100 protein-coding genes (2 of these 100 cut by a window edge) are annotated in these 114,777 nt (G+C 62.7%); 64 read left to right on the forward strand and 36 right to left on the reverse strand.

Features of this window, described 5'->3' with window-relative positions; translation table 11 throughout:
• Together ETC27_RS13390 and rimI are read left to right on the forward strand one after the other, a co-directional pair.
• Positions 1-606: the 3' portion of a hypothetical protein gene (locus tag ETC27_RS13390; protein ID WP_136255515.1), read on the forward strand. The gene continues 459 nt to the left of window position 1, outside the view; the window shows 606 of its 1,065 coding nt (coding positions 460-1,065); its start codon lies beyond the left edge, outside the window; its stop codon occupies positions 604-606.
• Positions 603-1,076 carry a ribosomal protein S18-alanine N-acetyltransferase gene (gene rimI, locus ETC27_RS13395; protein ID WP_240724916.1) on the forward strand — a complete coding sequence of 158 codons (474 nt, stop codon included), beginning with the start codon at positions 603-605 and terminating at the stop codon, positions 1,074-1,076. Before ETC27_RS13390 ends, rimI begins: the two co-directional genes overlap by 4 nt.
• Before the next feature lie 73 nt (positions 1,077-1,149).
• On the opposite strand, the gene ETC27_RS13400 is transcribed toward rimI, so the two are convergent.
• Entirely contained in the window at positions 1,150-1,359 is a 210-nt protein-coding gene (locus ETC27_RS13400) for a cell division protein ZapB (RefSeq protein WP_136255516.1), read from the reverse strand.
• A 93-nt stretch (positions 1,360-1,452) separates the two neighbouring features.
• Complete coding sequence (rsmD, locus tag ETC27_RS13405) at positions 1,453-2,103, reverse strand: 16S rRNA (guanine(966)-N(2))-methyltransferase RsmD (protein ID WP_136255517.1); 651 nt, start codon at positions 2,101-2,103, stop codon at positions 1,453-1,455.
• A 92-nt stretch (positions 2,104-2,195) separates the two neighbouring features.
• Here rsmD and ftsY point away from each other — a divergent pair, with 92 nt between their 5' ends.
• From ftsY to rpoH, 4 genes are all read left to right on the forward strand, one after another.
• Positions 2,196-3,659 carry a signal recognition particle-docking protein FtsY gene (gene ftsY / locus ETC27_RS13410; RefSeq protein WP_136255518.1) on the forward strand — a complete coding sequence of 488 codons (1,464 nt, stop codon included), beginning with the start codon at positions 2,196-2,198 and terminating at the stop codon, positions 3,657-3,659.
• An 11-nt stretch (positions 3,660-3,670) separates the two neighbouring features.
• Entirely contained in the window at positions 3,671-4,339 is a 669-nt protein-coding gene (ftsE, locus tag ETC27_RS13415; protein WP_136255519.1) for a cell division ATP-binding protein FtsE, read from the forward strand.
• Positions 4,336-5,328: a permease-like cell division protein FtsX gene (gene ftsX / locus ETC27_RS13420; RefSeq protein WP_136255520.1), complete on the forward strand. Its 993-nt coding sequence runs from the start codon at positions 4,336-4,338 to the stop codon at positions 5,326-5,328. Before ftsE ends, ftsX begins: the two co-directional genes overlap by 4 nt.
• Before the next feature lie 217 nt (positions 5,329-5,545).
• Positions 5,546-6,415 (forward strand): RNA polymerase sigma factor RpoH, encoded by an 870-nt coding sequence (gene rpoH / locus ETC27_RS13425; RefSeq protein WP_136255521.1) that lies wholly within the window; start codon positions 5,546-5,548, stop codon positions 6,413-6,415.
• 132 nt (positions 6,416-6,547) lie between these two features.
• On the opposite strand, the gene slmA is transcribed toward rpoH, so the two are convergent.
• The 5 genes from slmA to coaBC form a co-directional block, all read right to left on the reverse strand.
• Positions 6,548-7,165 (reverse strand): nucleoid occlusion factor SlmA, encoded by a 618-nt coding sequence (gene slmA, locus ETC27_RS13430; RefSeq protein ID WP_136255522.1) that lies wholly within the window; start codon positions 7,163-7,165, stop codon positions 6,548-6,550.
• 85 nt (positions 7,166-7,250) lie between these two features.
• On the reverse strand, positions 7,251-8,153 hold the full coding sequence (argB, locus tag ETC27_RS13435; RefSeq protein WP_136255523.1) for an acetylglutamate kinase: 903 nt from the start codon (positions 8,151-8,153) through the stop codon (positions 7,251-7,253).
• A gap of 135 nt (positions 8,154-8,288) precedes the next feature.
• Positions 8,289-9,671: a phosphomannomutase/phosphoglucomutase gene (locus tag ETC27_RS13440; protein ID WP_136255524.1), complete on the reverse strand. Its 1,383-nt coding sequence runs from the start codon at positions 9,669-9,671 to the stop codon at positions 8,289-8,291.
• 119 nt (positions 9,672-9,790) lie between these two features.
• Positions 9,791-10,318: a dUTP diphosphatase gene (gene dut / locus ETC27_RS13445; RefSeq protein WP_136255525.1), complete on the reverse strand. Its 528-nt coding sequence runs from the start codon at positions 10,316-10,318 to the stop codon at positions 9,791-9,793.
• Positions 10,315-11,718, reverse strand: a complete 1,404-nt coding sequence (gene coaBC, locus ETC27_RS13450; RefSeq protein ID WP_136255526.1) for a bifunctional phosphopantothenoylcysteine decarboxylase/phosphopantothenate--cysteine ligase CoaBC — start codon at positions 11,716-11,718, stop codon at positions 10,315-10,317. The genes dut and coaBC overlap by 4 nt, the downstream gene beginning before the upstream one ends.
• A 269-nt stretch (positions 11,719-11,987) precedes the next feature.
• On the opposite strand from coaBC, the gene radC reads away from it, so the two are divergent.
• From radC to ETC27_RS13495, 9 genes are all read left to right on the forward strand, one after another.
• A complete protein-coding gene (radC, locus tag ETC27_RS13455; RefSeq protein ID WP_136255527.1) occupies positions 11,988-12,662 on the forward strand; it encodes a RadC family protein in 675 nt (224 codons plus the stop codon).
• A 413-nt stretch (positions 12,663-13,075) separates the two neighbouring features.
• Complete coding sequence (gene rpmB / locus ETC27_RS13460) at positions 13,076-13,312, forward strand: 50S ribosomal protein L28 (RefSeq protein WP_136255528.1); 237 nt, start codon at positions 13,076-13,078, stop codon at positions 13,310-13,312.
• Between the two features lie 25 nt (positions 13,313-13,337).
• Positions 13,338-13,493 carry a 50S ribosomal protein L33 gene (rpmG, locus tag ETC27_RS13465; RefSeq protein ID WP_136255529.1) on the forward strand — a complete coding sequence of 52 codons (156 nt, stop codon included), beginning with the start codon at positions 13,338-13,340 and terminating at the stop codon, positions 13,491-13,493.
• A 118-nt stretch (positions 13,494-13,611) separates the two neighbouring features.
• Positions 13,612-14,466 (forward strand): bifunctional DNA-formamidopyrimidine glycosylase/DNA-(apurinic or apyrimidinic site) lyase, encoded by an 855-nt coding sequence (gene mutM / locus ETC27_RS13470; protein WP_136255530.1) that lies wholly within the window; start codon positions 13,612-13,614, stop codon positions 14,464-14,466.
• A gap of 88 nt (positions 14,467-14,554) precedes the next feature.
• The gene (locus ETC27_RS13475) at positions 14,555-15,745 is read left to right on the forward strand and encodes a class I SAM-dependent rRNA methyltransferase (protein WP_136255531.1); all 1,191 of its coding nucleotides are present in this window, start codon (positions 14,555-14,557) and stop codon (positions 15,743-15,745) included.
• Positions 15,746-15,788: 43 nt separating this feature from the next.
• Positions 15,789-16,109, forward strand: a complete 321-nt coding sequence (locus ETC27_RS13480) for a putative signal transducing protein (protein WP_136255532.1) — start codon at positions 15,789-15,791, stop codon at positions 16,107-16,109.
• Between the two features lie 196 nt (positions 16,110-16,305).
• Positions 16,306-17,421 carry an alanine dehydrogenase gene (gene ald, locus ETC27_RS13485; protein ID WP_136255533.1) on the forward strand — a complete coding sequence of 372 codons (1,116 nt, stop codon included), beginning with the start codon at positions 16,306-16,308 and terminating at the stop codon, positions 17,419-17,421.
• Between the two features lie 215 nt (positions 17,422-17,636).
• The gene (gene trpS, locus ETC27_RS13490; RefSeq protein ID WP_136255534.1) at positions 17,637-18,650 is read left to right on the forward strand and encodes a tryptophan--tRNA ligase; all 1,014 of its coding nucleotides are present in this window, start codon (positions 17,637-17,639) and stop codon (positions 18,648-18,650) included.
• Positions 18,651-18,759: 109 nt separating this feature from the next.
• The gene (locus ETC27_RS13495; RefSeq protein WP_136255535.1) at positions 18,760-20,430 is read left to right on the forward strand and encodes an NAD-dependent malic enzyme; all 1,671 of its coding nucleotides are present in this window, start codon (positions 18,760-18,762) and stop codon (positions 20,428-20,430) included.
• 231 nt (positions 20,431-20,661) lie between these two features.
• Here ETC27_RS13495 and acnA read toward each other — a convergent pair whose 3' ends face one another.
• A complete protein-coding gene (gene acnA, locus ETC27_RS13500; protein WP_136255536.1) occupies positions 20,662-23,400 on the reverse strand; it encodes an aconitate hydratase AcnA in 2,739 nt (912 codons plus the stop codon).
• Positions 23,401-23,668: 268 nt separating this feature from the next.
• Here acnA and ETC27_RS13505 point away from each other — a divergent pair, with 268 nt between their 5' ends.
• The 3 genes from ETC27_RS13505 to trxB all read left to right on the forward strand — a co-directional run bounded on the left by ETC27_RS13505 (position 23,669) and on the right by trxB (position 25,907).
• Entirely contained in the window at positions 23,669-23,878 is a 210-nt protein-coding gene (locus ETC27_RS13505) for a zinc ribbon domain-containing protein (protein ID WP_136255537.1), read from the forward strand.
• Between the two features lie 221 nt (positions 23,879-24,099).
• Positions 24,100-24,702, forward strand: coding sequence for a peroxiredoxin (locus ETC27_RS13510; protein ID WP_136255538.1), 603 nt, complete (start codon positions 24,100-24,102; stop codon positions 24,700-24,702).
• Positions 24,703-24,950: 248 nt separating this feature from the next.
• Positions 24,951-25,907, forward strand: coding sequence for a thioredoxin-disulfide reductase (trxB, locus tag ETC27_RS13515; protein WP_136255539.1), 957 nt, complete (start codon positions 24,951-24,953; stop codon positions 25,905-25,907).
• A 154-nt stretch (positions 25,908-26,061) separates the two neighbouring features.
• On the opposite strand, the gene ETC27_RS13520 is transcribed toward trxB, so the two are convergent.
• The gene (locus ETC27_RS13520) at positions 26,062-26,295 is read right to left on the reverse strand and encodes a SlyX family protein (protein WP_306462170.1); all 234 of its coding nucleotides are present in this window, start codon (positions 26,293-26,295) and stop codon (positions 26,062-26,064) included.
• Positions 26,296-26,430: 135 nt separating this feature from the next.
• Here ETC27_RS13520 and ETC27_RS17705 point away from each other — a divergent pair, with 135 nt between their 5' ends.
• On the forward strand, positions 26,431-26,895 hold the full coding sequence (locus ETC27_RS17705; protein ID WP_136255541.1) for a cold-shock protein: 465 nt from the start codon (positions 26,431-26,433) through the stop codon (positions 26,893-26,895).
• A gap of 212 nt (positions 26,896-27,107) precedes the next feature.
• Here the strand turns inward: ETC27_RS17705 and ETC27_RS13530 are convergent, their stop codons facing one another.
• From ETC27_RS13530 to map, 7 genes are all read right to left on the reverse strand, one after another.
• On the reverse strand, positions 27,108-27,494 hold the full coding sequence (locus ETC27_RS13530; protein ID WP_136255542.1) for a hypothetical protein: 387 nt from the start codon (positions 27,492-27,494) through the stop codon (positions 27,108-27,110).
• Between the two features lie 33 nt (positions 27,495-27,527).
• Positions 27,528-28,697, reverse strand: coding sequence for a succinyl-diaminopimelate desuccinylase (gene dapE, locus ETC27_RS13535; RefSeq protein WP_136255543.1), 1,170 nt, complete (start codon positions 28,695-28,697; stop codon positions 27,528-27,530).
• Positions 28,698-28,755: 58 nt separating this feature from the next.
• Complete coding sequence (dapD, locus tag ETC27_RS13540; protein WP_136255544.1) at positions 28,756-29,781, reverse strand: 2,3,4,5-tetrahydropyridine-2,6-dicarboxylate N-succinyltransferase; 1,026 nt, start codon at positions 29,779-29,781, stop codon at positions 28,756-28,758.
• A gap of 81 nt (positions 29,782-29,862) precedes the next feature.
• Positions 29,863-30,207: an arsenate reductase gene (locus tag ETC27_RS13545; protein WP_136255545.1), complete on the reverse strand. Its 345-nt coding sequence runs from the start codon at positions 30,205-30,207 to the stop codon at positions 29,863-29,865.
• Positions 30,204-31,466, reverse strand: a complete 1,263-nt coding sequence (gene dapC, locus ETC27_RS13550; protein ID WP_136255546.1) for a succinyldiaminopimelate transaminase — start codon at positions 31,464-31,466, stop codon at positions 30,204-30,206. The genes ETC27_RS13545 and dapC overlap by 4 nt, the downstream gene beginning before the upstream one ends.
• Positions 31,467-31,661: 195 nt before the next feature.
• A complete protein-coding gene (locus ETC27_RS13555; RefSeq protein WP_136255547.1) occupies positions 31,662-34,337 on the reverse strand; it encodes a [protein-PII] uridylyltransferase in 2,676 nt (891 codons plus the stop codon).
• Between the two features lies 1 nt (position 34,338).
• Positions 34,339-35,130, reverse strand: coding sequence for a type I methionyl aminopeptidase (map, locus tag ETC27_RS13560; protein WP_136255548.1), 792 nt, complete (start codon positions 35,128-35,130; stop codon positions 34,339-34,341).
• A gap of 338 nt (positions 35,131-35,468) precedes the next feature.
• Here map and rpsB point away from each other — a divergent pair, with 338 nt between their 5' ends.
• From rpsB to tilS, 18 genes are all read left to right on the forward strand, one after another.
• Positions 35,469-36,200 (forward strand): 30S ribosomal protein S2, encoded by a 732-nt coding sequence (rpsB, locus tag ETC27_RS13565; RefSeq protein WP_136255549.1) that lies wholly within the window; start codon positions 35,469-35,471, stop codon positions 36,198-36,200.
• Between the two features lie 186 nt (positions 36,201-36,386).
• Positions 36,387-37,256, forward strand: a complete 870-nt coding sequence (tsf, locus tag ETC27_RS13570) for a translation elongation factor Ts (RefSeq protein ID WP_136255550.1) — start codon at positions 36,387-36,389, stop codon at positions 37,254-37,256.
• 116 nt (positions 37,257-37,372) lie between these two features.
• Entirely contained in the window at positions 37,373-38,140 is a 768-nt protein-coding gene (pyrH, locus tag ETC27_RS13575; RefSeq protein ID WP_136255551.1) for a UMP kinase, read from the forward strand.
• Positions 38,141-38,144: 4 nt separating this feature from the next.
• Entirely contained in the window at positions 38,145-38,702 is a 558-nt protein-coding gene (gene frr / locus ETC27_RS13580) for a ribosome recycling factor (RefSeq protein WP_136255552.1), read from the forward strand.
• A 57-nt stretch (positions 38,703-38,759) separates the two neighbouring features.
• Entirely contained in the window at positions 38,760-39,518 is a 759-nt protein-coding gene (gene uppS, locus ETC27_RS13585) for a polyprenyl diphosphate synthase (protein ID WP_136255553.1), read from the forward strand.
• Positions 39,511-40,308 (forward strand): phosphatidate cytidylyltransferase, encoded by a 798-nt coding sequence (locus ETC27_RS13590; RefSeq protein ID WP_136255554.1) that lies wholly within the window; start codon positions 39,511-39,513, stop codon positions 40,306-40,308. The genes uppS and ETC27_RS13590 overlap by 8 nt, the downstream gene beginning before the upstream one ends.
• Positions 40,305-41,531 (forward strand): 1-deoxy-D-xylulose-5-phosphate reductoisomerase, encoded by a 1,227-nt coding sequence (gene ispC / locus ETC27_RS13595; RefSeq protein ID WP_136255555.1) that lies wholly within the window; start codon positions 40,305-40,307, stop codon positions 41,529-41,531. The genes ETC27_RS13590 and ispC overlap by 4 nt, the downstream gene beginning before the upstream one ends.
• A gap of 6 nt (positions 41,532-41,537) precedes the next feature.
• Positions 41,538-42,896, forward strand: coding sequence for a sigma E protease regulator RseP (rseP, locus tag ETC27_RS13600; RefSeq protein WP_136255556.1), 1,359 nt, complete (start codon positions 41,538-41,540; stop codon positions 42,894-42,896).
• A gap of 111 nt (positions 42,897-43,007) precedes the next feature.
• Positions 43,008-45,344: an outer membrane protein assembly factor BamA gene (gene bamA / locus ETC27_RS13605; protein ID WP_136255557.1), complete on the forward strand. Its 2,337-nt coding sequence runs from the start codon at positions 43,008-43,010 to the stop codon at positions 45,342-45,344.
• Between the two features lie 46 nt (positions 45,345-45,390).
• Positions 45,391-45,897 carry an OmpH/Skp family outer membrane protein gene (locus ETC27_RS13610; protein ID WP_136255558.1) on the forward strand — a complete coding sequence of 169 codons (507 nt, stop codon included), beginning with the start codon at positions 45,391-45,393 and terminating at the stop codon, positions 45,895-45,897.
• Positions 45,898-45,942: 45 nt separating this feature from the next.
• A complete protein-coding gene (lpxD, locus tag ETC27_RS13615; RefSeq protein WP_136255559.1) occupies positions 45,943-46,971 on the forward strand; it encodes a UDP-3-O-(3-hydroxymyristoyl)glucosamine N-acyltransferase in 1,029 nt (342 codons plus the stop codon).
• 120 nt (positions 46,972-47,091) lie between these two features.
• Entirely contained in the window at positions 47,092-47,535 is a 444-nt protein-coding gene (fabZ, locus tag ETC27_RS13620) for a 3-hydroxyacyl-ACP dehydratase FabZ (protein ID WP_136255560.1), read from the forward strand.
• Positions 47,532-48,299, forward strand: coding sequence for an acyl-ACP--UDP-N-acetylglucosamine O-acyltransferase (gene lpxA, locus ETC27_RS13625; protein WP_136255561.1), 768 nt, complete (start codon positions 47,532-47,534; stop codon positions 48,297-48,299). Before fabZ ends, lpxA begins: the two co-directional genes overlap by 4 nt.
• 3 nt (positions 48,300-48,302) lie before the next feature.
• Positions 48,303-49,463, forward strand: coding sequence for a lipid-A-disaccharide synthase (gene lpxB / locus ETC27_RS13630; RefSeq protein WP_136255562.1), 1,161 nt, complete (start codon positions 48,303-48,305; stop codon positions 49,461-49,463).
• Positions 49,456-50,070 carry a ribonuclease HII gene (rnhB, locus tag ETC27_RS13635; RefSeq protein ID WP_136255563.1) on the forward strand — a complete coding sequence of 205 codons (615 nt, stop codon included), beginning with the start codon at positions 49,456-49,458 and terminating at the stop codon, positions 50,068-50,070. Before lpxB ends, rnhB begins: the two co-directional genes overlap by 8 nt.
• Positions 50,071-50,195: 125 nt before the next feature.
• Positions 50,196-53,699 carry a DNA polymerase III subunit alpha gene (gene dnaE, locus ETC27_RS13640; RefSeq protein ID WP_136255564.1) on the forward strand — a complete coding sequence of 1,168 codons (3,504 nt, stop codon included), beginning with the start codon at positions 50,196-50,198 and terminating at the stop codon, positions 53,697-53,699.
• A gap of 162 nt (positions 53,700-53,861) precedes the next feature.
• On the forward strand, positions 53,862-54,815 hold the full coding sequence (accA, locus tag ETC27_RS13645; RefSeq protein WP_136255565.1) for an acetyl-CoA carboxylase carboxyl transferase subunit alpha: 954 nt from the start codon (positions 53,862-53,864) through the stop codon (positions 54,813-54,815).
• 47 nt (positions 54,816-54,862) lie between these two features.
• Entirely contained in the window at positions 54,863-56,140 is a 1,278-nt protein-coding gene (gene tilS / locus ETC27_RS13650; RefSeq protein ID WP_240724917.1) for a tRNA lysidine(34) synthetase TilS, read from the forward strand.
• A 60-nt stretch (positions 56,141-56,200) separates the two neighbouring features.
• Here tilS and ppx read toward each other — a convergent pair whose 3' ends face one another.
• Complete coding sequence (gene ppx, locus ETC27_RS13655) at positions 56,201-57,748, reverse strand: exopolyphosphatase (RefSeq protein ID WP_136255567.1); 1,548 nt, start codon at positions 57,746-57,748, stop codon at positions 56,201-56,203.
• Between the two features lie 464 nt (positions 57,749-58,212).
• Here ppx and rho point away from each other — a divergent pair, with 464 nt between their 5' ends.
• From rho to ETC27_RS13685, 7 genes are all read left to right on the forward strand, one after another.
• Positions 58,213-59,472: a transcription termination factor Rho gene (gene rho, locus ETC27_RS13660; protein ID WP_136255568.1), complete on the forward strand. Its 1,260-nt coding sequence runs from the start codon at positions 58,213-58,215 to the stop codon at positions 59,470-59,472.
• Between the two features lie 188 nt (positions 59,473-59,660).
• Positions 59,661-61,154: a 4-hydroxy-3-polyprenylbenzoate decarboxylase gene (ubiD, locus tag ETC27_RS13665; RefSeq protein ID WP_136255569.1), complete on the forward strand. Its 1,494-nt coding sequence runs from the start codon at positions 59,661-59,663 to the stop codon at positions 61,152-61,154.
• 47 nt (positions 61,155-61,201) lie between these two features.
• The gene (locus tag ETC27_RS13670) at positions 61,202-61,987 is read left to right on the forward strand and encodes an NAD(P)H-flavin reductase (RefSeq protein WP_136255570.1); all 786 of its coding nucleotides are present in this window, start codon (positions 61,202-61,204) and stop codon (positions 61,985-61,987) included.
• Positions 61,984-62,697 (forward strand): dihydromonapterin reductase, encoded by a 714-nt coding sequence (gene folM / locus ETC27_RS13675; protein WP_136255571.1) that lies wholly within the window; start codon positions 61,984-61,986, stop codon positions 62,695-62,697. Before ETC27_RS13670 ends, folM begins: the two co-directional genes overlap by 4 nt.
• A gap of 39 nt (positions 62,698-62,736) precedes the next feature.
• A complete protein-coding gene (locus ETC27_RS17710; protein ID WP_276605701.1) occupies positions 62,737-62,862 on the forward strand; it encodes a hypothetical protein in 126 nt (41 codons plus the stop codon).
• A gap of 830 nt (positions 62,863-63,692) precedes the next feature.
• On the forward strand, positions 63,693-64,712 hold the full coding sequence (locus tag ETC27_RS13680) for a 3-deoxy-7-phosphoheptulonate synthase (protein ID WP_136255615.1): 1,020 nt from the start codon (positions 63,693-63,695) through the stop codon (positions 64,710-64,712).
• Positions 64,705-65,253, forward strand: a complete 549-nt coding sequence (locus ETC27_RS13685) for a DUF3087 family protein (RefSeq protein WP_240724918.1) — start codon at positions 64,705-64,707, stop codon at positions 65,251-65,253. The genes ETC27_RS13680 and ETC27_RS13685 overlap by 8 nt, the downstream gene beginning before the upstream one ends.
• A 129-nt stretch (positions 65,254-65,382) precedes the next feature.
• Here ETC27_RS13685 and ppk1 read toward each other — a convergent pair whose 3' ends face one another.
• The 15 genes from ppk1 to ETC27_RS13760 all read right to left on the reverse strand — a co-directional run bounded on the left by ppk1 (position 65,383) and on the right by ETC27_RS13760 (position 81,396).
• On the reverse strand, positions 65,383-67,590 hold the full coding sequence (ppk1, locus tag ETC27_RS13690; protein WP_136255572.1) for a polyphosphate kinase 1: 2,208 nt from the start codon (positions 67,588-67,590) through the stop codon (positions 65,383-65,385).
• A gap of 46 nt (positions 67,591-67,636) precedes the next feature.
• Entirely contained in the window at positions 67,637-68,641 is a 1,005-nt protein-coding gene (gene hemB / locus ETC27_RS13695) for a porphobilinogen synthase (protein WP_136255573.1), read from the reverse strand.
• Between the two features lie 269 nt (positions 68,642-68,910).
• A complete protein-coding gene (tatC, locus tag ETC27_RS13700) occupies positions 68,911-69,717 on the reverse strand; it encodes a twin-arginine translocase subunit TatC (protein ID WP_136255574.1) in 807 nt (268 codons plus the stop codon).
• Positions 69,714-70,130 (reverse strand): Sec-independent protein translocase protein TatB, encoded by a 417-nt coding sequence (gene tatB / locus ETC27_RS13705; RefSeq protein WP_136255575.1) that lies wholly within the window; start codon positions 70,128-70,130, stop codon positions 69,714-69,716. The genes tatC and tatB overlap by 4 nt, the downstream gene beginning before the upstream one ends.
• 6 nt (positions 70,131-70,136) lie before the next feature.
• Positions 70,137-70,403 (reverse strand): Sec-independent protein translocase subunit TatA, encoded by a 267-nt coding sequence (gene tatA, locus ETC27_RS13710; RefSeq protein WP_136255576.1) that lies wholly within the window; start codon positions 70,401-70,403, stop codon positions 70,137-70,139.
• Positions 70,404-70,433: 30 nt separating this feature from the next.
• Positions 70,434-70,775 carry a phosphoribosyl-ATP diphosphatase gene (locus ETC27_RS13715; protein ID WP_136255577.1) on the reverse strand — a complete coding sequence of 114 codons (342 nt, stop codon included), beginning with the start codon at positions 70,773-70,775 and terminating at the stop codon, positions 70,434-70,436.
• A 78-nt stretch (positions 70,776-70,853) separates the two neighbouring features.
• Entirely contained in the window at positions 70,854-72,473 is a 1,620-nt protein-coding gene (gene ubiB / locus ETC27_RS13720; RefSeq protein ID WP_136255578.1) for a ubiquinone biosynthesis regulatory protein kinase UbiB, read from the reverse strand.
• Positions 72,470-73,120 (reverse strand): ubiquinone biosynthesis accessory factor UbiJ, encoded by a 651-nt coding sequence (locus tag ETC27_RS13725; protein ID WP_136255579.1) that lies wholly within the window; start codon positions 73,118-73,120, stop codon positions 72,470-72,472. Before ETC27_RS13725 ends, ubiB begins: the two co-directional genes overlap by 4 nt.
• Positions 73,120-73,866 (reverse strand): bifunctional demethylmenaquinone methyltransferase/2-methoxy-6-polyprenyl-1,4-benzoquinol methylase UbiE, encoded by a 747-nt coding sequence (gene ubiE, locus ETC27_RS13730; RefSeq protein ID WP_205742743.1) that lies wholly within the window; start codon positions 73,864-73,866, stop codon positions 73,120-73,122. Before ubiE ends, ETC27_RS13725 begins: the two co-directional genes overlap by 1 nt.
• 192 nt (positions 73,867-74,058) lie before the next feature.
• Positions 74,059-74,442, reverse strand: a complete 384-nt coding sequence (locus tag ETC27_RS13735) for a gamma-butyrobetaine hydroxylase family protein (protein ID WP_136255581.1) — start codon at positions 74,440-74,442, stop codon at positions 74,059-74,061.
• Positions 74,443-74,520: 78 nt separating this feature from the next.
• Positions 74,521-75,843, reverse strand: a complete 1,323-nt coding sequence (hslU, locus tag ETC27_RS13740) for an ATP-dependent protease ATPase subunit HslU (protein ID WP_136255582.1) — start codon at positions 75,841-75,843, stop codon at positions 74,521-74,523.
• 3 nt (positions 75,844-75,846) lie between these two features.
• Positions 75,847-76,365, reverse strand: coding sequence for an ATP-dependent protease subunit HslV (gene hslV, locus ETC27_RS13745; RefSeq protein ID WP_092522988.1), 519 nt, complete (start codon positions 76,363-76,365; stop codon positions 75,847-75,849).
• Positions 76,366-76,576: 211 nt separating this feature from the next.
• Positions 76,577-77,278, reverse strand: coding sequence for an SPOR domain-containing protein (locus ETC27_RS13750; protein ID WP_136255583.1), 702 nt, complete (start codon positions 77,276-77,278; stop codon positions 76,577-76,579).
• Between the two features lie 3 nt (positions 77,279-77,281).
• Positions 77,282-78,967, reverse strand: a complete 1,686-nt coding sequence (gene argS, locus ETC27_RS13755) for an arginine--tRNA ligase (protein ID WP_136255584.1) — start codon at positions 78,965-78,967, stop codon at positions 77,282-77,284.
• Between the two features lie 179 nt (positions 78,968-79,146).
• Positions 79,147-81,396: a primosomal protein N' gene (locus ETC27_RS13760; RefSeq protein WP_136255585.1), complete on the reverse strand. Its 2,250-nt coding sequence runs from the start codon at positions 81,394-81,396 to the stop codon at positions 79,147-79,149.
• A gap of 214 nt (positions 81,397-81,610) precedes the next feature.
• Here ETC27_RS13760 and rpmE point away from each other — a divergent pair, with 214 nt between their 5' ends.
• Positions 81,611-81,826 (forward strand): 50S ribosomal protein L31, encoded by a 216-nt coding sequence (gene rpmE, locus ETC27_RS13765; RefSeq protein WP_136255586.1) that lies wholly within the window; start codon positions 81,611-81,613, stop codon positions 81,824-81,826.
• Between the two features lie 278 nt (positions 81,827-82,104).
• Positions 82,105-83,373 (forward strand): malic enzyme-like NAD(P)-binding protein, encoded by a 1,269-nt coding sequence (locus tag ETC27_RS13770; RefSeq protein WP_136255587.1) that lies wholly within the window; start codon positions 82,105-82,107, stop codon positions 83,371-83,373.
• Between the two features lie 83 nt (positions 83,374-83,456).
• On the opposite strand, the gene ETC27_RS13775 is transcribed toward ETC27_RS13770, so the two are convergent.
• Positions 83,457-84,185, reverse strand: a complete 729-nt coding sequence (locus ETC27_RS13775) for a DUF481 domain-containing protein (RefSeq protein WP_136255588.1) — start codon at positions 84,183-84,185, stop codon at positions 83,457-83,459.
• A 147-nt stretch (positions 84,186-84,332) separates the two neighbouring features.
• Positions 84,333-86,846: a penicillin-binding protein 1A gene (locus tag ETC27_RS13780; protein WP_136255589.1), complete on the reverse strand. Its 2,514-nt coding sequence runs from the start codon at positions 86,844-86,846 to the stop codon at positions 84,333-84,335.
• A gap of 283 nt (positions 86,847-87,129) precedes the next feature.
• On the opposite strand from ETC27_RS13780, the gene pilM reads away from it, so the two are divergent.
• The 13 genes from pilM to eno all read left to right on the forward strand — a co-directional run bounded on the left by pilM (position 87,130) and on the right by eno (position 104,454).
• Positions 87,130-88,149, forward strand: a complete 1,020-nt coding sequence (gene pilM / locus ETC27_RS13785; protein WP_240724919.1) for a type IV pilus assembly protein PilM — start codon at positions 87,130-87,132, stop codon at positions 88,147-88,149.
• On the forward strand, positions 88,149-88,706 hold the full coding sequence (locus tag ETC27_RS13790; RefSeq protein WP_136255591.1) for a PilN domain-containing protein: 558 nt from the start codon (positions 88,149-88,151) through the stop codon (positions 88,704-88,706). The genes pilM and ETC27_RS13790 overlap by 1 nt, the downstream gene beginning before the upstream one ends.
• Positions 88,703-89,338 carry a type IV pilus inner membrane component PilO gene (locus ETC27_RS13795; protein ID WP_136255592.1) on the forward strand — a complete coding sequence of 212 codons (636 nt, stop codon included), beginning with the start codon at positions 88,703-88,705 and terminating at the stop codon, positions 89,336-89,338. Before ETC27_RS13790 ends, ETC27_RS13795 begins: the two co-directional genes overlap by 4 nt.
• Positions 89,335-89,895, forward strand: a complete 561-nt coding sequence (locus ETC27_RS13800) for a pilus assembly protein PilP (RefSeq protein WP_136255593.1) — start codon at positions 89,335-89,337, stop codon at positions 89,893-89,895. The genes ETC27_RS13795 and ETC27_RS13800 overlap by 4 nt, the downstream gene beginning before the upstream one ends.
• A gap of 38 nt (positions 89,896-89,933) precedes the next feature.
• Positions 89,934-91,994 (forward strand): type IV pilus secretin PilQ, encoded by a 2,061-nt coding sequence (locus tag ETC27_RS13805; protein ID WP_168709065.1) that lies wholly within the window; start codon positions 89,934-89,936, stop codon positions 91,992-91,994.
• The gene (gene aroK, locus ETC27_RS13810) at positions 91,994-92,542 is read left to right on the forward strand and encodes a shikimate kinase AroK (protein ID WP_136255594.1); all 549 of its coding nucleotides are present in this window, start codon (positions 91,994-91,996) and stop codon (positions 92,540-92,542) included. Before ETC27_RS13805 ends, aroK begins: the two co-directional genes overlap by 1 nt.
• A gap of 36 nt (positions 92,543-92,578) precedes the next feature.
• Complete coding sequence (gene aroB, locus ETC27_RS13815) at positions 92,579-93,682, forward strand: 3-dehydroquinate synthase (protein ID WP_136255595.1); 1,104 nt, start codon at positions 92,579-92,581, stop codon at positions 93,680-93,682.
• A 27-nt stretch (positions 93,683-93,709) separates the two neighbouring features.
• Positions 93,710-94,225 carry a hypothetical protein gene (locus tag ETC27_RS13820; RefSeq protein ID WP_136255596.1) on the forward strand — a complete coding sequence of 172 codons (516 nt, stop codon included), beginning with the start codon at positions 93,710-93,712 and terminating at the stop codon, positions 94,223-94,225.
• Positions 94,226-94,280: 55 nt separating this feature from the next.
• Positions 94,281-98,732, forward strand: coding sequence for a glutamate synthase large subunit (gltB, locus tag ETC27_RS13825; RefSeq protein ID WP_136255597.1), 4,452 nt, complete (start codon positions 94,281-94,283; stop codon positions 98,730-98,732).
• A gap of 108 nt (positions 98,733-98,840) precedes the next feature.
• Entirely contained in the window at positions 98,841-100,262 is a 1,422-nt protein-coding gene (locus ETC27_RS13830) for an FAD-dependent oxidoreductase (RefSeq protein ID WP_136255598.1), read from the forward strand.
• Positions 100,263-100,477: 215 nt separating this feature from the next.
• A complete protein-coding gene (pyrG, locus tag ETC27_RS13835) occupies positions 100,478-102,139 on the forward strand; it encodes a CTP synthase (protein ID WP_136255599.1) in 1,662 nt (553 codons plus the stop codon).
• Between the two features lie 9 nt (positions 102,140-102,148).
• Positions 102,149-103,000 (forward strand): 3-deoxy-8-phosphooctulonate synthase, encoded by an 852-nt coding sequence (kdsA, locus tag ETC27_RS13840; RefSeq protein ID WP_136255600.1) that lies wholly within the window; start codon positions 102,149-102,151, stop codon positions 102,998-103,000.
• A gap of 158 nt (positions 103,001-103,158) precedes the next feature.
• Positions 103,159-104,454 carry a phosphopyruvate hydratase gene (eno, locus tag ETC27_RS13845; protein ID WP_136255601.1) on the forward strand — a complete coding sequence of 432 codons (1,296 nt, stop codon included), beginning with the start codon at positions 103,159-103,161 and terminating at the stop codon, positions 104,452-104,454.
• Positions 104,455-105,124: 670 nt separating this feature from the next.
• Here eno and fdxA read toward each other — a convergent pair.
• Together fdxA and mutS are read right to left on the reverse strand one after the other, a co-directional pair.
• On the reverse strand, positions 105,125-105,448 hold the full coding sequence (gene fdxA / locus ETC27_RS13850) for a ferredoxin FdxA (RefSeq protein WP_136255602.1): 324 nt from the start codon (positions 105,446-105,448) through the stop codon (positions 105,125-105,127).
• 300 nt (positions 105,449-105,748) lie between these two features.
• Positions 105,749-108,358: a DNA mismatch repair protein MutS gene (gene mutS / locus ETC27_RS13855; RefSeq protein ID WP_136255603.1), complete on the reverse strand. Its 2,610-nt coding sequence runs from the start codon at positions 108,356-108,358 to the stop codon at positions 105,749-105,751.
• Between the two features lie 169 nt (positions 108,359-108,527).
• Here mutS and ETC27_RS13860 point away from each other — a divergent pair, with 169 nt between their 5' ends.
• From ETC27_RS13860 to ETC27_RS13880, 5 genes are all read left to right on the forward strand, one after another.
• Complete coding sequence (locus tag ETC27_RS13860; RefSeq protein ID WP_136255604.1) at positions 108,528-109,064, forward strand: CinA family protein; 537 nt, start codon at positions 108,528-108,530, stop codon at positions 109,062-109,064.
• A gap of 121 nt (positions 109,065-109,185) precedes the next feature.
• On the forward strand, positions 109,186-110,247 hold the full coding sequence (recA, locus tag ETC27_RS13865) for a recombinase RecA (RefSeq protein ID WP_136255605.1): 1,062 nt from the start codon (positions 109,186-109,188) through the stop codon (positions 110,245-110,247).
• A gap of 3 nt (positions 110,248-110,250) precedes the next feature.
• Entirely contained in the window at positions 110,251-110,748 is a 498-nt protein-coding gene (locus tag ETC27_RS13870) for a regulatory protein RecX (protein ID WP_136255606.1), read from the forward strand.
• Between the two features lie 134 nt (positions 110,749-110,882).
• Positions 110,883-113,492 carry an alanine--tRNA ligase gene (alaS, locus tag ETC27_RS13875; RefSeq protein ID WP_136255607.1) on the forward strand — a complete coding sequence of 870 codons (2,610 nt, stop codon included), beginning with the start codon at positions 110,883-110,885 and terminating at the stop codon, positions 113,490-113,492.
• Between the two features lie 113 nt (positions 113,493-113,605).
• A protein-coding gene (locus ETC27_RS13880; RefSeq protein ID WP_136255608.1) for an aspartate kinase crosses the window boundary here: on the forward strand, positions 113,606-114,777 show its 5' portion. The gene runs 82 nt beyond the window's last position; the window shows 1,172 of its 1,254 coding nt (coding positions 1-1,172); it begins with the start codon at positions 113,606-113,608; its stop codon lies off the right edge, out of view.

A 114,777-nucleotide genomic window follows, 5' to 3' on the forward strand; every position in this document is an offset into this window, starting at 1 on the left:
GCCAAACCTCAGGAAGGGCAGGCGCAAGAGCGCTTGCCTCAAGAACCCCGGGCCGATGCATCCGCCACGGCGACGCAGGTCTCCTCCGGCGAGGCGCTGCGTTTCTCGCTGCAGATCGCGGCCCTCGAGGGTCGTTGGTTATTGGTGCTGCCTGCAGCGTCGCCCCCGGGCGAGATGCCACGACATCTGCTGGCGAACCTGCTGCGCGCCGCCGGCATCCGGCCCGCCGAGATGCCGGCGTTTCAGCACTTCCGCTGGCCGATGATGGACGAGTTGCCGGTCTCGGCTCCCCTAGAGGAGGCGCGCGATGGCCTGCGCGCCTTTATCGATGGCCGCCGTCGTCAGGGTTGGCAGCCCGAGCGGCTGTTGGTGTTCGGCGAAGATACGACGCTTTCCCGGGTGCTGGCTATCGAAGGTGAGATCTGCACCCTGCTGGATATTCCCGCCTGGCAAGGGCCGTCATTGGAGACCTTGGCAGCCGATGCGGCGGCCAAGCGCGATCTTTGGCCATCGCTGCGCCACTGGGGGGAGGCTTGGCGGCGTGAGGCGCTTCAGGACGGGGCAAGTGCCGATGCACCCGGTGATGACGGCATGAGTGCGCCATGAGCGCTATGCCACAGGTGGTCGTGCTGACGCCCGACTGGCATGACGCCGTTGTTTCGGTGGAGCAGGCCGGTCAATCTCACCCTTGGTCCGAGGGGCAACTCGCCGAAGCGCTCATGGCCGACGACCATGAGGTCGTCGGCATGCTGAGCCTTGGAGATGACGCCGAGTCGCTTGCCGGCTTCGCGGTGCTTGCCCGCTTGCCGTTCGAGGCCGAATTGCAGGCGATTACCGTGGCCGCCTCGGCAAGACGCCAGGGCGTGGCGCGGGCACTACTCGAGCGGCTGATCGCGACGGCGAGCCATTGGAGGAGCGAGCGGCTGTTGCTTGAGGTGCGCGAAAGCAACGCGCCAGCACTGGCGCTCTATCGGGGGCTTGGTTTCGTTGAAGAGGGGCGGCGGCGCGGCTATTACCCTGCGCTAGCGGTATCGGCGCCACGCGAGGATGCGCTGCTGATGGCGCTTGCGCTCTAGGCAACGTGGACGCGTTATCGCTTATCAAGCCCAGGCGCCACTAATGTGACGCCTGGCTTGAAGTCGCGTGCGATCAGGAGGCGTCGGTATCGCTGCTGTCACCGGTATCGAGGGCCTGGAACTTGGTCACCAGCCCGCTCAGGCGCTGTTCCCACTCGTCGTGTTCCTGCTTGAGGCGGGCATTCTCCTCGCGCAGCTCCTCGGCTTCCATCTTCAGCATTTCGATCGCTTCGACGGCACTGTTGACTTGCTGCTCGAGCTGATTGAAGAGTTCGATGCTCATCCTGTTTCTCCTGATGACAGTCTGCCTTCACTGGCAGACGGGTGGTGGTCAGGGCGCAGCGTACGACGGGTGGCGCGGCTCGGCAAGCGTCGTCTAGGGCAGACGGTAGAGCCGCCCGCTGCTGTCGCCGGCACGCACTTCCCGATGCAGCATCCAGTCCTCTGGTACGCAGGGGGTGAGTTCTGTCTCGACTTCAAGATAAACCCAGGCGCCGGCGGCCAGCAGGCCGCCATCGGCAAGCCGGCGACAGCTCTGCTCGGCGAGGCCCAGGCGAAAGGGCGGGTCCAGAAAGACCAGGTCGAAGGGCGCGGCGTCGGTGCTCACCATGTCGTCGAGAAACGCGTCGGCGGAGGCTGAAATGACGCGGCCGTTGGCGCCCAGCGTGGCAACATTGGCATCCAGTGCCCGGGCAACCGGGGCGCTCTGTTCAACGAACAGCGCCTCCCGCGCGCCTCGTGATAGCGCCTCGAGGCCCAGTGCGCCGGTGCCGGCATACAGATCCAGTACGCGTGCGCCACCGGTGGCAGCGGAAAGCCAGTTGAACAGGGTTTCGCGAACCCGGTCGGGCGTCGGGCGCAGGCCTGGGTGGTCGAGTACCGGAAGCGTTCGGCGGCGATAGTCGCCACCAATGATCCGCAGGCGGCCGGCGTCCCGGCGACCGGCGTCCCGGCGGCCGGTGGCTTGCCTACCTTGGGCTTTGCCCTGGCGGCTGGAACGGGATGAAGAGGGTCGACGTCGTTTCATGGTCGGACGATTGTACCCGTGGCCTTGTCCACAGTCATGGTCGGCGATGGTACGATGAGCCAATTCTCTGCACTCGAGACCAGATCACGCCCATGTTCGGATTATTCAAGCGAAAGAAGAAACAGGACCCGTCACAGCAAGAGCAGGCACCGGACCAGGAGGTGACTCCTGAGGCATCGGAAGATGCAGCCGATGAGGCCACGGTGACGGGCACCGATACCGACGAGCGAAACGGCGATACTCAACAAACTGCCGAGACGCCTAGCGACCGTGATGAGCGTGTCGCACCCGATGAGGTGTCGGTCGAGCCGACGGCTGACACGCAGGCTGAAAGCGAGTCGAATGAAGACGATGCCAAGGCCATGGCTGATGCAGCGGCCGAGCATCGCCAGGGTGATGTCTCCGAGCAGGTCGCTGAGCAGGGCGTTGAACAGGCCCCTGTTGAGGATGCCCTGACGCCACCCAAGGCACCGCCCGAGCCAGAGGTTACGCCTTCCGTTGCTGAGGCAGCACCTTCATCTGAGCCGGTCGCCGAGGAACAGCCTGATCCTGCGGCGCTCGATCCACGTCCTGATCAGGCACCTGCGCCCCAGTCGAGTGCCGACCCGGAGAAGGGCAAGAAGAAAGGCTGGTTCGCGCGTATCAAGGAAGGCCTCGGCAAGACGCGCTCCAACCTGAGCGAGGGGCTTTCCGATCTGTTCCTCGGCAAGAAGCAGATCGATGACGAGCTGATGGAGGATCTCGAGACCCAGCTCTTGATGGCGGATGTGGGCATCGAGGCCACAACCGAGATTATCGATCGACTGACCGCCCGAGTCTCCCGCAAGGAGCTCAAGGAGCCACAAGCGCTCTATGACGCTCTGCAGGACGAGCTTGCGGCGCTGCTTGAGCCAGTGGCCAAGGATCTGGTGCTGCCCGAGAAAGGGCAGGGTCCCTTCGTGATTCTGATGGTCGGCGTCAACGGGGTCGGCAAGACCACTACGATCGGCAAGCTGGCCAAGCGCTTTCAGGGACAGGGACGAAGCGTGATGCTTGCCGCCGGCGATACCTTCCGCGCTGCCGCCGTCGAGCAGCTCAAGGTATGGGGCGAACGTAACAGCGTACCGGTGGTTGCCCAGCACACCGGCTCCGACAGTGCCTCGGTGATCTATGACGCGTTGTCCGCGGCCAAGGCCCGCGGTATCGACGTGCTGATCGCCGACACCGCCGGGCGCCTGCACAACAAGGGCCACCTGATGGAAGAGCTCAAGAAGGTGCAGCGGGTGATGGCCAAGCTCGACGCCGCTGCCCCCCATGAGGTGATGCTGGTGCTCGACGCCGGCACTGGCCAGAACGCGCTGTCCCAGGCTGCCACCTTCAATGAGGCGGTACCGGTAACGGGCATCACCCTGACCAAGCTCGATGGGACCGCCAAGGGCGGCATCATCTTCGCACTGGCCAAGCAGCTCGGTACACCGATTCGCTATATTGGCGTCGGCGAGACGGTCGATGACCTGCGGCCCTTCGCCGGCCGTGATTTCGTCGATGCGCTCTTCGACGTGTCTCGCAGCGAGTGAGGCATTAAGCGATGATCGCCTTCGAGCATGTCGGCAAGCGCTATGGCGGGCGTTTCGAAGCGCTGGCCAATATCGATTTTCGGGTCCGGCGCGGCGAAATGGTCTTTCTGACCGGCCATTCCGGGGCTGGCAAGAGCTCGCTACTGCGCCTGATCATGAGGCTGGAGCGGCCGTCCCGTGGCAAGGTGCGAGTAGCGGGTCATGACATCGCCGGGTTGCATGCCAGCCAGGTGCCGTTCTACCGGCGCCAGATCGGCGTGGTGTTTCAGGATCACCAGCTGCTCTTTGACCGGGATGTGTTCGCCAATGTGGCGTTGCCGCTAGAGATTCAGGGGGCAGAGCCCCGGGAGATCGCGCGCCGTACCCGGGCGGCTCTCGACAAGGTGGGGCTTTTACATCGCGAGAAGGCGCTGCCCATCGAGCTCTCCGGTGGTGAGCAGCAGCGCATCGGCATTGCCCGTGCGGTGGTCAACAAGCCGGCGCTGTTGCTGGCCGATGAGCCGACCGGCAACCTTGATCCCCAGCTTTCCGCCGACATCATGACACTCTTCGAAGACTTTAATCGCATTGGCACCACGGTGCTGGTGGCAAGCCACGATCTGGCACTCATCGCCCGGCTGCGCCATCGCGTGCTGCGCCTGGGCGACGGCCGCCTGGTCGGTGATCAGGAGGCCTCATGAGTGAACGTGAAAACGCTCAGGCGGCGAGTGGCACTTCGAGGCGCGGAGCACGAAGTCAGCGCACGGTGATGCGCAGCCGGCTTAGTGCCTGGGCGCGACACCATCGGGCCGTGGGCCGGGACAGTGCCACACGCCTGATTCGCACGCCTGTCGCCAGTTTGCTGACCATGCTGGCCATCGCCATTGCCTTGATGCTGCCCACGGCCCTGTGGCTGACACTGGATGGCGCACGTCTGCTGGATACCCAGCTCGACGAGAGCGCGACGCTGACGGCCTATCTGGAAAGCGAGGTCGATGAGCGTGAGGCGATGCGGGTAGCCGAGGCGCTGGGGGCGACGCCGGCGGTCGAGGCGATACGGCTGATCACTGCCGCCGAAGGCATGGCCGAGTTCCAGCAGGCATTGGGGCTCGAGGATGCCCTCGACCGGCTCACGACCAATCCCTTGCCAGCAAGTGTTGTCATCTCGCCCCGGGATGCATCGCCTGATGCCATGCGCACGTTGGCAGCCGAGCTTGAAGCGGTCAGCGGCGTTGATGAGGTGCGTGTGGATCTTGCCTGGCTTGAGCGCCTCAAGCGCCTTGCCGAGCTTGGTCGGCGGGTGACCCTGGCGCTTGGCGTGTTGTTCGGTCTGGGGGTGCTGCTGGTGGTGGGCAACACCATCCGGCTGGCGGTAGAGAGCCGTCGTCAGGAAATCGAGGTCGTCACCCTGCTCGGGGCAACCCACGGCTTCGTTCGCCGGCCCTTCCTGTACAGTGGTGCCTGGTATGGCCTCGGTGGAGGGCTCTTGGCCTGGGGGCTTCTGGCGCTGGGGCGGCAGTGGTTGAGTGCGCCGGCCACGGCCCTGGCCGAGAGTTACGGCGCCAGTTTCGCGATGCCTGCTCTGGATGCCATGGGCTCGGCAACGCTGCTGATTTCGAGTACACTGCTCGGTTTACTGGGGGCATGGATCGCGGTCTCTCGTCATCTGGCTGACATCCGTCCTCAGTAGGCTACACTGCGTGTCGCGACGGACAAATGACGTCGATTGATACGAGCAACTGGCATTCTCCGGAACTTTATGGTCTGGTGAACATCCAACAGCGAAACGTTAGTCATCTAATGGTCGAGGCCCGTTCATTTGCCTCGATCACAACGTCCGCTCCCGCGAACACGCATTTTTTATGCGTGTTCGCACGATACTGAGGGCAAACTTGGAGACATCCTGCATGAGCACCAGTCTTCTGCCTACTGGCCAATTATCCCCGGGCCACGACCTGAATGGTTACATTCAGGCGGTTAACGGTATTGCCGTACTGACCGCTGAAGAAGAGCGCGAATTGGCTTTTCGCCTTCATGACGAGAACGATCTCGAATCGGCCCGCCGGCTGGTCATGTCACACCTGCGCTTCGTGGTGCATATTGCCCGCAGCTACTCCGGTTACGGCCTGCCCCAGGCGGACCTGATCCAGGAGGGCAACGTGGGCCTGATGAAGGCCGTCAAGCGTTTCGACCCGCATCAGGGCGTGCGTCTGGTGTCCTTTGCGGTGCACTGGATCAAGGCCGAGATCCATGAGTTCGTGCTGCGCAACTGGCGCATCGTCAAGATCGCTACCACCAAGGCTCAGCGTAAGTTGTTCTTCAACCTGCGCAGCGCCAAGAAGCGCCTGGCCTGGCTCAACAACGACGAAGTCGATGCCATCGCCAAGGATCTCGACGTCAAGCCGCAGGTGGTGCGCGATATGGAAGGGCGGCTGTCGGCCTACGACGCTGGCTTTGACGCGTCGCCGAGCGATGATGACGAGTCCTCCTCTTATCAGGCGCCGGTCAACTTCCTCGACGACGGCCGTTATGACCCGGCCACCCAGCTCGAAGACAGCGACTGGGAAGAAGACTCTACCCGGCGTCTGCGCGCCGCTCTCGGCGAGTTGGATGAGCGCTCACAGGACATCCTGACACGGCGCTGGCTCAATGAGCCCAAGGCGACCCTGCACGATCTGGCCGATGTCTACGGCGTATCCGCCGAGCGCATCCGTCAGCTCGAGAAAAACGCCATGAAGAAGATCAAGCATCAGATTGGCGACGCCTTGGTGGCCTAATCGTTGCCAGGCGGCTTCTCGCCATGATCGTGTAGTAGTAAGAAAAACCCCCGATGCTTCGGCATCGGGGGTTTTGCGTTTCTGGGTGGTGGCAGGGCGTGCAACGCGCCATGCGCGAGGTTGTTCTACGATTCAGGCGCGCGCAAGGTTCGGCACGTCAACGAGCAGCCGCTCGGCGATCAGAGTCCACTGGTCCTCCCAGAACTCGGTGGGGCGGCGTTTGAAGTCGCTCCGGACATATTGGGAGATCTGGCCCTCCACATGCGCCACCAACAGGTTGGCACTTGCCGAGGCCGAGACCCGTGGGCGGTGCTGTTCGTGGAGCTCGGCCTCGCGCAGGACCTGCTTGAGCTGTGTTTCGAGGCGCTCGAAGAGCTGGTGAATGCGCAGGCGAAGGCGCGCGGTCTCACCGGTCAGCGCATCGCCCCCGAGCAGTCGGGACAGCCCCGGGTTTTTTTCGGCGAAACCGAGCAGCAGGGTCATGATCTGCTGGCAGCGTGACAGGGCGCCGGGTGTCTCATCGAGGATGCGGCGGATGCGCTCGAACAGGCTCTCCTCGATGAATTCGATCAGCCCTTCGAACATGCGGGCCTTGCTCGGGAAGTGGCGGTAGAGCGCAGCCTCCGACACGCCGACCTGACGCGCCAGGGCGGCGATGGTGATGCGCTTGCCGCTATCTTCCTCAAGCATCAGCGCTAGCGCTTGAAGGATCTGCTCGCGGCGATTGGGTTTGTTGGTTTCCTGCGTCATGAGCTTCTTCTAATAATATTTTGGGAGTCTCTAGCTCATCCTACTGAGCCGCCGCGAGCGGGGCAATCCGCCTTGCGGCTATCTGTCAGCCCTCGCTGTCGATGATCTGGGTGCCGACACCGGCCTTGGTGAAGATCTCCAGCAGGGTGGCGTGGGGCACGCGACCGTCGATGATATGAGCGCTTGCCACGCCGCCCTTGACCGCATCCAGAGCGCAGCGAATCTTTGGCAGCATGCCGCCGTGGATGGTGCCGTCGGCGATCAGGTTGTCCACATCCTGAGTCGAGAGCCCGGTCAGTACCTCGCCCTCGGCATTCATCAGGCCGGCGACGTTGGTGAGCAGCATCAGCTTCTCGGCGGACAGCGCCTCGGCGATCTTGCCCGCGACCAGGTCGGCATTGATATTGTAGCTGCGCCCGGTTTCGTCGACGCCGATGGGGGCGATCACCGGGATGAAATCGCGAGCCGTGAGCATTTCGATCAGGTCGGTGGAGACGTGTTCTACCTCGCCGACGTGGCCGATGTCGATGATCTCTGAAGTAGACACTTCCGGGGTCTTCTGCTCGACCTTGAGCTGGCGGGCACGAATCTGGCCGCCGTCCTTGCCGGTCATGCCGATGGCCTTGCCGCCGCATTGGTTGATCAGGTTGACGATGCCCTTGTTGACCAGGCCGCCCAGTACCATCTCGACCACGTCCATGGTCTCGGCGTCGGTGACGCGCATGCCGTTGACGAAGCGCGACTCGATCTTGAGCTTGCCGAGCAGTTCGCCGATCTGCGGGCCACCACCATGGACCACCACCGGATTAATGCCGACTTCCTTCATCAGCACCATGTCGCGGGCGAAGGAATCGATCAGGGCGTCCTCGGTCATGGCGTTGCCGCCGTACTTCACCACCACGGTCTTGCCGGAAAAACGCTGAATATAGGGCAGGGCCTCGGAGAGGACCTCGACGACCTGGCGGGGGTCGCGGGTATGTTCGCTCATGGTATGTCTCTCGTTGTGTCGCGCCCGACAGGGCGGGCAACGCGTTGGCACGTCGCCGGCGGCGCGGCGACGTGCGCGTCAGATGGATCGAATCGATGGCTGCTACGCAGGTCTCACTCTCGTTTCAGACTCGTCTCAGAACGGCAGCGATATGCTTGCATCGATCTGTTTCAGTGCATCGCCGAAGCGTGCCTGGATACGCGCAAGCGCCGCGTCGCTCTTGCCCTCGAAGCGCAGCACCAGCACCGGGGTGGTGTTGGAGGCCCGGCACAGGCCCCAGCCATCAGGATAGTCGACGCGGATGCCGTCCAGGGTCGTCTTGACGCCGTCCTCGCCGAAGTCGGCCTCACGCGCCAGGCGCTCGACCAGGGCAAACTTGGTCTCGTCGGTGACGGTGATATTGAGCTCCGGCGTGCCCAGGTCCTGCGGGAAGCGGGCGAAGAAGGCGTCGGCGTCCTGCTCCTGCTTCGACAGGATCTCAAGCAGGCGAGCCGCACCGTAGAGGCCGTCATCGAAGCCGTACCAGCGCTCCTGGAAGAAGATGTGGCCGCTCATCTCGCCGGCGAGTTGGGCGCCGGTTTCCTTCATGCGCGCCTTGATCAGGGAGTGGCCGGTGCGCCACATCTCTGGGGTGCCGCCCGCCGCCTCAATCACCTGCGCCAGGTTGCCGGTGCACTTGACGTCGAAGATGACTCGGGCACCGGGGTTGCGCTCGAGCATGTCCTCGGCGAAGGCCATCATCAGCCGATCCGGATAGATCAGCTCGCCCTTTGGCGTGATCACGCCGAGGCGATCACCGTCGCCATCGAAGGCAAGGCCAATATCGGCGCCGGTCTCCTTGACGGTGCGAATCAGGTCGGTGAGGTTCTCGGGCTTGCCCGGGTCGGGATGATGGTTCGGGAAGGTGCCGTCGATCTCGGCGAACAGCGGGACGGTCTCGATGCCGAGGCGTTCGATGAGCTTTGGGCCAAGCTCGCCGGCCACGCCGTTGCCGCAGTCGACCACCGCCTTGAGTGGCCGGCCCGGCGCGATATCGCCAAGAATGCGTTGCAGGTACTGCTCGCGGACATCGGCCTCGCGGATGCTGCCCTGACCGCTGGTCAGGTCATCCTGATCGAGGCGGGTGTGCAGGGCCGTGATCGCCTCGCCGGACAGGGTCTCGCCACCAAGCACGATCTTCAGGCCATTGTAATCCGGCGGGTTATGGCTGCCGGTGACCATCACCCCCGAAGCGGTGCCCTCGAGCACGTGGGTGGCGTAGTAGAGCACCGGGGTCGGCACCATGCCGATATCGATGACGTCCTGGCCGGCGGCGGCCAGGCCGCGCATCAGGGCGCTTGATAAGCGTGGCCCGGAAAGGCGGCCGTCGCGAGCCACTACCACGGTGGATTCGCCGCGGGCGGCGGCTTCGCTGCCGATGGCGCGTCCGATCTGCTCGACGCCGGCTTCGGTGAGAGAGTCATCGACGATGCCGCGGATGTCGTAGGCGCGGAAGATCGAAGCGGGTACCTGAGTCATGAGGTCTTTCCTTCGCAGTAGAGTATCGGGTCAGGGGGGGCGAACGCTTCCTGTGTTCGCCCCAAGCCTGCAGCGATGTCGTAGCGATGTTGGGTGATGCGTGTGGTACCGGGTCACGCTCAATGGCGGCCGGAGCTGCCAAATCCGCCGGTGCCACGCTGGCCGGTGCCACGCTGGCCGGTGCTGCTTTGGTCGTTAGCGCCCTGGTCGGTGCCGTGTCGGCCAGCGTCGAAATCATCGACCACCTCAAGTTCGGCCTGCACGACGGGGACTAGCACGTACTGCGCCAGGCGTTCGAAGGGTTCCAGAACGAAGCTTTGCTGGCCGCGGTTCCACACCGAGATCATCAGCTCGCCCTGGTAGTCGGAGTCGATCAGCCCCACCAGGTTGCCAAGCACGATGCCATGCTTGTGGCCAAGCCCCGAGCGGGGGAGGACCATGCCGGCGAGCGAGGGGTCGCCGATGTGCACGGCGAGCCCGGTGCGCACCAGTTCACACTCGCCTGGGGCCAGGGTCAGTGGTGCGTCGAGCAGGGCTCGCAGGTCCATGCCGGCGCTACCGGCGGTGGCATAGTGGGGCATGTGATCGCGAACGCGCTCGTCGAGAATCTTGACGGCCAGGCGCGGAGTGGAAGGAGTCGCGGTCATTGGGGGTCCTGTGATGAGGCCTTGGGGGCCTTGGTAGTGGCGATGGGTGACGAAGCGGTATCAGGATGTTCGAGGCGCTCGAGCAGGCAGTCGAGGATCGCCGTGGCAAGCGTGGCCTTGGTCTGGGCGGGTAAGGCCCGGCGGCCAAGGGGGGCATGGGGCTCGCTGCTGGCCGGCCACAGCACCAGGGCGGCGTTACTGTCCGAGCCAAAGCCCAGGCCCGCCTGGGAGACATCATTGGCAACGATCATATCGAGACCCTTGCGGGCCAGCTTGTCCTGGGCATAGGCCTCGAGGTCGCGCGTCTCGGCGGCAAAGCCCACCACAAAGGGGCGGGGTGCGCCAGCGCGGTGCCTGGCCACCTCGGCAATGATGTCGGGGTTCTTGACCAATGTGAGGGTCAGCTCGTCATTCTCCGCTGTTTTCTTGATCTTGTGCTCGCTGACGTTGGCGGCCCGGTAGTCGGCGACCGCCGCGCAGCCGATGAAGATATCGCTTTGCCCTGCCAGGCGATGCGCCGCCTCAGCCATCTCGGTCGCCGAGCTCACATCGATGCGTCGCACATCATTCGGCGTGGCAAGCGTCACGGGGCCACTGATCAAGTGCACGGTGGCGCCGAGCGCGGCCGCTGCCTCGGCAAGCGCGTAGCCCATCTTCCCCGAGCTGTGGTTGGACAGATACCGCACCGGATCCAGCGGCTCACGCGTCGGGCCGGCGGTGATGGTCACCGTCAGGCCCTGAGCCGGGCGTGCCTTGGCGGTCGCTGACTCGGGAGGCGCTGCTTGCGATGCCGGGGAAGGTACGCTATCGGGCGCCATGGCAGGCGCAGCTTCGGGCGCCATGGCAGGCGCAGCTTCGGGCGCCATAAAGAGCGCGTCGACGATGGCCTCGGGCTCAAGCATTCGCCCGGGCCCCACATCACCGCAGGCCTGGTCGCCGGCCGCCGGCCCCAGCAATTGCCAGCCATCGCTCTCGAGCTGGCGGGCATTGCGGGTGGTCGCCGGGTGACGCCACATGGCCTGGTTCATGGCCGGCGCCATCACTTTCTCGGCTTGGCTTGCCAGGCACAGGGTGGTCAGCAGGTCATCGGCATGGCCGTGAACGAGGCGGGCCATCAAATCAGCGGTGGCCGGTGCGATCAGGATCAGCTCGGCCCAGCGGGCGAGCTCGATATGGCCCATGCCGGCCTCGGCCTCAGGGTCGAGCAGCGAGGTGCGCACCGCTTCGCCGGTGAGCGCCTGAAGCGTCAGCGGGGTGATGAACGCCTGGGCGCCATCGGTCATGACCACGCGCACCTCGTGTCCTGCCTTCTTCAACAGGCGGGCGAGGTGGGCACTTTTGTAGGCAGCAATGCCGGCACTGATGCCAAGTAGAGTGCGCTTTCCGGAGGGGGTTGCCATCTCAGAATCCGAGCCGTGAGCGAAGCCATATACCTTACCACTCAGCGCATTTCTTGCGTAGCGTGCCCCGCCCCATGCGGTGATCTCCCGGACTCCTGTCGAGCGTATGGCTGCCGTGTCATTCACGTGTGGGCGATCTCGCGGCGGTTAAGCATGATGGCGGGCGTTGCAGCATCGCTATATATAGGCTTTGCTAATACTGACTCGGCCTGGCTTAGGCAGAGCGGTGAAGGCCGAGTCATCGTTACCCGGACGCAAGGAGGCGTCGTATGGCGATTCGAGATTGGCCCGAGGGGGAGCGCCCGCGAGAGAAGCTGTTGAGCCTTGGGCCAGCAGCGCTGTCTGATGCAGAGCTGCTGGCGATTTTTCTACGGGTGGGGGTCAAGGGGCGCTCGGCGGTGGATTTGGCGCGGGATCTGTTGACGAGCTTCGGTGGTCTTCGGCCGCTGCTCGAGGCGGACCGAGCGCGTTTTTGCGCCGAGCACGGGTTGGGCGATGCCAGCTTCGTGCAGCTGCAGGCGGTGCTTGAGATGTCGCGTCGCCACCTGGCAAGCCAGCTCACCCGGGGGGACGCCTTGACCTCGCCTGCGCTGGTCCGCGCCTTTCTCGCCTCGAAGCTTCGCCATCTGGGCCATGAGGAGTTCGCGGTGATGTTCCTGGATAGCCAGCATCGTGTGATTCACTTCGAGTCGCTGTTTCGCGGCACCCTCGACAGTGCATCGGTGTATCCCCGGGAGGTGGCCCGGCGTGCCCTGGCGCTAGGCGCCGGTGCGACCATTCTTGCCCATAATCACCCTTCCGGGGTGGCCGAGCCGAGCGACGCCGACCGGCGTATCACGCAACGGCTGAAGGCGGCCCTGGAGCTCTTCGAGATCCGGGTGCTCGATCACTTTGTGGTCGGTGACGGCGAGGTGGTCTCTTTTGCCGAGCGAGGGTGGCTATAGAGGCCGCATGGTTGTCTTGCAGGGTCGTCGTGGTATCGCGCATCGCATGGTGCGGTTGTTTCGCTCTGCGGTCGTTTCGTTCGATGATAAGGTGCGATAAACTGCGCCGCCGAGTGCGAATGAGCCCTAAGTGATTGGTATCTATCGCGCCCGGTCACACAGCACCTGTCTGTCGTGTAGGTGTCGTGCCAACTAAAGACGCCCGTCTTGATCTCCAGGCCAGCACTCATGGGAGTGCAGGGGGAGAGTGTTGTACCAATGATGCTTGCCGCGAATGCCGGCCTCTGGTATAACATGCACCCTTTAGAATTCCCTGGGTTAAATAAGGGGGCATCGAGGCGGTGGCCAGCCGTTCGCCCTACCCGGTTTGCCCGACAGGTTTTGAACAACTCGCCAAGCGGTTGGAGGCTCCCATGTCCAATGTATGTCAGGTTACCGGCAAGCGTCCGGTAACAGGTAATAACGTATCTCACTCCCAGCGCAGGACCCGTCGTCGTTTCTTGCCGAACCTGCATTCCCACCGTTTTTGGGTGGAGTCTGAGAAGCGCTTCATCAAGCTGCGCCTCTCCTCCAAGGGTATGCGCATCATCGACAAGAAAGGCATCGAAGAGGTGCTGTCCGATATTCGTAAGCGCGGCGAACGCGTTTAAGCAGCCTTCCAGGGAGAACTGAGTCATGCGCGATAAGATTCGTATGGTGTCCAGCGCCGGTACCGGCCATTTCTACACCACCGATAAGAACAAGCGGAACACGCCGGACAAGCTTGAATTCAAGAAGTTTGATCCGACAATTCGCAAGCACGTGATGTACAAGGAAGCCAAGATCAAGTAACACTTGATGGCTCCTGCCGCAGGTGCAAACCTGTCGCCTGAACCCGGTTAACGCCGGGTTTTTGCGTCTCTGGCGCCTCCCTCTGTCCCATGCCCACCGCTTCACGGAATCATCGCGCATGCCCGAGCTTCCCGAAGTCGAGACCACGCGCCGTGGCATCGCCCCCTATCTGGAAGGGCGCGAGATCCGCGAGGTGATCGTGCGTCAGCACCGCCTGCGCCTGCCGGTGCCGGAGGGGCTCGAAAACGCCCTGATCGGCAAGCGCATCGGAGCCCTGTCGCGCCGTGCCAAGTACCTGGTCCTGCCGATCGAGGCGACCGCCGATGCCCCGGCCGAGGACGGAGTCGAGCGCCGCCAGGCGCTGCTCTGGCATCTGGGCATGTCCGGCAGCCTGCGGATTGCGCGGCTCGGCGACCCGCCAAAGAAGCATGATCATGTCGATCTGGTGATGGAGGATGGCGCCATCCTGCGCTATCACGATCCGCGTCGCTTCGGTTTCCTTGATTGGCTTGAGGGCGGTGTCGAGGGCGATCCACGCCTGGCCCGGCTGGGCCCGGAGCCGTTGTCGCCGGCCTTCGATGACGAGCGGCTGTTCGCGCGTTCACGCAAGCGTCGCCTGGCCGTAAAACCTTTCCTGATGGATAACGCCGTCGTGGTGGGGGTGGGCAATATTTACGCCGCCGAGGCGCTGTTCCTTGCCGGCATCGATCCGCGCCGGGCTGCCGGCCAGATCTCGCGCGAGCGTTATGTGCGCCTCACCGCCGCGATCCGCGAGGTGCTCGCGGCGGCGATAACGCAGGGCGGCACGACGCTGCGTGATTTCGTCAGTGGCACCGGGGAGCCGGGCTATTTCGCTCAGCGCCTGAACGTTTATGGCCGCAATGGCGAGCCCTGTCGACGCTGTGGAAGAGAGCTTCGTCTGGTGACTCTTGGTCAGCGTGCCAGCGTCTTTTGCCCTAGCTGCCAGACCTGATGTGGTTAATCCGCCGTGCCCGCGCGTTGCCGGGCACGGCAGAGTAGACTGTCCTTATTTTCCTGTTGTCTGTTTGACGGAGACCTCCGTGACCGAACGCCTGCGCTTGAAGAAGAACGCCGACCGCCGCCTGAAGGCCGGCCATCTGTGGCTGTATTCCAACGAGATCGACACCGACGCGACGCCGCTCAAGACCTTTGAGCCGGGCGCCCAGGCGGTGATCGAAGCTCAGAACGGCCGTGCCATGGCAGTTGCCTACGTCAATCCGCACTCCTTGATCTGTGCGCGGATCGTGTCTCGTGATCCGGAGATGCGCCTCGACCGTTCGCTGTTGGTGCATCGTTTCAAGCAGGCCCTGGGCCTGCGCCAGCGGCTCTTCGCCAAGCCTTTCTATCGCCTCGTGCACGGCGAGGGCGATCTCCTGCCCGGGCTGATCGTCGATCGCTTCGACGATGTGCTGGTGGTTCAGCTCAACACCCTGGGCATGGAACGCATGGCCGAGCAGGTCGTCGACGCCCTCGACAAGGTGCTGTCGCCGCGGGCCATCGTCTTCAAGAACGATTCCTCCGGGCGTCGCCAGGAGAAGCTTGACCGCCAGGTCGAGGTGGTCAAGGGCGAGCTGCCCGAAGAAGTGCTGCTCGAGGAGAACGGTGTACGCTTCGTGGCGCGGGTGCTCGATGGTCAGAAGACCGGCTGGTTCTATGACCACCGCGACAACCGCGCCTGGCTCAATCAGCTGGTGGCCGGCAAGCGCGTGCTGGACGTATTCAGCTATGTGGGTGGCTGGGGTGTGCAGGCGGCGGCACATGGTGCCAGCGAGGTGCTGTGCGTGGACGCCTCCAGTGAAGCCCTCGAGCATGTCGCCGCCAACGCAGCCCTCAACGGCCTGACCGATCAGGTGGCCATTGGTGAGGGAGACGCCTTTGAGGCCATGGCCGCGCTCAAGGCCGATGGCGAGCAGTTCGATGTGGTGATTCTCGACCCGCCGGCCTTCATCAAGAAGCGCAAGGATATCCCCAGTGGCGAGCGTGCCTACTCGCGCCTCAACCGTGAGGCGATGCGCCTGCTGGGCCGCGATGGCCTGCTGATGAGCGCATCCTGCTCGATGCACCTGGCGCCCGAGCGTCTTGTCGAGTGCGTGCGAGGAGCCGTGCGTCACCAGGATCGTCATGGCCAGGTGATCTATCAGGGTCATCAGGGCGCTGATCATCCGGTGCATCCGGCGATACCCGAGACGTCTTATCTCAAGGCACTCGGGGTACGTGTTTTCCGTGACTAAGCGCCGTGATTGATCCGGGCCCGACGAAGGAGTCTCGCGACCGATGAGTGACTGGGTACGAGTCTTCGCTCACTCCAATGCGCTGATGGTCAGCCACGTGCACAACGTGCTGGAAAGCGCTGGAGTGCCGGCCGAGCTCAGAAACATGACGCTCGGTGGTGGCGCGGGTGAGCTCCCGCTGGGGGACTGCGAACCCGGGGTCTGGGTGGCGCCGCACAATGCCGCCCGGGCGGAAAGCCTAGTGCAAGAAGCACTCGAGGGGCCGCTCGAGGCCCGTCCTGAGTGGCGTTGCCCGGGCTGCGGTGAACGTCTCGAGGGGGTCTTCGAGACCTGTTGGGCCTGTGGCACGCACCGCCGCGACTGAGGCGACGCTCCCGGGAATCAGAAATATGTGTTTTTTAGCGCCTTCCTGGCAACGGTTTCGTTGCTGGTTGGGCGTTTTTTTATGGATATTTTCCAAACTATCATGGGGGCTTGGGCGTTCTTGTTCCGCTGTGCTGTACTGATGCTTGTGTGATGACCGACGCGCCCCGTGCGCCCGTTACCCTCAAGGAGGTGCCATGAAGATCGCTGTGCCGAAGGAAATCAAGAATCACGAATATCGCGTGGCCCTGACGCCCTCAGGCGTCCGTGAGCTGACTGGGCGTGGCCACCAGGTAGTCGTACAGGCAGGCGCCGGAGAGGGTGCCGGCTTCCCGGATGCTGATTACCAGACCGCCGGTGCTCACCTCGAGGCCGATGTGGCGACCCTCTGGCAGAACGCCGAACTGATCATCAAGGTCAAGGAGCCCCAGCCCGAAGAGGTCGAGCGGCTGTCGTCAGAGCAGATCTTGTTTACCTACCTGCACCTGGCCGCCGAGGAGGCGCTGACCCGAGGGTTGATCGAGAGCGGTGCCACCTGCATTGCCTACGAGACCATCACCGGTGCCGGCGGCGGCCTGCCGCTATTGGCACCGATGAGTGCAGTGGCCGGGCGCATGGCGGTGCAGGCCGGCGCCCACAGCCTGGAAAAGGCCCAGGGTGGCGCCGGTATCCTGCTGCCCGGCGTGCCGGGGGTGGCGCCGGCCAAGGTCACCGTGATCGGCGGTGGTGTGGTCGGCGAGAACGCGGCGCGCATGGCGTTGGGGTTGGGCGCCGAAGTGACCATTCTCGACAAGTCGCTTGCGCGTCTCGAGGCGCTCGATCATCGCTATCAGAGCCGCATCAAGGCCGTTTACTCGACGGCTGACGCCCTGGAGGAGGCGGTGCGCGAGTCCGATCTGATCATCGGTGCCGTGCTGGTGCCGGGTGCTGCCGCCCCCAAACTGATCAACCGCGACCAGCTTGCTGAGATGAAGCCTGGCAGCGTCCTGGTCGACGTGGCGATCGATCAGGGTGGCTGCTTCGAGACCAGCAAGCCCACCACCCATGCCGCACCGACCTATGTGGTCGACGGCATCGTGCACTACTGCGTGGCTAACATGCCCGGCGCGGTGGCTCGTACCTCGACCCAGGCGCTGACCAACGCGACCCTGCCATTCGTGATGGCACTGGCCGACAAGGGGTGGCAGCAGGCGCTGGCCGATGACTCACATTTCCTGGAAGGTCTCAATGTTCACGCGGGCCAGGTGACCTATCGGGCGGTGGCAGAGGCCTTCGGTCTCGAGAGTATCGAGGCGGCGAGCCTTTTGAGCTGAGCGTTGCTTTTTTGGGCGTCGTCTTCGTGAGCCTGTCGAGTCTGGTGAGGCTGAGCGCCAGTGGCTTCGAGGCGAACGGTTGACGTCTGTATCGGTGCGTCACAGCCAGGGACGGCCCTGCAGGGTCGTCCCGTTGGGCGTGCCGTTCGCCTTGACCGGGACAGCGCTGTAAACTGGGGCGACTAGCCATTTACTCAGTGGACCCGTCCGAATTCATGAACAAGACACGCGTTCTCACCGGTATCACCACCACCGGCACGCCGCACCTCGGCAACTACGTTGGCGCCATCAAGCCGGCCATCGCCGCAAGCCAGGACCCCAACGTTCAGTCTTTCTATTTCCTCGCTGATCTGCACGCCCTCATCAAGTGTCAGGACCCCAAGCGTGTGGAGCAGTCACGCCTCGAGATCGCCGCCACCTGGCTGGCACTGGGTCTTGATACTGACAACGCCATATTCTATCGCCAGTCGGATATTCCCGAGATTCCCGAGCTGACCTGGATGCTCTCTTGTGTCTGTGCCAAGGGCCTGATGAACCGAGCTCACGCCTACAAGGCGGCCGTCGGCGACAACGAGGTCGCCGGCTCTCCGGACCCGGACAAGGGCATTACCATGGGGTTGTTCGGCTATCCGGTGCTGATGGCCGCCGATATCCTGATGTTCAATGCCCACAAGGTGCCGGTCGGCCGTGATCAGATTCAGCATATCGAGATGGCGCGCGACATGGCCGGACGCTTCAACCACCTCTACAAGGGGCAGTTCTTTACGCAGCCCGAGGCGGTGGTTGATGAGAAGATGGAAGTGTTGAACGGCCTCGATGGGCGCAAGATGTCCAAGAGCTACAACAACACCATTCCGCTGTTCGTGTCCGAGAAAAAGCTCCAGAAGCTGGTGCGCAAGATCAAGACCAACTCGCTGGAACCCGGCGAGCCGAAGGATCCGGATACCTGCACCCTGTTTCAGATCTACTCGGCTTTCGCGACCGCCGAGGAGACCGCCGAGCTGCGCCGTGAATACGAGAACGGCATCGGCTGGGGGGTCGCCAAGGATCGGGTCTTTGAGTATTTGAATGCCCATCTGCGTGAGCCCCGCGAACGCTATCAGGCGCTGATGGAGGACCCGGGGCATATCGAGCAGGTACTGGCCAAGGGCGCCGAGCGGGCACGTTCTGAGGCGGCTCCCTTCATGGATCGCCTGCGAGAAGCGGCGGGACTCGGCCGCTTCATCTGATCGCAAGCCTATGGCGTATCCGGCTCCGCCCATGCAGGAGTGGGCTGTTGCGGTAGCTCCTAACCATCGGGCGGCGATGATCGCCCACTGACAGTCAAAGGATGAGACGATGACCACATTGCCAAAGCGTCCCCTCTATGTGCCCTATGCGGGGCCATCGCTGCTCGAGATGCCGCTGCTCAACAAAGGCAGCGCCTTCACCCTCCAGGAGCGCATCGCCTTCAATCTGATCGGCCTGCTGCCGCAGAACGTCGAGTCCATCGAGGAGCAGGCCGAGCGGGCCTATCGCCAGTACCGGCAGTGCCAGACCGATCTGGACCGTCACATCTACCTGCGCGCCATCCAAGACGACAACGAGACGCTGTTCTTCCGCCTGCTCGAGGAACACCTCGAGGAGATGCTGCCGATCATCTATACCCCGACGGTGGGTGAGGCGTGCGAAGAGTTTTCCAACATCTATCGCAACCATCGCGGTCTGTTCATTTCCTATCCTGACCGGGAGCACATGGACGATATCCTGCGCTCCGCGACCAAGGATAACGTCAAGGTGATCGTGGCGACCGATGGCGAGCGTATCCTGGGGCTTGGTGATCAGGGTATCGGCGGTATGGGCATCCCTATCGGCAAACTGTCGTTGTATACCGCCTGTGGCGGTATCAGCCCCGCCTATACGTTGCCGATCACGCTGGATGTGGGCACCAACAACCAGGCGCTGCTCGATGACCCCATGTACATGGGCTGGCGCCACAAGCGCGTTTCCCAGGAGGAGTACAACGACTTCATGGCCACGTTTATTACTGCCGTGAAGCGTCGCTGGCCCAAGGTGCTGCTGCAGTTCGAGGATTTCGCTCAGACCAACGCCATGCCGCTGCTCGAGCGCTACCGAGACGAGATGTGCTGCTTCAATGACGATATTCAGGGCACCGCCGCGGTCTGCGTGGGCACTCTGCTTGCTGCCTGCAAGGCCAAGCACGAGGGCGTGAGTGAGCAGCGGGTCGCCTTCGTCGGCGCCGGCTCCGCGGGCTGCGGCATCGCCGAGCAGATCGTGGTGGCGATGTGTGCCGAGGGGCTTTCCGAGGAAGAGGCGCGGTCGCGAATTTTCATGATCGACCGTCATGGCCTCTTGACCGGTGACATGGAGGGACTCTATGACTTCCAGAGCCGCCTCGCGCATGATCGGGCGGATTTCACCGATACGAGCCTGCTGGGCGTGGTCAAACAAGCCAAACCTTCGGTGCTGATTGGTGTATCCGGCCAGCGTGGCCTCTTCGATCAGGAGCTGATCGAGGCACTGCACGCCGGTTGCAAGGCGCCACTGGTGATGCCGCTTTCCAATCCCACCTCCAGGGTCGAGGCGACCCCCAATCAGGTGCTGGCCTGGACCCATGGTCAGGCACTGGTCGCCACCGGCAGTCCTTTCAAGCCGGTTGAGCTCAATGGCGAGACCTATCGCATCGCTCAGTGCAACAATGCCTATATCTTCCCGGGCATCGGCCTTGGTGTCATTGCCTCCGGTGCGACCCGTATCACGGATGCCATGCTCATGGCGGCTTCCAATGCCCTGGCCAAGCATGCGCCAATGGTGCAGCACGGTGAGGGGGCGTTGCTGCCGTCGCTTGCAGATATTCGCGAGATCAGTCAGTCCATTGCCTTTGATGTGGCCAAGATGGCGCAGCATGAAGGCAAGGCACTGGAGTGCAGCGATGACGTGCTGTGGGCCTCCATTGAGCGCAATTTCTGGTATCCACGCTATCGTGAATATCGCCGCCGGGCCTTTTGAGGCCGAGGCGACCCGGGCGGCAGAACAAGCGGCGCGTCGTCGGGGGGGCAATGACCCGATGGCGCCGTTGGCCAGCTTGCTAACTACGTGTCCAGAACGTAAGTACTCACAACGTACGTACCCGCAGCAAGGTAAGTCCCCACAAAGAAAGCCCCGCCGGTTAGCCGGCGGGGCTTTTCGTTGGGGCATCGGTCACGCTGCGTCGATCAGGCCGCGCCGACTGTGGTCCTGTCAGGCCGACCCAATCATCTTGCGCAGCACATAATGCAGGATGCCGCCGTGGCGGTAATACTCGAGCTCGTCGGCGGTGTCGATACGGCACAGCGCGTCGATCTGCTTCTCGCCCTTGTCGCTCTTGATGGTGACACGCACCTGGCCACCGGGGCTCAGGTCGTTGAGCCCCTCGATGAAGACCGTCTCGTCACCGGTCATGCCAAGCGATTTGCGGGTCTCGCCTTCGGGGAACTGCAGCGGGACCACGCCCATGCCGATCAGATTGGAGCGGTGGATACGCTCGTAGGACTCGGCCAGTACGGCGCGCACGCCAAGCAGGCGGGTGCCCTTGGCCGCCCAGTCGCGGCTGGAGCCGGTGCCGTATTCCTTGCCGGCGACTACTACCAGCGGGGTGCCTTCCTGCTGATACTGCATAGCGGCGTCATAGATCGCCATCTGTTCGCCGGAAGGCACATGACGGGTCTCGCCGCCCACTACGCCATCGAGCATTTCGTTCTGGATGCGCACGTTGGCGAAGGTGCCGCGCATCATCACCTCGTGGTTACCGCGACGCGAGCCGTAGGAGTTGAAGTCGGCGGGTTTGACACCGTGCTCCTGCAGATAGCGACCCGCGGGGCTGTCGGGCTTGATGGCACCGGCCGGCGAGATGTGGTCGGTGGTCACCGAGTCGCCGAGCATGGCCAGCACCTTGGCGTCCTTGACGTCTTCGGTGGCCTCGGGCGTGCGGCCCATGCCCTCGAAGAAGGGAGGGTGCTGGATGTAGGTCGAGGCATCCGACCACTCGTAGACCTCGCTCTGGGGCACATCGATGGCCTGCCAGACGTCATCGCCGTCAAAGACCTCGGCGTACTCCTTGCGATACATCTCGGTCTTGACCTTCTCGACCGCCTCGGCGATATCGGCTTGCGACGGCCAGATGTCCGAGAGATAGACCGGCTGGCCGTCGCTGCCGGTGCCCAGAGGCTCCTTGGACAGGTCCGTGCGGACGTTGCCGGCGAGGGCGTAGGCGACGACCAGGGGCGGCGATGCGAGCCAGTTGGTCTTGACCAGCGGGTGCACCCGGCCCTCGAAGTTGCGGTTGCCCGAGAGCACCGAGGCGACGGTCATGTCGCCGTCGGTGATGGCGTTCTCGATGGGTTCGGCCAGCGGCCCTGAGTTGCCGATGCAGGTGGTGCAGCCATAGCCGACCAAATTGAAGCCGAGCGTATTCAGATCATCGTCGACGCCGCCAGCGGCCAGGTAATCGGTGACGACCTTGGACCCCGGCGCCAGCGAGGTCTTGACCCAGGGCTGGGTCTTCAGGCCCTTGGCCAGGGCGTTACGCGCCAGCAGGCCGGCGGCCATCATCACGCTGGGGTTCGAGGTGTTGGTGCAGGAGGTGATGGCGGCGATCACCACGGCACCCGGGTTGAGCCTGATACTCTGGCCGTCTAGGTCGACGTCCTTGCTGGTGTGATGCTCGTAGCTGTCCTCGACGCCGACCGCGGTCTGGCCGCCCTCGGACTGCCATTTGCCTTGCTCTTCCTCCGATGCCTTGGTGCCGTTATCGGCCATCAGCTTTTCGAAGGTGGTCTTCATATCTTTCAGCGCGACGCGGTCCTGGGGACGTTTGGGTCCGGCAAGGCTGGCTTCGACATCGCCCATGTCCAGCGCCAGGGTGTCGGTGAAGATCGGCTCGTCTCCGGTCTCGCGCCACAGGCCCTGAGCCTTGCTGTAGGCCTCTACCAGCTCGACCTGTTCGTCTTCGCGACCGGTGAGGCGCAGGTAGTTGAGGGTCTCGTCATCAACCGGGAAGAAACCACAGGTGGCGCCGTATTCCGGTGCCATGTTGGCGATGGTCGCGCGGTCGGCCAGGGGAAGGTCGTCCAGGCCGTCGCCGTAGAATTCGACGAACTTGCCGACCACGCCGCGGCTACGCAGCATCTGGGTAACCGTCAGCACCAGGTCGGTGGCGGTAATGCCTTCCTTGAGCTTGCCGGTCAGCTTGAAGCCGACCACTTCGGGAATCAGCATCGACACCGGCTGGCCGAGCATGGCCGCTTCGGCCTCGATGCCGCCGACGCCCCAGCCGAGTATGCCCAGGCCGTTGATCATGGTGGTGTGGGAGTCGGTGCCTACCAGCGTATCTGGATAGGCGAAGGTCTTGCCGTCCACTTCCTTGGTCCACACCGTCTTGCCCAGATACTCCAGGTTGACCTGGTGGCAGATGCCGGTGCCCGGTGGCACGACGCGGAAGTTATCGAAGGCCTGCTGCCCCCAGCGCAGAAACTCGTAGCGCTCGCGGTTGCGCTCCATCTCCAGGGCGACATTGTCCTTGAAGGCGCTGGGGTCGCCGAACTTGTCGACCATTACTGAATGGTCAATGACCAGATCGACCGGTGACAGCGGGTTGATGCGCTCAGGGTCTTCGCCAAGCTTGGCGACAGCCGCCCGCATCGAGGCCAGGTCGACCACCCCGGGCACGCCGGTGAAATCTTGCATCAGCACGCGTGCCGGCCGGTAGCCGATCTCGCGAGAGGAGCGGGCTTCTTTCTGCCAGTCGACTAACGCCTGAAGATCATCGGTCGAGACGCTTTCGTCATCGGCGAAGCGCAGTTGGTTCTCAAGCAACACCTTGAGCGTCTTGGGGAGGCGGGAGATATCGCCGAGGGCGGAAGCGGCCTTGGGAAGACTGTAGTAATGGTAAGGTTGGTTGCCTACCTTGAGGGTATCCAGCGAGTCAGGGGTGGTGCTCATGGTTTTCTCCTCGTGCCGAGTGAAGGTCATGATGCAAGCAAGCTCATGTGACCATCGATGGATCATCAGTAAGACATGGCTACGACAATGGCTGCTTTCAAGCCTAGCCTATGAGAACAGAAGCAAGGGTAACAGGGCGAAAGATGAAGCACTTGGCCATCAGTGTGCCATGGTTTCTTGAAACGACGCCCCATCGCCCCCACCTAGTAAATCAGTTGCCGGTATAGGGGTGTGGGGTATCAATGACGGCCACCGTAAGGAGAGAGACATGCATGAAGAGATGTTGAATTCACATGCGGCAAATTGTCCTTACTGTGATACGGGCTTCGAGCTCCTGGTCGATGCCAGTCAAGGTAGCCACACCACTTGGGAAGATTGCCCACGCTGCTGCGCACCGATCCAGGTCCAGGTAACGGTGTCAGATTTCAGCGGTGAGGTCGAAGGCGTCACCCTTGGCCGCGACGATGACGTCGTCTAGGCATCATCTATTCGTCACAGGTCAGGCGTATTACCCTATTCCGGCCCATGAACAATACGGTGTGTGGTGAAAAAGTGGGGTCGTGCTATCACGGCAGCAATACCCATAGACACACGCTATATTGGCCATTGGCCTTATCAACTTGGCAGATTTACGAGCGTGGCCTTAGGCTGGGCTCAAATTCATCACCCATTGATCATTCCATCAGCAAGGAGATTTGCATGAGCGTACTGGTAGGTCGTCAGGCCCCCGACTTCGATACCGCCGCGGTACTGGGCAACGGTGAAATCGTTGACAGTTACAAGCTGTCCGACAGCAACGGCAAGCTGCGTGTGCTGTTTTTCTGGCCGCTAGATTTCACCTTCGTCTGCCCGTCCGAGATCATCGCCCACGACAACCGTCTGCAGGCGTTCAAGGATCTGGGTGTTGAGGTTATCGGTGTCTCCATCGATTCCCAGTTCACCCACCATGCATGGCGCAAGACCTCTCCGGATGCCGGCGGCATCGGCGAAGTTGGCTTCCCGATCGTTGCTGACGTCAAGCACGAGGTCACTCAGGCTTACGGTATCGAGCACCCGGACGCCGGCGTTGCCATGCGCGCTTCCTTCCTGATCGACGAACATGGCGTCGTTCAGCATCAGGTCGTCAACAACCTGCCCCTGGGCCGCAACGTCGATGAGATGCTGCGCATGGTCAAGGCGCTCAAGCACCACAACCAGCACGGCGAAGTGTGCCCGGCCGGTTGGGACGAAGGTGCAGAAGGCATGAAAGACACGCCGGAAGGCGTCGCCAAGTACCTGGGTTCGCACGCTGAAGCGCTGTAAGCGTTGAAGTGTATAAAGAGGCGGCCTGAGGGCCGCCTCTTTTGTGTCTGGTGCTTTTGTAGTGAAGAGGCTGTTTCGCCAGCCATGCGAGAGGCTCTGGCTGACGGCCTTGGGATGCTACACTGCCCGCCGTTAAAAATACCCATCCATCAAGCGTACTGTGGCCTGGGGTCAATGAGCGATTATCGCACTCAGACCAGAGAGCGTTTCCGGCCGACATCCGGCCGTCATTTTTGTGAGGACCCGACATGAGCGAAGTGCGCCACGAACGCCTGATCATCCTGGGCTCAGGCCCTGCCGGTTACACTGCTGCCGTCTATGCGGCTCGCGCCAACCTGAAGCCACTGCTGATCACCGGCATGCAGGCGGGTGGTCAGCTGACCACGACCACCGATGTCGACAACTGGCCGGGCGATGCGGATGGCGTTCAAGGGCCTGAGCTGATGGAGCGCATGCGCGCCCACGCCGAGCGTTTCGACACTGAGGTGCTGTTCGATCACATCGAGGAAGTCGAACTGCGCGAGAAACCCTATACCCTGAAGGGCAACAGCGGCACCTACACCTGCGATGCACTGATCATCTCCACCGGCGCCAGTGCCCGTTATCTGGGCCTTGAATCGGAGCAGAAGTTTATGGGGCAGGGCGTGTCCGCCTGTGCGACCTGCGACGGCTTCTTCTACCGCAACCAGGAAGTGGTAGTGATCGGCGGTGGCAATACCGCGGTGGAAGAAGCGCTATACCTGTCGAACATCGCATCCAAGGTGACTCTGGTGCACCGCCGCGACAGCCTGCGTGCCGAGAAAATCCTGCAGGACAAGCTGTTCGATAAGGTCGAGAACGGCAACATGGCGGTTGAATGGAATTACACCCTGGACGAGGTGCTGGGGGATAACACCGGGGTCACCGGGGCGCGTCTCAAGTCCACGCTGGATGGCAGTACCAAGGAGATGGCCGCACCGGGCGTATTCATCGCCATAGGCCACACGCCCAATACCGGTATCTTCGAGGGTCAGCTAGAGATGGCGGGCGGCTACATCAAGGTGCAATCGGGCCTTGAAGGCAATGCCACCGCCACCAGTGTTCCGGGCGTCTTCGCTTCCGGCGACGTGATGGATCACGTCTATCGTCAGGCCATCACTTCCGCGGGCAGTGGCTGCATGGCAGCGCTGGATGCTGAGCGCTATCTGGACGGTCTGGAAGGCTAAGCAAGCCCCTAAGGCCCACCCCTGGGTGCTGAAGTGGATCGAAACGCACCGCTTCAGCACCCGACGCTGATACCTGCCCCTACCCGTTTGAGTGGCCAGGGCCATTCGTCCTTCAGGCCACTCAAGCGCTTAGTCGTGCGGTCCGTCACCCCGCTCAATAGTGCGGTGGGCGCTCGTCTTCGAAGCTTGCCTGATCGCCTTGTGAGTCGTCCAGGGCCCGCTGTTGCTGGCGCAGCTTTGCCTGCATCAGTTCACTCATGCGCTCAAGCCCTGCCAGCCGAGCCTCCTGGGCAGCCACTGCCTGATCCAAGGTGTCCAGCCAGTGTTCCTGATAGGCGATGCGGCTCTCGAGGCCTTCCAGGCGGGCGAGCCAGTCGTGATCTTGCATGGTAGTATCCTCGTGTGGCCTGTTGCCGTTCATCGCGACAGCCTCATCTTGTCAGCTTATGCCCATCAGCGTTACGGCGGTGGGATTTCGTCATGACCCCTTCATCCATTGCCATCACAAGAGAAACCGAGGTCCATGAATCAAAAGGTCTTACTTCGTTGTAGTCTGATCAGCGTGCTTCTGGCCGCGCCCGCGCCACTGCTGATCGCCCTGTTCATCTTCCTGACCGGGGGAGATTTGTCCCGGGAACTGTTCGCCAGCCTGGAGGTGGGCGGCGTTGCCCTCGTCTATCTGGCCACCGCCGTTGCCGTATTCCTGATCACCCTGACGGCGACCGTTGCCATCCATGTGCTGACACCGGCCCTTGCGACGCTTGCCGACGTTGAAGACGACGATCGCGAGATCGGCGAGGTCAAGTGGTTCAACGTCAACAAGGGTTACGGCTTCATCACCCGCGACGGCGGAGATGATGTGTTCGTGCACTTTCGTGCTATTCGCGGCAAGGGCCATCGCACCCTGGCCGAAGGGCAGAAAGTGCGTTACCACGTGATCGAAAACGAGCGCGGCTATCAGGCCGATGACGTGACCGTCATCACCTAGGTAAGAAGTGGCTGCGCTCGACCATACAGCGTTAAAAATCGACTCAAAGTACTCATTTACACCCGTAAACTCCGTCCTTTCGTCGATTTTTGCCTTGTCTGGCCTTCGCTCGCTCACTTCCTCCGGCCAAGGCTAGGTCCGTCCGGACTGCCTCGAAACACCCCATCTTGCCAAGCAAGATGGGGTGTTGTCGTTTTGGCTACTGGCCGGTCTTATTGACCAGAATCAGGCCAGGTCATTGCGTCTTCCGTGCCGTCGGGCAGCACCCGCCAGAAGCGGTCCGGGTCGTCACCCGGTTGCCAGCCGCCCAGAGAACAGCGAACTTCGACGTTCAGGGCGGTCGCGGCCGCACGGGCACAGTCGGCATCGCGGGGCCAGGGCGAAGCGTCGCTGTCGAACCAGAGGCTTGAGAAGCTGTCGGCGGCCTGCTCGACCAGCAGGACCGGCACCTTGTGGCCGTCCAGGTGACCGGTGGTGCGCCATTGGCGCTTGCCGGCACGAGACAGCGGCGGCGCGTCCAGGGTGGCGGCCAGCCAGGCGTCCAGGGCCTCGATCGGCGCCTTGGCCAGGTAGATCTCGATATCCGGGTAGCGTTGCATGCGTGACTCTCGGTAGCGGGTGGCAGGCTCAGCTCAGTCGGCGCGAGCGAACAGCCGCGTGAGGATGGCTTCGTAGATGTCGCTGAGGGTGTCCAGGTCGGCGGCGCGGACCTGCTCATTGACCTTGTGGATGGTGTCGTTGCGCGGCCCCAGTTCGACCACCTGGCTGCCCAGGGTGGCGATGAAGCGCCCGTCCGAGGTGCCACCGGCGGTAGACAAGGTCGGTCGATTGCCCGTGATGCCCTCGACGCCGGCCACGGCGGCTTCGACAAGCGCGCCTTCGGCGGTCAGAAAGGGCTCGCCGTTGAGTGTCCAGTCGAGACGGTAGTCGAGGCCATGGGCGTCGAGAATCGCCTCGGTGCGCTCCCGCAGCGCCTCGTGGGTCAGCTCGGTGGAGTAGCGGAAGTTGAACACTACCTCGAGCTCACCCGGGATCACGTTGGTGGCCCCGGTGCCCGCGCGGATGTTGGAAACCTGGAAGCTGGTGGCCGGGAAGAAGTCATTGCCGGCGTCCCAGTGTTCGCGGGCCAGGGCATCAAGCGCTGGCGCCGCATCGTGGATCGGGTTGCGCGCCATGTGCGGGTAGGCGACATGGCCCTGTACGCCCTTGACGTGCAGCACCGCACCCAGCGAGCCGCGGCGACCGTTCTTGATCGTGTCGCCGACCCGGTCGCTGGACGAGGGTTCGCCGACGATGCAGTAATCCAGTCGCTCGTGCGTCTCGCGCAGATGCTCGACCACGGCACGGGTGCCGTCCACGGCGGGCCCTTCCTCGTCGGAGGTGATCAGGAAGGCGATCTTGCCGTCGTGATCGGGATGCGCGGCCACGAAGCGCTCCACGGCGGTGACCATGGCGGCCAGGCTGCCCTTCATGTCGGCGGCGCCGCGGCCGAAGAGCATGCCGTGCTCGTCGATGAAGGGCGCGAAGGGCGGGTGGTCCCACTTGCTCTCGGGACCACTGGGCACCACGTCGGTGTGGCCGGCGAAGGCCAGCACCGGGCCGTGGTGACCGCGCACCGCCCAGAAGTTTTCGACGTCGCCGAACGGCAGCCGCTCGATGTGAAAGCCGAGACGTTCGAGGCGCTCGATCATCAGCGCCTGACAGCCGACGTCATCGGGGGTTACCGAAGCACGGCCCATTAGGTCGATAGCCAGGTCGAGGGTCGCGGAGGGCGTCGAAGAAGGCGTGGCGGTATCGGACATGCGTCATCCTGGTTGGCGAGGGAGCAGGGCGCCCGCCGGCGGCGGGCGCAGCAAAGGCTTAGTTGTGGGCGTGCAGCGCCTCGTTCAGCGCAACGGCGCTCTTGTTGGTCAGGCACTCGATGCGTCCCGACTGCGAGTGGCGACGCAGCAGCAGGTCGTCTTGACCGGCCAGCGCGCGGGCGGCAACGGTCTCGACTACCTGCCCCTGATCGTCGAGCACGGCGACCTTGGAGCCTGCCGTGATGTAGAGGCCGGATTCGACGGTGCAGCGATCCCCCAGCGGGATGCCGATACCGGCATTGGCGCCGATTAGGCAGCCGTCACCGACCTTGATGACGATGTTGCCGCCGCCGGACAGGGTGCCCATGGTCGAGCAGCCACCACCCAGGTCAGAGCCCTTGCCGACCATCACCCCAGCGGAGATGCGGCCTTCGACCATGCCGGGTCCTTCGGTGCCGGCATTGAAGTTGACGAAGCCTTCGTGCATCACGGTGGTGCCCTCGCCAAGGTGAGCGCCCAGACGCACACGGGCGGTATCGGCGATGCGTACACCGGCCGGCACCACGTAATCGGCCATCTTGGGGAACTTGTCGACGCAGTCGACGGACAGGGCGCGGCCTTCGAGACGCGCCTTGAGGCGACGCGCCGGCAGTTCCTCGATGTCGATCGGGCCCTCGCTTGACCAGGCGACGTTGCGCAGCAGGCCGAACATGCCTGTCAGGTCCAGGCCATGCGGCTTGACCAGGCGGTGTGAGAGCAGGTGCAGCTTGAGATAGACCTCCGGGGCGCTTTGCGGTGCTTGGTCGGTCTCGAGGAAGGTGGCCACCAGCGGGCGCTGACTCTGCGCGAGACTTGCGGCAAGCTCTGCTTGCTCGGTGTGACCGGCGACCTTGAGCGCCTCGGCGAGATCGGTGCAGTGCTCGGGCAAAAAGCTTGCCGCGACGTTACCGGCGGGGGCACCGAGGACCTGGCGTGCGGCATCGACGAGGCTTGCCTCGGGGTTGAGCAGCGGCGCCGGATAGTAAACATCCAGCCAGTCGCCTTGGGTGTTCTGGTGTCCGATTCCGAGTGCGAAGCTCAGCATGGGGAAGATCCTTTCGTTTGTAGGTGAGCGAGGCTTTTGGGCCTCGGGCAAGGTGAAGTCGTGTCAACCATGGTGGTGGTGTCAGCCGGCAACATCGTCATAGTCGCCATCGCGGTAGCCGACCCGAATGTCCTCGCCGGTATCGAGTAGCGGGCGCTTGATCAGGGTCGGGTTGGCGAGCATCAGTTCGCGTGCCGAGTTGGCATCCAGCTCGGCCTTGTCGGCCTCGTCGAGTTGGCGCCAGGTGGTGCTGCGCTTGTTGAGCAGGGTCATCACGGGTACCTGCTCGAGCAGATGTTCGAGCAGCGCCGCGGACAGGCCGTCCTCGCGAAGGTCGTGGACCTGGAAGGGCACGCCGCGAGTTTCCAGCGCCTTGCGGGCGCGGCGGCAGGTGTCGCAGGCCTTGATGCCATAGAGGGTGATCATGTCGGGGTCTCCTCGTCATCGGTCATGGCTGCTCGCCAGCGTTCGGTGAAGCGGCGCAGACGTCGGGCAGCCTCGGCGGTCGACTCGGCATCGGCGACCAATGCTAGCCGGATGCGCCCAGCCCCCGGGTTGATACCGCTGTCGCTTGATGAGCCGTCGCCTGCGGTGGCACGCCCCATGTAGCTGCCTGGCAGTACGCTGACGTTTTCCTCGGCGAAGAGCGCCCGGGTGAAGGCTTCATCGTCGCCACCAGGCACCGCTGGCCAGAGATAGAAGCTGGCCTCGGGGGTGGGGAAGTCCATCACCGGGGCGAGGATCTCGGTGACGGCGGCGAATTTCTCGCGATAGGCGTCGCGGTTGGCCTTCACATGGGCTTCATCTCGCCAGGCGGTGATCGAGGCGTGCTGCAGCGGCAGCGACATGGCACAGCCGTGATAGGTACGGTAGCGCTTGAAAGGGGTGATCAGACTGGCGTCCCCGGCCACGAAGCCTGAGCGCAGGCCCGGCAGATTGGAGCGCTTGGACAGCGAGTGGAAGACCAGGCAGCGACGGTAGTCGTGGCGGCCCAGCCGAGCGCAGGCCTCCAGCAGTCCTGGCGGTGGCGTGGCTTCGTCGAGATAGAGTTCGGAGTAGCACTCGTCGGAGGCGATGATGAAGTCATGCTCGTCGGCAAGCTCGATCAGCCGCGTGAAGTCCTCAAGCGGCGTTACTGCGCCGGTGGGGTTGCCCGGCGAGCACAGAAACACCAGCTGCACGTCGCGCCAGGTCTCGGCCGGTACCGCCTCAAAATCCGGGCGGAAGCCTTGTTCGGCATGACAGTCCAGGTACAGCGGGGTGCCGCCAGCGAGCAGCGTGGCCCCCTCGTAGATCTGATAGAAAGGGTTGGGCACGGCGACCCTGGCCGGGCGGCGACGGTCGAGGGCGGCCTGCACGAAGGCAAATATCGCTTCCCGGGTGCCGTTGACCGGCAGCACCTGGTGGTCCGGATCGAGGCCGCCAATGCCTTGCAGGCCGAAACGCTGCGTCGCCCAGGTAGCGATGGTCTGGCGGAGTTCGGCAATCCCGGCGGTGGCCGGATAGCGGGCCATCTCATCACGATGGACACTGAGCGTCTCGAGCGCCCTTGCATACGGCGGGTGCTGGGGTTCGCCGATGGTCAGGGGGATGTGCGATAGCCTCGCGGGGGGCGCGACATTGGCCTTGAGGGCGGCGAGCTTCTCGAAGGGATAGGGCTTGAGCGCATCGAGATCGGGGTTCATGGCTGTCCTGGCCGCCTCGCGGGGCGTTGTCGTGATCGTGGTGGCGGCATGGGGCTCGATCGATGGGGCCGCATGGTCGGTCTGGCGCATGGCTTCAGGCAAGCGATTATAGGGAAGCCGGCGAGGTGCCTCAATCTCGGCGCCTGCCGGCCTCTTGGCCCAGTTGATGAAAGGGCCGTTATCTAGATGACGAACCTAGACGTCGAGCATCTCGACCAGCCGCTCGCGCAGTTGCTGTTGGCGCGCGGGGTCGGTGAGTGGTGCACCGTTACGGTCAGTGATGAAGAAGACGTCTTCGACCTTCTCGCCGAGCGTGGCGATCTTGGCGGCCGACAGCGCGATACCCTGCTCCATGAAGATCCGGCCGACCCGAGCCAGCAGGCCGGGGCGGTCGGGTGCTGTAAGCTCAAGCATGGTGCGTTCATTGCCCGGGTCCTGGGCGATCTCTACCCGCGTCGCCACCTTGAAATGCTTGAGCTGGCGCGGTGTGTGTCGGGTGACGATCTGCGGGTAGTCGTCCGGATTTTCGAGCTCTTCGGCCAGGTGGCGGCGCATGGCCTCAAGCCGTTCGCGGTCTCTGATCGGTTGGCCGTCTTCATCGAGCACGATGAAGGTGTTGAGGGTCCAGTTATTGCTCGAGGTGGCGATGCGCGCATCATGGATCGACAGGCCAAGCTGCTCCATGGCCGCGGCGGTGGCCGCGAATAGATCATCGACTGAGCGGGTATGAATGAATACCTTGGTGCCGCCCTCGGTCATGTCCTGGGTGGGCGCACTGATCAGGATGAGTGGCAGGTTAGAGCCGTCATGCGCAAGGATGCCCTGCGTCTGCCAGACGATCTCGCTGGGGGCATACTGCACGAAGTAGTCCTCGCCCAGTGACTCCCACAGACGCTCGACCCGCTGCGGGTCAACGCCGACGTTGGTCAGCAGGCTGCGTGCTTCTTCGCGGGTCTCGCGGATCCAGTCGTCTCGATCCAGCGGATTTTCAAGGCCGCGGCGCAGGGCGCGCTTGGTCTCGGCGTGTAACTGGCGCAGCAGTGAGGCTCGCCATCCGTTCCACAGGGTCGGGTTGGTGGCGTTAATATCGGCCACGGTCAGCACGTACAAATAGTCGAGGTGGACCTCGTCGTGCATCTGGGTGGCGAACTCGCGGATCACCTCCGGGTCGGTGATGTCGCGCTTCTGCGAGGTCTTCGACATCAGCAGGTGATGTTCGACCAGCCAGCTGACCAGCCGGGTATCGCGTGGCGAGAGGCCATGACGCTCACAAAATTCCTCGGCATCGCGGGCGCCGAGCAGCGAGTGGTCGCCGCCGCGCCCCTTGCCGATATCGTGATAGAGCCCGGCAATCCATAGCAGTTCGAGCTTGGGCAGCTGGTGCACCAACGCGGCGGCGACCGGGAATTCGGCGCGGCAGCGCGGCTCGCGGAAGCGCTGCACGAATTTCAGCAGACCCAAGGTATGGGCATCGACCGTATAGCTGTGAAACAGGTCGTGCTGCATCAGCCCCACCGCCTGGCCGAACTCTGGCAGGTACTTGCCGAGCACGCCGTAGCGGTTCATGCGCCTTAACTGGCGGGCGACGTTGCCGCTGGAGCGGAGCAGCTCCATGAACAGGCTCTGATGGCGGACATCGTCGCGGTAAAGATCGTCCATCAGATGGCGGTGGTCTCGAATCAGGCGAATGGTCGAGGCGCGTACCCCCTCGATTTCCGGATGCTGCGCCATCAGCAAGAACAGCTCTAGCATGGCCGCGGGGCGATAGCGGAAGATTCGCTCGTCGCGCGCCTGGATATAGCCACCCTTGACCTCGAAACGGTCGTTGAGGTGGTGCGTCTCGAGTACCTCGTCGGCGCGCAGGATGACCTCGTCGAAGTGCTGCAGCAGCATGTCGTTGAGGCCGGCAAGAGCGGTGACATGGCGATAGTAGCGCTTCATGAACTGTTCGACGGCCAGGCGGCCGGGAATGTCCCGGTAGCCGAACAGGCTGGCGATGGTGCGCTGATGATCGAACAGTAGGCGATCCTCGGCGCGCCCGGTGAGCATGTGCAGGGCATAGCGGACCTGCCACAGGAAGGACTGGCCCTGACTCAGGATGCGCAGCTCGGCATCGTTCATGAAGCCGTTTTCGACCACTTCCTCGTAGCGCAGCTCCCCGAACTGGCGCTTGGCGACCCAGCCGATCATCTGGATATCGCGAAGGCCGCCGGGGGAGCTCTTGATGTTGGGCTCCAGGTGATACTCGGAGTTGTTATAGCGGTAGTGGCGGGCGATCTGTTCCTGCCACTTGGCCTCGAAGAAGGCATCTGCCGGCCATAGCCGATCCGTCTTGATCCTGTCCCGCATGGCGTCGCGCAGGTGGCTTCCGCCTGCCAGGATGCGCGTCTCGAGCAGGTTGGTGATCACTGTGACGTCGGCGCGGGCCTCACGCTCACAGTCGTTCAGCGAGCGCACGCTGTGCCCGATCTCGAGCCCGATGTCCCACAGGAAGGTGATGAAGTCGGTCAGCGGCTCGCGGTAGGGGGTGTCGTCATCGTCTTCGAGCAGCAGCAGCAGGTCGACATCCGAGTAGGGATGCAGCTCGCCGCGGCCATAGCCCCCGACGGCCAGCAAGGCAACGCCATCGTCGGGCCAGGCATGGCGCGACCAGGCGATCTCGAGCAGGCGGTCGAGGCACCAGGCGCGGCCATGCACCAGGTCGCGAATATCGGCGCCGGCGCGAAAGCGTTGATCCAGGTTTTCCTGAATGTCGCTCAGTGCCTGCTTGAAAGGGGCGATCGGCGAGCGCTTGCCCTCAAGCTCGATGCGGAATTCATCAACATCGAAGAGGCTTGTGTCGGGCTGGAAGCGATAGTGATGCAGCAGCATGTCAGCTCGAGAGGAAGCTCAAGTCTTCCTCGCCACGCGCGGTCAGTACCTCGACACCGGTGGCGGTCACCAGCAGGGTGTGCTCCCACTGGGCGGATAAGCCCTTGTCCTTGGTCACGGCGGTCCAGTTATCTCGCAGAACCCGGGTGCGGTGATCGCCCACGTTGATCATCGGCTCGATGGTGAAGCACATGCCTTCTTCCAGGGCAATGTCGGCTTCGGGCGCATAGCCATCGTAGTGCAGTACCTGCGGCTCTTCATGGAAGACGGAGCCGATGCCGTGGCCGCAGAAATCACGGACGACACTGTAACCGTTGGCTTCGGCATGCTGCTGAATGACGCGTGCCAGCTGGGACAGGCGGACGCCGGGCTTGACCTCGGCGATGCTCTTGTAGAGGCACTCCTGGGTGATACGGGCCAGCCGTTCGCCCTGAATGCTCTCGCCGACGATAAACATCTTGCTGGTATCGCCGTGATAGCCGTCGGCGGTCTTGACGGTGATGTCGATATTCATGACGTCACCTTTCTTGAGCTTCTTGGCATCGTCGGGGATACCGTGGCAGACCACGTGGTTGATCGAGGTGCAGATCGACTTGGGGAAACCATGGTAGTTCAGCGGGGCCGGTACAGAACCTAGCTCATCGACAATGAAATCATGGCACAGGCGGTCGAGCTCGCCGGTGCTGACGCCGGCCTGAACGTGAGGCGTGATCATTTCCAGTACGCGGGCGGCCTGCTTGCCGGCTTCGCGCATCTTGACGATTTCGTCGGCAGTCTTGATGGATACGTTCATGGAATCTCGGGTTGTGAAGGGGGAAGGGCGCTCGCGTGTGGCCGAGCAAACGGCAGGCGGGCAGGGCGCTTGCGACTTCATCTTGATATTGATCTATGGTATAAAGCTGCGCGCTTTCCTGCAATGCGTTGTGCCGAGTGCTTCGCTTCTTCTATACGTCCGGTGACCAGGCTGTCCCGAACGGTGAAGGTCGCGTGCGTTGCACGGCCTGCAGCAAGGCGCTAAATAGCCTGAAAAACACACATGCACCGACACATGGTCCCGGGTGCCGTCGGCTAGTCCGAGGGTCGGATCCATGGGGTGCGTGGAGGCCTAACCCGATAGTCCAGGAGTCATTCATGACACAAGTAAATATGCGTGACCTGCTCAAGGCAGGCGCTCACTTCGGTCACCAGACCAAGTACTGGAACCCGAAGATGTCCAAGTACATCTTCGGCGCCCGCAACAAGATCCATATCATCAACCTCGAGCATACCCTGCCGGCGCTTAATGAAGCGATCAGCGTGGTCGAGAAGATGGCGGAGACCAACAACAAGATCCTGTTTGTTGGTACCAAGCGTGCGGCGGCCAAGGTGATCAAGGAAGAGGCTAACCGCGTGGGTATGCCCTTCGTCAATCATCGCTGGTTGGGTGGCATGCTGACCAACTTCAAGACCATTCGCGTGTCCATCAAGCGTCTGCGCGAGCTTGAAGCGATGCACGAAGACGGCACTTTCGAGAAGTTGACCAAGAAAGAAGTGCTGATGGCGACCCGTGAGCAGGACAAGCTCGAGCGCTCCGTGGGCGGCATCAAGGATATGGGCGGACTGCCCGACGCGCTGTTCGTGGTGGATGTTGATCACGAGCGTATCGCCATCAACGAAGCCAACAAGCTTGGCATTCCGGTCATCGGGGTGGTCGATACCAACTCCAACCCGGACGGCCTTGACTATGTGATCCCGGGTAACGATGACTCCATCCGCGCCATCCAGATCTACGTTCAGGGCATCGCTAACGCCTGTGCCAAATCGCAGGAAGGTCGTCCCGACGAATTCGTTGAGGTCACCGAAGGCGATCAGGTCGCCGAGTGATGACGCTGGTCTACCCTGAAGTGTCATCCGGTGTTGCCATATTGATGGAGACCCGGTCAGTGGGCATCGCTCATTGCTCATGAAGGGTAGGCATGGGAGGGGGCTTGGCCCCCTTCTTTCCGTCCCCCGTCCGGGTGGCGGATACGCTTTGATTATCGACGTCGAATTATTTCAGAGGTTAATACCATGGCAGCTATCAGCGCGTCTCAGGTAAAAGAACTGCGCGAGCGCACCGGGCTCGGCATGATGGAGTGCAAGAAGGCACTCACCGAAGCCGGCGGCGACATCGAAACCGCGATCGAGAACCTGCGCAAGAACTCCGGTCTCAAGGCCGCCAAGAAAGCGGGTCGTACCGCTGCCGAAGGCGCCATCGTGATCAAGCTGGCCGATGACGCCAGCTATGGCCTGATGCTTGAAGTCAACTCCGAGACCGATTTCGTGGCGCGTGATGACAACTTCATCGCCTTCGCCGACAAGGTTGCCGAGCAGGCTTTCGCCCAAAAGACCACCGACATCGCCACGCTGATGGAAGGTGATCTGGAAAACGCTCGCGAGCTGCTGGTGCAGAAGATCGGCGAAAACATCAGCGTGCGTCGTGCAGCGCTGGTTGAAGCGCCGGCCGGTGGCACGGTGGGTGGCTATGTTCATGGTGGCCGTATCGCCGCGCTGACCGTACTGAACGGCGGCACTGCCGAGGCCGCCAAGGGCGTGGCCATGCACGTGGCGGCCATTAATCCGGTCGTGGCTCTGCCGGAAAACATGCCCCAGGAGCAGCTGGACCAAGAGAAAGCGATCATCCTGGCGCAGCCGGATATGGCGGGCAAGCCGGAGAACATCGCCGAGAAGATGGTTCAGGGGCGCCTGAAGAAGTATCTGGCCGAGAACAGTCTGACCGAGCAGGCCTTCGTCAAGAACCCGGACCAGACCGTGGCCGAGTTCGTCAAGGAAGCCGGTGGCGACGTGGTCGGCTTCACTCGCTTCGAAGTTGGTGAAGGCATCGAGAAAGAAGAAGTCGACTTTGCCAAGGAAGTGATGGAGCAGGCCAACCGCGGTTGAGGCTTGGTCCTGTGAGTTCGTGATGGCGTGCGCGCAAGCGCACGCCTTCGCGTATCCGGCGGTTAGAAATACCGTCAAGATTTCCTCCCCCTGTCGCTGTCATCAGGAGACGCCACATGTCCGATTCCACCACTCCGTCCGAACGCCCTGCCAAGCCTGAGCGCCAGGCGAAGAGCAAGTACAAGCGTATTCTGCTAAAGCTCTCCGGCGAGGCCCTGACCGGTGATGCCGACTTCGGCATCGACCCGCAGGTGCTTGATCGCATGGCACTTGAAATCGGTCAGCTGGTCGGCATTGGCGTGCAGGTCGGTATCGTGGTCGGCGGTGGCAACCTGTTTCGCGGCGCCGCCCTGCATGAGGCAGGCATGGAGCGGGTGACCGGCGATCATATGGGTATGCTGGCAACGGTCATGAATGCCCTGGCCATGCGCGATGCGCTGGAGCGTTCCAACATTCGTTCGCGGGTGATGTCGGCGATTCCGATGAGCGGTGTGGTCGAGCACTACGATCGCCGTACCGGCATCCGCTACCTGACGTCGGGCGATGTGGTATTGTTCTCCGCCGGCACTGGTAACCCCTTCTTCACTACCGATTCCGCAGCCTGCCTGCGTGGCATCGAGATCGATGCCGATGTGGTGATCAAGGCCACCAAGGTCGACGGCGTTTATAACCGTGATCCGGTGAAGCATGCCGATGCCCAGAAATACGAGCGTCTGACCTACGATGAGTGTCTGGATCAGAAGCTTGGTGTGATGGATTTGACCGCCATCTGCCTGGTACGTGACCATGATATGCCGGTCCGCGTATTCAACATGAACAAGCCCGGTGCCCTGCTCAATCTGGTGATGGGCGGCAAGGAAGGCACGCTGATAGACAGAGGTTGAAACCGTGATCAACGATATTCAAAAAGACGCAGAAGCTCGCATGAAAAAGACGCTCGAGTCTCTGCATACGAACTTCAATAAGATCCGTACCGGTCGTGCTCACCCCAGCATCCTCGATGCTGTGACCGTGGATTACTACGGCGCCCAAATGCCGCTCAATCAGGTGGCCAGCGTCAACGTCGAAGACGCCCGCACCCTGGCAGTCGTGCCTTGGGAAAAGTCCATGGTACCCAAGGTCGAGAAAGCGATCATGACCGCAGACCTTGGCCTCAACCCGGCGACGGCCGGCACCGTGATTCGCGTGCCGATGCCGATGCTGACCGAGGAAACCCGCAAGGGCTACATCAAGCAGGCGCGCTCCGAAGCAGAGAACGCCCGCGTGGCCGTGCGTAATGTGCGTCGTGATGCCAACGGTGACCTCAAGGGGCTGCTCAAGGAGAAAGATATCTCCGAAGACGAAGAGCACAACGGCATGGAGGCCATTCAGAAGCTGACCGACAAGTATATCGCTGAGATCGACAAGCTGCTGGAAGCCAAGGAAAAGGACCTGATGACGGTCTGAGGCCTGGCGGGCGACATCGCATCGCCCGCCTATCGTTCTACTGCTATGCGAGCCCCCATGACATCACCGCAACTCCCTGAATCGGATCACCAAGCGATCCCGCGTCATCTGGCGATCATCATGGATGGCAACAATCGCTGGGCCAGGGCCCACGGCCTGTCCGGGGTGCGTGGTCATCGAGCGGGCGTCGAGTCGGTACGCTCGGTGATTCGCCGGGCCGCCGAGCGGGGGGTCGAGGTGCTGACGCTATTCGCCTTCTCAAGCGAGAACTGGAAGCGTCCACCGGCCGAGATCAATGCGCTCATGGAGCTGTTCTTGATCGCCCTCAAGCGGGAGGTCAAGAAACTGCACGAGCATGATATTCGCCTGACCATCATCGGTGAACAACAAGGCTTCTCGACCTCGATTCAGAAGCACATCGCGCGTGCCGAGGAACTGACCCAGGATAACCACGGCATGCACTTGGTTATCGCGGCCAACTATGGTGGCCGTTGGGACATCGCCCAGGCAGCGCAGCGTCTTGCGGCCCGTGTTACAAGCGGCGATCTCGAGGCCTCCCAGATCGACGAGACGTTGCTTGGCCGCGAGATATGCCTGGCCGACGCGCCCGATGTGGATCTATGTATCCGCACCAGCGGCGAACAGCGGCTATCCAATTTTCTGCTCTGGCAGATGGCCTATGCCGAGCTGTATTTCTCTCCTCTGCTTTGGCCGGACTTCGGCGCCGATGCGCTCGATCAGGCGTTCGCCGACTTTGCGCGTCGTCAGCGTCGTTTCGGCATGACCCACGAGCAAATCGAGGCCCAGGGTGCTTAAGCAACGTATTCTGACTGCCGCCATCCTGGTGCCTCTGGCCCTTGGCGGGCTATTCCTGCTCGAAGGCGGGGCATTTGCTCTGTTTACCGGCGTGGTGGTGCTGCTCGCTGGCTGGGAGTGGACCAATCTCGCTGATGTGTCCCGACTCGGTGCGCGGCTCATGGCAAGCGCTGTCCTTGGCCTGGCCATGGGGCTCCTTTGGCTAGCAGGGGGCGAGCAGGCTACCGCTCTGCTGTGGGTCGGTGCCGCCACCTGGCTTGCCAACCTCTTCTGGGTGACTCGCTACCCCGAGCGACAGATCCAATGGGCCACCACAAGTCGTCGCCTGATCATGGGGCTGCTGGTGTTGTCGTCCTGCTGGGTGGGCTTTAATAGTCTGCGGGCCAGCGGCGCTGAGTGGCTACTCTTCGTGCTGTTGCTGGTGTGGCTCGCCGATACTGGCGCCTACTTCGCCGGTCGCGCCTTCGGGAAACGCAAGCTGGCCCCTGCCGTCAGCCCCGGCAAGACATGGGAAGGCGTCGCCGGTGGCGTCGTCGCCACGCTGGCGCTGGCGCTAGGCTTCGCCGCCTGGCTGTCGCTCGGTATCGGCGCGACCCTGGGGCTGCTGATGGCGACCGTGCTGGTTACGCTGGTGTCGGTGCTGGGTGATCTGTTCGAGAGCATGTTGAAGCGGACCCGTGGCATCAAGGATTCTGGGGTGTTGCTACCTGGCCACGGCGGCGTGCTGGACCGCATCGACAGCCTGACGGCCGCGATCCCGATCTTCGCCCTGCTGCGGGTGTGGTTATGAGCCTTTCCTCTACCGCGGCCTTGACCGCCGCATCCCGCCCTCAGCGCGTCACCGTGCTGGGGGCGACCGGTTCGATAGGCACCAGCACCCTCGATGTGATCGCCCGCCATCCCGAGCGCTATCAGGTGCATGCGTTGACCGCTCATCGCTCGAAGGAGGCGCTGCTGGCGCTGTGCCTGACGCATCGTCCGTCGCAGGCCGTCATTGGCAGCGAAGACGATGCCGTATGGCTGCGCGCCAGATTGGCGGAAGCCGGTCTGGCCACCGACGTACGCGCGGGTGAGGCGGCACTGAGCGAAGTCGCCGACGCCGGCGAGGTCGATGTGGTCATGGCAGCCATCGTCGGTGCCGCCGGCCTGGTGCCGACACTGGCCGCCGTGCGCGCCGGCAAGCGTGTGCTGCTGGCCAATAAGGAAGCGCTGGTGATGAGCGGCGGTCTCTTCATGGATGCAGTGGAGCGCCATGGCGCCGTGCTGCTGCCGATCGATTCCGAACATAATGCCATCTATCAGTGTCTACCTACGGAGCACCGCGGCGGCCTTGATCGCGTCGGTGTCAGCCAGCTTCTACTGACCGCCTCGGGCGGGCCTTTTCTGGGCTGGTCGGCAGATGCCCTGGCAAGCGTCACACCTGATCAGGCTTGTGCCCATCCCAACTGGTCGATGGGGCGCAAGATCTCGGTGGATAGCGCGACCCTGATGAACAAGGGGCTCGAGTTGATCGAGGCCTGCTGGCTCTTCGATGCCGCTCCCGAGCAGATCCAGGTGGTGGTGCATCCACAGAGTGTCATACATTCGATGGCGGCCTACCTCGATGGCTCGGTGCTGGCGCAGCTCGGTAATCCGGATATGCGTACCCCGATCGCCTATGGCCTGTCATGGCCAGAGCGCATCGACGCGGGTGTTGCACCCCTCGATCTGTTTCAGGTCGCAAGGCTCGATTTTGAGGCGCCCGACGAGGCGGCCTTTCCCTGCCTGCGACTGGCCGCTGAGGCGCAGGCGGCAGGAGGCAGTGCGCCTGCGCTGCTCAACGCCGCCAACGAGGTGGCCGTGGAAGCGTTCCTCGAAGGGCGGTTATCCTTCCCGGGCATTGCCGAGCTCAACGAAGCCGTGCTGTCTGCCTGCCCGCCGTCGGCGGCGGATGAGCTCGAGGGGATTCTCGCCGAGGATGCCCGTGGTCGCCGGGCGGCTCGTCACCACCTGGAACGCTATGGCCGGGAGTAAATTGCGATGAGCGTGATACAGAATGTGCTGGCGGTGATCGTGGTCCTCGGGCTACTGATTACCTTCCATGAGTTTGGCCACTTCTGGGTAGCCAGGCGCTGTGGCGTCAAGGTATTGCGCTTCTCGGTCGGCTTCGGCAAGCCGCTTTGGTCGCGTATCGACCGCCATGGCACGGAATTCGCTGTCGCCGCGATCCCGCTGGGCGGCTATGTCAAGATGCTCGATGAGCGGGAGGGGCCTGTCGACCCCGGGGAAGCGCACCTGGCCTTCAACCACAAGTCGGTATGGGCGCGTATCGCGATCGTTGCCGCCGGGCCGCTGGCCAACTTCCTGCTGGCGATTGTCGCCTACTGGCTGCTGTTTGTGATCGGCATCACCACTGTCGCGCCGGTGGTTGGCAATGTGGCCCCGGATTCGCCGGCTGCACGCGGGGGGCTGTCGTCAGGGCAGGAAATCGTGGCCGTGCAGGGCGAATCGGTACAGTCCTGGGAAGATATCAATTTGAAGCTGGTCGCGGCGATTGGCGATAGTGGCGCGATTAGCATGATGTCTCGTACTGAGGGCACCACGGCGACCCGAGAGCACCAGCTTCCCGTGGAAGACTGGTTGGTCGGCCAAGACCCGCCCCGGCCGCTGGCGACCCTGGGATTGACGCCATGGCGGCCGTCAATGCCCGCGGTGCTTGGCCAGGTGCTCGACGGTGAGGCCGCGGCCAGCGCTGGCCTGCAGGCAGGCGATCGTATTCTCGCTGTCGAGGGCACGCCGATCGATGGCTGGATGACCTTCGTCGAGCAGGTGCGTGCAAGCCCTGGCGAGTCGCTTACGCTTGATATCGAGCGTAGTGGAACGCGTCAGACACTGACGCTGACCCCAGGCTCGACCACCCGTGATGATGGCCAGGCCATCGGCTACATCGGCGCTGGCGTCGCCAGTGCCGAATGGCCGGCCAAGTACCAGCGCGAGATTCATTACGGCCCGCTTGAGGCCATCGGTCAGTCACTGAACAAGACGGCCGAGATGTCGGCATTGACCCTGGATGCGATGCGCAAGATGCTGGTCGGATTGATCTCGCCGTCTAATCTCTCGGGGCCGATCACGATTGCCCGTATCGCCGGCGAGACGGCACGTACCGGTTTAGAGAGTTTTATCGGCTTTATGGCCTATCTGTCGATCAGCCTCGGGATTCTCAATTTGCTACCTATCCCGGTGCTCGACGGTGGGCATCTGGTCTATTACCTGATCGAGGCGGTGCGGGGACGTCCCGTTTCCGAGCAGGTCCAGGCGGTGGGCTTCAAGATCGGCCTGGCGCTGGTAGGTAGCTTGATGCTGATGGCGATGTACTTCGACCTGATGCGGCTCTGGTAGCTGCATGAGAGCGGTCCGCACCGGCCGGGTCCTGGCCTTGTCAGTGGACCGAACAAATGTATAAGGTGCTCGTTTGACAAGCGGGCAGACCAACGCGAGCGAACCGACTGCATGAAACTCAAGATTCTAGGCGTTGCGGCGCTGTTGCTGTCTGGCGCCCCAGTGGCGCTGGCCGATGCGTTTACCGTTTCCGATATCCGTGTGGAGGGCCTCAAGCGGGTCTCCGCGGCTTCCGTCTTCAATGCCTTCCCGGTCAGTGCCCGCGATGCCGTCGACGAGCGCGAGTTGGCTGAGGCAGCCAAGGCATTGTTCGCGACCGGTCTCTTCGAAGACGTGCGCCTGGCCCGTGAGGGGGATGTGCTGGTGGTGCAGGTCGACGAGCGACCCTTCATCACCGACCTGGAAATCACCGGCAACTCCCAGATTTCCGAAGAGGAGTTGCGCAAGGGGCTGCGCGAGGCGGGCCTGGCCGAGGGCCAGGCCCTGCAGCGCTCGACGCTTGATGAGATGCAGCGCGAACTCGAGGGGCTTTATCATGGCCAGGGCCGCTACAGCGCCCGACTCGACGTCGACGTCGAGGAAATAGATGCCAGCCGGGTGCGGGTCACGGTCGATATCGACGAAGGCGCCGTGGCCAAGATTCGTCAGATCAACGTGGTCGGCAATCAGGCCTTCGGTGACGACACCCTGCGTGATGTCTTCGAGCTCGAAGACCGGCCCAGCTGGTTCTTTGGCTGGTTCTCGAGCGATGAGTATTCTCGCCAGCAGCTCTCCGGTGATCTTGAGCGGCTGCGGTCCTGGTATCTGGATCGTGGCTACGTCAACTTCGCCATCACCTCGACTCAGGTATCAATCAGCCCCGACAAGTCGCGCATTTTCGTTACCATCAATGTCGAGGAAGGCGAGCAGTATCGACTGGGTGATATCGACTTCGCCGGCGATATCAAGATTCCGCCCTCCGAAGCCCGCAAGCTCGTTGAAGCCACGCCCGGTGAGATCTTCTCGCGCAGCGATATCACGGCCTCCTCCGAGGCGCTGCGCTCGCGCCTCGGCGCCGAAGGCTACGCCTTTGCAAGCGTCGAGGGCGTGCCGGAGATTACCGCCGATGGTGAGCGGGTCGACGTCACCTTCCAGATTGACCCCGGCCGTCGTGCCTACGTGCGTCGCGTCGACTTCGTCGGCAACACCACCACCATGGATGAGGTGTTGCGCCGGGAGATGATCCAGATGGAGGGCGCCCCGGCGTCCACCGAGCAGATCAGCCAGTCGCGTCAACGGCTCGAGCGCCTGGGCTTCTTCAAGCAGGTCGACGTGGAAACGCGTCCAGTCGCCGGCGAGCCCGACCAGTTGGACGTTACCTATAACGTTGAGGAACAGCCCTCAGGCTCGGTCTCGGCGAGCATTGGCTTTTCCCAGAGCGATGGCTTCATCTACGGCGCCTCGCTGTCCCAGAATAACTTCCTGGGTACCGGTAATCGGGTCAATATCGGCGCTCAGAAGGGGGATACCTATACCAGCCTCAACTTTGGCTTCACCGATCCCTACTGGACGCTGGATGGTATCTCGCGGGGGTATAACCTCTACTACCGTAAGACGGACTACGAAGACTCCGACATCTCGACCTACTCCACCGACTCGCTCGGTGCCAGCATCAACTTCGGCTATCCGGTTGACGAGTTCACCCGACTCAACTTCGGCGGCGGTGTCGAGCAGCTCGAGGTCCAGACCTATCGAGACACCCCCTCGGAGATCGAACAGTACGTCGATGAGCAGGGTGACAGCGCCGATAGTTTGAAGCTGACGGCCAGCTGGACCCGCAACAAGCTCAACCGCGGCGTGATGCCCACCGCCGGCAGCTATCAGCGAGTGTCACTTGAAACCGCGGCGCCGGGCAGCGATGCGATCTATTACAAGCTGCGCTACAAGGGGCAGCGAATCTTTGAGTTTAACGACGCCTGGTCGCTGAAGTTCGGCACCAATCTTGGCTATGCCGACACACCTGACAACGAGCCCTATCCGTTCTACGAGAACTTCCTGACCGGTGGCCTTGGCTCGGTGCGCGGCTTCACCGCCAGCACCCTCGGGCCATCCACCACGCCTCGCGGTAACGGTGATGACCAGACGCTGGGCGGCAACGTGCTGGTCAGCGGGACCACGGAGGTGCTGTTCCCGACGCCCTTCGTCGAGGATCAGCGCAGTGTGCAGTCCTCCCTGTTTATCGATGGCGGCAACACCTTCCTCACGGAGTGCTATGCCGTGCAGCCCGCTGACAGGCCCTCGGACTGCAGCTCGGGTGTCGATCTGGGTGATCTGCGTTACAGTGTCGGCCTGGGGCTTTCCTGGTTGACGCCGGTTGGGCCGTTGACCTTCAGCGTGGCTGAGCCGCTGAACGACCAGGACGGCGACGATACTCAGTTTTTCCAATTCTCGCTGGGCCAGACGTTCTAGGCTTATTTGACGGAAGCAGACCATCGATTTCGAGGAGTATGACAAGATGCGCAAGTTGACCGGAGCCCTGTGTCTCGGCCTGTTCGCGGCCCTGAGTACGCCCGCCCTGGCCGCTGATGTTGCCGTGCTGGATTGGCGCCAGGCCCTGCTGAAGAGCGATGACGCCCAGCAGTCAATGAGTGAGCTGGAAGACCGGATCGGTGGCCAGCAGCAGGAAGCCAAGGCGCTGGGCCAGGAAGTTCAGCAGCTCCAGCAGCGTCTGCAGCGCGACGGGGCTACAATGTCCGAGTCGCAGCGCCAGGAAGCCATGCAGGAGCTCCAGGAAAAGGGCGGCCGCTTTCAGCAGTTGCGCCGTCAAGTGACACAGGCCCGTCAGCAGTCTGAGCAACAGTTCATGCAGCAGGCTCAGCCGAGACTCGAGAGCGCCGTGGACCAGGTCATCGAGCGTTACGACGTCGAGGTGCTGGTGGATCGCAATGGGGTGATTCATGCCAATGGCGAGCTTCTCGATGTAACCGAAGACGTTACCGAGATTCTCAATTCGTCCAACTGAGGCCGACAGCCTGTCCAGGCATGCTGTCCGCGATGATCCGCGTTCATGACAATCGCTCCACTTCCCACGTTTACCCTCGACGAGCTCGCCGAGCGCCTCAATGCTCGTGTCATCGGCGATGGCCGTCGCACTGTCAGTGGGTTGGCGACGCTCAGCGATGCCGGCCCTCAGGAACTGACGTTCCTCGCTAACCGGGCCTACCTGAAATACCTGCCCAAAACGCGGGCAGCGGCGGTGCTTTTGCACCCGGATCATGCCGAGGAAAGCCCTACTGCATGCCTCGTGCTCGAGAATCCCTACCTGGGCTATGCCGAGCTGTCGCGGCTGTTTGATCCCCTGGCCGCGAGACATCGGCCGGGTGTTCATGCCTCGGCTGTCGTTGCACCCACCGCAACACTCGGCAGCAATGTCGAAATCGGCCCGCAGGCGGTGATCGAAGATGGCGTGGTGATCGGTGATGACGTGGCCATCGGGCCGGGCAGCGTGGTCGGGGCCGATAGCGTGGTCGGTGCCGGCTCACGTCTGCATGCGCATGTCAGTGTCTGTCACGGGGTGGTGCTGGGTGAGCGTGTCGTGCTCAACAGCCATTGCGTGATCGGCGGTGATGGCTTCGGCTTCGCCCATGACGGTAGCCGCTGGCACAAGATCGCTCAGCTAGGGGGCGTGGTGCTCGGTGATGATGTGGAGGTCGGCAGCTGCTCGAGCATCGACCGTGGCGCGCTCGGCGACACCGTGATCGGCAACGATGTCAAGATCGATAGTCAGGTCCAGATCGCTCATAATGTCCAGATCGGTGACCACAGCGCCCTTGCTGGCTGTGTGGGTATCGCCGGCTCCACCAAGGTGGGGCGTCACTGCATGCTCGGCGGCGGTGTCGGTCTTTCCGGTCACTTGACCCTCTGTGATGGGGTACAAGTCACCGGCATGAGCCTGGTCACCAATTCGATCCACGAGCCCGGCGTTTTCTCTTCTGGCACGGGTTCGATGCCCAACGCCCTGTGGCGAAAGAATGCGGTACGCTTCAAACAGCTGGACGCGCTCGCCAAACGGGTGACTCGCCTGGAAAAGCAATAGCCAGGGGGTGAGGCGTCTGAATGGGAGCGTTCACCTGCCCAACCTAATCATGGCGGCGGCCCTGCCGCCCCAACATGCTCGCCCCAGGGCGAGCATTTTGTCATTTCAGAGGTCGTATCGATGGTAATGGACATCAACGAGATCCGTGAGTACCTTCCTCACCGCTACCCCTTCCTGCTGGTCGACCGGGTCATGGAACTCGAGCAGGGTGCGCGCATCGTGGCCAACAAGAATGTGAGCATCAACGAGCCGTTCTTCAATGGTCACTTCCCGCACCATCCGATCATGCCGGGGGTGTTGGTGATCGAGGCGCTGGCCCAGGCGTGTGGCATCCTCGGCTTCAAGACGGTCAACAAGTTACCTGCCGATGGCTATGTCTATTATCTCGTCGGTAGCGATAATGTCCGCTTCAAGCGCCCGGTGATGCCCGGTGATCAGCTGCGTCTCGAGGCGAATGTGATTCGCACGAAACGCGGTATCTGGAAGTTCCAGTGCGTCGCAAGCGTTGAAGGTGAGGTGGCCTGCGAGGCCGAGATCATTTGTGCCGAGAGGAAGGTCGCTTGATACATCCCACTGCTATCGTTGATCCAAAAGCGCGCCTCGCCGAGGATGTCGAGGTCGGCCCATTCAGCGTGATTGGTCCTGACGTCGAGATCGGCGCCGGAAGCGTGATTGGGCCGCATGTGGTGGTCAAAGGGCCGACGGTTCTCGGTGAGCGCACGCGTATCTTCCAGTTCGCCTCGGTCGGCGAGGATTGCCAGGACAAGAAGTACGCCGGTGAGCCGACGCGCCTGGTGATGGGCGACGACAATGTCATTCGCGAGGGCGTTACCCTGCATCGCGGCACCGTTCAGGACCGCGGCGAGACCACCATCGGCAGCCGCAACCTGCTCATGGCCTATGTACACGTCGGCCACGACTGCGTGGTCGGCAACGATTGCATCCTGGCCAATCAGGTGACGCTTGCCGGCCATGTGACCCTTGGTGATGCCGCCATCATCGGCGGGCTGTCGGCGATCCACCAGTTCTGTCACTTCGGCACTCAGGCCATGGCGGGTGGTGGCTCTATCATCACCAAGGACACGCCGGCCTACGTGATGATCAACGGTAACCCGGCGCAGCCCCATGGCCTCAACCTGGTGGGCCTCAAGCGCCGCGGCTTCTCCCGGGAAGCGATCAAGGCGCTCACCGAGTCCTACAAGAAGGTCTATCGCCAGGGGCTGACCGTCGACCAGGCGCTCGCCGAGATCGATGCCGAGTACGCCCTGCCGGAGACCCAGGCCTTCACCGACTCGATTCGCGCTTCGACTCGCGGCATCCTGCGCTAGATCATGTCAGACGTCCTTCAGGAGCAGCGCCCGCTGCGGGTCTATCTGGTTGCCGGTGAGCTTTCCGGTGACTTGTTGGGCGCAGGCTTGATGCGCGCACTCAAGGCGCTGCACCCCGACATCGAGTTTCGTGGTGTCGGTGGACCGCGCATGGCCAGCGAAGGGCTGGACAGTCAGATCCCGCTCGAGCACCTGGCCATCATGGGGCTGGTGGAAGTCATTCGACATCTCCCGGCGCTGTTTGGCTTTCGGCGCCAGCTCAGAGAAGACGCGCTCGCTTGGCAAGCCGACATCATGGTCGGCATTGATTACCCTGACTTCAATCTACGGCTGGCTCGTCAGCTGCGAGCCACCGGCATGAAAACCGTTCATTATGTCAGCCCGTCGGTTTGGGCTTGGCGACAGGGGCGGGTCAAGGGTATTCGGGCATCCGTTGATCGGATGTTGACGTTTTTGCCCTTCGAAGCCTCCTTCTACCAAGCCCATCAGGTGCCGGTTACCTTTGTTGGTCACCCACTGGCAGAAGAATTGCCACTGGAAGATGACCGCGAAGCGGCCCGGGAACAGCTGGCATTGTCTGAAGCGGTCCGGGTGCTGGCTGTCTTGCCCGGCTCCCGTCGCCAGGAAGTTGCCTTCAATGCGCCCACCTTTCGTGATGCGGTTGCGCTGCTGCGACAGCGTGATCCCGAATTGCAGGTCGTGATCCCGGCGGCTAATGCGCAGCGACGGGATGAACTGGCAGCATTGGGAATGGACCAGGCCAGCGGGTTTACGGTGCTGGATGGCAGGGCTTGGGAGGCCATGACGGCTGCGGACGCTGTCTTGTTGACGTCCGGCACCGCTGCACTTGAAGCCATGCTTTGTCATCGACCGATGGCCGTGGCCTATCGCCATGGTCGGGTCACGCACTGGATGGCGCAGCGACTGGTGAAGACCCGCTGGATTTCGTTGCCCAACCTCATCGCGCAGGAAGAAGTCGTGCCGGAGTTGATTCAAGATGCGGCGACGCCTGAGGCCCTGGCCGACACCCTGTGGCCCATGCTTGAACGTCAGACAGAACGGCAGCAGATAGGTGAGCGGTTCAAGGCCATGCACGAACAGTTGCAGTGTGGTGCCAGCGAGCGAGCGGCCAGAGCGGTACTCGAGGTAGCTGAAAATGGCTGAGGCAGTGCAGTGGCCACCGCTGGTGATCGACTACCAGGGCGAGCGTCTGGCCGGCGTCGATGAGGTCGGCCGCGGTCCGCTGGTGGGGTCGGTGGTGGCGGCGGCCGTGATTCTCGATCCCACGCGGCCTATTGAGGGGCTCAATGATTCCAAGACGCTGACCGCGCGGCGCCGCGGCGCACTGGACAGCGAGATCCGCGACAAGGCCTTGGCGTTCTGTGTGGCCGAGGCGTCGCCGCTGGAAGTCGATCGCCTCAACATCTACCATGCCACCCATCTGGCGATGCGGCGCGCCATCGATGGCCTGGTGCCAGAAGCCGAGTATCTGCTGGTGGACGGCAACCGTCTGCCGGGGCACTCTCTGCCTGGCCAAGCCGTGGTCAAGGGCGATGCTCGCCATCCGGCAATCGCCGCTGCCTCGATACTGGCCAAGGTCGCCCGGGATGCGCAGATGGTGTCGCTGGACGCCCTGCATCCCGATTACGGCTTCGCCCGTCACAAGGGCTATCCGACCCGGGAGCATCTGGCGGCCCTGGAGCGGTTGGGGCCACTGCCTGACCATCGTCGCTCGTTCGCCCCGGTCAAGAAGCAACTGGACCTGCTCTAGTCTTTAGCCACAGCCGTTGCGGCCCTCGCATCTGGGTCGCCGGACCGCCGGACCGCCGCCTCTGATATTGTCCGTCGAGATCGTCCTCGACACCGCTCTCGATAAAGCCAAGCCACGAGTTCGCCATGACCCCTTCCTTTGTTCACCTTCGCGTGCATACCGAGTATTCCCTCGTCGATGGCCTGTTGCGGCTCAAGCCGCTGGTCAAGCAGACAGCACAGGCGGGCATGCCGGCCCTGGCGATGACCGACGAGGCCAACCTGTTCGGCCTGGTGAAGGGCTATCGGGCGGCTCAGGGCGCCGGGCTCAAGCCGATCATCGGTGCCGATCTGTGGCTTAATAATCCACATGATGACGTCCACCCCTACCGGCTGACCCTGCTGGCCATGGACAGCGACGGCTATCGCAACCTCACCGAACTGATTTCGCGGGGCTGGATGGAAGGCCAGCGCCAGGGCCGGGCCATCCTCGACAAGGCCTGGGTCTTCGCCCAGAGCGAGGGGCTGATCGCGCTGTCCGGTGGTCGCGACGGCGAGATCGGCCGTCATCTGCTGAGCGAACACGGCGACACGGCACGCAGCCTGCTCGAGGAGTGGAACCGGTACTTCCCGGGACGTTTCTATCTCGAGCTTAATCGCACCCAGCGCCCCTTCGAAGAGGAATGCCTGCATCTGTCGGTCGCGCTCGCCAGCGAGACCCATACCCCGGTGGTCGCCACTAATGATGTGCGATTCCTGGCGCGTGAGGACTTCTGGGCGCATGAGACGCGCGTGGCCATCGGCGAAGGCAAGGCCCTCGACGACCCGCGCCGCGAGCGTCGCTACAGCGAAGAGCAGTACCTGAAGACGCCTGCCGAGATGGCCGAGCTGTTCGCGGACATTCCCGAAGCGCTCGAGAACAGCGTGATGATCGCGGCGCGCTGCAATGTCGACGTGCGCCTGGGCGAGATATTTCTGCCCGAGTTCGAAATCCCCGAGGGCATGACCCAGGAGGAGTTCTTCCGCAAGATCTCCCACGACGGCCTCACCGAACGGCTCGACGCGCTCTACCCACGCGAGCGCTACCCCCGCGACGGCGCCGACTGGGCGCCCATCGAGCAGCGCTACCGGGAACGGCTCGATTTCGAGCTCAACATCATCCTGCAGATGGGGTTCCCCGGTTATTTCCTGATCGTCATGGACTTCATCCAGTGGGCCAAGGACAACAAGGTGCCGGTGGGGCCGGGGCGTGGTTCCGGTGCCGGCTCGCTGGTGGCCTATGCCCAGAAGATCACCGATCTCGACCCCATCCAGTACGACCTGCTGTTCGAGCGCTTCCTGAACCCCGAGCGCGTCTCGATGCCCGACTTCGACGTCGACTTCTGCATGGAAAAGCGCGATCGGGTGATCGAGTACGTAGCCGAGCGCTACGGCCGCGATGCGGTCTCGCAGATCGTCACCTTCGGCACCATGGCCGCCAAGGCGGTGGTGCGCGACGTGGCCCGCGCCCAGGGCAAGCCCTATTCGCTGGGCGACAAGCTCTCCAAGCTGATCCCCTTCGAGGTCGGCATGACCCTCGAGAAGGCGCACGAGCAGGAGGAGCCGCTGCGCGAGTACTTGGAGGCCGACGAAGAGGCCGCCGAGATCTGGGAGATGGCCCAGCGCCTCGAGGGCATCACCCGCGGCACCGGCAAGCACGCCGGCGGCGTGGTGATCGCGCCCACCAAGCTCACCGACTTCTCGCCGCTCTTGTGCGACGAGGAGGGCAATGGCCTGGTGGTGCAGTTTGACAAGAACGACATCGAGGAAGCCGGGCTGGTCAAGTTCGACTTCCTGGGCTTGCGCACGCTGACCATCATCGACTGGGCGTTGGAAATGGTCGACAAGGTGCGTGCCGTCGAGGGCCAGGGGCCGCTGAACATCGACACCATCCCGCTGGATGATGTGCCGACCTTCGATATGCTCAAGAAGGCCGAGACCACCGCGGTCTTCCAGCTCGAATCCCGGGGCATGAAAGAGCTGATCAAGCGACTGCTGCCGGATTCGCTCGAGGACATGATCGCCTTGGTGGCGTTGTTCCGTCCCGGGCCGCTGCAGTCGGGCATGGTCGATGACTTTATCAACCGCAAGCACGGCCGGGCCGAGATATCCTATCCGCACCCGGACTATCAGCATGAGCTCCTGAAGCCGGTACTCGGCCCCACCTACGGCATCATCCTCTATCAGGAGCAGGTGATGCAGATCGCTCAGGTGATGGCCGGCTACAGCCTGGGTCAGGCCGACATGCTGCGCCGCGCCATGGGCAAGAAGAAACCCGAGGAGATGGCCAAGCAGCGCGCCGGCTTCATGGAGGGGTGTGCGGACAACGGCATCGACAAGGACCTGGCGGGCAATATCTTCGACCTGGTGGAAAAGTTCGCCGGCTATGGCTTCAACAAGTCGCACTCGGCGGCCTACGCGCTGGTTTCCTACCAGACCGCCTGGCTCAAGGCTCACTACCCGGGTCCCTTCATGGCGGCGGTGATGTCTACCGAGATGGACAACCTCGACAAGGTGGTACCGCTGATCGAGGAATGCCGCCACCAGGGGCTGACCGTGACCCCGCCGGACGTCAATGTCGGCGGCTACAAGTTCACCGTCGATACCGAGGGGCGCGTGGTCTATGGTCTCGGTGCCATCCGCGGCGTCGGTGAGGGCCCGATCGGTGCCATCGTCGAGGCCCGCGAGGAGGGCGGCGCCTTCAGCGACCTGTTCGACTTCTGTCGCCGGGTCGACCCCAAGCGCATGAACAAGCGCACGCTCGAGGCGCTGATTCGCTCCGGGGCGCTGGATAACCTGGGCGCGGCCCGCGCGGTACTCACTGCCTCCATGGAAGCGGCCCTGAAGGCCGCGTCCCAGAATCTCGCCAATCAGAACCAGGGCATGATGGACATGTTCGGTGAAGCGTTTAACGAGGAGGAAGCCGGTGATGTCTATGCCGACTACCGCCGCGTGCGCGACTGGACCGACAAGGAGCGCCTGGCCGGCGAAAAGGACACCCTGGGGCTCTACCTGACCGGGCACCCGATCGATGAATACGAGCAGGAGCTTTCCCGCTTCGTCTCGACCCGTATCAGCGAGCTCACGCCGTCTCGTGAGCCCCAGCGGGTGGCCGGCCTGGTGGTGGCGATGCGTACCATGAAGTCCAAGCGTGGCGACACCATGGCCTTCGTGACTCTCGATGATCGTACCGGGCGTATCGAGGCCTCGCTGTTTGGCGAGCTTTATGAGCGCCTGCGGGGGCGGCTGGAGGCCGACCAGGTGATGATCGTCGAGGGCGAGGTCTCAAGCGACGATTATTCCGGTGGCCTGCGTCTGCGCGGCAAGGATGTGACGCCGATGGTCGAGGCGCGTACCCGCTTCGGCCAGGCCGTGGAACTCGCCGTTGACGGTGCGGCCGCCAACGGGAAGCTGATCGACAGCCTGCGTGATAGCCTGACGCCCTATCGTGATGCCAACGGCCTGCCGGTGCGTCTCAAGTACCGCAATGCCGAGGCGACCGGCTGGCTTGAGCTGGCCGACGAGTGGAAGGTGGCGCCCTCGGACGAGCTGATGATCGCCCTGCGCGATGTTCAGGGCCAGGATGGTGTGCGCCTCAAGTACCGGCGTTGACGCATCTCCCATGAAGGTCGCCGGTGGCAGGGCGAGGAGGCGCCTTGCGCCGGACAGACAAGCTGCGATAATGAGCGGCTATATCGTTGATCGTTCCTTTTTTACGTTTTCCGCGACAGCCGTGGCCTCCAGGCTGCCCCGATTGCTAATAAGCTGAAGCCTATGAACCCCAATTATCTGGATTTCGAACAGCCCATTGCCGAGTTGCAGGCGAAGATCGAGGAACTGCGGCTAGTCGGCAACGACAGCAAGATCAATATCAATGAAGAGGTGGCCAAGCTCCAGGAGAAGAGCAAGAAGCTCACCGAGTCGATCTTCAAGGATCTTTCGGCCTGGCAGGTGTCGCAGCTGTCGCGCCATCCGCAGCGCCCTTACACCCTCGACTATCTCGAGCACGTTTTTACCGACTTCGACGAACTGCACGGCGATCGCCATTTCGCCGACGACGCGGCACTGGTTGGCGGCGTGGCCCGTCTCGACGACAAGCCGGTGATGGTCATCGGTCATCAGAAGGGGCGTGACGTCAAGGAGAAGGTGCGTCGCAACTTCGGCATGCCGCGCCCTGAAGGTTACCGCAAGGCGTGTCGCCTGATGGAAATGGCTGAGCGCTTCAAGATGCCGGTGCTGACCTTTATCGATACCCCTGGCGCCTATCCGGGTATCGATGCCGAGGAGCGCGGCCAGTCCGAGGCTATCGCCTACAACCTCGCGGTGATGTCGCGGCTCAAGACGCCGATCATTTCCACCGTGGTCGGTGAGGGGGGATCTGGCGGTGCGCTGGCCATCGGGGTCTGTGACGAGTTGCAGATGCTGCAGTACTCCACCTATTCGGTGATCTCCCCGGAAGGCTGCGCCTCCATCCTGTGGAAGAGTTCCGACCGCGCCTCTGAAGCCGCCCATGCCATGGGCATTACCGCCGAGCGGCTGCAGGAGCTGGGCTTCGTCGATTCCTTGATCAAGGAACCGCTGGGTGGCGCGCATCGTCATCCGGTGCAGACCTCCGAGCGGATCAAGGCCTCGCTGATCGAGAGTCTCGACCGCCTGAACGGCCTAGACACCGATGCCCTCCTTGAGCGGCGTTATCAGCGCCTGATGAGCTACGGCGCTCCGGTCTAACGACGCGTGCTGCACGCGAAGAGGCTGCTGACTGGGAGATAATGGCCATGTCCCTGCAAGCCTTGATTGATGACGCCCTGGCGGAGACCCCGCCGGGGCGTCGCGTTTGGGTGGCGCTTTCCGGCGGGCTCGACTCGAGCCTGCTGCTGACCCTGGCCGCCCGGGCGGCGCACCGCCATCCTCGCCCGCTTTACGCCCTGCACGTCGATCATGGCCTGCAGGACGCGTCATGCGCATTTGTGGAACACTGCCGCCGTCTCTGTTCACATCTCGGCGTGCCGCTGTTCGTCGAGCGAGTCTGTGTCGACATGACCACCGGGCGAGGGCTTGAGGCCGCCGCCCGCGAGGCGCGCTACGCGGCCTTCGCCGCTCGGCTGACCGCGGGCGATACCCTGTGGCTTGCCCAGCATCGTCGCGATCAGGCCGAGACCTTCCTGCTGGCCGCCCTGCGGGGTAGCGGCGTGCGAGGGCTGGGGGCGATGCCGGCATGGCGGGAGTGGGCCGGCATGCGCCTGGCTCGGCCGCTGCGTGATCTGTCCCGGGCGAACCTCATGTGTGAGGCCGAGGCCATGGGGCTTGAGTGGGTCGAGGACCCGAGCAACCAGAATGAAGGGCTGGATCGTAATTTCTTGCGCCGTCAGGTGCTGCCACTGCTCGAGTCCCGCTGGCCAGCCGCCGAGGCGAGTCTGGCGAAGAGTGCCTCGCTCGCCGGCGAAGCGGATAGCCTTCTCGGTGAACTGGCGGCTCTGGACCTGAGCGCCTGTGGTGATACCCCTGGTCGGTTAGCGCTGTCGGTGCTGCGCGCATTAAGCGCGCCGCGTCGGCGCCTGCTGATTCGCTATGCCTGCCAGCGGCTGGCCTTGCCCACCCCACCGGCAGGGCGTTTGTCAGCCCTCGATGAACAGCTCACTGCCCAGCGTGATGCTCAGGTGCATGTGGCCTGGCCAGGCGCAGAAGCCCGTTGCTGGCGCGAGGTGCTTTATCTGCAGCAGCCTTTGGATGACCTGCCGGCGGATTGGCAGGCCGAGTGGGACGGACAGGCACGATTGGCATCACCGCTTGGGCAGCATGGAATGCGTCTTGAGGGGGGAGGCGGCTGCTATCAGGTGCGGCCGCGTCAGGGTGGCGAGGTGTTGCACCTGCCCAAGCGCGGTCGGCGCGATCTCAAACGCCTTCTGCAGGAAGCAGAGCTTCCGCCCTGGCAGCGCCAAGCAATTCTGGTGGTGTGGGACGCAGACACGGTGGCGGCGGTGTTCGAGCCCCGAGCGCCGGCCGTGCTGGCGGCGTCACAGGGCTATTCGGCCAAGACTTGGCCAGCCGAATAGCGTCGGGGCCGGCTAAAAAAGGGGAGGGCCTTAAGCGGCGTCCTCGGACGCCACTGGCACCTAGGCGGTGACGGTGTCCAGTGTCTCGATGGTAAGCGTAAAGCCTGCCGAACGCTGATACTCCTGTTCCTGCTCCAGATCATTGACCAGTAGCGCCTGCTCGGCGAGCTCGGGACTCAGCGACAGCGACAACTGTTCGCCATCGGCGGTCAGGCTAAACTCAGTCGGTGGCTGCTCGGGGCGAGAGTGGTTGAGGATGACGGCCAGGCGCAGCAGTCTTGCCAGGCGACCCAGCGTCGGTCGAACCGAGGCGGGCAGTGCATCGAGTTCCTTGAGCGGAAACTTGCGCCGGTGGGCACGCACCAGGAAGGCCAGCGCCCGCTGCTCGGGGCGAGACAATCCGGCAAGATCGGAGTGTGCCAGCAGATAAGCACCGTGGCGATGGAACTGGCTGTGTGAGATGACCAGGCCGATTTCGTGCAGTTGGGCGGCCCAGTCGAGAAATTGGGCGTTGCTGGCGCTCAGCTGCCAGGCAGCGCCCACCTGTGTCAGACACTGCCGGGCGCTGGCGGCGACCTGGTCGGCCTGACGCGGATCGATCTGGTAGCGGCGACGCAACCCTTCAAGGGTTTGCAGGCGCGAGTCCTCGGCGGTATTACGTCCGATCATGTCATAGAGCACGCCTTCGCGCAGGGCGCCGTCGGAATAGCGCATCTGCTCGAGCCCAAAGGCTTCGAAGACCGCCGATAGAACGGCGATACCGGCGGGGAAGACGCTGGCGCGGTCCTCCTTGAGGCCTTCCATCGCGACCTTGTCGAGCCGCTTCATCTTGATCAGGCGCTTGCGCAGCGCGGTCAGCCCCTTGCGATCGATGATGCCCTCTGTGCCCTGGCCGCTGGCGGCCAGTACGGCGGCGGCAGCCTTGATGGTGCCGCTAGAGCCGACCGGGTCGGCCCAGCCGAGTTCCTCGAAGGGGCGGCGAATGTTGGCAAGCTCGGACAAGGCGGCAAGCTCTGCCTTGCGGAAGCGTTTTTCGGTGATCTCGCCGTCGGCGAAGAAGCGCTTGGTGAAGGTCACGCACCCCATCTCGAGGCTCTCGAGCGCCAGGGGTTCGAAGTGCTCGCCGATAATGAATTCGGTCGAGCCGCCACCGATGTCGACGATCAGGCGCCGGCCGTGCACTTCTGCCAGGGCATGGGCCGCGCCGAGATAGATCAGGCGAGCTTCCTCGCGCCCGGCGATGATCTCGATGTCTTGACCCAGCAGCGCCTCGGCACGCTCGATCAACACCTGGCTGTTGGTGGCGGCGCGCAGCGCGTTGGTGCCGACCACCCGGAGCTGGGTATTGGGTGTTTCCTCGAGGAAGGGCGCGAAGCGGGCCAGGCAATCCAGCGCGCGTTGCATGGCGTCTTCGGTCAGGGCGCCCTCATCATCAAGACCGGCCCCCAGCTGGACCTTCTCGCCAAGCTTGGCAACGACTTGGAGCTGTCCGTCGACCTGGTTGGCGACCAATAGGTGAAAGCTGTTGGAGCCCAGATCGATAGCGGCCAGACGCTGTGGTGAGGCCGCGCTGTCCGGCGTATCGCCGAAGCCTGGATGGTTGCTCATGAAGGATCCCTTGGCGTTGCTTGGCCTCAAGGTTGCGTCTCGCCCAGGGGGTTGTCAATTGCCGACATGGAAGGTGACGTCACGGGGGGCTTGCGTTTGCCGATTCGCTTGACTAACATCGAATCGTTCGCCTGTTCCGAATACTTCCCGACTGCTTCACGGTGACCGCTAACGGCATCTCACGCCGCGGTCATACTCCAAGTCGTCAGTCAGCCCGCTGATTCCTCGCGATGACGCTTCGCCATCATGACTAGCTATTCAGGCGACACGAATACGGCTACATGAACAGCGCTTCCCTCTAGTTCGATATCGTCCCAGGCTTCCCCGCAAGCAGCGGGCGGCTGATTATATATCGAGAGTGGATGATCCAGGGCTCTGAACGCACCACGCGGCGCATTGTTACCGCCTCCTGTCGTTTCCCGGCTTTGTTGCCACGCTGACACGAGCTATTTCTGATCAAACCGATGAATCTTACCGAACTTAAGCAAAAGACCGTGCCGGAACTGCTGGATATCGCCCAGGAAATGGGTATCGATAATCTGGCCCGTTCGCGCAAGCAGGACATCATCTTCGCCATCCTCAAGAAGCACGCCAAGAGCGGCGAGGACATTCACGGCGATGGTGTACTGGAGATTCTCCAGGATGGCTTCGGCTTTCTGCGCAGCGCTGACTCTTCCTACCTCGCCGGTCCCGATGACATCTACGTCTCGCCGTCCCAGATCCGTCGTTTCAACCTGCGTAAGGGTGACTCGATTGCCGGCAAGATTCGTCCGCCCAAGGAAGGAGAGCGTTACTTCGCCCTCTTGAAGGTCAGCGAGATCAACCTTGATCGGCCGGAGAACGCCAAGCACAAGATCCTGTTCGAGAACCTGACACCGCTGTTCCCTCAGGAACGCATGTTCATGGAAATCGGCAACGGTTCCACCGAGGATCTGACGTCGCGCATCATCGATCTGACGGCGCCCATCGGCAAGGGCCAGCGCGGCCTGATCGTCTCGCCCCCCAAGGCGGGCAAGACGCTGATGCTGCAGAACATTGCCACCTCGATCACCCGCAACAACCCCGAGTGCCATCTGATCGTGCTGCTGATCGATGAGCGTCCGGAAGAAGTGACCGAGATGTCACGCACCGTGCGCGGTGAGGTGGTGGCCTCGACCTTCGATGAGCCGCCGGCACGCCACGTGCAGGTCGCTGAGATGGTCATCGAGAAGGCCAAGCGACTAGTCGAGCACAAGCGCGATGTGGTGATCCTGCTCGACTCCATCACTCGTCTGGCGCGGGCCTACAACACCGTGGTGCCGTCTTCCGGCAAGGTGTTGACCGGTGGTGTCGATGCTCACGCTCTCGAGAAGCCCAAGCGCTTCTTCGGCGCTGCGCGCAACATCGAGGAAGGCGGCAGCCTGACTATCCTCGCCACGGCGCTGGTCGACACCGGCTCCAAGATGGACGAGGTGATCTTCGAGGAGTTCAAGGGCACCGGTAACATGGAAGCCCATCTCGACCGCAAGCTTGCCGAGAAGCGCGTCTACCCGGCGATGAACATTCGTCGCTCGGGCACCCGCCGCGAGGACCTGATCGCCTCCGAAGATGAGATGCAACGCATGTGGATCCTGCGCAAGCTGCTCAATCCGATGGATGATGTGGCGGCGACTGAGTTCCTGATCGATCGCCTGAAGGACTCCAAGACCAACCTCGAATTCTTCGAGGCCATGAAGCGGCGCTGATGCGAGCCTGCTGCGCGTGACGACGCGACGTTGAAATTGGCCGGCGTGCCCGCCCAACCAGGCGGCAGGCCAGCTTACGTAGACGCCGCGACGCCGATGCGGTTCAGCGTTCGGTACGATCTGTTAATGACCCCGAGGGGCGGCATGCTATGCTGCCCTTTTTGTCGTTTTGGGAGCGCAAAAACCGCATGAAGTATAAGGACTTGCGTGAGTTCATCGCTGCCCTGGAGGCGCAAGGGGAGCTTCAGCGTGTGACGGCCGAGGTGGATCCCTATCTCGAGATCACCGAAATCTGTGACCGCACCCTCAAGGCCGGCGGGCCGGCGCTCCTGTTCGAGAACGTCAAGGGGCACGACATGCCGTTGCTCGGCAACCTGTTCGGCACGCCGCGTCGGGTGGCGCTGGGCATGGGACAGGAATCGGTGACCGCGCTGCGCGAAGTCGGCAAGCTGCTGGCCTTCCTCAAGGAACCCGACCCGCCCAAGGGCTTTCGAGATGCCTGGGAGAAGCTGCCGATCTTCAAGCAGGTGATGAGCATGGGGCCCAAGGTGCTCCGCAAGGCGCCGGTGCAGGAGGTGGTGCTCGAAGGCGAGGCGGTGGATCTCGACCGTATTCCCATTCAGCACTGCTGGCCCGGTGATGCCGCACCGCTGGTCACCTGGGCGCTGGTCGTCACCAAGGGGCCTCACAAGGAGCGCCAGAATCTCGGCATCTATCGCCAGCAGAAACTCGGCAAGAATCGCCTGATCATGCGCTGGCTCTCGCATCGCGGCGGCGCGCTGGATTTCCAGGAATGGCAGGCGGCCCATCCCGGCGAACCCTTCCCGGTCGCGGTGGCCCTGGGCGCCGATCCGGCAACGATCCTTGGCGCGGTAACGCCGGTGCCGGATACGCTCTCGGAGTACGCCTTCGCCGGGTTGCTGCGCGGTTCGCGCACCGAGCTTGTCAAGTGCGGCCATGCCGAGCTGCAGGTGCCGGCCTCCAGCGAAATTATCCTCGAGGGCTTCATCTATCCCGATGACATGGCGCCCGAGGGCCCCTACGGCGATCACACCGGCTATTACAACGAGATCGAACATTTCCCGGTATTCACCGTCGAGCGCATCACGCACCGCCGCGATCCCATCTATCACTCGACCTACACCGGTCGACCGCCCGATGAGCCGGCGATCCTCGGCCTCGCCCTCAATGAAGTCTTCGTGCCGATCCTGCGCAAGCAGTTCCCGGAGATCGTCGACTTCTATCTGCCGCCCGAAGGCTGTTCCTACCGCATGGCGGTGGTGACGATGAAGAAGCAGTACCCGGGGCATGCCAAGCGGGTGATGATGGGGGTATGGAGTTTTCTGCGCCAGTTCATGTACACCAAGTTCGTGGTGGTACTCGATGACGATGTCGATGCGCGTAACTGGGAAGACGTGATATGGGCCATCACCACCCGCATGGACCCGGCGCGTGATACGGTAATGGTCGAAAATACGCCCATCGACTATCTGGACTTTGCTTCGCCCACCGCAGGGCTTGGCTCCAAGATGGGCATGGACGCGACCAACAAGTGGCCCGGCGAGACCGATCGCGAGTGGGGCGAGCCGATCGTCATGGATGAAGCCGTCAAGACGCGGGTGGATGATCGCTGGGCCGAGCTGGGCATCACCCTGCCGGTGGGCCCCGCTCCCCGCTCCTGACAACGCCCCACGCTCCTGACTTACGCTCCTGACCACGAGAGGCGCTTATGACCGCAAGGACTCTGACCTGCCAAGTGACGGCGGTGGAGGATCTCAATCCCGATGTTTTCCGGGTGCGCCTGGAAGGGCGCCCCGAGGCGATGGCGCATGCCCCGGGCCAGTACCTGGAGCTCGAGCTGGATGACGACACCTGGGTGCCGTTCTCGATCGCCAATGCGCATACCGGTGATGGCGCCCTTGAGCTGCATATTCAGCATTGGCCCGAGCGCTCCAATTCGGCTCGCCTGCGTGAACTCATGCAGCACGCCGCCCATTTGACCCTGCGCGTGCCGAGCGGCGATTGTGTGCTTGACCCTGACAGTCGCCGTCCTTTGCTGCTGGTGGCCGCCGGTACCGGCTTCGCTCAGATGAAGGCGATCATCGAGGCGGCGCTGCACGAAGACCCTGCGCGCGAGATTGATCTGTGGTGGGCGGCCAAGGAACGTCGCGAGTTCTATCTGGAGAGCCAGGCGCGGGAGTGGGCCACCCGCTACCCGAACGTGACCTTCCACGGCGTCAGCGAGCAGGGCATGAGCGACGACTTCGCGGCCCCGCACATCCAGGGCCATGTCGGTCGCATCGATGCGGCGCTGGGCGAGGTTTTGGACGATGTCGATGTCTCAGGCCATGACGTTTACCTGTCCGGCTCGCCGGGCATGGTTTACGCTTGCGTCGATGTGCTGGCCTCGCTGGGGCTCGAGCCTTCGCGAGTGTTCTCCGATGTCTTCGCCTATGCGCCGCGTGATCCGCTGGTGCCTACCGTGGGCAGCCTGGTAAGGGCTGGCGGGGCATGAGTGCGGCCCCGATCCTGATTACCGGTGGGGCGCAGCGGCTGGGGCGCCACTGCGCCGAGCGGCTGATCGATGATGGTCATCCGGTGATTATCAGCTATCGTCGTGAGCGTCCTGAGCTCGAGGCCATGCGCGCGAAGGGCATCGAGACCCTGGCGGCGGATTTCTCGAGCGAGGCGGGCATCCTCGACTTCATCTCGCGGCTCAAGGAGACGACACCAAGGCTGCGGGCCATCGTCCACAACGCCAGTGACTGGGCCCCGGATAGTCGTGACGATGAAGCGGGTGCCAACTTCGAGCGACTGTTTCGAGTACACATGCAGGCCCCTTATCTGATCAACCTGCATGCTCAGGCGCTGCTCGAGGCTGGCGATGAACCGCTTGCCGATATCGTGCACATGACCGACTTCGTGGCGGTCAAGGGCTCGAAGAAGCATGCGGCCTATGCGGCGACCAAGGCCGGACTCGACAACCTGACGCTCTCGTTTGCTGCCATGTACGCGCCGCGTATCCAGGTCAACGGTATCGCGCCGGCGATGATCATGCTCAACGAGGGTGACGATGAGGCCTATGCCCAGAAGGCGCGGGCCAAGTCGGCGATGCAGATGATTCCCGGGCCTGGGGTGATCTACGACAGTCTGCGCTACCTGCTCGATAACCGCTTTGTCACCGGCGTGACCCTGCCGGTCGATGGCGGTCGGCACTTGCGCTAGACTCTATCTATCCGCTGCGACTCATATTGTGAGGTTCCCATGGCAGAGCACGATCCGCACTTCAGTGACGACTCGGGGTTTCTGAGCCTTTTTCTGGGTCTCGTCGTCGTGATTGGCATGGCCGCGCTGCCGGCAACCATCGGCTGGGTACAGTATGTGGGTTAGGTTTGAGGCCACTGGGCGGCACAAGCTCCAGGAAAGGCCTTTTTCCAGACACTTGGCTTAGCGCCTCACGCCCTGACAGGCTTGCCAAGCCCGTCAGGGCGTGTAGGATAATGTTAGGTATGAAGCGTTGTGTGACGTTCTCTTGAATTCCCAACACAAGTGTCGTCGCGCCAACCACTTAGCCATAAGACATTTTACATCAGACATCGTTAGCGACCCCGGAGACCCATGCCGCATATCTCGCTTTTATCCGCCACTTCTCGCTTCGCCCTCGCTGGCGGCGGTCGGTGCGTGGGTACTTGCAAGACCAATGGGGGATACGCTACCGGCGGCTGGCGCCGTTACTGGGCCTATTGGTTTAGCGCCGGCGTGCCGGCAGCAGGGTCACACTGATCCTTGCTGCGAGGTACGCCCCCTCAGGGTTGCCTCCGATGTTTTGAAACCCCCGGTCGGCAACCCGACCGGGGGTTTTCGTTAGTGGACTGTCTGCCATTCATATATCGGGCCATTGGCCCACGAGGAAGACACGCGATGTTCGACCGCAACCCAGCGTTTGCCATGACCCTCTCGCCCCGTTATCCGAGCGCGTATGGCTATTGGCGATTTAGCGACGCTCGGTCGGCACAGCTCGCCACCTCCGACCGGCACACTCTTGGTGGCCACTCGACTCGACGCCAATCGCCTAGCCGGAGCCTTTCCCGATGAATGCCAGCCTTTCTACTCTCGAGACCCTTGCCGACGGTGCTGAACGCCATCACGCCGATAACAGTAAGCCTGCCACGCCCTCGCCGCAGGGGCTTGATGCTTGCGGCGACACCGCGGTGGCCTTGATGGTTGAAGAGACCCCATTGCCGACGCCTGATGAACTGCGCGGCGATCTTCCGCTGACGCCGATGCTTGCCGAGCGTGTTGAGGGCCAGCGTGAGGCGATTCGCGCCATTCTCGATGGTCGCGACGATCGTCTGCTGGTGGTGGTCGGTCCCTGTTCGATCCATGACCCCAAGTCGGCCCGCGAGTACGCTGAACGCCTCGCCGCCTTGGCGCACCGGGTAGAGGATCGCCTGCTGTTGGTGATGCGGGTCTATGTCGAGAAGCCGCGAACCACCGTCGGTTGGAAGGGACTCGCCTACGACCCCGGCCTCGAAGGGGCCGATGACATGGCCGCCGGGCTTGCCCAATCCCGTACCTTGATGCGCGAGATCGTCGAACTGGGTCTACCGGTTGCCACCGAGCTTCTGCAGCCGATGGTCGCGCCCTATCTCGATGACCTGCTTGCCTGGACGGCCATTGGTGCCCGCACCACCGAGTCGCAGATCCATCGTGAACTGGCCAGCGGCCTGGGCGCGGTGGTCGGCTTCAAGAACGGTACCGATGGCGGTGTTCAGGTGGCCATCGATGCCATTCGGGCCAGCGCGCACCCGCATCATCATCCAGGCATTGCCAGTGACGGCCGCCCCGTGATGCGCCGCACGCCAGGCAACCCCCACACCCATGTGGTGCTGCGTGGCGGTCATGGTGAGCCTAACTTCCGGGCGCCCGAGGTCGCGGCGTGTCGCCGGGCGCTCAAGGAAGCCGGGCTCGCTCCGCGACTCATGGTGGATTGCAGTCATGCCAACTCGCGAAAGGACCATCGGCGTCAGGGCGAGGTGTTGTTCGATGTGTTGGATCAGCGCCTGGATGGCGATAACGCGCTTTTCGGCGTGATGCTCGAGAGCCATATCCACGAGGGCAAGCAGCCGTTGAAGCCGGACGCCTTGCGTTATGGCGTCTCGATCACTGATGCCTGCCTCGGCTGGGAGACCACCGAGCATCTGCTGCTGACCGCGGCCGAGCGCCTGCGCAATGCCTGAGCCGTCTCACCATCAGGATGCCCCCCTGGACTTTCGCTTCGAGGCCCATGACCCCGAGACCTACCGCCGCCAGTCGCGGTGGGCGTCCATTGACATGGCGGCCCTGTTTCTGGTGCTGGGGCTGTGTTTTTCTCAGCTTCTGACCTGGGCGTTCGGCTCGAGTATCTGGCTCAATGCGCTGGGCGTGCTGCTTGGCTTGTTGATCACCAGCGGCCTGATTGCGGTACTCAAGGAGCGCCCCTTCATGGCACAAGTGCGCTATGGCTGGCGTCTCAAGCAGTCCTTGTCACGGGTCAGCGCCCACCTGCCGGTTCTGCGTCGAGCTCTCGACGAAGATGACCCGGCGGCACTCGAGGTATTGAGCTTCTATTATCAAGGTATCTCGGAACTGTCCCGTCTCGATGGCCGTTCTTTGGACGATGACGGCGAGCGCCTCGCCGAACGCTTGGCAATAAAGCAGCGGCGCCGGGAAGCCGGTCTGCCCGAGCGAGTCCCCGGATTCGATGAGCGCCGCCTCAAGCAGGCACTCGACCAGGGCTGATGCCTCGTCCGTTTTAGCCTTACCTTTCAGATGTAGCCTTCAGGCCTAGCCATCAGATCGGGCACGCAGACACGACAACGCCGGGCCTGGGCCCGGCGTTGTCGTGTTCGAACCTCCCTAGAGGTGCCGTCAGGCCTTGGTGGCGTAGGCGTAGAGCAGCGTCTCCTGAACGCTGATCGGGGCACTGTCGCCGACCTCCTGCTTGATGTAGCTGCCATCGGATTGCAGAAGCCAGCTTTGGCAGTTGTCGACCAGGTAGGTCTCCAGGTCCTTGCGCACCCGGGCGGCAATTTTCTTGTCGAGGAAGGGAAAGCAGGTCTCGACCCGGTGAAACATGTTGCGGGCCATGAAATCGGCGCTCGAGCCCCAGACTTCCGGCTTGCCGCCGTTGTGGAAGTAGAACACCCGTGTGTGCTCGAGGAAGCGCCCGATCACCGAGCGCACCCGGATATTATCGGAAATGCCGGGGATGCCCGGGCGCAGGCAGCACATGCCGCGGATGATCAGGTCGCACTCGACGCCCGCCTGGGAGGCGCGGTAGAGGGCGCGGATCAGCTGCGGCTCGGTCAGCGAGTTGCACTTGATGATCAGGTGGCCACGCTTGCCCTTCTCGGCATGCTTGGCCTCGCGATCGATCATCTCGACCATCTTCGGGTGCAGTGTGAAGGGGGCGTGCAGCAGCGTTTCGATCTTGCGCGCCTGTCCCATGCCAGACAGCTGCTGGAAGACCTTGTGCACGTCCTCGCAAAGCGTCGGATTGGCCGTCAGCAGACTGTAGTCGGTGTAGAGCTTGGCGGTCTTTGAGTGATAGTTGCCGGTGCCCAGGTGCGCGTAGTAGCGCAGGTCGCCCTTTTCGCGGCGCACGATGTGGATCATCTTGGCGTGGGTCTTGTAGGCCATCACGCCGTAGATGACGATGGCGCCGGCCTCCTGCAGTCGCGAGGCAAGCGTCAGGTTGTCGGCTTCATCAAAGCGGGCGCGCAATTCGATCACCACCGTGACTTCCTTGCCGTTGCGCGCTGCTTCGACCAGGGCACTGACGATCGGCGAGTCAGCGCCGGTGCGATAAAGCGTCTGCTTGATGGCAAGCACCGCCGGGTCTCGAGCGGCCTCGGCGAGCAGGTCCTCGATCGGCTTGAAGGACTGGAAAGGGTGGTGAAGCAGGATGTCCTGATCACGAATGGCATCGAACAGGCTGCCGCTCTTGTTCAAGGGCTTGGGCAGGCCTGGCGTGAAGGGGCGATAGCTTAGCTCTGGGCGATCGACGTCGCCGAGCACCGCCATCATGCGCGTCAGGTTGACGGGGCCGTTGACCCGGTAGAGATCGTTTTCCTCGAGTTCGAACTGCTTGATCAGGAAGGCGGCCAGGTCGTCTGGGCAGTTGTCGGCGACTTCCAGGCGCACGCCACTGCCGTAGCGTCGGGCCAACAGCTCGCCACGCAGTGCCGTGGCCAGGTCGGAGACTTCCTCGGGATCGACGGCCAGGTCGGCATTGCGTGTCAGGCGAAACTGGTAGCAGCCGCGTACTTTCATGCCCGGGAAGACCTCCTGGGCATGGGCGTGGATCATCGAGGACAGGAATACATATTCGTCGAACCCTTCTGCGCAGAGTCCATCAGGCAGGGCGATCACCCGTGGCAGTGAGCGCGGGGCCGGCAGAATGGCCAGGCCGCCTTCGCGTCCGAAGGCATCCTTGCCCTCCAGCTCGACGATGAAATTGAGGCTCTTGTTGACCAATCGCGGGAAGGGGTGAGAAGGATCCAGCCCGATGGGGCTGATCACCGGCACGATCTCTTCATCGAAGTAGTCCTGCACCCAGTTCGCCTGCGCCTCACTCCAGTCGCTGCGGCGGCGAAAGCGCAAGCCTTTTTCTTCCAGCGCCGGGATCAGCTGTTCATTGAGTATCTGGTACTGGCGCTCGACCTGGGTATGGGCCACCTGGCTGATCTCGTCGAGGACCGAGCGCGGCAGGCGGCCGTCGGCACCGGTATCGTCGTTACCTAGCATCAGCTGATGCTTGAGGCCGGCGACACGAATCTCGAAGAACTCATCCATGTTGGACGAGAAGATCAACAGGAACATGACCCGGTTGAGCAGCGGATGCGAGGTGTCGAGCGCCTGTTCGAGCACCCGGATGTTGAACTGCAGGTGCGACAGCTCGCGGTTGAAGTACAGGCGCGGATCGCTGAGGTCGGCCTCGGGGTCCGGTACCACTTTGGCCTGGATGCCGGTGCGAGTCCGATTGACGCGCAGCGGGGGGGCGTCGGCAGGGCCTGCCTCGTCGATCGCCGCCTCCGGTAGCGAGTTGCCGGTGTCAGGGGTGCGAGAGTCTTCCATCTTGCCTCCGGGAAGCCATGGAAGGGCGCTCGAGCCCTTCCGGTGATTAAGTGAGCAGTCTTGCCGCCCGTTTGGCGAAGTAGGTCAGAATGGCGTCGGCGCCGGCGCGTTTGAAGCACATCAGTGACTCAAGGATGACCTGGTCCTCTTCGAGCCAGCCCTTTTCGAAGGCCGCCATGTGCATGGCGTATTCGCCGCTGACCTGGTAGGCATAGGTGGGTACGCGCAGCTCATCCTTGACCCGCCGTACCACGTCCAGATAAGGCATGCCTGGCTTGATCATGACCATATCGGCGCCTTCAGCGAGGTCGAGGGCGACCTCGTGTAGCGCCTCGTCACTGTTGGCGGGGTCCATCTGGTAGCTGGTCTTGTCGGCCTTGCCAAGATTGCTCGCCGACCCCACCGCATCGCGGAAGGGGCCGTAATAACGCGAGGCATACTTGGCGCTGTAGGCCATGATACGGGTGTTATGTAGCTGTTCCTGTTCAAGCACTTTACGGATCTCGCCGATGCGCCCGTCCATCATGTCCGAGGGCGCCACCACGTCGGCGCCCGCTTCGGCATGTGACAGTGCCTGCTTGAGCAGCACTTCGACGGTGCGATCATTCAGCACGTAATCGTTACCATCCAGGATGCCGTCCTGGCCATGGCTCGTGTAGGGGTCAAGCGCGACGTCGGTGATGATGCCAAGCGCCGGGCATGCGGCCTTGAGTTCGCGAACACAGCGTTGCACCAGGCCGTTGGCGTTGTAGGCCTCCTCGGCAAGCTCACTCTTGAGCTCGGTATCGATCACCGGGAATAGCGCCAGCGCCGGAATACCCAGCGCCTCGGCGTCGCGCGCTTCGTTGATCAACAAATCGATCGACAGGCGCTCGACGCCGGGCATCGAGGGCACGGCTTCGCGGCGATTGCTGCCCTCGAGCACGAATACCGGCCAGATCAGATCGGCCGGTGTCAGGGTGTTTTCAGCCATCAGGCGGCGCGAAAAGTCGTCCTTGCGCATGCGACGCAGCCGAGTGCCGGGATACTGGCGAGAAGTGGTGAAGCTCAAGATCTATCTCCAGTCGGGGCCCGCCATTGGCGCCTGATTCCTTGGGTCTCATAGTGACAGGCGATAATGACGGTCAGATGACAGCGGGGGTTGGTGAAGGCAAGCGCCCGTCCATTTCCCTCGAGTATATGCAGTGTGAGTCAGTGTCGGAAGCGTTGGCTTGTCGCACCCGAAAGACGCCAGTGTCACCTTCAGGGGAATACCTGCGGATAATGCAAAAACCCCGCGGGAGCGGGGTTTTTCATGATGAACGGCCTCGCGATGATGCCTCAGGCGTCGTCATCCGCCGGGCGTGGCGTGCGCTTGACCAAGCGTCCGAACAAGATGCCGACCTCGTAAAGCAGATACATCGGTACGGCAAGCAGGCTCTGGGAGATCACATCCGGCGGGGTCATCAACATGCCGACCACGAAGCAGCCTAGTACCACATAGGGGCGCTTCTTCGAGAGGCTTTCCACCGTGGTGGCGCCGGAAAAGATCATCAGGAAGGTGGCGATGGGAATCTCGAAGGCGATGCCGAAGGCGAAGAACAGCTTGAGCACGAAGTTCAGGTACTGGTTGATGTCGGTCATCACCGCGACATCGGCAGGCCCCGTCTGGGTGAAGAACTCGAACAGCAGCGGAAAGACCACGTAGTAGGCAAAGGCTGCGCCGCCATAAAAGAGCGCTACGCTCGACGCCAGGAGTGGCACGGCGAGGCGTTTCTCGTTGTCGTAGAGGCCTGGCGCGATGAAGGCCCAGGCCTGATGCAGCACGAAGGGCACGGCGATGAATACCGCCACCACCAGGGTCAGCTTGAAGGGCGCCAGAAAGGGCGATGCGACCTCGGTGGCGATCATCTGCGAGCCTTCCGGCAGCAGCGCCATCAAGGGTTGCGCGACGAAGGTGTAAATGTCGTTGGAGAAGGCGTACAGCGACAGGAAGATGGCAAGGATCACAACCACCGCACGCACCAAGCGCGAGCGAAGCTCGATCAGATGCTCGATGAGAGGCGCCTGGCGGGTATCATGGCCGCTGTTCTGATTGTCTTGGGGCTGACCTTGTGTGGGTTCCTGCGGGTCGGGAGTGGCGCTCATCGGGGATGTTGATCCTTGTCGCTTGTCGCGGACGCCTCGTGCTGAGCCTCTGGTGTGGCCGAAGCCTCTTCACGCCGCTTGGCCAGTGCATCGTCCAGGCGAGCCTGGTCGTCAGCCTGCTGAGGGCTGGCCTTGTCTTGTGTGGCAGTGTCAGCGTCGCCGTAGCGCTCGACGCCTTGCTTGGCCTTCTGAAGGCTGGCATCGAGCTTTTTCTGCTGTTCGTCGAGCTTCTGACGCAACTCCTCAGCCTCGAGCTGCGCGGAGATATCCCGCTGCATGCCCGAGACCGTGCGCTTGATCTTGCCGATCCACAGCCCGACCGTGCGCGCTGCCTTGGGCAGACGCTCAGGACCAAGCACCAACAGGCCGACCACACCGATGATCAGCAGTTCGAGGAAACCGATATCGAACATGGGCGGTTACTTGCGCTCTTCCGATTCCTGCTTCTTGGTCTCGGCTTCGACGTCGTAGGTCTTGCCGGTCTCGTCGTGGGCGACTCGCTGCTGGGTCGCGTCGTCTTCCTGCTTCTCGTCTTCGGTCTTCTCGCCATCATTCATGGCTTTCTTGAACCCTTTTACGGCGCCCCCCAGATCGCCACCGACGTTACGCAATTTCTTGGTACCAAAAACCAAGATGATAATGCCGAGCACGATCAAGAGTTGCCAGATACTGATGCCACCTAACATGGAGTCTCTCCCTTCAATGGGCCCTGGGGCCTATGCATCCGTTGAGCGGGCCGCCTTCTCGTCCAGCCCGGAAATCCCGAAGCGACGTGCCAGTTCATTAAGCACGTCCTGATGGTCGATCCCGAGATGCGACAGCATCACAAGGCTATGAAACCACAGGTCGGCGGTTTCGGCGACTACTGCCGCGCGGTTCTCGTCTGAGCCATTAGCCGCATCCTTGGCGGCAAGCAGCGTCTCGGTGGCTTCTTCGCCAACCTTTTCGAGAATCTTGTTGAGCCCCTTGTCATGTAGCGACGCCACATAGCTGGTGTCGGGATCCGCCTCGCGGCGCTGATCGAGCACCTCGGCGAGCTGGTTAAGAATATCGCTCATCGATGACATTCCTGAGTCGGTGGGTCGAAAAAGGCGGTGATTCAGTCGCTTGTGATGTGGCCTTGTGGAAAGGCATGGTCATTGCCAGGCAAGTAGTAGCACACCCAGGCCTGCGGCCACCAGCACCGGCCAGGGCTGCTCACCGGCCCAGCCGAGCAGTGGCTGCCAGGCCAACGCCACGCCCACCAGGAGCGCGCCGAGGCGCAGGCGCCGCGCGCCGCGGGCTGAGGCAACGACATGCTGGCGCAGGGTCGAGATCGACTCGCTCTGACGATGGCGCTGCTTGTGTTCCGCCTCGACCCGGGATAGCGCCTGGTGGGCGAGCACCGGTAGCTCGGGCAGCTGGCGCGACAGCTCGGGCGCCTGGCGCTGAAGCGACTCCCAGAGTCCGCGGGGACCGGCGCGCTCCTTCATCCAGCGTTCCAGATAGGGCTTGGCGGTGTGCCACAGGTCAAGATCCGGGTAGAGCTGGCGGCCCAGGCCTTCGATATTCAAAAGGGTCTTCTGCAGCAGCACCAGCTGGGGCTGGACCTCCATGTTGAAGCGTCTGGCGGTCTGGAAGAGCCCCAGCAGCACCTGGCCGAAGGAGATGTCCTTGAGCGGCTTCTCGAGGATCGGCTCACACACCGAGCGAATCGCCGAGGCGAACTCGTTGGCGCGGGTGCCTTCCCCAACCCAGCCGGATTCGATATGCAGGGCCGCCACTTCATAGTAGTCCTGATGGAAGAAAGCCAGCAGGTTGCGAGCCAAATAGTCCTGATCCTCTCGGGTCAGGCTGCCGACGATGCCGCAATCGATGGCGATGTACTGCGGATCATTCGGCTTGCCGTGGGCAACGAAGATGTTGCCCGGGTGCATGTCGGCATGGAAGAAGTTGTCGCGGAATACCTGGGTGAAGAAGATTTCCACACCGCGTTCGGCGAGCTTCTTGAGATCGGTGCCCTGTGCCACGAGGGCTTCCATGTCGGCGACGGGAATGCCATGGATGCGTTCTTGGACCATCACGCTGCGCCGGGTCAGTGGCCAGTGGATCGTCGGCACATAGAGCAGCGGCGAGCCCTTGAAGTTGCGCTTGAGCTGGGAGGTGTTGGCGGCCTCCCGATGCAGGTTTAGCTCGTCGAAGAGCGTGGACTCATAGTCGGCGACCACCTCGCGGGGGCGCAGTCGCCGGGCCTCGGGAATCTTTGCCAGCACGCGTGCCACCCCGTAGAGCAGCGCCATGTCCTGGCGCATCACCCGGTCGATACCCGGGCGAATGATCTTGACGACGACCTCCTGGCCATCGTGCAGCCGAGCGGCGTGTACCTGGGCAATCGAGGCCGAGGCGAGCGGCGTGGTATCGAAGTGCGCAAAGGCCTCGTCGATCGAGCACTCGAGTTCTTCCTCGACCAGCGCCACCGCCTGATCGCCGGGAAAGGGCGGTACCTGGTCCTGAAGACGCTTGAGCTCGTCGGCGATATCTGGGGGCAGCAGGTCGCGGCGGGTCGAGAGCATCTGGCCGAATTTGACGAAGATCGGTCCCAGTGCTTCCAGTGCCAGGCGTAGCCGCTCCGCACGCTCGCCACGCGCCGGAATCAGGCGCAGCGGTGAGAGGGCGAGTAGCATTCGAAGTGGCCAGGGCAGACGCGCCTTGGGTATCAGGGTGTCGAGGCGGTAGCGGGTGACGACCCAGGCGATCCGTGCCAGGCGCAGGCTCATGAACGGGGCTCCTCGGAGGCCTCATCAGGCAGGCGTCGCGCCTCGAAGCGTCGCTTGAGACGCTCCAGTCGCGCCTCGAGGCGGTCACTTGCAATCTCGAGTTCGGTGAGCTGATCGCGCATCACGTTAAGCTGCTGACGTCCGGGCAGCAGGCGCGCTTCCTCGAAGACGTATTCGCCGATATCGGCAGTCAGCTCCTGGCGGGTGCGCAAGCCCCAGCGTGCCAGGCGGCGCAGGCCCTCGGCCAGGCTGTTGGCCGGCATGTCACCGAGCCAGTGAGCGAGCTCACCCTCCCAGTCGAAGTCGAGATCGAGCAGCAGGTCGCGCGCCTGTTCTAGCACCTGAGCGCGTCCGCGCACTGCGAGGCGACCACGAAACATCAGGCGTTCGCCGGACTCGCCACCAATCAGTTCGCCCAGTGCCTCGCTGTCGGCCTCGACAATCACGTCGACATCTTCATCGGCGAGGCCTTCTCCCCGGCAGAGCGACAGGCCGTGGGCGTCGAAGCTCACCAGCAGGGTGTAGGCAGGCCGTTCCAGACGCACCAGCAGGCGTGATCCATCGAGGGCCGCCAGCCGGGCCGGAGCGGCCGGGTCCCGGGCGAGCAAGGCATTGAGCGTGCGTTCGAAACCAGCGAGTACCATCATTAGAGCTTGATGCCCCGGTGCAGGGCCACGATACCGCCCGTCAGGTTGGTGTACTCGACCCGCTCGAGTCCGGCGGCTTCCATCATGCCCTTGAGGGTCTCCTGGTCCGGGTGCATGCGAATCGACTCGGCCAGGTAGCGGTAGCTGTCGGCGTCGCCGGCCACCCACTGGCCCATTTTGGGTAGCAGGTGGAAGGAGTAGTCGTCGTAGGCCCTGGACAGCAAGGGGTTGTCGGGCTTTGAGAATTCCAGCACCAGCAGACGGCCGCCGGGCTTGAGCACCCGCGCCATCGAGCGCAGCGCGGCATCCTTGTCGGTGACGTTGCGCAGGCCGAAGGCGATGGTGATGCAGTCGAAGCTGTTATCCGGGAAGGGCAGGCACTCGGCGTTGGCCTGCACGTACTCGACGTTGCCACCCACACCATGGTCGAGCAGCTTGTCACGGCCGACGCGCAGCATGGATTCGTTGATGTCGGCAAGGATGACCTGGCCACGCGGCCCTACCTGGCGCGAGAACTTCAGCGTCAGATCACCAGTGCCACCGGCGATGTCGAGGACGCGTTGGCCGGATCGTACGCCCGCTCGCTCCAGTGTCAGACGCTTCCAGATCCGATGGACGCCGAACGACATCAGGTCATTCATCACGTCATAGCGCGCCGCCACTGAGTGAAAGACGTCGGCGACGCGTGACGCTTTTTCGTCGACCGGGACTTCCTGATAGCCGAAGTGTGTGGTGCGCTTATCCATGGGCATCCCTATCAGTCAGAGCATCAGACCGTGCAGCAGGGGGTGCAGCACGTGAAAAAAGGGCCGGCCCGGGGCCGGCGATGGCGCCATTGTAGCGTCACCGCGATGGCCTTGTCTTTGTCGTCACGAGCTTGACCCGTTATCGGTAAGTCCGGCGGGGGCTATCCAGGTGCCGGCCAAGCGAGGGTCGCTTCAGAGCTCCTTGAACTGGATGCTCTTGGGTTGCCGGGACTCGCCGGCCGCCTCGAGGCGTGCGAGGTAGTCTGCCCAGTTGATGTCGGCATTGGTCGCGAGGGCATACAGGTAGTCCCAGCTGAAGAGGCCGCTGTCATGGCCGTCATCGAAAGTAAGCTTCAGGGCGTAGCGGCCTGACGGGGTGATGTTGGCAAGGCCTACGTCCTTCTTGCCGACCTGCAATACGGCGGTGTCAGGGCCGTGGCCTCGCACCTCGGCAGAGGGCGAGAAAACGCGTAGATACTCGATCGATAGGCGGTAGGTCGAACCGTCCGGGTAGCTAAGTTCCAGCTCGCGAGCAGACTTGTGATAGTGGACGTTTGAGGGGATCGGGACGCTCATGGCGGCCTCCTGCAGGGATACAGAGAACTAGCTGGCCGTGGCCCGCCGCAAGGGCGTGGCGACGGCCAGCGTGCCAGATCAGAGGATGTAGCGCGACAGGTCTTCGTCCATGGCCAGTTCACCGAGCTGGGAATCGACGTAGGCGGCGTCGATGGTCAGCGGACTGTCCATGTCGCCACCCTTGAAGGAGGCATCCTCGAGCAGGCGCTCCATCACGGTGTGCAGGCGGCGCGCCCCGATGTTCTCGGTGCCCTCGTTGACCTTCCAGGCGATCTCGGCGATGCGCGTGATGCCCTCTTCGGTGAAGGTGATCTCGAGCCCTTCGGTGGCCATCAGCGCATGATACTGCTTGGTCAGAGCGGCAGACGGCTCGGTGAGGATGCGCTTGAAGTCGTCAGGCGAGAGTGCATTGAGCTCGACCCGGATCGGCAGACGGCCCTGAAGCTCCGGAATCAGGTCCGACGGCTTGGCCAAGTGGAAGGCACCCGAGGCAATGAACAGGATGTGGTCGGTCTTGACCATGCCGTGCTTGGTCGAGACCGTCGAGCCCTCGATCAATGGCAGCAAATCGCGCTGCACGCCCTCGCGGGACACTTCCCCACCACTGCTCTGCTGGCCCTTGACGACCTTGTCGATCTCGTCCAAGAAGACGATGCCGTGCTGTTCCACTGCTTCGATGGCGCGGCTCTTGATGTCTTCCTCGTTGACCAGTTTGGCGGCTTCCTCGTCGCGCAGCAGCTTCCAGGCATCCTTGACGGCGACCCGCTGGGTCTCGGTCTTCTGTTTGCCCATGCTGGAGAACATGTTCTGCAGCTGGCTGGCCATTTCTTCCATGCCCGGCGGGGTGTTGAAGTCCATGCCGCCGCTCTGGGGCGTGATCTCGATGTCGATTTCCTTGTCATCGAGCTGGCCTTCGCGCAGCTTCTTGCGGAACACCTGGCGGGTCGAGGAGTCGTCCCGACCGCTGTCGTATTCACTGCCCCGCGGACGCGGCAGCAGCGCGTCGAGGATGCGTTCCTCGGCGGCATCGTCGGCCTTGTGGCTAACTTCTTCCTTGGCGTGCTCGCGGACCATCTTGATCGCCGCTTCTGTCAGATCACGCACGATCGACTCGACGTCGCGGCCCACATAGCCGACCTCGGTGAACTTGGTGGCCTCGACCTTGAGGAAGGGGGCGCGCGCCAGCTTGGCCAGGCGACGGGCGATCTCGGTCTTGCCCACGCCGGTCGGCCCGATCATCAGGATGTTCTTGGGCGTGACCTCATGGCGCAGCTCGTCGTTGAGCTGCATGCGGCGCCAGCGGTTGCGCAGCGCCACGGCCACGGCACGCTTGGCGTCCTGCTGGCCGATGATGAACTGGTCGAGGGCGTGAACGATCTCGCGGGGGGTCATCTGGGTCATGGCTCAGAGCTCTTCCAGCGTGATGTGGTGATTGGTGAAGACGCAGATGTCGCCGGCGATCTCCAGGGACTTCTCGGTGATGTCACGGGCCGACAGCTCGGTGTTCTCGAGCAGTGCACGCGCCGAGGACAAGGCATAGTTGCCGCCCGAGCCGATGGCGATGATGCCACGTTCGGGCTCCACGACGTCGCCGTTGCCGGTGATGATCAGCGAGGCATTCTTGTCGGCCACTGCCAGCAGCGCTTCGAGCCGGCGCAGGGCACGGTCGGTGCGCCATTCCTTGGCGAGTTCCACGGCGGCCTTGGTCAGGTGGCCCTGGTATTTCTCCAGCTGGGCTTCAAAGCGCTCGAACAGGGTGAAGGCGTCGGCGGTGCCGCCCGCGAAACCGGCCAGTACCTGGCCGCGATAGAGGCGACGCACCTTGCTGGCGTTGCCTTTCATGACGGTGTTGCCCAGTGAGACCTGGCCATCACCGGCCAGGGCGACATGGTCGCCGCGGCGCACGGATACGATCGTGGTCATGGAGATGAACTCCGTAATGGGAGTAATGACACTCCCGGTGACTTGGGCGTCCGGGATGCGGTAAGCGGTCGGACGGACGCCATGAAAGCTGTCGTTGGTAACGTGAAGGAAAGGTGTGGGCGGGGGGGGATGAATTCAACCTTCGCAAGGCGGCAGCAGGCGTTGACCCGCCACCGCCGTCACGATGGCGGTGGCTTCCCGGCGCAAAAGATCAGTTCTGAAGACGGATGGTCAGCGGTTCGATGCCCTGAGTGATCATCAAGTCCTGAGCACGGTTGAGTTCCCGAGGGTCTCCATAGGGGCCCACCTGGACACGGTGCCAGGTGGCGCCGTCACCGGTCTGGACCTTGCTGATGTTGGCCATCAGCCCGAAGTCGCTCAGTCGCCCGGCCAGCCGCTGAGCATCAGCCGGTTCACGAAACGAGGCCGCCTGCAGAATGTAGCGCTCGTCGTCGGCGATTTCGGTGGGTTGGCGATTCTCGGCCGGCTGCGACTGCTGGCGGGCGATCTGCTCGGCGATCGGGTCCTTGGCAGGCGCGGCGGCTTCGCCCTGTGATTGACCACTGGGTGCGATGACCTCGGACTCCGGCAGCAGCGTGTAGAACTCGAAGGTTGGCATGCGTTGCTCGCTTTCCCCGGATGCCTCGCTACCCGAGTCGCGTTCTTGCTGGTCAGCCGATGAGGCGGACTGTTCGGTCGCCGGGCGGCTGAATACCTTGGCAAGCGGCGCCGGTGCAGAGTCCTGCAGATACTGGGAGAGGAAGAAGCCGGCCACCAGGCCACCGAGCCCCCATAGCCAGCCGGGCACGCGAGGAGCGGGGCGCTTGGCCGGGGCGGCGCGCTTGCGGGTCGTGGCACCCTTGCGATTGGCAGCGGGCTTTGCGTCGGTCTTGGCGGCTTGGCGTGCGGCCATGGCTTACATCTCCTCGGGTGCGCTGACGCCCAGCAGGTCGAGACCGTTGCGGATTACCTGGCGGGTCGCGATGCCCAACGCCAGGCGCGCGTTGCGCTGGGCATCGTCGTCGACCATTACCTTCACGGCGTTGTAGCAGGTGTGAAAGTCGCCGGCCAAGTCCTGAAGGTACTGGGCAACCTGCTGTGGCTCGCGGTTGCCGGCGGCGATACGTACTACCTCCGGGTAGCGGGCCAGGCGATTCATTAGCGCCTTCTCCTGATCCGCTTCAAGCAGGGCCAGGCTGTCGAGCGCCAGGTCATGCTGGAAGTCGCGGTCGTCGGCGGCGGCCTTGCGCAGCACGCTGCATACCCGGGCGTGAGCATACTGGATGTAATAGACCGGGTTGTCATTGGACTGCGAACGGGCCAGGTCGATATCGAAGGTCAGCTGGGAGTCGGCGCGCCGCGCGGCCAGGAAGTAGCGGGTGGCGTCGCGGCCAACTTCTTCGATCAGGTCGCGCAGGGTCACATAGCTGCCGGCCCGCTTGGAGAGCTTGACCTCGACGCCCGAGCGGGTCACCAGCACCATCTGGTGCAGCACGTAGTCCGGCCAGCCTTGGGGAATGCCGGTCTCGAGGGCCTGCAGACCGGCGCGTACCCGGGTCACCGTGGAGTGGTGGTCGGCGCCTTGCTCGTTGATCACCTGGGTGAAGCCGCGCTGCCACTTGTCGAGGTGGTAGGCGACGTCAGGCAGGAAGTAGGTGTAGCCGCCGTCCTGCTTGCGCATTACCCGGTCCTTGTCATCACCGAAGTCGGTGGTGCGCAGCCACAGGGCGTTGTCTTGCTCATAGGTGTGACCGCCCTCGATCAGCGTCTTGACGGTGGCCTCGACCTTAGCGTCCTCATACAGCGAGGATTCCAGGAAGTAGACGTCGAAGGCGACGCCGAAGGCCTTGAGGTCCAGGTCCTGCTCGCGGCGCAGATAGGCCACCGCGAAGTCGCGGATGGCATCGAGATCGTCCGGATCGGCGGCGCCGGTGACGTGGCGATCATCGGCATGCACGATGTCGCCGGCCAGGTAGCTCTGGGCGACGTCGCGAATGTAGTCGCCGCGGTAGCCGTCTTCCGGCCAGTTCGGATCATCCGGGGTCAGCCCCTTGGCGCGAGACTGCACCGAGCGGGCCAGGTTGCTGATCTGGGCGCCGGCATCGTTGTAGTAAAACTCGCGGGTGACATCGAAACCCGTCGCTTCCAGCAGGCGGCAGAGGCTGTCGCCGATGGCGGCGCCACGGCCATGGCCGACGTGCAGCGGGCCAGTCGGGTTGGCGGAGACGAACTCGACCTGCACCTTTTCGCCCTGGCCATCCAGGCTGCGGCCATAGGTGTCGCCGGTCTCGAGGATGGTTGTCACCACCTGCGCGAGGGCGTCGGTGGCGGCGAAAAAGTTGATGAAGCCGGGGCCGGCGATCTCGATCTTGCTGATCGCAGGCGAGCTCGGTAGCGCCGCGACCAGCGCATCAGCAAGCTCACGGGGTTTCTTGCCCGCGGGCTTGGCCAGCGCAAGCGCCAGGTTAGTGGCGAAGTCGCCGTGCGCCTTGTCCTTGGTGGGGTCGACCTTGATGGTTGGGGCGAGGTCCTGGGGCAGTTCGCCCTGCTGCTGAAGGGCGCTCAGCGCCTCTTCGAGCAGTGCAATGATGGTGTCTTTCATGAAAGCTCTGATGTCCTGTGGCCTGGCCCGGCAGGCGTGAATGACGGCGATGAGGCGCGCCGCCGGCCGGCGTGAAAGCGTCGCTCTACCTAACGTGATGGCGCATTATCGGCCATGGCGGCCCGGCTTTAAACCCTGGCGATGCGCCCCGCCATAAAGGCCCGCATCGCATAGAGGGCTCAGGCCAGGGTCTGGGGGTCGATGTCCAGCGACCAGCGTACCCGGCGCGCATCGCGACAGGCCTCGAGCCAGGCGATCAGCCAGGCGCTGGCCTCGTGCAGCTGGCTGCGCTGAGCCGCGGAGAGCAACAGCTGTACATGATAGCGGTTCTGACGACGCTCCATGGGCGCCGGCACCGGGCCCAGGCAGGTGACAGCATGGCCTTGGGCTGTCAGCCATTCGCGAAGTGCAGCGCCGGCTTCCTTGGCAAGCCCCATGGCGTCGGCCTCACGGGTGCTTTCGAAGCGTGCCAGGGCGAGGAAGCGGAAGGGCGGCAGGGCCGCGCCGCGACGCTCCTCGAGCAGGGCCTCGGCCAGGGCGTCGTAGCCGCGCTCGGCGAGCAGGCGTAGATGGGGGTCATCGCTGTGCAGGGTTTGCACCAGCACGCGACCCGGGTGGGCGGCTCGACCGGCGCGGCCCGCCACTTGGGTCAGTAGCTGTGCCGAGTGTTCAAGGGCGCGAAAGTCGCTGGCATAGAGGCCGGCATCGGCATTGACGACCACCACCAGGGTGACGTGGGGCAGGTGGTGGCCCTTGGCGAGCATCTGGGTGCCCACCAGCAGGCTCGGTTCGCCGCGCTTGATCTCGGCGAGCACCTCGCCGAAGGCGTCCTTGCGCCGCGTGCTGTCGCGGTCGATGCGATGTACCGGCACCTCCGGGAAGAGCGCGGCCAGGCTCTCCTCGGCCCGTTCGGTGCCGGCGCCTAGCGGGCGCAGGTCACCGCTTGCGCACTCCGGGCAGGCGTGGGGCAGCGGTTGCTGTCGCTCGCAGTGATGGCAGGCCAGTAGCGAGGGTTGGCGATGCAGGGTCATGCGGGCATCGCAGGAATCGCATTCGGCGAGCCAGCCACAGCTGTGGCAAGCCAGTGTGGGAGCGAAGCCACGACGGTTGATGAACACCAGTACCTGATGGCCGGCATTGAGGGTCTGGCGGATGGCGTCGATCGCCGCGGGGATCAGACCGCCTTGGCGGGGCCGTCCGCGCAGGTCGATCAGTTCGAGCCTGGCCGGTGGGTGACGACTGGCTCGCTGGGTCAGGCGCAGATGGGCGTAGCGACCGCTCTTGGCCTGGGCCAGGCTCTCGAGTGCCGGGGTGGCACTGCCTAACACCACCGGAATGCCATGATAGTGAGCACGCGCCACGGCCAGGTCGCGGGCGTGGTAGCGCAGCCCTTCCTGCTGTTTGAGCGAGCCGTCGTGTTCCTCGTCGACGATGATTACCCCGGCGCTGGCCAGGGGCGTGAAAATGGCGGAGCGCGTGCCGATGACGATCGGGGCGCGTCCGCTCATGGCGGCAAGCCAGGCATCCAGGCGTTCATGATCGGTGAGGCCTGAGTGCAGGGCGACCACCGGAACCCTGAAGCGGCGACGAAAGCGCTCGAGTGTCTGGGGGGTGAGGCCGATCTCGGGCACGAGGATCAGGGCCTGGCGGCCACGCTGGATGACCGCCTCGATCAGTTGTAGATAAACCTCGGTCTTGCCGCTGCCGGTGACGCCATGTAGCAGGCAGGGGTGAAAGCGCTCGAGGCCTTCATGCAGTGTCGATAGGGCGGCGGCCTGTTCGCGGTTGAGTGTGAGTGCCGGCTCGGCCAGTAGCGTCGCTGGGCGCGGTGGCTCGCTTGCCACGCGTGGTTCTTCCAGGCATTCGACAAGCCCCTTGTCATGCAGGGCCTGTAGCTGGGCACGACTGAACTGCTGAGCGGTAACAGCGGCGGTGGGCAAGCCGCGGGGGTGTTGGCGCAGGAGCTCCAGCAACTCGGCCTGGCGGCGTGCGCGACCCAGGTCGGCGGCCTGGCTCATTTGGCCTCGTTCGTTGAGCCGCCAGCGCTCCAGGGTGCGGGCTTCAAGCGGCCGTCCCTGGCGCAGCAGCACGGGCAGTGCCTGGTGCAGGGTGTCGCCGAGGGGGTGCTGGTAGTAGCGGGCCGTGAAGCGGGTGAGCCACAGCCAGTCGTCCGGAAGCGGACTGGCATCCAGGCAGGCTTCGATGGGCTTGAGACGCTCGAGCGCCATCTCGCTGCTGTCGCGGCATTCGATGATGATACCCACGACCGAGCGCCGGCCCAGCGCGACCTGGACGCGCAGACCGGGCCGCCAGCCACCAGGCGGTGTCTCCGGGCCGGGTAAATAGTCGAACAGACGGCGCATGGGCGTGGGGACGGCAATACCCAGCACGCGAGGCGTTGAGGGTAGCGGCGAAGCACTGTCGGACAATTGGCCTCCAAGATCGGGTCTGCTATAATGCCGGCCCTCCGCGGCCTCACTCGCGTTGGCGGGCTACCCTCTGTTGTGGGGTTTCCAGCGCATCCAAGTGAGTCGTCGGATTCCGGTTCGTTGGCGTGGCCATGTTGGCTGCGGGCGATCATAACCCGTATGCGGTGCCTGGCAGTCGATCAGGTGGCGGCATACCGCTTAATGAGGCTTCAAGATGAAACAAGGTATCCATCCGAATTACAAGAAGGTCACCGCTACTTGCAGCTGTGGCGCGACCTTCGACGTAGGCACCACGTCAAACCAGGAATTTTACCTGGACGTCTGCTCGCAGTGTCACCCGTTCTACACCGGCAAGCAGAAGCAGGCGACCACCGGTGGCCGCGTCGAGCGCTTCAACAAGCGTTTCGGTGCTGCCGTCAAGCGCGGCTAAGCGCTTACGTCACCAAGCCGACGATCTTCTATCGCCGGCGAGGCAAGAGTCCGTTGCGGGTTATCCGCGGCGGACTTTTTTGTGGGCGATCGCCTGGCAAGGCTTGAGAATAAGCTAGGCGTTATAGATGAGCGGCTGGGTATAAAGATCAGTAAATAGATGGCTTTAGTGCCAAACGCGCAATAAAAAGTGGAAAAATAGGCCAACTTGGTCTGCGTTGTAGGGTCGGGTGTTTTTCTATATTCTTGCGCCACTTCAATGACATCAATGGACGTGACATGACCGATCCGAAGCAAGCGGCACTGGATTACCACTCCCATCCGACTCCCGGCAAGCTGTCCATCGAGCTGACCAAGCCGACCACCACGGCAAAACACCTGGCGTTGGCGTATAGCCCGGGCGTGGCGGAACCCTGTCGTGAAATCGCCAAAGAGCCTGAAAATGCCTATCTGTATACCGGTAAGGGTAATCTGGTGGCGGTGGTCTCGGATGGCTCGGCCGTTCTGGGCCTGGGTAACCTGGGGCCGCTTGCCAGTAAGCCGGTGATGGAAGGCAAGGGGGTGTTGTTCAAGAAGTTTGCCGGTATCAATTCGGTGGATATCGAGGTCGATGCCGAAAGTCCTCAGGCCTTCATCGATACCGTGGCGCGCATTGCCGATACCTGGGGGGGGATCAACCTCGAAGACATCAAGGCGCCCGAGTGCTTCGAGATTGAGCGGGTGCTGGTGGAGCGCTGCAGCATCCCGGTCTTTCATGATGATCAGCACGGTACGGCCATCGTGACTGCCGCGGGCATGCTCAATGCTCTTGATATCGCCGGCAAGACGCTGGACAACGCTCGCATCGTTTGCCTGGGCGCCGGCGCGGCGGCTATTGCCTGCATGAAGCTGCTGGTGGCCTGCGGCGCGCGGGCGGAGAATATTTTCATGCTCGATCGCAAGGGCGTGATCCACAGTGGTCGCGAGGACCTCAATCAGTACAAGGCGATGTTCGCGAACGAGACCGAGCGACGCACGCTGGATGATGCCATCGACGGCGCCGATGTGTTTGTGGGGCTGTCTGGCCCCAACCTGCTGACGCCCGAGCAGCTCAAGACCATGGCGCCCAATCCGGTGGTCTTCGCTTGCTCCAACCCGGATCCGGAAATCCATCCCGAAGTCGCCAAGGCGGCTCGCGAGGACGTGATCATTGCTACCGGGCGCTCGGATTTCCCGAATCAGGTCAATAACGTGCTCGGCTTCCCGTTCATCTTCCGCGGTGCTCTCGATGTGCGTGCCACCGGTATCAATGAGGAGATGAAGGTGGCGGCGGTCCACGCTCTCAAGGATCTGGCCCGAGAGCCTGTCACCGATGAGGTGCTCAAGGCCTACGATATCGAGCATCTGGAATTCGGGCGTGGTTACATCATTCCCACGCCGCTGGATTCGCGCTTGCTGGATCGCGTGTCTTCAGCGGTCGCGCAAGCCGCAGTCGACACCGGTGTGGCGCGCAAGCCCTACCCGGCACACTATCCGCTGACCAGCGTGGACGGTGTCTACGGCGACTGATGCTGCAGGGGTTCTCATGTTCGCGAAACGCCGGCCCTTGGGTCGGCGTTTTGCGTTTGGGGGAGGTCGCAAGAAGTGAGTGGTTACCAGCTTAGCTGCAGCGAAGCGGTGGTGGTGGTATCGGTGCTCGCAGCGGCGCTGTCGGGCGGCTGGGAGTTGTGTTTGATCTCGTGAGACAGGCGCAGTGCCAGACGAGAGGTGAGGTTGCTGGTGATCGCGCTCAATGAGCGCACCGTCGTGTTATCGCCGGTCGCTTCCATTGACAGCTGTTGTTGAAAGTAGCCGGTATCGGAGAGTGTGAAGCGATAGTCAGTAGCAGCGTAGGCCACGGCCAGCTGCTGGCTAGACTGATCCTGGACGCGATCGTTGCGGTAGCCCGGGCCGGCCTCCAGCGATAGCTGCTGGCGCGAGTCGTCGAGCAGTTGGCGTCCATAGCCGCCGATGGCAGTGAGCTGGCGGTCGTAGCCGCTATCGCGCTCTTGCTCCCAGCGCGTGAAGCCGAATAGGTAGTGTGGTCCGCTCAGGTCCTTGCGCTCGCGCCAGGAGGCCAAGTAATGCTCATCCTCGGTTTCTTCGTCCTCGCTGACGGTTCGAGCTTCCAGGCGCAGCGTATGCAGCCAGTCGCCGGTCAACCAGGTCAGGCGCGTCTTGGCGATCAGTGTCTGGCTGTTGGTGTTGCCGCTCAGACGGGTATAGCCCAGTTCGGCATCGCCGCTGAACGTCGGCGTGTCCGGCTTGGCCTTCGGTGGTGCATAGAAGGGATAGGCCAGCGCAGAGCTGCTTGCGAGAATGCATGCCAAGGTGGCGGCCATCAATGTCAGGCGCCTTTGCGAGGTGGCGCGAGACGAACGGCGGTGCCGGCAATAGCGTTGGCCGGCGAGGTATGGCCGGCCATGGAGAAGCGTGTGCAACATCATGGTGCTCAATGCCCGGGGCGTTAAGCCCCGGGTCGGGTTAGATCAGAAAATGGCGTCGAAAGAGCCTGTGCCCTGAGAGCCGCTCTGGGATTCCAGCTCCTGGTCAATGCTACGCGGGGCCAGCGATGGCAGCTGGCCGGCCACGAACATTTCCTGAATACCGCCAGGCTGGTCGTCGCGAAGTCGCTGTCCGGTTTTGGGATCGATCCGCGCGGTGACGATGTCATCCGGGCGTTCAGGTTGCGTCTCGGCATGGCCATCAAGGGCTTGGCCCATGAAGTCCATCCAGATGGGGAGAGCAGCCTGACCGCCGTATTCGGCGACGGTGTCGTAGTCATCCTTGCCGACCCACACGGTGGTTACCAGCTCGTCATTGAAACCGGCGAACCAGGCGTCGCGGCGGTCGTTGGTGGTGCCGGTCTTGCCGACGATGTCGCCGCGGTTGAGCGACAGGGCGCGGCGCCCGGTGCCATGCTCGATGACGTCGCGCAGCATGCTGCGCAGCAGGTAGACGGAGGTCGCGTCGGCGGCGCGCTCGGCCAGCGGATAACGCTTGCCGTCGCGCTCGACTCGCTCGGCATCCGGGGCGCAGTTGCGGCAGGCAAGCCTGGGTTCGGCTTCTTCAATGACCTCGCCATCTCGGGAGAGTGTCTTGATGAACCAGGGGGAAACCTCGAAGCCGCCATTGGCCAGAGTTGAGTAGGCGTTGGTCATGGTCAGCGGCGTCAGGCTGGCGCTGCCCAGTGCCAGTGCCAGGCCGTTGGGCAACTGGTCCTTAACGAAGCCGAAGCCGGTCAGGAAGTCGATGGTGCGGTCGAGTCCCATGGTGCGCAGGATGCGGATGGTCACCAGGTTTCGAGACTGTGCCAATGCCTCGCGTAGCCGTGTAGGGCCCCGGAACTCTCCGCCGGAGTTGGCCGGCCGCCACAGGCCTTCACTGGATTCCATCACCACCGGTGCATCGTTGATCACCGTCGCTGGCGTCATGCCACCTTCCTGGAGAGCGGCCAGGTAGATGAATGGCTTGAAGGTCGAACCCGGTTGGCGTTTGGCCTGGGTGGAGCGGTTGAACTTGCTGGCGGCAAAGCTGAAGCCACCCTGCAGGGCCAGCACGGCGCCGCTGTCGGGATCCTGGACGATGATCGAGCCTTCGGCGGCGGGGCGCTGGGAAAGGCGCCAGCTGCCATCGTCCTGCTCGAGGATGCGTACCAGTGAGCCCCGCTCGGCGATATCATCGGCCGAGTTCGGTGGCTGGCCACGACTGTAGGGGCTCAGGTAGGGATCGGCCCATTCGAGGCCGCTCCAGGGCAGGGTGATAGCCTTGCCATCGCTGCTCAAGACGCGCATTTCGCGCCCCTCGCTTTCCACCACAATGGCAGGCTCGAGTGGGCCATACGCGGGAGTGCGTTCGAGCACTCGCAGCCAGTTGCTGACGTCGCCATCGATACCGCTGATCTGGGTCTGGCTGCGCTCGGCCGCCTGGCGAGCCGTCTCACGCACCTCTGACTCGGCCAGCTCTTCTTCGAGGCCGCTACGCTGTGTGCGCTCCTGAGCTTCGACAAGGCTAGCCGGGATGTCGGTTTCTTCGGCGCCACGCCAGCCGTGGCGAGTGTCGTATTCGATCAGGCCCTGGGTCAGGGCCTGCCGGGCCATCGGCTGCAACCGGCTATCGAGCGTTGTGGTGACCTTGTATCCCCCGGTGTAGGCGTCGTCATAGCGGTCAACGACGAACTGACGAGCCATCTCGGCCACGTAGTCGGCCTCGACCTCGAGCTTGGTGGCGAAGCGACGCGCGGTGATCGGTGCCTGCACCGCCGCATCATAGCGTTCGGCATCAATGTGACCCAGCTCGCGCATGCGATAGAGGATCCAGTTGCGGCGGATCAGCGAGCGCTCCGGATTGGCCAGCGGATTGAAGTTCGAGGGCGCCTTGGGCAGTCCGGCGATCATCGCCGTCTGCGCCAGGCTCAGTTCGGCAAGAGGTTTGCCGTAATAGGTCTCGGCGGCGGCGCCGATGCCGTAGGAGCGGTGGCCCAGGAAGATCTTGTTGACGTAAAGCGTGAGGATGTCTTCCTTGCTCAGCAGCTGTTCCATCTGCAGAGCCAGCAGTATCTCGCGGATCTTGCGCGTAAAGGTACGGTCAAGCGTCAGCAGATAGTTACGGGCGACCTGCATGGTGATGGTGCTGCCGCCGGATTGAATGTCACCACCGCTTGCCACCAGTTCGGTAGCGGCGCGCAGCAGGCCCTTGGGGTCAACGCCAGGGTGCTCGAAGAAGCTGGCATCCTCGGCGGACAACAGGGCGTCGATCATGTCCTTGGGGATCTCATCGAAGCTGACCGGCTGGCGTCGTTCCTCACCAAACTCGCCGATGAGTTTGTCGTCGCGTGTATAGATACGCAGCGGTGTCTGCAGCTCGAAATCCTGCAGTTGGCGCACGTCGGGTAAGCCCGGGGCGAAATACAGGGCGGAGCCGACCAGGGCCAGGACTCCGGATACGCCAAGGGATAGCGTGATCCATATCGCCGAAGAGGCAAGCGTTTTGAATAACTTCATGAAAATGTAGGACTCATGATGAACGGTGGCTGGGCGATGGTGCTGAGAGCGACACTCCGTGGAGGGCTGTATTATAGGAACCCGAGCGTCAGGTCACCAGCGTTGAAGGGCTCATGCGGTGGCCAAAGTGTGAGCATTCGCAAAATCCTGTAGGCTGCGCGATATGAGCTTTTAACCTTAATGCAGCGTAGTCAGCTAATGTTTAAGTGTGACAGCAACCTAGGCTTGAGTTGGGGGTGAGGCCTTGAAAAGGCTAAGGAAGTCCGGGAAAGGGTTGATTGGAGTGGATATTTCCTCTGCAACCGTCAAGCTGATCGAGCTCAAACCCGTTCGAGGTCAGCACCGGGTGGAAAGTTATGCCGTGCGCCCGCTACGCGAAGGCACCGTTGTCGAGCGACGCATTCGCGACATGGGAGCCGTCGCTGATGCGTTGCAGCGCGCCGTCGTGCAGGCGCAGCCTAACACGCGAGAAGCCTGCGTTGCCGTACCTTCGAGTGCGGTCATCACCAAGCCCCTGATCCTGCCGGCCTCTCTCAATGATGATGAGATCGAGGCGCGAATCGAACTCGAGTCAGACAAGCATATTCCCTTTCCGTTCAGTGAAGTTTCCTTCGACTTTCAGCGCCTGGGTGTCAATGAGCGCTACCGGGACCAGCAGGACGTGCTGTTGGTCGCCTGCCGTAACCGAGAGATCAGTCAGCTGACCGAAGCGTTGCTTCAGGCTGGCCTGACGCCTGCGGCGGTTGATGTTGAAACCTTCGCCATGGAACGCGCCTTCGATGAGCTTCTTCAGCAGACAGGAGGAGGTGGCAATGAAGAAGGCGTGGCGCTGGTCGATATCGGGGCCAATATGAACGCTTTCCACGTACTCAAGGGCGGACGCATCGTTTACAGCCGCGATACGGTGTTTGGCGGCCGCCGTCTGACCGATGAAATTGCCAGTCGTTATGAGCTCACGGTAGAGGAGGCAGGCCTTGCCAAGAAGCGTGGCGGGCTGCCTGAGGATTACGCGGGCAATGTGTTGATGCCCTTTATCGAGACCCTGGTTCAGCAGATCGAACGCTCCCTGCAGCTCTATTATACCGCAGGGCGCAAGGATAAGGTGCATCGCCTGATGCTTGCCGGCGGCTCCAGCGTCATACCCGGGCTCAAGGAGCGTCTTGCCGAGCAAACCGGCATGGAGGTGCTGAACGCCAATCCGTTCCGGCGCATGCAGGTCAACCCGCGAATCAACGCCCAGACGCTTGCCAATGATGCACCGGCGATGCTGACCGCTTGCGGGCTTGCCATGAGGGTGCGCTGATGATGATCGAGATCAACCTGCTGCCCTGGCGTCAGGCGCAACGCGAGCGTCGCAGCAAGCGCTTCAAGCTGGCGCTTGGCCTGATGGCGGTACTGGGCCTGGGGGGAGGGTACGCGATGAGCTTTTACTATGATCATCAGCTCGCCGTCCAGCAGCAGCGCAATGATCACATAGAAGCCGCGTCCAAGGCATTGGAACGTGATATTCAGGGGATTCAGGATTACAAGGCCACGCGGGAAACCATCGTGGCCAAGATAGATGTCTTCGCCCGACTTCAGCGGGGGCGCGCGCAAACGGTACGTGTTGCCAACGCCCTCAGTGCCAGCCTCCAGGAAGGGGTTTACTACACACGCCTTTCGCGGACAGGTCAGAGGCTGAGCCTGGATGGGGTGGCCGATGACAACTATCAGGTCTCTGATCAACTACGAGCCCTGGAGGCGACGTCGGTGCTGGGAGTGCCGGAGTTGTCGCAAGTCGAGGGCGATGGTCAGGGGGATCGGCGTTTTTCCCTTAGCGTCGACCAGCACTTGCCCGCCGCCCTGGAGGAGAGCCAATGAGCCTGTCGGTCGAATGGCGCCGCCTTCGTGAACTGGATTGGCGCGAGCTCGATATTAAAGAGGCAGGCACTTGGCCCTGGTCATTGCAGGTCGCCTGCTGTCTATTGGTGCTGGGTGTGACCTGTGCTGCTATGGATTGGTATCTGGCGACACCCAAGATCGAAGCCTTGGATAAAGCACGCACTGAGGAGGCGCAGCTGCTAAGTGATTATCGTCGCAAGGCCGCACAAGCGGCAAGGTTGCCGGTTATTCGCGAACAAGTGGCCGACCTTGAGGCGCGCCTCGATAGTCTGCTGGAAATGCTGCCCAGCGGAGCCGAGATCCCTGCATTGATCGACGATATCAGCAGGATCGCGGTAGAGCATCAGCTTTCCATCGAGACCATTCGTCTGCGCTCGCCGGTGGCGCAGGAGCATTACATCGAGCGCCCCTTTGATATTCGTGTGCGTGGTGATTATCACCGTATCGCGGCTTTTCTTGCCGGCGTCTCGGCGCTGCCGCGCATCGTGACCCAGCACGATTTCAGTCTGGTGCCGGTCGAGGGAAGCGATCAGTTGGAGCTTGCATTGTTGGCACGCACTTACAGCTATTCACCGAGCGCAAGAGCCGACGGCGAAGAGGCAACGCCATGAGTCGCCGGTTAGTTGTACTGTCATGGACACGCTTGGCGTTGTTGGGTCTATCGCTGATGCTGATAGGCTGCAGTGAGCCTGATCTTGCTGAACTTGATCGTAAACTTGAAGGGTCGCGGGTTGATCCCAGTGGCGTCGAGCTGGCGCCGGTTCCAGAGCTGCCTCACTACGAGATTGTGTCCTACCATCAGGCGAATCAGCGTAGCCCCTTCCAGGCGCGTCTGTCGGCACCGGAAACAGTGCCGGAAGGCTCTGCCGATTTGGCCCCGGATAGGGACCGGCCTCGCGGCCCACTAGAGGCCTATCCTCTGGAGCAACTCACCCTGGTGGGGACATTGCGTGTCGGCAACCGGCCCTCGGCCTTGGTGCGTGATCCTGATGGCGAGGTTCACCGGCTGACCAGTGGTGACTACCTGGGCACGGATTATGGACGCATCGTCAGTATCACCGAGCGCTCTGTGCAGCTCGTCGAGGTGGTGAATAATGGGCGCGGTGGATGGACCGAACGGACGCGTCAGTTGACGCTGGATGACGCCATAAAGAAACAGGCCAGCTGAAGAAAGACTGTGCCACGCAGGTAACAAGGGAAGCGACGATGCAAATCATGATGCGCGTGCTGCTGGCGCTGGGACTGGTTGTTGGACTGCCGGCAACGGCGTTGGGCGCCTCGGCACTGACAGGACTTGAGGTTAGCCAAAGCAGTGCCGGCGAGCTTGAAGTAGACATGCGCTTCGATGGCGAGGTGCCCGAGGTGCGTGGCTATCGGCTCGATTCGCCTCCCAGGCTCAGTATCGACCTGGTTGATACGTCCAATGGCCTGGCTGAGCGTCGCCGTGAGATTAGTCTGGCGGGCGTCGAGCGCCTGATCACGCTCGAGGCGGGCTCGCGTACGCGCCTGGTGTTTGATCTCGAGTCACCGATGGCTTATCGCACCCGTCAGCAAGGGGGTCGTCTCAAGCTGGTGATCGGTGGCGATGCCCCTCAGTCACAGGCGTCAACTGCACCCCGCGCATCGTCGTCATCGCCTTCCGTGTCGACAGACGCAAGCGCCGAGCCACGGATAGCCGGGTTCGATTTCCAGCGCAGCGGTGACGGCGGTGGTCGTCTGGTGGTCAACTTCAATCGCGCCGGCGTCGCTTCTCAGGTGCGCGAATCCGGTAACAGCATCATCGCCGAGCTTCCCGATGTGCGTCTGCCTCAGAATCAGGACCAGGTGCTCGACGTCACCGACTTTGGCACCCCGATCACGCGTATCGTGCCGAGTCGCGTGGCCAACGGGGTGCGCTTGAACATCGAGACCCGAGACAACTATTCAATGTTCTCGACCCTGCAGGGGCGTCAATTGATTGTCGAGGCGCACCCAGTCACGCCAGACCAGCAGGACGATCGCGAAGCGGGTCGTGAAAGCTTTAACGGAGAGCGCATCAACCTGAACTTTCAGGACATCGAAGTGCGTGCCGTACTGTCCATCATCTCCGATGTCAGCGGTCTCAACCTGGTGGCAAGTGATAGCGTCAGCGGCCGAGTGACCCTGAATCTCGATGATGTGCCCTGGGACCAGGCCCTGGATCTGGTGCTGCAGAGTCACGGGCTCGCCAGTCGTCGTGAGGGAAATGTCATCGTGGTGGCGCCGGCCAGCGAACTTGCCAATATCGAGCGCCAGGAGATCGAGGCTCGCGAGCAAATGCAGGTGCTGGCGCCGCTCACTACCGAGTATGTGCAGGTCAAGTACGCCAAGGCCTCGGACCTGGCGCAGCTGTTGCGTGGCGCCGAGGGCTTCGGCCTTCTGACCGAAAGGGGGCGCGTCAGCGTTGATGCGCGTACCAACACCCTGTTGATTCAGGATACCGCCGCCCAGATACGCGAGATCCTGCGCACCGTCGAGAAGCTGGACGTGGCCGTGCGCCAAGTGCAGATCGAGGCGCGCATCGTTATCGCCCGAGATGGTGTGACCCAGGAGCTGGGGGTTAATTGGGGGGCGTCGTCGGCTGACAACATCAATGGTGTGCTGGGCAATGGCAGCAGCGCCAACCTGAGTGGTGCCTCCGATGGTATTGCCAGCAACGGTGGCCTGGCTGTCGATATGGGCAGTGCCAATACCGCCGCGACCAGCTTCTCTTTCGGTTACCTGTCCGGCGACGTGCTACTTGATCTCGAGCTTAATGCCCTGGAGACCGAGAACAAGAGCCAGACCATCTCCCAGCCGCGAGTGATCACCGCCAACCAGCGGACCGCCGTCATCAAGCAGGGCCAGGAGATCCCCTATCAGGAGGCGACCTCCAGCGGCGCGACCAACATCGAGTTCAAGGAAGCGGTGCTGTCGCTTGAGGTTACCCCGCAGATTACCCCGGATAACCGGGTGATCATGGACCTAGCCATCAACAACGATACTGTTTCCGACCAGAGCTTTGGTGGCGCGCCGGCCATCGATACCAATCAGATCGAGACGCAGGTGCTGGTCGACAACGGGGAAACGGTGGTACTGGGTGGGATCCTTACCACAGAAGAGCTGCGCAGCCTCTCGAAAACGCCGTTTTTCGGCGACCTTCCGGTGCTTGGCCACCTCTTCCGCTATACCCAAGAGGAGAACGAGAAGGTAGAGTTGCTGGTATTCATTACCCCCAGGATTCTCGAAGACAGGCTGGCCCTTCGCTGATGCAGGACGATCTTCCCAATCTCTTTCTTATCGGCCCCATGGGGGCCGGTAAAAGCACGATCGGCCGCTTGTTGGCGGCCGAACTAGGCCGTGAGTTCTTCGACAGCGACCATGAGATACAGGCGCGATGCGGCGCCGATATCCCCTGGATCTTCGATGTCGAGGGCGAAGCGGGGTTTCGCGAGCGTGAACAACAGGTGATCGGTGAGCTGACACGGTGTCCCAGGGTGGTCATGGCCACCGGCGGTGGCGCTGTGATGCGTGAAGCCAATCGTCGTGCGCTTCGCGAGCGCGGCACTGTGATCTATCTCTACACCACCGTCGAGCAGCAGCTAAAGCGCACCGCTCGTGACCGCAATCGGCCGTTGTTGCAGCGAGACGATCGTGAGGAGGTATTGCGTACGCTGTTTACCCGTCGCGATCCGCTGTATCGGGCGACGGCTGACCTGGTGGTGCGCACCGACCGTCGTGGCCCAAAAGCGGTGGTGGGAGAGATCGTGCGCCGGGTGGCACGCCAGCTTGATCCGCTGATGTCCTGCAAGGCCTGATCGCAAACTGCCACGATTTCCCAACGAGTCTTCTTCATGCCCCAGTCTGCTGCTATCCGCACCCTGAGCGTAGCGCTCGATGAGCGCAGTTATCCGATTCATATCGGCCCCGGCCTGCTCGGTCGCCCCGGTGCCGTCACACCCTATCTGGCCGGACGTCAGGTCATGATCGTCACCAATGAGACGATCGCGCCGCTCTATCTCGAGGCCTTCAAGCGGGGACTTCCCGAAGATCTTGAGGTCGGCGAGGTGATACTGCCTGACGGTGAACATACCAAGACGCTGGAGTCGGTGTCGCTTATCTGGGATGCCCTGCTGGCCGCGGGTTTTAATCGTCGCTGCACCCTTATCGCTCTGGGAGGCGGGGTAGTGGGCGACATGACCGGATACGCGGCGGCCTGCTATCAGCGAGGTGTCGCCTTCATTCAGGTGCCGACAACCCTGTTGTCTCAGGTCGATTCCTCGGTGGGTGGCAAAACGGGAGTGAACCATCCCCGCGGCAAGAACATGATCGGCGCCTTCTGGCAGCCAAAGGCCGTGCTCATTGATACCGATACGCTTGCCACTCTGCCGTCTCGGGAGCTCTCGGCGGGGCTCGCCGAGGTCATCAAGTACGGGCTGATACGCGACCTCGATTTTCTTGTCTGGCTCGAAGCACAGATGGATGCGCTGCGCGGAGTGGATGGAGAAACGCTGCGCGAGGCGATCTATCGAAGCTGTGCCATCAAGGCCGAGGTGGTTGCTGCTGACGAGACCGAGCAAGGCGCTCGGGCGCTGTTGAACCTGGGGCATACCTTCGGGCATGCCATCGAGGCGCACCAGGGTTATGGCAGCTGGCTTCATGGCGAAGCGGTGGGCACTGGCATGTTGATGGCAGCCGAACTATCGAAGCGCCTGGGGTGGCTGAGCGAGGCCGAGGTGGCCCGCGTGGCGGCGGTAATTGCTGCCGCTGGCCTGCCGCTGGCGGCGCCGGCGGACATGGAGGTGGATGACTTTCTGGCCGTGATGCGCCTGGACAAGAAAAATATCGATGCTCGGCTACGCCTGGTGTTGTTGAGAAGTCTGGGTGGTGCCTGTCTGCATGATTCTACGCCCCCCGAGACGCTCGCCGCCCTGCTGGCGGACTTTCCCCGTCGCTGAGGCAAGCCGCTGTCAGTGGCCATCTTGATGATCAAGCGTCCGTTTGCACGGGCGCTTTTTTTTGCTCGGCGTTTCAGACATGGCCTAAGCGCGTTACGTCGTTGGGGCGATCGGGTGTTGAGCACGACTGGCGCGTGGCAAGACGGACGTTTGCAAACAAGCATGCCGAGAGCCGTTGGCGGGGCAAAAAATGACTGGTGGCATCCGGGAGTGAGTGATCAGGTGTGCCAATTGGGCGATGCGTGGATGTCGATCGGCATAAAAGAATACGCATGCCTTATGCATGATTGGCATGCCCTTGAGCGTCCTTTTGCGACTAAAGTCTACTGTTGCGGATTCGGTGCGTCAGGCACAGCCAAGTGGTTGACCTGTCAGGGTTTTTTGCTTGACTGGTTCGCTAAGGTGCCGATTTTAGGCGATTTTTTTCAGGTCTCGGCGGGCAGGGAATTGCGCCGTAGAAGGGGGATGGCTATGCTGGACGGCCTTTTTTGGCGCCAGAAACCGGCATGCATCGGCGATATGTGGAAAAAGAAAAACCAATAAATATATCGCAGAAGCCGTCTGGACACAAGACTACTGATATTGATGAGGCGCGCCCATGAGACAAGGTCTCCACCAGCCCGGTGAATTTCGCGACAACTGCGGCTTCGGCCTGATTGCGCATATGGAAGGACAGGCCAGTCATGACCTGCTCAAGACCGCTATCGAATCGCTGACCTGTATGACGCATCGCGGCGGTATCGCCGCCGATGGCAAGACCGGCGATGGCTGTGGCCTGCTGCTGAAGATGCCGGTCGACTTCATGCGGGCCGTGGCTCGGGAGTCACTGGGTGTCGAGCTGGGTGAAGGCTTTGCCGTGGGCAGCATTTTCTTACCCGACGACGATACCCGCGAGCAGGCTGCTCGCGACGTGCTCACCGGCGAGCTTGAAGCACGCGGACTGACCGTACATGGCTGGCGCAGAGTGCCCATTGACCCGAGCGTCTGTGGCCCGATGGCACTCGACTGTCTGCCGCGCATCCGTCAGGTCTTCGTCTCTGCGGGTGACGACCGTCTCGAGGCCGACTTTGGCGTGGACCTGTTCATGGCACGGCGCCGTGCCGAGGAGAAGCTGTCTCGCGAATCCGAGTTCTATGTCTGTTCGCTGTCTTCCCAGGTGGTGTCCTATAAAGGCCTGATGATGCCGGTGGACCTGCCCACCTTCTATCAGGACCTGAATGACGAGCGGCTCGAGACCGCGATCTGTGTCTTCCACCAGCGCTTCTCGACCAATACCGCCCCGCGTTGGCCGCTGGCGCAGCCGTTTCGCCTGCTGGCGCACAACGGCGAGATCAACACCATTGAGGCCAACCGCGGCTGGGCCAACTCGCGCAAGGAAAACTTCGTCAGTGATCGGCTACCCGAGATCGCCGAGCTCGACGAGATCGTCAACACCTCCGGCTCCGACTCCTCGAGCATGGATAATATGCTCGAAGTGTTGATGGCTGGCGGCATGGACATCTATAACGCCGTGCGCATGATGGTGCCGCCGGCCTGGCAGAATGTGGAAACCATGGACGGCGACCTGCGCGCCTTCTATGAATACAACTCCATGCACATGGAGCCTTGGGACGGGCCTGCGGGCATGGTGATGACCGATGGTCGTCACGCCGTCTGCATGCTGGATCGCAACGGCCTGCGTCCGGCACGCTGGGTCATCACCAAGAACGGCTATATTACCCTGGCCTCCGAGATCGGTACCTACAATTACCGGCCCGAAGACGTGGTGGCCAAGGGACGGGTCGGACCCGGCAAGGTGCTGGGGATCGATACCCAGACCGGTGAGATTCTGCACACCGAAGACATCGACAACCGCTTGAAGTCGGCATTTCCCTATCGTCGCTGGCTCAAAGACGAAGCCAGTTATCTGGAGTCGGCCCTGACCGAGCTGGCGCGTTTCCAGCCCATGGATGCCGATGAGCTCAATGTTCATCAGAAGCTTTTCCAGATTACCTTCGAGGAGCGTGACCAGTTGCTGCGCCCACTGGCCGAAAGCGGTCAGGAAGCCGTGGGTTCGATGGGCGACGATACGCCCATGGCCGTGTTGTCGGGCCATGAACGCCTGCTCACCGACCATTTCCGCCAGAAATTTGCTCAGGTCACCAACCCGCCGATCGATCCGCTGCGCGAAGCCATCGTGATGTCGCTGGAGACCATTTGCGGCGCTGAGCTTAACGTCTTCGAGGCCACGCCCGAGCACGCACATCGCCTGATTCTGACCACGCCGGTGCTCTCACCGCGCAAATTTACCGCGTTGGTCAACCAGGACGACCCGGCGTTCGCCAGTCAGCACCTGTCACTTGCCTATGATCCCGAGACCACCGGGCTCAAGCAGGCCATTCAGGTGTTGTGTCGCCAAGCCGCCGATGCCGCGCGCAGCGGTAACGTCGTGCTGGTGCTGAGTGATGCCGGCCTCAAGAAAGGCCAGTTGCCGATTCAGGCGGCGCTTGCCGTGGGGGCCGTGCACCACCATCTGGGCCAGAAGGCCTTGCGTCCGCGGGTCAACCTGATCGTCGAGACCGGCTATGCCCGTGACGCTCACCAGATGGCGGTGCTGTTCGGGGTCGGTGCCACGGCGGTCTATCCGTATCTCGCCTATCAGGTGATGGCCGACATGCACCGTACCGGCGAATTGACCGGTAATCCGGCGGATGCCCGCGAAAACTATCGCAAGGGCCTGCAGAAGGGGCTCTTCAAGATTCTCTCCAAGATGGGGATCTCGACCCTGGCGTCCTATCGTGGCGCCCAGCTTTTCGAGGCAGTGGGTCTAGGCGACGAGGTGATGGATCTATGCTTCACCAACATGGCATCGCGCATTCAGGGGGCGGGGTTCAGCGAGCTGCAAATGCAGCAGGAGCTGCTGGCTCGCCGGGCCTGGACGCCGCGCAAGAGCATTGACCAGGGCGGTCTGGTCAAGTACGTCCATGGCAAGGAATACCACGCCTACAACCCCGATGTGGTGACCACCCTTCAGGAGGCGGTCCAGCAGGGCGATTATCAGAAGTGGAAGAAATTCGCCGGCCTGGTCAACGAGCGCCCGGTGGCCACCATTCGCGACCTTTTGGTCTTGAAGCCTGCCGCCGAGCCGGTGCCGCTCGAGGAAGTCGAGACCACGGATGAGCTGATCCCGCGCTTCGACAGTGCCGGCATGTCGCTCGGCGCCCTGTCGCCGGAGGCCCACGAGGCGCTGGCTCAGGCAATGAACGAGACCGGCGGCCGCTCCAATTCCGGGGAAGGGGGCGAGGATCCGGCGCGCTACGGCACCATCCGTTCATCGAAGATCAAGCAGATCGCTTCTGGGCGGTTCGGTGTCACGCCGACCTACCTGGTCAACGCCGAGGTATTGCAGATCAAGGTCGCCCAGGGCGCCAAGCCCGGTGAAGGCGGTCAGCTGCCCGGTGGCAAGGTCAACGAGATGATCGGCCGGCTACGCTATGCGGTCCCCGGCGTCACGCTGATCTCGCCGCCCCCGCACCACGATATCTATTCGATCGAGGATCTGGCGCAGTTGATCTTCGATCTCAAGCAGGTCAACCCGGACGCCCAGGTATCGGTCAAGCTGGTCTCCGAGCCCGGCATCGGCACCATCGCCACCGGCGTGGCCAAGGCCTATGCCGACCTGATCACCGTGTCGGGCTATGACGGGGGCACCGCGGCGAGCCCGCTGACCTCGATCAAGCATGCGGGCAGCCCCTGGGAGCTTGGCCTGCCTGAGGTTCATCAGGCGCTGCGCATCAATGGCCTGCGTGACAAGATCCGCCTGCAGACCGATGGCGGGCTGAAGACCGGCCTCGATGTGGTCAAGGCGGCGATTCTCGGCGCTGAGAGCTTCGGCTTCGGCACCGCGCCCATGGTCGCGCTGGGCTGCAAGTACCTGCGTATCTGTCACCTCAACAACTGCGCGACCGGTGTGGCGACACAGGATCAGTTCCTGCGTGACGAACACTTCCGCGGCACCGTCGACATGGTCAAGCACTACTTCCGCTTCATTGCCGAGGAAGTGCGTGAACTGATGTCGCTGCTCGGGGTGCGCAAGATCACCGACCTGATCGGGCGCACCGATCTGCTCGAGGTGCTCGAGGGTCAGACCAGCGCCCAGCGCAAGCTCGACCTGACGCCGTTGCTCGAGAACGATCATGTTCCGGCGGGTGCTCCCCAGTTCTGCCACGTCAATCGCAACGTGCCCCATGACCCGGGTGCCAAGAACCAAGAGGTGCTCGAGGCGCTACGCTCGGCGATCGACGACAAATCCGGTGGCGAGTTCGATTTCACCATCACCAACTGTGATCGCAGTGTGGCGGCCATGACCTCCGGGGCCATCGCCAAGCGCTATGGTGAGGCCGGTCTCGAAGATGCGCCGATCACCGCGCGCTTCACCGGCGTGGCGGGACAGAGCTTCGGGGTATGGAATGCTAGCGGTCTGAACCTGTATCTCGAAGGCGATGCCAACGATTATGTCGGCAAGGGCATGAACGGCGGTTCGATCACCATCGTGCCGCCGGCCGGCAGCCACTTCGAAAGTCACAAGACGGCCATCATCGGTAATACTTGCCTGTATGGCGCGACCGGCGGCACGCTTTATGCCGCTGGCACTGCCGGCGAGCGCTTCGCGGTGCGCAATTCCGGTGCCACTGCGGTCATCGAGGGAGCCGGGGATCACTGCTGCGAGTACATGACCGGCGGGTTGGTCACGGTGCTTGGCGCGACCGGTGTCAACTTTGGCGCAGGCATGACCGGCGGCTTTGCCTACGTCATTGACGAAGACCGTACCTTCGTCGACAAGTACAACCACGAACTGGTGGAAATCCACCGGATCAACACCGAAGCCATGGAGGCGTACCGGCGCCACCTGAGGGAGGTCATCGAGGACTATGTCGCTACCACCGGCTCGGCGCGCGGTGAGGAGATACTCGAGGACTTCGGCCACTTCATCCGCCACTTCTGGCTGGTGAAGCCCAAGGCCGCGAGTCTTGGCAGCCTGCTCGCCGAGTCTCGGCGGCGGCCGGAGTAAGCGACGTCCCGGCAGCGGCCCCACAGACCGAGTTCCGGCGGCCGCGTCCCGGCGGAGCCAGTATCACTGGCTCCGTCCTGACCTTCCAGTTTTCGAGGAGAGACGACAATGGCAGAGCGTCTTCAGCATAACGATTTCCAATTTATCGATGTGGGTCGCCATGACCCGCAGAAGAAGCCGGCGCGCACCCGTTCACGGGAGTTTGCCGAGATCTATGAGCCCTATCAGCCAAGCGAAGCCGCCAGCCAGGCGGATCGTTGCCTGGGGTGCGGCAACCCCTATTGCGAGTGGAAGTGCCCGGTCCACAACTACATTCCCAACTGGTTGAAGCTGGTGGCCGAAGGCAACATCCTGAAGGCTGCCGAGCTGTCGCATGCGACCAACTCGCTGCCCGAGGTATGCGGTCGGGTCTGCCCGCAGGACCGTCTCTGCGAGGGGGATTGCACCCTCAACGACGGCTTTGGCGCGGTGACCATCGGCTCGGTTGAGAAGTACATTACCGATACCGCCTTCGCGATGGGGTGGCGGCCTGATATGTCGCAGGTCACCAAAACCGATAAGCGCGTGGCGATCGTCGGTGCCGGGCCGGCAGGTCTCGGTTGTGCCGATATCCTGGTGCGCAATGGCGTGACCCCGGTGGTGTTCGACAAGTACCCGGAGATCGGGGGGCTGCTGACCTTCGGTATTCCCGAGTTCAAGCTTGAGAAGAGCGTGATGGAGCGTCGGCGGGCGGTCTTCGAGGAGATGGGCGTGGAGTTCCGTCTGGGTGTCGAGATCGGTGCCGATATCACCATCGATGAGCTGATGGAGGACTACGATGCGGTCTTCCTCGGCATGGGTACCTACAAGTACATGCAGGGCGGCTTCCCTGGGGAAGACCTGCCGGGCGTGCACAAGGCGCTGGATTTCCTGGTGGCGAACGTCAATCACTGCCTGGGCTTCGAGAAAAACGCCTCCGATTATGTCTCCTTCGAGGGCCAGCGGGTCGTCGTACTGGGCGGCGGCGACACCGCCATGGACTGCAATCGGACATCGATTCGTCAGGGGGCGGCCAGCGTTTCCTGCGCCTATCGCCGAGACGAGGAAAACATGCCGGGCTCCAAGCGTGAGGTGGCCAATGCCCGCGAAGAGGGCGTCGAGTTCCTGTTCAACCGTCAACCGGTGGCGGTGATCGGTGAAGACAGGGTCGAGGGTGTCAAGGTGGTGCGTACCCGCATGGGGGAGCCTGACGAAAACGGCCGTCAGCGTCCTGAAGTCGTACCGGGCTCCGAGGAAGTGCTGCCTGCGGATGCGGTGGTGATTGCCTTCGGCTTCCAGGCGACCGATATCGACTGGCTCGAGCCCAGCAATATCGACACCAACGAGCGGGGCCTGATCACGGCGCCGGAGCATGGTCGTTATCCTTTCCAGACCAGCAACGCCAAGGTCTTTGCCGGCGGTGACATGGTGCGCGGCTCAGACCTCGTTGTGACCGCGGTCTATGAGGGCCGCCAGGCCGGCGAGGGTATCCTCGACTACCTGGAAGTCTGAGCGCCAGACGGCTTTTTTCAGCCGGCAACGGTGACAGGTCCGCGATACACGTCTTTTTCCTCCCGGAAAAAGACGTGTGCCGATAGGCAGGGGAAAAGCATGCTGGCGATGGTGCGTATGGCAAATTGAGCCACCAAGGCGATTCTGCTACTCTGTCGTCCCATCCTGGTGCGGTTTCCTGCCGCGCCTTCTGATCACGTTTCGACAGGTTCTCCATGACACGATATATCTTCGTGACCGGCGGCGTTGTGTCCTCTCTCGGCAAGGGCATCGCGTCCGCCTCGCTGGCGGCGATTCTCGAGGCCCGCGGTCTCAAGGTCACCATGCTCAAGCTGGATCCGTACATCAACGTCGATCCGGGCACCATGAGTCCCTTCCAGCATGGCGAAGTATTCGTCACCGAGGATGGCGCCGAGACCGACCTGGATCTGGGCCATTACGAGCGCTTCATTCGCACCAAGATGACCCAGAGCAACAACTTCACCACCGGTCGTGTCTACGAGCACGTACTGCGCAAGGAGCGCCGCGGCGACTACTTGGGCGGCACGGTGCAGGTGATCCCGCATATCACCGACGAGATCAAGCGTCGGGTCTATGCCGGGGGCGAAGGCTTCGATGTGGCACTGGTCGAGATCGGCGGGACGGTCGGCGACATCGAGTCGTTGCCGTTCCTCGAGTCGATCCGCCAGATCAGAAGCGAGCTGGGTGCCAATCGCGCCATCTTCATGCATCTGACGCTGGTGCCTTACATCCAGACGGCCGGCGAGACCAAGACCAAGCCGACCCAGCACAGCGTCAAGGAGCTGCGCTCGATCGGTATCCAGCCGGATATCCTGATCTGTCGCAGTGAGGTCGAGCTCGAGGAGACCGAGCGTCGCAAGATCGCGCTGTTCACCAACGTCGAAGAACGTGCGGTGGTGCCGCTGCAGGATGCCGACACCATCTACCGCATCCCGCTGATGCTGCATGAGCACGGCCTCGACGAGATTGTCTGCGACAAGCTGCGCCTGGAAGCCAGCGATGCTGAGCTGGAAGAGTGGATCCGCGTGCTGGACGCCAAGCTCAACCCGCTGAAGTCGGTCAACATCGCCATGGTCGGCAAGTACATGGAACTGCTGGATGCCTACAAGTCGTTGAACGAGGCGCTGACTCATGCCGGTATCCAGAACCGCATCAAGGTCAATATCGACTATATCGATTCCGAGGATATCGAGCGCCACGGCCCCGAGCGGCTGGCGGGCAAGGACGCCATTCTGGTGCCAGGTGGTTTCGGTGAGCGCGGCGTGGAAGGCAAGATCGCCACGGCCCGCTTCGCCCGTGAGAATAAGATCCCCTATCTGGGCATTTGCCTCGGCATGCAGGTCGCAGTGATCGAGTTCGCCCGCCACGTGGCGGGCTGGGCGGATGCCAACTCCACCGAGTTCACTCATGACACCAAGCACCCGGTGGTCGGTCTGATCACCGAGTGGCTGAATGCCGAGGGCAAGATCGAGCTGCGTGATGCGGCCTCCGACCTCGGCGGCACCATGCGTCTGGGAGGCCAGATCTGTCATCTGCAGCCGGGCTCCAAGGCGCGTGAGGCGTACGGCAACGATGAGATCGTCGAGCGCCACCGCCACCGCTTCGAGGTCAACAACCAGTTCATCGGCGAGCTTGAAGAGGCCGGTCTGGTGATTTCCGGCAAGAGCGTCGATCAGTCGCTGGTCGAGATGGTCGAGCTGCCGGACCATCCCTGGTTCGTGGCCTGCCAGTTCCATCCGGAATTTACCTCTACGCCCCGCGATGGCCATCCGCTGTTTTCGGGCTTCGTGCAAGCGGCACTCGAGCAGAAGCAGGCGCGCGCTCGGCAGCATGCGCAGGCTCAGCCGCAGGGCTAAGGACAGCAGATGAGCGAATCTCAGAAAACCATCGAGTTTGCCGGCCACAAGGCCGGCAACGCCTTGCCGCTATCGCTTTTTGGCGGCATGAATGTGCTCGAGTCTCGCGACATGGCTTTGGAGGTCGCCGAGCGCTACGTCGAGGTGACCACTAAGCTCGGCATCCCGTACGTATTCAAGGCAAGCTTCGACAAGGCGAATCGCAGCTCGATTCACTCCTATCGCGGGCCGGGCCTGGAGAAAGGCCTCGAGATCCTCGCCGAGGTCAAGGAGCGCTTCAACGTGCCTGTGATCACCGACGTTCACGAGCCCTGGCAGGCCAAGCCGGTGGCCGAGGTCGCCGATATCATTCAGTTGCCGGCCTTCCTGGCCCGCCAGACCGATCTGGTGGTGGCCATGGCCGAGACCGGCGCGGTGATCAATATCAAGAAGCCGCAGTTCGTGGCGCCTCACGAGATGCGACACATCGTGCGCAAGTGCGAGGAAGCGGGCAACGATCGCCTGATCCTCTGCGAGCGGGGCTCGAGCTTCGGCTACAACAACCTGGTGGTCGACATGCTCGGCTTCGGTGACATGAAGGCTACCGGCTATCCGCTGTTCTTCGACGTCACGCATGCCCTGCAGCGCCCAGGCGGGCGTGCCGACAGCGCTGATGGTCGTCGTGCCCAGGTCGCTGAGCTTGCCCGTGCCGGTGTTGCGGTGGGGCTCGCCGGGATCTTTCTCGAAGCCCATCCGGACCCGGATAATGCCAAGTGCGACGGTCCCTGTGCCTTGCCACTGGACCAACTCGAACCGTTTCTGACTCAGCTCAAGTCGCTGGATGACCTGGTCAAGGGTTTCCCCGCACTGACGATTGCCTGATTGCGGCGCGCGGGTGGCGGCAGGCCCCATGACCCGGCTTTCGGGCGCCTGATGCCTTGAATGACGTGCCGGATAGACGACAGTTTTCGAGCGGAGCCGTGATTCCCTCCAGATAAGTCGACTGGATCAACGCTTAGCATTAATAAGGATGAGACATCATGACCAAGATTGTCGAAATTCGCGCCCTCGAGGTGCTGGACTCACGCGGTAACCCCACCGTGCAGGCCGAAGTGGTGCTGGCAAGTGGCGCCAAGGGCGTGGCCTGCGCGCCGAGCGGTGCGTCAACCGGCTCTCGCGAAGCGCTGGAGTTGCGCGACGGCGACAAGTCTCGCTACCTGGGCAAGGGCGTGCTGAAGGCAGTTGAGGCCGTCAACGGTCCGATCCGTGAACGGCTGGCGGGCCTCGATGCGTTGGATCAGCGCGCGCTGGATAACGCCATGCTTGAGCTCGATGGCACCGAGAACAAGGAAAGCCTCGGCGCCAACGCTATCCTCGCCGTCTCCCTGGCCGCCGCCAAGGCCGCGGCCAGCGCCAAGGGCATCGAGCTCTATGCGCATGTCGCCGAACTCTATGGTCAACCGGGCAAGTACCTGATGCCGGTGCCGATGATGAACATCATCAACGGCGGGGAGCATGCCGATAACAACGTCGACATCCAGGAGTTCATGATTCAGCCGGTGGGTGCGCCGAGCTTTCGTGAAGGCCTGCGCATGGGCGCCGAGGTCTTCCACGCCCTGAAAAAAGTGCTGGGATCACGCGGCCTTTCCACTGCGGTGGGTGACGAGGGCGGTTTCGCGCCAGACCTCGACTCCAATGCCGAGGCGCTGGCGGTGATCAAGCAGGCGGTGTCTGACGCCGGTTATACGCTTGGCAGCGACATCACCCTGGCGCTTGACTGTGCCTCCAGCGAGTTCTTCAAGGAGGGGCAGTACGACCTGTCCGGCGAAGGCAAGAGCTTTGATGCGGCCGGTTTCGTCGACTACCTGGCGGAGCTTGCCGAGCAGTATCCGATCGTCTCCATCGAAGACGGCATGGACGAATCCGACTGGGCCGGCTGGAAGGCGCTCACCGACAAGCTGGGCGACAAGGTTCAGCTGGTAGGTGATGACCTGTTCGTCACCAACACCCGCATTCTAAAGCGTGGCATTGATGAGAAGATCGGTAACTCCATCCTGATCAAGTTCAACCAGATCGGCTCGCTCTCTGAGACCCTGGATGCGATCAAGATGGCGCAGGATGCGGGCTTCACCGCTGTGATCTCCCACCGCTCCGGCGAGACCGAAGATACCACCATTGCCGACCTGGCCGTGGCGACCTCAGCGGGCCAGATCAAGACCGGCTCACTGTGCCGTTCCGACCGCGTCGCCAAGTACAACCGTCTGCTGGTGATCGAGCAGCAGCTGGGTGAGGCCGTGCGCTATCCGGGCCTGTCTGCCATCAAGGGTCAAGGCTGAAATCAGCCCGGGTCGATGACGACCTGTGACATTGAAAAGACCAGTGGAAAGGCGCCTGCGGGCGCCTTTTTTCGTATCGCGCGCCGGTTTGGACCGCATCCGGACGGAGCTCATGCCGACCATATCCTCATTGCGCGTAAGAGATTGCCGACAACTTTGCCCCGAAAAGCGTGATGTTGATCAATAAATGATCACCTTTGGTTTGCCTTGCTTCTCGTAAATATATGAAAAAGAAGAATATTTTTTATTTCAGCATGCGTTGGCTAGTGCTTTTTCCCTATATGAGTCGACTTGAGAACATCGCTATAAGTGCCACAATTCACTTGGGATGTGGGGAAGCAGGACGCTTTCCCGGCAGGATGCAACGGGATGGTAGACGGGTGCGCTTGGTGCGACAGGATGTCGTTCCCGGGCAGGGAAGTCACCCGAGGAAGCGGGCATAGGGACATGCTCAAGGAAATGGCTAGGAGCGGGCGACCTTCGGGTCGCCTTTTTTTATGCGTGTGAAAAAAGCCTCAGGAACCTGACGTAGCGTTCTGGGCACAAGGTGTTGCGGATCACGCTCTATGCAGCGCGTTCTGGTCATAATCTGTCCAAAAAGAGGCCGGCGAGAAATCGCCGGCCCCTTTGTCGTGGACCACGCCTGTCGGCCATCGTTGATGGCCGGGTCTCAGCGCTCGAGCAGTTCCTTCTTGTCGCTCTTGCCGTCCCACTCCTCAGCGTCAGGCAGCGGGTCCTTCTTCTCTGCGATGTTTGGCCAGACCTCGGACAGCTCGGCGTTGAGCTCGATGAATTCCTGCTGCCCCTCGGGGAGTTCGTCTTCGGAGAAGATAGCCTCCGCGGGGCATTCCGGCTCGCACAGGGCGCAATCGATGCACTCGTCGGGGTGAATGACCAGGAAGTTGGGGCCTTCGTAGAAGCAGTCTACCGGGCAGACCTCCACGCAGTCGGTGTACTTGCACTTGATGCAGTTCTCGGTGACGACGAATGTCATGGGTCTTCCTCGATCGTTAGCTGTCAGGGTCTCAGTGATGTGCCGTGAGCCTGATGGAGTCGTGTGCTAAATCTAGTTATAAGCGGCTTGGTCATTAGAAGCCGCCATTCTAATGGGGCAATATTCTAGTCGTGGCGTGCAGGGCCAGCAAGTCATCGCAGCGGCCGGGATGAAGAACGTTTCGGCATGAATCCATGCCCGTTATGCGGCGTTCTTCGTTCATCCGGCGCACAGCGTTTGTGCCAGTCATGCCGCCAACGGTCCGGTCACTTTCCCTGTGACGGATAGCTATCGGCATGGCTAGACTTTTTTCCGCCAGGCATAGAGCAGCTCCAGGGCCTGGCGCGGACTCAGGCCGTCGATATCCAGACCGGCCAGTTCGTCGAGCAGAGGGTGTGGCGTACTGGCAAACAGATCGTCCTGGCGCGGCGCGGGGGCAGTAGGCGCGGTGTTCGGTCCGGGCGCCGATACCGGGTCGGCCAGGGGTGTCTGGCGCTGGCCCTGGTCGATCTCCTGCTGCTCGAGTACGGCGAGTTTCTCGCGGGCGCGAGCGATCACATGCTGGGGCACCCCGGCCAATTGGGCGACCTGCAGGCCATAACTCTGGCTTGCCGGGCCGTCTTCCACCCGGTGCATGAAGACGATACCGTCCTTGTGCTCGGCCGCGGTCAGGTGCACGTTGGCCACGCCCGGCGCCTGATCGGGCAGAGCGGTCATCTCGAAGTAGTGAGTGGCGAACAGCGTGAAGGCCCGCGAGCGCGTCAGGTGCTCGGCACTGGCCCAGGCAAGCGACAGGCCATCGAAGGTCGAGGTGCCGCGACCGATTTCGTCCATCAGCACCAGACTCTTGTCGCTGGCATTGTGCAGGATGTTGGCGGTCTCGGTCATCTCGACCATGAAGGTCGAACGACCACCGGCCAGGTCGTCTGAGGAGCCGATGCGGGTAAAGATGCGATCGACCGGGCCGATCTCGGCGGCATCGGCGGGCACGAAGCTGCCGGTATGGGCCAGCAGCGTGATCAGTGCCGCCTGACGCATGTAGGTCGACTTGCCGCCCATGTTGGGGCCGGTGATCACCAGCATGCGCCGCGTGTCGTCCAGCGCCAGGTCATTGGGCACGAAGGGCGCTTCGCTGACGTGCTCGACCACCGGATGGCGTCCGCCCTGAATATTGATACCCGGTGCCTCGGTGAGCGTCGGGCGTACGAAATCCAGCGCCTGGGCACGTTCGGCAAAGCTTGCCAGCACGTCGAGGCTGGCCAGTGCCCGGCCTGTGTGCTGCAGGGCATCGAGCTCGGCGCCCAGGGTATCGAGCAGTGACTCGTAGAGCAGCTTCTCGCGTCCCAGCGCCCGGGACTTGGCCGACAGCGCCTTGTCCTCGAACTCCTTGAGCTCGGGAATGATGAAGCGTTCGGCGTTCTTCAGGGTCTGGCGGCGGATGTAGTCCACCGGGGCTTCACGCGCCTGGGCGCGCGGGATCTCGATGTAGTAGCCATGCACCCGGTTGTAGCCGACCTTGAGGCCGGCAAGGCCGGTGCGTTCACGCTCGCGGGTTTCCAGCTTGATCAGGTAGTCGCCGGCGTTTTCAGCGAGGCCGCGCTGCTCGTCGAGCTCCTCATCGAAGCCATCGGCGATCACGCCGCCATCGCGGATCACCACCGGCGGGTTTTCGATCAGCGCCCGGCTCAGTGTCTCGGCAAGCGTCGGGTAGGGATGGATATGGCGCCTGAGCTCGTCGAGCGCCGTTCCTTCATCGAACCCCGAGAGGTTCGCTTCGAGACCGGGCAGGGCGTTCAGGGCATCGCGTAACCGGGCCAGATCCCGGGGGCGGGCGCTGCGCAGTGCGATGCGGGCAAGTATACGTTCGACGTCGCCGATCGCCTTCAGGTCATCACGAAGGGGCAGAAAGGCCTCATTGTGGTAAAGCAGTGCGACGGCGGCCTGGCGGGCCAGGACTCGGGGGCGGTCGTGCAGGGGACGGTTCAGCCAACGCTTCATCAGGCGCGAGCCCATGGCGGTGGCGGTAGTGTCCAGTACGCTCGCCAGGGTGTTGTCGCTGCTGCCGCCGAGGTTGGTATCGATCTCGAGGTTGCGTCGACTGGCGGCGTCGATCACCACGGCATCATCCCGGTTCTCGACGCCAATAGCGGTGACGTGAGGTAGCTGAGAGCGCTGGGTATCCCGGGCATAGTCGATCAGCACCCCGGCGGCGGTCATGGCCGCCTCAAGGTGGGCGCAGCCGAAACCGCGCAGGTCCTGTACGGCGAACTGATCACATAGGGTGCGTGTCGCCGATTCCAGATCGAACAGCCAATCGCTCTGGCGACGCAGGCCACGACGCTCGGCAAGCGAGGGCGGAAGGTCCTGGCCGTCGGCGATCAAGCACTCGGCCGGGTCGAGACGCTGCACCTCGGCGAGCATCTCGGCCTCGCCCTCGACCTCGAGCACGCTGAAGCGGCCACTGGAAAGCTCCAGCCAGGCCATGCCCCAGGTCTCGCCCTTGGGATGCGCGGCCAGTACCAGGTTGTCGCGGTTGGCGTCGAGCAGGGCTTCATCATAGAGGGTGCCCGGGGTGACGATGCGCACCACTTTGCGTTCAACCGGGCCCTTGCTGGTAGCCGGGTCGCCGATCTGCTCGCAGATCGCCACCGACTCGCCGGCCTTGACCAGGCGCGCCAGGTACCCCTCGGCGCTGTGATAGGGCACCCCGGCCATGGGAATCGGCTTGCCCGCCGATTGGCCGCGCTGGGTCAGGGTGATGTCGAGCAGCTTGGCGGCGCGCTTGGCGTCGTCGAAGAACAGCTCATAGAAGTCCCCCATGCGATAGAACAGCAGCACCTCGGGGTGCTCGCGCTTGATCTTCAGGAACTGGCTCATCATCGGGGTGTGCTGGGCGCTGGCCTGTGTCATGGGCTTCCTTGGTTACGATGGCATGCGGGCGCGGCTGGATGTGAAAGCGAAGCATGGCGACGCTGTAATGGGTGACTCGTCAGGGGCCGGCAAAAGGCGATATTCTACCCGCTCAGGCACGTCTCGTCAGGCGCTGCCCGATTGCGCTGCTTACCATCACGGAGGCAAGATGTCGGCTATTCCTTCGACCCTGGAAAACTTCGACACGCTCGCGCTCGCCACCCGCCTGGGTGAGGCCTGCAGGGCGTGCGGGATGTCCGTGACGGCCGCCGAGTCCTGCACCGGTGGCGGTGTGGCCCACGCCATCACCGAGATTGCCGGTAGCTCGGCCTATTTCGAGACCGGCTACGTCACCTACTCTAATGCGGCCAAGACCCGCCAGCTGGGTGTGCCCGAGGAGGCGCTTGCCACGCATGGAGCCGTCAGCCGTGAGGTGGTCGAGGCGATGGTGGCCGGGGCCTGTCGCGACAGTGGCGCGAATCTGGCTGTCGCTATCAGCGGCGTGGCGGGGCCGGGGGGCGGCAGCCAGGCCAAGCCGGTCGGCATGGTGTGGTTGGCCTGGGGAGATGCCGTCACTCAAGGCGCCGTATGCCGTCACTTTGACGGTAATCGCCATGCGGTACGCGAGCAGGCGCTGCGGGCGGCACTCGCCGGGCTGATCGAACGGCTTGAGGGGACTCAGGCGCCACAGGAAAAGTCCCTTTAGCGGTAGGCGCGACGGTTTTTTTTCTCCATAATACTGTGCAGTCATACAGTATTTAGGTGCTGTACCCTGATTCAGCATTCAGACACATCGCTTTTCCTTTGATGATTCCAGGAGGCCATCCATGGCACAGGACGACAATCGCGCCAAGGCACTGAACGCGGCACTCAGCCAGATCGACCGCCAGTTCGGCAAGGGCACCGTGATGCGCCTGGGCGACGCGCCGCGCGTGACCATGCCATCGGTCTCCACCGGGTCGCTGGGGCTCGATATCGCGCTTGGCATCGGCGGCCTACCGTTGGGCCGGGTGGTCGAGATCTACGGGCCGGAGTCGTCGGGCAAGACCACCCTGACCCTGTCGGTGATCGCCCAGGCCCAGAAGCAGGGCAAGACCTGTGCCTTCGTCGATGCCGAGCACGCGCTGGATCCGAGTTACGCCGAGAAGCTTGGCGTCAATCTTGATGACCTGCTGGTCTCCCAGCCGGACAACGGCGAACAGGCGCTGGAAATCTGCGACATGCTGGTGCGCTCCGGCGGCGTTGATCTGATCGTCGTCGACTCGGTGGCGGCACTGACGCCGCGGGCCGAGATCGAAGGCGAGATGGGTGACTCCCACGTCGGTCTGCAGGCGCGCCTGATGTCCCAGGCGCTGCGCAAGATCACCGGCAACATCAAGAACGCCAACTGCATGGTGGTGTTCATCAACCAGATCCGCATGAAGATCGGCGTGATGTTCGGCAGTCCCGAGACCACGACCGGCGGTAATGCCCTGAAGTTCTATTCGAGCGTGCGCCTCGACATCCGTCGTACCGGTTCGGTGAAGCAGGGCGACGAAGTGACCGGCAACGAGACCCGCGTCAAGGTGGTCAAGAACAAGACGGCGCCGCCGTTCCGTCAGGCCGAGTTCCAGATTCTCTACGGCAAGGGGATCTATCATGCCGGGGAAGTGGTCGATCTGGGCGTGCAGTGCAATCTCGTCGACAAGGCCGGCGCCTGGTACAGCTACAAGGGCAGCAAGATCGGCCAGGGCAAGGCCAATGCCGCTCAGCATCTCGAAGACAACCCGGCGATCATGGAAGAGATCGAGAGCCAGATCCGCGCCCAGTTGCTGACCCAGGCCGAGCCGAAGGATGACAAGGCCGAAGGCGAAGCAGTCGCCGACGGCGAGCTCGACGACAAGGCCTGATCCATGACGTTCGGGTCAGCAAATACCTCGCGAGGCGAAAGCGGCGATCAGCCCTCGCCTCGTGATGATGCCATTCGTCTGTTGGCGCGAAGAGAGCATTCGCGTCACGAGCTCGAGTCTCGCTTGGCGACCAAGGGCCATGACGTCACCGAGGTGGCGACATGCCTTGATGACCTGGCCGAGCAGGGCCTGCAATCGGATGTACGCTTCGCTGAACACTTTGTTCGCTCACGCGTTCAGCGGGGCCAGGGGCCACGCAAGGTGCGCGCCGAGCTCGACCAGCGCGGTGCGGCGCGCGAGACGGTCGACGAGGCCCTGACGGAGGCCGAGGTGGACTGGTGTCGGCTTGCCGCCGAGACCCTCGCCCGGCGCTTCAGCGGCCCGGGCGAGACTCCCAAGGAGCGAGCCAAGCGCGAGCGATTTCTCGCTGGCCGTGGTTTCGATTTCGACCAGCTTAAATATGCCCTGGCCCATGCCTGGGACGACAACGACGCCTTCTAGCGCACTATCCCCCCTGAAAGTTTCCCGCCGACTCGTTATACTCCAAGGTTTTCGACGACACCGGCGTGCCGTGTCGGTCCGCCCCGGCGGCCGCTCGCCCGCAGCGTCAACACGCTTAACGCCACGGACTTGATATGAAAAGCGCAGAGATCAGACAGGCCTTTCTGACCTTCTTCGAAGAGCAGGGACATTCCATCGTGCCGTCCAGCTCGCTGGTGCCGGATAACGACCCCACCCTGCTGTTCACAAACGCCGGCATGGTGCCCTTCAAAGACGTCTTCCTGGGGCGCGACCCGCGACCCTATGTACGTGCCACCTCGGCGCAGCGCTGTGTGCGCGCCGGTGGTAAGCACAATGACCTGGATAACGTCGGTTATACTGCACGGCATCACACCTTCTTCGAGATGCTCGGCAACTTCAGCTTCGGTGACTATTTTAAGCGCCAGGCGATCCAGTTCGCCTGGACCTTTCTGACCGAGCGTCTGGGACTGCCCAAGGACAAGCTGTGGGTCACCGTCCACGTCAGTGATGATGAAGCAGAGCGCATCTGGAAAGACGAGATCGGCATCGACCCCGAGCGCTTCTCCAAGCTCGACGAGGACAACTTCTGGCAGATGGGCGATACCGGCCCCTGCGGGCCGTCTTCGGAAATTTTCTTCGATCATGGCGCCGAGGTATGGGGTGGTCCTCCCGGTAGCCCGGAAGAAGACGGTGACCGCTTCATCGAGATCTGGAACCTGGTCTTCATGCAGTTCGATCGCGATGCTCAGGGCAATATGAACCCGCTGCCCAAGCCGTCCATCGACACCGGTATGGGCCTTGAGCGGGTCGCCGCCGTGCTGCAGGGTGTGCACTCGAACTACGAGATCGATCTGTTCCAGAACCTGTTGGCAGCCGCTTCTGAAGCCACCGGCCACGCCGATACCACTGCGCCATCGCTGCGCGTGATCGCTGACCATATCCGCTCCTGCGCCTTCCTGATCGTCGATGGTGTACTGCCTTCCAACGAGGGGCGCGGCTACGTGCTACGCCGCATCATTCGGCGTGCGGTTCGCCATGGCCACAAGCTTGGCGCCCAGGGCAGCTTCTTCAATACCTTGGTAGCGGCGCTTGACGCCGAGATGGGCGAGGCCTATCCAGAGCTTCGTCAGGCTCGCGCCCAGATCGAGACCGTGCTGGCCAAGGAAGAGGCACAGTTCGCGCGTACCCTGGACCATGGCATGGGACTTTTGAGCGAGGCACTGGACGCGCTGGAAGGCGATGTCTTACCCGGCGAGACGGTGTTCAAGCTCTACGACACCTACGGTTTCCCCTATGACCTGACGGCCGATGTGTGCCGCGAACGCGGCGTGTCACTGGATGAAGACGGCTTTAAGGTGGCGCTGGAGGCGCAGCGTGAGCGGGCTCGGGCGGCCAGTCAGTTTGGTGCCGACTATGGCATCACCCTGGAGCTTGACGGTGAGACCGCCTTCACTGGCTATGATCGCCTCGAGGACCAGGCCAGGATCACGGCCCTGGTCGATACGGAAGGCAACGAGCTGGCGGCGATGGAGGAGGGCCAGAAGGGTGTCGTGGTACTCGACCGCACGCCTTTCTATGCCGAGTCCGGCGGCCAGGTGGGCGATACCGGCTATCTTGTGGTTGATGGCGGCCGTTTCCAGGTCACCGACACGCAGAAGCAGGCCAGTCATCACTTGCATCAGGGCCTGATGGTCGAGGGCGGTTTCAAGGTAGGGGCGGTGGTAACGCCGACCGTCGATGCCAGTCTGCGTGCCGCCACAGTGCGCAACCACTCGGCGACGCACTTGTTGCATCAAGCGCTGCGTATGGTGCTGGGCGATCATGTGCAGCAGAAAGGCTCTCTGGTCACCGCCGAGCGCTTGCGCTTCGATTTTAGTCACCTCGAGGCGCTATCAGCCGAGGAACTTGCCGAGATCGAGGCCATCGTCAATGCTCAGGTGCTGACCAATGCGCCCACGCAAATCGAAAACATGACCCTCGATGAGGCCAAGGCCAAGGGGGCGGCGGCACTGTTCGAGGCCAAGTACGCCGATGATGTGCGGGTACTGACCATCGGCGCCGACGACTTTTCGGTAGAGCTGTGCGGCGGGACTCATGTGGCGCGCAGTGGTGATATTGGCTGTTTTCATATCGTCACCGAAACCGGTATCGCTTCCGGCGTGCGCCGCATCGAGGCCATCACTGGCGAAGCGGCGCTTGATTACTTTCAGGGCCAGGAAGCGCAGCTCGCGCGAGTCGGTGAACGACTCAAGGCCAAGCCCGAGCAGGTCGAAAGCCGGGTCGAGTCGCTACTCGAACGTAACCGTAGCCTCGAGAAAGAGCTCGAACGCCTCAAGGCCAAGCTTGCCAGCAGCGCCGGCAACGACATGTTGAGCGAGGTGCAGGAGATCGCCGGCGTGCGTCTGCTCGCCAAGCAGCTCGAGGGCGTAGCCGGCAAGGAGCTGCGCACCGTGCTGGACCAGCTCAAGCAGAAAATGGGCTCTGGCGTGGTGGTGCTCGGCGTGGCCGATGCCGACAGCGGTAAGGTCAGCTTGATCGCCGGTGTGACCAATGATCTGACCGGGCGCCTCAAGGCGGGCGACCTGGTCAAGCATGTTGCCTCCCAAGTGGGTGGCAAGGGCGGCGGTCGTGCCGATATGGCGCAGGCCGGCGGTAGTGATCCCGCGGCCCTCCCCGACGCATTGGCCAGTGTGCCAGCCTGGGTAGAGGCACAGCTGGGGTAAGCCACTGGCAGGGACCGTGAGCAGTATGCTCCGGTCCCTTCGCTTGCACGTCCAAGCTTCCCGCCCAATAACGCACTCTTTCCTTTCATCCTTTTACTTCAAGGCAATCGCATATGGCGCTATACGTACAAAAATTCGGTGGCACCTCGGTGGGCTCGGTCGAGCGCATCAAGGCTGTGGCCGAGAAGGTCAAACGCTTCCGCGACAACGGTCACCAGGTTGTTGTCGTGGTCTCGGCGATGAGTGGTGAGACCAATCGCCTGGTTGATCTGGCTAGTCAGATTAACGACGAGCCAACACCACGTGAGTTGGACATGTTGGTGTCCACCGGCGAGCAGGTCACTATCTCGCTGCTGGCCATGGCCCTGCAGAAGCTGGGCGTGCAGGCGACGTCCTATACCGGCGCCCAGGTCGGTATCCAGACCGACAGTGCGCATACCAAGGCCCGTATCCAGCGTATCGAAACCGACGAAATCCAGGCCGATCTGGATGACGGCCAGGTGGTCGTGGTGGCTGGCTTCCAGGGCGTCGACGAGGAAGGCAATATCACGACCCTGGGTCGTGGCGGTTCCGATACGACCGGCGTGGCACTAGCTGCGGCGCTGAAGGCCGATGAGTGCCAGATCTATACTGATGTCGACGGCGTCTATACCACTGACCCGCGGGTCTGTTCCAAGGCGCGTCGGCTGGAGACCATCACCGTCGAGGAAATGCTTGAACTGGCAAGCCTTGGCTCCAAGGTCCTGCAGATTCGCGCCGTCGAGTTTGCCGGCAAGTACAACGTACCGCTGCGCGTGCTCTCCAGCTTCGAGGATGGCGGCAGCGGCACCCTGATCATTGCTGATTCAGAAGACGAAGAGGATTCCATGGAAGAACCGCTGATTTCCGGTATTGCTTTTACCTCCAACGAAGCCAAGTTGACTCTGCTCAATACCCCTGACGTCCCGGGTGTGGCTTCGCGGATCCTTGGGCCGATCGCGGATGCGAATATCGAAATCGATATGATCGTCCAGAATGTGGCGCCGGCTGGCGACTACACTGACTTTACCTTTACGGTCGGTAAGGGCGATTACAAGCAGACCATGAAGATCCTCAAGGATCAGGTGATTCCGGATCTGGGTGGCGGCGATCTGCGCGGCGATGACAACATCGCCAAGGTATCCTTGGTCGGCGTTGGCATGCGTTCCCACGCAGGCATTGCCTCTAAGATGTTCCGCGTGCTGGCCGACGAAAATATCAACATCCGTATGGTCTCTACATCGGAGATCAAGATCTCCGTGGTCAT

The sequence above is a fragment of the Onishia niordana genome, assembly GCF_004798965.1.
Taxonomy (GTDB): Bacteria; Pseudomonadota; Gammaproteobacteria; order Pseudomonadales; family Halomonadaceae; genus Onishia; species Onishia niordana.

Excerpts from the sequence above, each read along its gene's own strand:
- rimI (WP_240724916.1), top strand. The coding sequence starts at position 603 with ATGAGCGCTATGCCACAGGTGGTCGTGCTGACGCCCGACTGGCATGAC.
- ETC27_RS13400 (WP_136255516.1), bottom strand. The coding sequence starts at position 1,359 with ATGAGCATCGAACTCTTCAATCAGCTCGAGCAGCAAGTCAACAGTGCC.
- rsmD (WP_136255517.1), bottom strand. The coding sequence starts at position 2,103 with ATGAAACGACGTCGACCCTCTTCATCCCGTTCCAGCCGCCAGGGCAAA.
- ftsY (WP_136255518.1), top strand. The coding sequence starts at position 2,196 with ATGTTCGGATTATTCAAGCGAAAGAAGAAACAGGACCCGTCACAGCAA.
- ftsE (WP_136255519.1), top strand. The coding sequence starts at position 3,671 with ATGATCGCCTTCGAGCATGTCGGCAAGCGCTATGGCGGGCGTTTCGAA.
- ftsX (WP_136255520.1), top strand. The coding sequence starts at position 4,336 with ATGAGTGAACGTGAAAACGCTCAGGCGGCGAGTGGCACTTCGAGGCGC.
- rpoH (WP_136255521.1), top strand. The coding sequence starts at position 5,546 with ATGAGCACCAGTCTTCTGCCTACTGGCCAATTATCCCCGGGCCACGAC.
- slmA (WP_136255522.1), bottom strand. The coding sequence starts at position 7,165 with ATGACGCAGGAAACCAACAAACCCAATCGCCGCGAGCAGATCCTTCAA.
- argB (WP_136255523.1), bottom strand. The coding sequence starts at position 8,153 with ATGAGCGAACATACCCGCGACCCCCGCCAGGTCGTCGAGGTCCTCTCC.
- ETC27_RS13440 (WP_136255524.1), bottom strand. The coding sequence starts at position 9,671 with ATGACTCAGGTACCCGCTTCGATCTTCCGCGCCTACGACATCCGCGGC.
- dut (WP_136255525.1), bottom strand. The coding sequence starts at position 10,318 with ATGACCGCGACTCCTTCCACTCCGCGCCTGGCCGTCAAGATTCTCGAC.
- coaBC (WP_136255526.1), bottom strand. The coding sequence starts at position 11,718 with ATGGCAACCCCCTCCGGAAAGCGCACTCTACTTGGCATCAGTGCCGGC.
- radC (WP_136255527.1), top strand. The coding sequence starts at position 11,988 with ATGGCGATTCGAGATTGGCCCGAGGGGGAGCGCCCGCGAGAGAAGCTG.
- rpmB (WP_136255528.1), top strand. The coding sequence starts at position 13,076 with ATGTCCAATGTATGTCAGGTTACCGGCAAGCGTCCGGTAACAGGTAAT.
- rpmG (WP_136255529.1), top strand. The coding sequence starts at position 13,338 with ATGCGCGATAAGATTCGTATGGTGTCCAGCGCCGGTACCGGCCATTTC.
- mutM (WP_136255530.1), top strand. The coding sequence starts at position 13,612 with ATGCCCGAGCTTCCCGAAGTCGAGACCACGCGCCGTGGCATCGCCCCC.
- ETC27_RS13480 (WP_136255532.1), top strand. The coding sequence starts at position 15,789 with ATGAGTGACTGGGTACGAGTCTTCGCTCACTCCAATGCGCTGATGGTC.
- ald (WP_136255533.1), top strand. The coding sequence starts at position 16,306 with ATGAAGATCGCTGTGCCGAAGGAAATCAAGAATCACGAATATCGCGTG.
- trpS (WP_136255534.1), top strand. The coding sequence starts at position 17,637 with ATGAACAAGACACGCGTTCTCACCGGTATCACCACCACCGGCACGCCG.
- ETC27_RS13495 (WP_136255535.1), top strand. The coding sequence starts at position 18,760 with ATGACCACATTGCCAAAGCGTCCCCTCTATGTGCCCTATGCGGGGCCA.
- acnA (WP_136255536.1), bottom strand. The coding sequence starts at position 23,400 with ATGAGCACCACCCCTGACTCGCTGGATACCCTCAAGGTAGGCAACCAA.
- ETC27_RS13505 (WP_136255537.1), top strand. The coding sequence starts at position 23,669 with ATGCATGAAGAGATGTTGAATTCACATGCGGCAAATTGTCCTTACTGT.
- ETC27_RS13510 (WP_136255538.1), top strand. The coding sequence starts at position 24,100 with ATGAGCGTACTGGTAGGTCGTCAGGCCCCCGACTTCGATACCGCCGCG.
- trxB (WP_136255539.1), top strand. The coding sequence starts at position 24,951 with ATGAGCGAAGTGCGCCACGAACGCCTGATCATCCTGGGCTCAGGCCCT.
- ETC27_RS13520 (WP_306462170.1), bottom strand. The coding sequence starts at position 26,295 with ATGCAAGATCACGACTGGCTCGCCCGCCTGGAAGGCCTCGAGAGCCGC.
- ETC27_RS17705 (WP_136255541.1), top strand. The coding sequence starts at position 26,431 with ATGAATCAAAAGGTCTTACTTCGTTGTAGTCTGATCAGCGTGCTTCTG.
- ETC27_RS13530 (WP_136255542.1), bottom strand. The coding sequence starts at position 27,494 with ATGCAACGCTACCCGGATATCGAGATCTACCTGGCCAAGGCGCCGATC.
- dapE (WP_136255543.1), bottom strand. The coding sequence starts at position 28,697 with ATGTCCGATACCGCCACGCCTTCTTCGACGCCCTCCGCGACCCTCGAC.
- dapD (WP_136255544.1), bottom strand. The coding sequence starts at position 29,781 with ATGCTGAGCTTCGCACTCGGAATCGGACACCAGAACACCCAAGGCGAC.
- ETC27_RS13545 (WP_136255545.1), bottom strand. The coding sequence starts at position 30,207 with ATGATCACCCTCTATGGCATCAAGGCCTGCGACACCTGCCGCCGCGCC.
- dapC (WP_136255546.1), bottom strand. The coding sequence starts at position 31,466 with ATGAACCCCGATCTCGATGCGCTCAAGCCCTATCCCTTCGAGAAGCTC.
- ETC27_RS13555 (WP_136255547.1), bottom strand. The coding sequence starts at position 34,337 with ATGCTGCTGCATCACTATCGCTTCCAGCCCGACACAAGCCTCTTCGAT.
- map (WP_136255548.1), bottom strand. The coding sequence starts at position 35,130 with ATGAACGTATCCATCAAGACTGCCGACGAAATCGTCAAGATGCGCGAA.
- rpsB (WP_136255549.1), top strand. The coding sequence starts at position 35,469 with ATGACACAAGTAAATATGCGTGACCTGCTCAAGGCAGGCGCTCACTTC.
- tsf (WP_136255550.1), top strand. The coding sequence starts at position 36,387 with ATGGCAGCTATCAGCGCGTCTCAGGTAAAAGAACTGCGCGAGCGCACC.
- pyrH (WP_136255551.1), top strand. The coding sequence starts at position 37,373 with ATGTCCGATTCCACCACTCCGTCCGAACGCCCTGCCAAGCCTGAGCGC.
- uppS (WP_136255553.1), top strand. The coding sequence starts at position 38,760 with ATGACATCACCGCAACTCCCTGAATCGGATCACCAAGCGATCCCGCGT.
- ispC (WP_136255555.1), top strand. The coding sequence starts at position 40,305 with ATGAGCCTTTCCTCTACCGCGGCCTTGACCGCCGCATCCCGCCCTCAG.
- rseP (WP_136255556.1), top strand. The coding sequence starts at position 41,538 with ATGAGCGTGATACAGAATGTGCTGGCGGTGATCGTGGTCCTCGGGCTA.
- bamA (WP_136255557.1), top strand. The coding sequence starts at position 43,008 with ATGAAACTCAAGATTCTAGGCGTTGCGGCGCTGTTGCTGTCTGGCGCC.
- ETC27_RS13610 (WP_136255558.1), top strand. The coding sequence starts at position 45,391 with ATGCGCAAGTTGACCGGAGCCCTGTGTCTCGGCCTGTTCGCGGCCCTG.
- lpxD (WP_136255559.1), top strand. The coding sequence starts at position 45,943 with ATGACAATCGCTCCACTTCCCACGTTTACCCTCGACGAGCTCGCCGAG.
- fabZ (WP_136255560.1), top strand. The coding sequence starts at position 47,092 with ATGGTAATGGACATCAACGAGATCCGTGAGTACCTTCCTCACCGCTAC.
- lpxB (WP_136255562.1), top strand. The coding sequence starts at position 48,303 with ATGTCAGACGTCCTTCAGGAGCAGCGCCCGCTGCGGGTCTATCTGGTT.
- rnhB (WP_136255563.1), top strand. The coding sequence starts at position 49,456 with ATGGCTGAGGCAGTGCAGTGGCCACCGCTGGTGATCGACTACCAGGGC.
- dnaE (WP_136255564.1), top strand. The coding sequence starts at position 50,196 with ATGACCCCTTCCTTTGTTCACCTTCGCGTGCATACCGAGTATTCCCTC.
- accA (WP_136255565.1), top strand. The coding sequence starts at position 53,862 with ATGAACCCCAATTATCTGGATTTCGAACAGCCCATTGCCGAGTTGCAG.
- tilS (WP_240724917.1), top strand. The coding sequence starts at position 54,863 with ATGTCCCTGCAAGCCTTGATTGATGACGCCCTGGCGGAGACCCCGCCG.
- ppx (WP_136255567.1), bottom strand. The coding sequence starts at position 57,748 with ATGAGCAACCATCCAGGCTTCGGCGATACGCCGGACAGCGCGGCCTCA.
- rho (WP_136255568.1), top strand. The coding sequence starts at position 58,213 with ATGAATCTTACCGAACTTAAGCAAAAGACCGTGCCGGAACTGCTGGAT.
- ubiD (WP_136255569.1), top strand. The coding sequence starts at position 59,661 with ATGAAGTATAAGGACTTGCGTGAGTTCATCGCTGCCCTGGAGGCGCAA.
- ETC27_RS13670 (WP_136255570.1), top strand. The coding sequence starts at position 61,202 with ATGACCGCAAGGACTCTGACCTGCCAAGTGACGGCGGTGGAGGATCTC.
- folM (WP_136255571.1), top strand. The coding sequence starts at position 61,984 with ATGAGTGCGGCCCCGATCCTGATTACCGGTGGGGCGCAGCGGCTGGGG.
- ETC27_RS17710 (WP_276605701.1), top strand. The coding sequence starts at position 62,737 with ATGGCAGAGCACGATCCGCACTTCAGTGACGACTCGGGGTTTCTGAGC.
- ETC27_RS13680 (WP_136255615.1), top strand. The coding sequence starts at position 63,693 with ATGGTTGAAGAGACCCCATTGCCGACGCCTGATGAACTGCGCGGCGAT.
- ETC27_RS13685 (WP_240724918.1), top strand. The coding sequence starts at position 64,705 with ATGCCTGAGCCGTCTCACCATCAGGATGCCCCCCTGGACTTTCGCTTC.
- ppk1 (WP_136255572.1), bottom strand. The coding sequence starts at position 67,590 with ATGGAAGACTCTCGCACCCCTGACACCGGCAACTCGCTACCGGAGGCG.
- tatC (WP_136255574.1), bottom strand. The coding sequence starts at position 69,717 with ATGAGCGCCACTCCCGACCCGCAGGAACCCACACAAGGTCAGCCCCAA.
- tatB (WP_136255575.1), bottom strand. The coding sequence starts at position 70,130 with ATGTTCGATATCGGTTTCCTCGAACTGCTGATCATCGGTGTGGTCGGC.
- tatA (WP_136255576.1), bottom strand. The coding sequence starts at position 70,403 with ATGTTAGGTGGCATCAGTATCTGGCAACTCTTGATCGTGCTCGGCATT.
- ETC27_RS13715 (WP_136255577.1), bottom strand. The coding sequence starts at position 70,775 with ATGAGCGATATTCTTAACCAGCTCGCCGAGGTGCTCGATCAGCGCCGC.
- ubiB (WP_136255578.1), bottom strand. The coding sequence starts at position 72,473 with ATGAGCCTGCGCCTGGCACGGATCGCCTGGGTCGTCACCCGCTACCGC.
- ETC27_RS13725 (WP_136255579.1), bottom strand. The coding sequence starts at position 73,120 with ATGATGGTACTCGCTGGTTTCGAACGCACGCTCAATGCCTTGCTCGCC.
- ubiE (WP_205742743.1), bottom strand. The coding sequence starts at position 73,866 with ATGGATAAGCGCACCACACACTTCGGCTATCAGGAAGTCCCGGTCGAC.
- ETC27_RS13735 (WP_136255581.1), bottom strand. The coding sequence starts at position 74,442 with ATGAGCGTCCCGATCCCCTCAAACGTCCACTATCACAAGTCTGCTCGC.
- hslU (WP_136255582.1), bottom strand. The coding sequence starts at position 75,843 with ATGACCCAGATGACCCCCCGCGAGATCGTTCACGCCCTCGACCAGTTC.
- hslV (WP_092522988.1), bottom strand. The coding sequence starts at position 76,365 with ATGACCACGATCGTATCCGTGCGCCGCGGCGACCATGTCGCCCTGGCC.
- ETC27_RS13750 (WP_136255583.1), bottom strand. The coding sequence starts at position 77,278 with ATGGCCGCACGCCAAGCCGCCAAGACCGACGCAAAGCCCGCTGCCAAT.
- argS (WP_136255584.1), bottom strand. The coding sequence starts at position 78,967 with ATGAAAGACACCATCATTGCACTGCTCGAAGAGGCGCTGAGCGCCCTT.
- rpmE (WP_136255586.1), top strand. The coding sequence starts at position 81,611 with ATGAAACAAGGTATCCATCCGAATTACAAGAAGGTCACCGCTACTTGC.
- ETC27_RS13770 (WP_136255587.1), top strand. The coding sequence starts at position 82,105 with ATGACCGATCCGAAGCAAGCGGCACTGGATTACCACTCCCATCCGACT.
- ETC27_RS13775 (WP_136255588.1), bottom strand. The coding sequence starts at position 84,185 with ATGGCCGCCACCTTGGCATGCATTCTCGCAAGCAGCTCTGCGCTGGCC.
- ETC27_RS13780 (WP_136255589.1), bottom strand. The coding sequence starts at position 86,846 with ATGAAGTTATTCAAAACGCTTGCCTCTTCGGCGATATGGATCACGCTA.
- ETC27_RS13790 (WP_136255591.1), top strand. The coding sequence starts at position 88,149 with ATGATGATCGAGATCAACCTGCTGCCCTGGCGTCAGGCGCAACGCGAG.
- ETC27_RS13795 (WP_136255592.1), top strand. The coding sequence starts at position 88,703 with ATGAGCCTGTCGGTCGAATGGCGCCGCCTTCGTGAACTGGATTGGCGC.
- ETC27_RS13800 (WP_136255593.1), top strand. The coding sequence starts at position 89,335 with ATGAGTCGCCGGTTAGTTGTACTGTCATGGACACGCTTGGCGTTGTTG.
- ETC27_RS13805 (WP_168709065.1), top strand. The coding sequence starts at position 89,934 with ATGCAAATCATGATGCGCGTGCTGCTGGCGCTGGGACTGGTTGTTGGA.
- aroK (WP_136255594.1), top strand. The coding sequence starts at position 91,994 with ATGCAGGACGATCTTCCCAATCTCTTTCTTATCGGCCCCATGGGGGCC.
- aroB (WP_136255595.1), top strand. The coding sequence starts at position 92,579 with ATGCCCCAGTCTGCTGCTATCCGCACCCTGAGCGTAGCGCTCGATGAG.
- ETC27_RS13820 (WP_136255596.1), top strand. The coding sequence starts at position 93,710 with ATGATCAAGCGTCCGTTTGCACGGGCGCTTTTTTTTGCTCGGCGTTTC.
- gltB (WP_136255597.1), top strand. The coding sequence starts at position 94,281 with ATGAGACAAGGTCTCCACCAGCCCGGTGAATTTCGCGACAACTGCGGC.
- ETC27_RS13830 (WP_136255598.1), top strand. The coding sequence starts at position 98,841 with ATGGCAGAGCGTCTTCAGCATAACGATTTCCAATTTATCGATGTGGGT.
- pyrG (WP_136255599.1), top strand. The coding sequence starts at position 100,478 with ATGACACGATATATCTTCGTGACCGGCGGCGTTGTGTCCTCTCTCGGC.
- kdsA (WP_136255600.1), top strand. The coding sequence starts at position 102,149 with ATGAGCGAATCTCAGAAAACCATCGAGTTTGCCGGCCACAAGGCCGGC.
- eno (WP_136255601.1), top strand. The coding sequence starts at position 103,159 with ATGACCAAGATTGTCGAAATTCGCGCCCTCGAGGTGCTGGACTCACGC.
- fdxA (WP_136255602.1), bottom strand. The coding sequence starts at position 105,448 with ATGACATTCGTCGTCACCGAGAACTGCATCAAGTGCAAGTACACCGAC.
- mutS (WP_136255603.1), bottom strand. The coding sequence starts at position 108,358 with ATGACACAGGCCAGCGCCCAGCACACCCCGATGATGAGCCAGTTCCTG.
- ETC27_RS13860 (WP_136255604.1), top strand. The coding sequence starts at position 108,528 with ATGTCGGCTATTCCTTCGACCCTGGAAAACTTCGACACGCTCGCGCTC.
- recA (WP_136255605.1), top strand. The coding sequence starts at position 109,186 with ATGGCACAGGACGACAATCGCGCCAAGGCACTGAACGCGGCACTCAGC.
- ETC27_RS13870 (WP_136255606.1), top strand. The coding sequence starts at position 110,251 with ATGACGTTCGGGTCAGCAAATACCTCGCGAGGCGAAAGCGGCGATCAG.
- alaS (WP_136255607.1), top strand. The coding sequence starts at position 110,883 with ATGAAAAGCGCAGAGATCAGACAGGCCTTTCTGACCTTCTTCGAAGAG.